104 protein-coding genes, 7 pseudogenes and 1 riboswitch (2 of these 112 only partly in view) are annotated in these 110,187 nt (G+C 74.0%); of the genes and pseudogenes, 60 read left to right on the top strand and 51 right to left on the bottom strand.

From position 1 onward, the window contains the following. The 4 genes and pseudogenes from ACOBQU_RS33660 to ACOBQU_RS33645 all read left to right on the top strand — a co-directional run. Window positions 1–11: pseudogene (locus tag ACOBQU_RS33660) on the top strand (Gfo/Idh/MocA family protein); it begins 933 nt to the left of the window's first position. Between the two features lie 452 nt (window positions 12–463). Further along, window positions 464–1,285, top strand: coding sequence for a helix-turn-helix domain-containing protein (locus ACOBQU_RS33655; RefSeq protein WP_423632453.1), 822 nt, complete (start codon window positions 464–466; stop codon window positions 1,283–1,285). A gap of 209 nt (window positions 1,286–1,494) precedes the next feature. Then, window positions 1,495–2,535 carry a PhlD gene (locus ACOBQU_RS33650; protein ID WP_423632451.1) on the top strand — a complete coding sequence of 347 codons (1,041 nt, stop codon included), beginning with the start codon at window positions 1,495–1,497 and terminating at the stop codon, window positions 2,533–2,535. 154 nt (window positions 2,536–2,689) lie between these two features. Then, complete coding sequence (locus tag ACOBQU_RS33645; RefSeq protein ID WP_423632449.1) at window positions 2,690–3,493, top strand: GNAT family N-acetyltransferase; 804 nt, start codon at window positions 2,690–2,692, stop codon at window positions 3,491–3,493. A 58-nt stretch (window positions 3,494–3,551) separates the two neighbouring features. Here ACOBQU_RS33645 and ACOBQU_RS33640 read toward each other — a convergent pair whose 3' ends face one another. Then, a complete protein-coding gene (locus tag ACOBQU_RS33640) occupies window positions 3,552–4,682 on the bottom strand; it encodes an isoaspartyl peptidase/L-asparaginase family protein (RefSeq protein ID WP_423632447.1) in 1,131 nt (376 codons plus the stop codon). 142 nt (window positions 4,683–4,824) lie between these two features. After that, window positions 4,825–6,051, bottom strand: a complete 1,227-nt coding sequence (locus tag ACOBQU_RS33635) for an acyl-CoA dehydrogenase family protein (protein WP_423632445.1) — start codon at window positions 6,049–6,051, stop codon at window positions 4,825–4,827. 165 nt (window positions 6,052–6,216) lie between these two features. On the opposite strand from ACOBQU_RS33635, the gene ACOBQU_RS33630 reads away from it, so the two are divergent. After that, a complete protein-coding gene (locus ACOBQU_RS33630; RefSeq protein ID WP_423632443.1) occupies window positions 6,217–6,873 on the top strand; it encodes a TetR family transcriptional regulator in 657 nt (218 codons plus the stop codon). A gap of 95 nt (window positions 6,874–6,968) precedes the next feature. Here the strand turns inward: ACOBQU_RS33630 and def are convergent, their stop codons facing one another. Beyond that, a complete protein-coding gene (gene def, locus ACOBQU_RS33625) occupies window positions 6,969–7,505 on the bottom strand; it encodes a peptide deformylase (protein WP_423632442.1) in 537 nt (178 codons plus the stop codon). A 136-nt stretch (window positions 7,506–7,641) separates the two neighbouring features. Between def and ACOBQU_RS33620 the strand changes: the two genes are divergently transcribed. The 6 genes from ACOBQU_RS33620 (at window position 7,642) to ACOBQU_RS33595 (ending at window position 13,152) form a co-directional block, all read left to right on the top strand. Next, window positions 7,642–8,889 (top strand): MurT ligase domain-containing protein, encoded by a 1,248-nt coding sequence (locus ACOBQU_RS33620; RefSeq protein ID WP_423632440.1) that lies wholly within the window; start codon window positions 7,642–7,644, stop codon window positions 8,887–8,889. Window positions 8,890–8,920: 31 nt separating this feature from the next. Further along, complete coding sequence (locus ACOBQU_RS33615) at window positions 8,921–9,649, top strand: type 1 glutamine amidotransferase (protein ID WP_423632438.1); 729 nt, start codon at window positions 8,921–8,923, stop codon at window positions 9,647–9,649. 178 nt (window positions 9,650–9,827) lie between these two features. After that, window positions 9,828–10,853, top strand: coding sequence for a 6-phosphofructokinase (locus ACOBQU_RS33610; RefSeq protein ID WP_423632436.1), 1,026 nt, complete (start codon window positions 9,828–9,830; stop codon window positions 10,851–10,853). 145 nt (window positions 10,854–10,998) lie between these two features. After that, the gene (locus ACOBQU_RS33605) at window positions 10,999–11,970 is read left to right on the top strand and encodes a cytochrome c oxidase assembly protein (RefSeq protein ID WP_423632434.1); all 972 of its coding nucleotides are present in this window, start codon (window positions 10,999–11,001) and stop codon (window positions 11,968–11,970) included. 98 nt (window positions 11,971–12,068) lie between these two features. Continuing rightward, the gene (locus ACOBQU_RS33600; RefSeq protein WP_423632432.1) at window positions 12,069–12,227 is read left to right on the top strand and encodes a hypothetical protein; all 159 of its coding nucleotides are present in this window, start codon (window positions 12,069–12,071) and stop codon (window positions 12,225–12,227) included. Between the two features lie 187 nt (window positions 12,228–12,414). Beyond that, on the top strand, window positions 12,415–13,152 hold the full coding sequence (locus ACOBQU_RS33595) for a lysophospholipid acyltransferase family protein (protein ID WP_423632430.1): 738 nt from the start codon (window positions 12,415–12,417) through the stop codon (window positions 13,150–13,152). A 109-nt stretch (window positions 13,153–13,261) separates the two neighbouring features. Here the strand turns inward: ACOBQU_RS33595 and ACOBQU_RS33590 are convergent, their stop codons facing one another. Continuing rightward, the gene (locus ACOBQU_RS33590) at window positions 13,262–14,866 is read right to left on the bottom strand and encodes an alpha/beta hydrolase (RefSeq protein ID WP_423632429.1); all 1,605 of its coding nucleotides are present in this window, start codon (window positions 14,864–14,866) and stop codon (window positions 13,262–13,264) included. A 431-nt stretch (window positions 14,867–15,297) separates the two neighbouring features. Beyond that, window positions 15,298–15,927 carry a nuclease-related domain-containing protein gene (locus tag ACOBQU_RS33585; protein WP_423632427.1) on the bottom strand — a complete coding sequence of 210 codons (630 nt, stop codon included), beginning with the start codon at window positions 15,925–15,927 and terminating at the stop codon, window positions 15,298–15,300. Window positions 15,928–16,323: 396 nt separating this feature from the next. On the opposite strand from ACOBQU_RS33585, the gene ACOBQU_RS33580 reads away from it, so the two are divergent. Then, window positions 16,324–16,911 (top strand): hypothetical protein, encoded by a 588-nt coding sequence (locus ACOBQU_RS33580; protein ID WP_423632425.1) that lies wholly within the window; start codon window positions 16,324–16,326, stop codon window positions 16,909–16,911. On the opposite strand, the gene ACOBQU_RS33575 is transcribed toward ACOBQU_RS33580, so the two are convergent. The 7 genes from ACOBQU_RS33575 to ACOBQU_RS33545 all read right to left on the bottom strand — a co-directional run bounded on the left by ACOBQU_RS33575 (window position 16,908) and on the right by ACOBQU_RS33545 (window position 22,228). Beyond that, window positions 16,908–17,690, bottom strand: a complete 783-nt coding sequence (locus ACOBQU_RS33575) for an urease accessory protein UreD (protein WP_423632423.1) — start codon at window positions 17,688–17,690, stop codon at window positions 16,908–16,910. The two genes, ACOBQU_RS33580 and ACOBQU_RS33575, sit on opposite strands and share 4 nt — an antisense overlap. Next, a complete protein-coding gene (gene ureG, locus ACOBQU_RS33570) occupies window positions 17,687–18,385 on the bottom strand; it encodes an urease accessory protein UreG (RefSeq protein ID WP_423632422.1) in 699 nt (232 codons plus the stop codon). The genes ACOBQU_RS33575 and ureG overlap by 4 nt, the downstream gene beginning before the upstream one ends. A gap of 31 nt (window positions 18,386–18,416) precedes the next feature. Next, entirely contained in the window at window positions 18,417–19,091 is a 675-nt protein-coding gene (locus tag ACOBQU_RS33565; RefSeq protein WP_423634891.1) for an urease accessory protein UreF, read from the bottom strand. Window positions 19,092–19,227: 136 nt separating this feature from the next. Then, window positions 19,228–20,949, bottom strand: coding sequence for an urease subunit alpha (locus tag ACOBQU_RS33560; protein ID WP_423632420.1), 1,722 nt, complete (start codon window positions 20,947–20,949; stop codon window positions 19,228–19,230). Beyond that, entirely contained in the window at window positions 20,942–21,253 is a 312-nt protein-coding gene (locus tag ACOBQU_RS33555; RefSeq protein WP_423634889.1) for an urease subunit beta, read from the bottom strand. The genes ACOBQU_RS33560 and ACOBQU_RS33555 overlap by 8 nt, the downstream gene beginning before the upstream one ends. Window positions 21,254–21,308: 55 nt before the next feature. Beyond that, on the bottom strand, window positions 21,309–21,611 hold the full coding sequence (locus ACOBQU_RS33550; protein WP_423632419.1) for an urease subunit gamma: 303 nt from the start codon (window positions 21,609–21,611) through the stop codon (window positions 21,309–21,311). A 329-nt stretch (window positions 21,612–21,940) separates the two neighbouring features. Further along, the gene (locus tag ACOBQU_RS33545; RefSeq protein WP_423632417.1) at window positions 21,941–22,228 is read right to left on the bottom strand and encodes a type II toxin-antitoxin system Phd/YefM family antitoxin; all 288 of its coding nucleotides are present in this window, start codon (window positions 22,226–22,228) and stop codon (window positions 21,941–21,943) included. 99 nt (window positions 22,229–22,327) lie between these two features. On the opposite strand from ACOBQU_RS33545, the gene ACOBQU_RS33540 reads away from it, so the two are divergent. From ACOBQU_RS33540 to ACOBQU_RS33525, 4 genes are all read left to right on the top strand, one after another. Beyond that, window positions 22,328–22,957 (top strand): ATP-dependent Clp protease proteolytic subunit, encoded by a 630-nt coding sequence (locus ACOBQU_RS33540; protein ID WP_423632415.1) that lies wholly within the window; start codon window positions 22,328–22,330, stop codon window positions 22,955–22,957. A 7-nt stretch (window positions 22,958–22,964) separates the two neighbouring features. Then, the gene (locus ACOBQU_RS33535) at window positions 22,965–23,267 is read left to right on the top strand and encodes a hypothetical protein (RefSeq protein ID WP_423632413.1); all 303 of its coding nucleotides are present in this window, start codon (window positions 22,965–22,967) and stop codon (window positions 23,265–23,267) included. Window positions 23,268–23,900: 633 nt separating this feature from the next. After that, window positions 23,901–24,053: riboswitch (cyclic di-AMP (ydaO/yuaA leader) on the top strand. Window positions 24,054–24,056: 3 nt separating this feature from the next. Then, window positions 24,057–24,533, top strand: a complete 477-nt coding sequence (locus ACOBQU_RS33530) for a C40 family peptidase (RefSeq protein ID WP_423632411.1) — start codon at window positions 24,057–24,059, stop codon at window positions 24,531–24,533. Between the two features lie 147 nt (window positions 24,534–24,680). After that, a complete protein-coding gene (locus tag ACOBQU_RS33525) occupies window positions 24,681–25,250 on the top strand; it encodes a DUF6328 family protein (protein WP_423632409.1) in 570 nt (189 codons plus the stop codon). On the opposite strand, the gene ACOBQU_RS33520 is transcribed toward ACOBQU_RS33525, so the two are convergent. Next, on the bottom strand, window positions 25,247–25,678 hold the full coding sequence (locus tag ACOBQU_RS33520; protein ID WP_423632407.1) for an ATP-binding protein: 432 nt from the start codon (window positions 25,676–25,678) through the stop codon (window positions 25,247–25,249). The two genes, ACOBQU_RS33525 and ACOBQU_RS33520, sit on opposite strands and share 4 nt — an antisense overlap. 265 nt (window positions 25,679–25,943) lie before the next feature. Between ACOBQU_RS33520 and ACOBQU_RS33515 the strand changes: the two genes are divergently transcribed. Next, the gene (locus ACOBQU_RS33515; protein WP_423632405.1) at window positions 25,944–26,804 is read left to right on the top strand and encodes a helix-turn-helix domain-containing protein; all 861 of its coding nucleotides are present in this window, start codon (window positions 25,944–25,946) and stop codon (window positions 26,802–26,804) included. Between the two features lie 9 nt (window positions 26,805–26,813). Then, window positions 26,814–27,035 (top strand): DUF397 domain-containing protein, encoded by a 222-nt coding sequence (locus ACOBQU_RS33510; protein ID WP_423632403.1) that lies wholly within the window; start codon window positions 26,814–26,816, stop codon window positions 27,033–27,035. A 52-nt stretch (window positions 27,036–27,087) separates the two neighbouring features. Here the strand turns inward: ACOBQU_RS33510 and ACOBQU_RS33505 are convergent, their stop codons facing one another. After that, on the bottom strand, window positions 27,088–28,230 hold the full coding sequence (locus ACOBQU_RS33505; RefSeq protein WP_423632402.1) for an 8-amino-7-oxononanoate synthase: 1,143 nt from the start codon (window positions 28,228–28,230) through the stop codon (window positions 27,088–27,090). 175 nt (window positions 28,231–28,405) lie between these two features. Here ACOBQU_RS33505 and bioB point away from each other — a divergent pair, with 175 nt between their 5' ends. From bioB to ACOBQU_RS33485, 4 genes are all read left to right on the top strand, one after another. Next, window positions 28,406–29,602 carry a biotin synthase BioB gene (gene bioB / locus ACOBQU_RS33500; protein ID WP_423632400.1) on the top strand — a complete coding sequence of 399 codons (1,197 nt, stop codon included), beginning with the start codon at window positions 28,406–28,408 and terminating at the stop codon, window positions 29,600–29,602. Next, window positions 29,595–30,890, top strand: coding sequence for an adenosylmethionine--8-amino-7-oxononanoate transaminase (locus ACOBQU_RS33495; RefSeq protein ID WP_423632398.1), 1,296 nt, complete (start codon window positions 29,595–29,597; stop codon window positions 30,888–30,890). The genes bioB and ACOBQU_RS33495 overlap by 8 nt, the downstream gene beginning before the upstream one ends. Next, window positions 30,887–31,582, top strand: coding sequence for a dethiobiotin synthase (gene bioD, locus ACOBQU_RS33490; RefSeq protein ID WP_423632396.1), 696 nt, complete (start codon window positions 30,887–30,889; stop codon window positions 31,580–31,582). Before ACOBQU_RS33495 ends, bioD begins: the two co-directional genes overlap by 4 nt. 164 nt (window positions 31,583–31,746) lie before the next feature. Next, entirely contained in the window at window positions 31,747–32,412 is a 666-nt protein-coding gene (locus ACOBQU_RS33485; protein WP_423632394.1) for a class I SAM-dependent methyltransferase, read from the top strand. 11 nt (window positions 32,413–32,423) lie between these two features. On the opposite strand, the gene ACOBQU_RS33480 is transcribed toward ACOBQU_RS33485, so the two are convergent. The 3 genes from ACOBQU_RS33480 to ACOBQU_RS33470 all read right to left on the bottom strand — a co-directional run bounded on the left by ACOBQU_RS33480 (window position 32,424) and on the right by ACOBQU_RS33470 (window position 33,572). Next, window positions 32,424–32,786 carry a VOC family protein gene (locus ACOBQU_RS33480; RefSeq protein WP_423632392.1) on the bottom strand — a complete coding sequence of 121 codons (363 nt, stop codon included), beginning with the start codon at window positions 32,784–32,786 and terminating at the stop codon, window positions 32,424–32,426. Window positions 32,787–32,969: 183 nt separating this feature from the next. Next, window positions 32,970–33,308 (bottom strand): fic family toxin-antitoxin system, toxin component, encoded by a 339-nt coding sequence (locus tag ACOBQU_RS33475; protein ID WP_423634887.1) that lies wholly within the window; start codon window positions 33,306–33,308, stop codon window positions 32,970–32,972. Between the two features lie 36 nt (window positions 33,309–33,344). Continuing rightward, window positions 33,345–33,572 (bottom strand): toxin-antitoxin system HicB family antitoxin, encoded by a 228-nt coding sequence (locus tag ACOBQU_RS33470; RefSeq protein ID WP_423632390.1) that lies wholly within the window; start codon window positions 33,570–33,572, stop codon window positions 33,345–33,347. A gap of 186 nt (window positions 33,573–33,758) precedes the next feature. Here ACOBQU_RS33470 and ACOBQU_RS33465 point away from each other — a divergent pair, with 186 nt between their 5' ends. The 9 genes and pseudogenes from ACOBQU_RS33465 to purB all read left to right on the top strand — a co-directional run bounded on the left by ACOBQU_RS33465 (window position 33,759) and on the right by purB (window position 44,905). Further along, window positions 33,759–34,685: an ATP-binding cassette domain-containing protein gene (locus tag ACOBQU_RS33465; protein WP_423632388.1), complete on the top strand. Its 927-nt coding sequence runs from the start codon at window positions 33,759–33,761 to the stop codon at window positions 34,683–34,685. A gap of 11 nt (window positions 34,686–34,696) precedes the next feature. Beyond that, the gene (locus tag ACOBQU_RS33460) at window positions 34,697–37,270 is read left to right on the top strand and encodes an ABC transporter permease (protein ID WP_423632386.1); all 2,574 of its coding nucleotides are present in this window, start codon (window positions 34,697–34,699) and stop codon (window positions 37,268–37,270) included. A gap of 156 nt (window positions 37,271–37,426) precedes the next feature. Further along, on the top strand, window positions 37,427–38,320 hold the full coding sequence (locus ACOBQU_RS33455; RefSeq protein WP_423632384.1) for a TIGR03621 family F420-dependent LLM class oxidoreductase: 894 nt from the start codon (window positions 37,427–37,429) through the stop codon (window positions 38,318–38,320). Between the two features lie 90 nt (window positions 38,321–38,410). Beyond that, window positions 38,411–38,878: a GNAT family N-acetyltransferase gene (locus ACOBQU_RS33450; protein WP_423632382.1), complete on the top strand. Its 468-nt coding sequence runs from the start codon at window positions 38,411–38,413 to the stop codon at window positions 38,876–38,878. A 151-nt stretch (window positions 38,879–39,029) separates the two neighbouring features. Continuing rightward, complete coding sequence (locus ACOBQU_RS33445; RefSeq protein WP_423632380.1) at window positions 39,030–40,376, top strand: hemolysin family protein; 1,347 nt, start codon at window positions 39,030–39,032, stop codon at window positions 40,374–40,376. Then, the gene (locus tag ACOBQU_RS33440; protein WP_423632379.1) at window positions 40,373–41,386 is read left to right on the top strand and encodes a hemolysin family protein; all 1,014 of its coding nucleotides are present in this window, start codon (window positions 40,373–40,375) and stop codon (window positions 41,384–41,386) included. Before ACOBQU_RS33445 ends, ACOBQU_RS33440 begins: the two co-directional genes overlap by 4 nt. A 259-nt stretch (window positions 41,387–41,645) precedes the next feature. Then, entirely contained in the window at window positions 41,646–42,515 is an 870-nt protein-coding gene (locus tag ACOBQU_RS33435; RefSeq protein ID WP_423632377.1) for an SGNH/GDSL hydrolase family protein, read from the top strand. An 11-nt stretch (window positions 42,516–42,526) separates the two neighbouring features. Then, window positions 42,527–43,090, top strand: a pseudogene (locus ACOBQU_RS33430) (SDR family NAD(P)-dependent oxidoreductase); the annotation flags it as partial. Window positions 43,091–43,462: 372 nt separating this feature from the next. Then, window positions 43,463–44,905, top strand: a complete 1,443-nt coding sequence (purB, locus tag ACOBQU_RS33425; RefSeq protein ID WP_423634885.1) for an adenylosuccinate lyase — start codon at window positions 43,463–43,465, stop codon at window positions 44,903–44,905. 139 nt (window positions 44,906–45,044) lie between these two features. Here purB and lysA read toward each other — a convergent pair whose 3' ends face one another. The 3 genes from lysA to ACOBQU_RS33410 form a co-directional block, all read right to left on the bottom strand. Further along, window positions 45,045–46,460, bottom strand: a complete 1,416-nt coding sequence (gene lysA, locus ACOBQU_RS33420; RefSeq protein ID WP_423632375.1) for a diaminopimelate decarboxylase — start codon at window positions 46,458–46,460, stop codon at window positions 45,045–45,047. Between the two features lie 70 nt (window positions 46,461–46,530). Beyond that, entirely contained in the window at window positions 46,531–46,986 is a 456-nt protein-coding gene (locus tag ACOBQU_RS33415; RefSeq protein WP_423632373.1) for an SAV_915 family protein, read from the bottom strand. A gap of 221 nt (window positions 46,987–47,207) precedes the next feature. Continuing rightward, on the bottom strand, window positions 47,208–47,891 hold the full coding sequence (locus ACOBQU_RS33410; RefSeq protein WP_423632371.1) for a response regulator: 684 nt from the start codon (window positions 47,889–47,891) through the stop codon (window positions 47,208–47,210). Window positions 47,892–48,696: 805 nt separating this feature from the next. Between ACOBQU_RS33410 and ACOBQU_RS33405 the strand changes: the two genes are divergently transcribed. From ACOBQU_RS33405 to ACOBQU_RS33375, 7 genes and pseudogenes are all read left to right on the top strand, one after another. Further along, window positions 48,697–49,506, top strand: a complete 810-nt coding sequence (locus ACOBQU_RS33405) for an SDR family NAD(P)-dependent oxidoreductase (RefSeq protein ID WP_423632369.1) — start codon at window positions 48,697–48,699, stop codon at window positions 49,504–49,506. Between the two features lie 37 nt (window positions 49,507–49,543). Beyond that, window positions 49,544–49,633, top strand: coding sequence for a 50S ribosomal protein bL37 (locus ACOBQU_RS33400; protein WP_423632367.1), 90 nt, complete (start codon window positions 49,544–49,546; stop codon window positions 49,631–49,633). A 176-nt stretch (window positions 49,634–49,809) separates the two neighbouring features. Then, the gene (locus tag ACOBQU_RS33395; protein ID WP_423632365.1) at window positions 49,810–50,610 is read left to right on the top strand and encodes a GNAT family N-acetyltransferase; all 801 of its coding nucleotides are present in this window, start codon (window positions 49,810–49,812) and stop codon (window positions 50,608–50,610) included. 154 nt (window positions 50,611–50,764) lie between these two features. Continuing rightward, window positions 50,765–52,618: a methylmalonyl-CoA mutase small subunit gene (gene mutA, locus ACOBQU_RS33390; RefSeq protein ID WP_423632363.1), complete on the top strand. Its 1,854-nt coding sequence runs from the start codon at window positions 50,765–50,767 to the stop codon at window positions 52,616–52,618. Further along, complete coding sequence (gene scpA, locus ACOBQU_RS33385; protein ID WP_423632361.1) at window positions 52,615–54,816, top strand: methylmalonyl-CoA mutase; 2,202 nt, start codon at window positions 52,615–52,617, stop codon at window positions 54,814–54,816. Before mutA ends, scpA begins: the two co-directional genes overlap by 4 nt. A 12-nt stretch (window positions 54,817–54,828) precedes the next feature. Then, window positions 54,829–55,977 carry a methylmalonyl Co-A mutase-associated GTPase MeaB gene (meaB, locus tag ACOBQU_RS33380; protein ID WP_423632359.1) on the top strand — a complete coding sequence of 383 codons (1,149 nt, stop codon included), beginning with the start codon at window positions 54,829–54,831 and terminating at the stop codon, window positions 55,975–55,977. After that, window positions 55,967–57,030: pseudogene (locus tag ACOBQU_RS33375) on the top strand (enoyl-CoA hydratase/isomerase family protein). Before meaB ends, ACOBQU_RS33375 begins: the two are co-directional and overlap by 11 nt. Before the next feature lie 34 nt (window positions 57,031–57,064). Here ACOBQU_RS33375 and ACOBQU_RS33370 read toward each other — a convergent pair. The 3 genes from ACOBQU_RS33370 to ACOBQU_RS33360 are packed head-to-tail and all read right to left on the bottom strand — an operon-like array spanning window position 57,065 to window position 59,225. Next, window positions 57,065–57,505, bottom strand: a complete 441-nt coding sequence (locus tag ACOBQU_RS33370) for a hypothetical protein (protein ID WP_423632357.1) — start codon at window positions 57,503–57,505, stop codon at window positions 57,065–57,067. 41 nt (window positions 57,506–57,546) lie between these two features. Next, on the bottom strand, window positions 57,547–58,284 hold the full coding sequence (locus tag ACOBQU_RS33365; RefSeq protein WP_423632355.1) for an ABC transporter permease: 738 nt from the start codon (window positions 58,282–58,284) through the stop codon (window positions 57,547–57,549). A gap of 2 nt (window positions 58,285–58,286) precedes the next feature. Beyond that, window positions 58,287–59,225, bottom strand: a complete 939-nt coding sequence (locus ACOBQU_RS33360) for an ABC transporter ATP-binding protein (RefSeq protein WP_423632353.1) — start codon at window positions 59,223–59,225, stop codon at window positions 58,287–58,289. 224 nt (window positions 59,226–59,449) lie between these two features. Here ACOBQU_RS33360 and ACOBQU_RS33355 point away from each other — a divergent pair, with 224 nt between their 5' ends. From ACOBQU_RS33355 to ACOBQU_RS33345, 3 genes are all read left to right on the top strand, one after another. Continuing rightward, entirely contained in the window at window positions 59,450–60,694 is a 1,245-nt protein-coding gene (locus tag ACOBQU_RS33355; protein ID WP_423632351.1) for a sensor histidine kinase, read from the top strand. 34 nt (window positions 60,695–60,728) lie between these two features. Further along, on the top strand, window positions 60,729–61,397 hold the full coding sequence (locus ACOBQU_RS33350) for a response regulator transcription factor (protein ID WP_423632349.1): 669 nt from the start codon (window positions 60,729–60,731) through the stop codon (window positions 61,395–61,397). A gap of 196 nt (window positions 61,398–61,593) precedes the next feature. Next, window positions 61,594–62,751 (top strand): ROK family transcriptional regulator, encoded by a 1,158-nt coding sequence (locus ACOBQU_RS33345; protein WP_423634883.1) that lies wholly within the window; start codon window positions 61,594–61,596, stop codon window positions 62,749–62,751. Window positions 62,752–63,510: 759 nt separating this feature from the next. On the opposite strand, the gene ACOBQU_RS33340 is transcribed toward ACOBQU_RS33345, so the two are convergent. Then, window positions 63,511–64,272 carry a GntR family transcriptional regulator gene (locus tag ACOBQU_RS33340; protein ID WP_423632347.1) on the bottom strand — a complete coding sequence of 254 codons (762 nt, stop codon included), beginning with the start codon at window positions 64,270–64,272 and terminating at the stop codon, window positions 63,511–63,513. A gap of 290 nt (window positions 64,273–64,562) precedes the next feature. After that, a complete protein-coding gene (locus ACOBQU_RS33335; protein WP_423632345.1) occupies window positions 64,563–65,453 on the bottom strand; it encodes an RNA polymerase sigma-70 factor in 891 nt (296 codons plus the stop codon). A 181-nt stretch (window positions 65,454–65,634) separates the two neighbouring features. Between ACOBQU_RS33335 and ACOBQU_RS33330 the strand changes: the two are divergent. Continuing rightward, window positions 65,635–66,473, top strand: a pseudogene (locus ACOBQU_RS33330) (alpha/beta fold hydrolase). Window positions 66,474–66,505: 32 nt separating this feature from the next. Here ACOBQU_RS33330 and ACOBQU_RS33325 read toward each other — a convergent pair. Then, the gene (locus ACOBQU_RS33325; RefSeq protein WP_423632343.1) at window positions 66,506–66,916 is read right to left on the bottom strand and encodes a VOC family protein; all 411 of its coding nucleotides are present in this window, start codon (window positions 66,914–66,916) and stop codon (window positions 66,506–66,508) included. Window positions 66,917–67,387: 471 nt separating this feature from the next. Between ACOBQU_RS33325 and ACOBQU_RS33320 the strand changes: the two genes are divergently transcribed. Then, window positions 67,388–69,010, top strand: a complete 1,623-nt coding sequence (locus ACOBQU_RS33320) for an alkaline phosphatase D family protein (RefSeq protein WP_423632341.1) — start codon at window positions 67,388–67,390, stop codon at window positions 69,008–69,010. A gap of 163 nt (window positions 69,011–69,173) precedes the next feature. Continuing rightward, the gene (locus tag ACOBQU_RS33315; protein ID WP_423632339.1) at window positions 69,174–70,658 is read left to right on the top strand and encodes a GNAT family N-acetyltransferase; all 1,485 of its coding nucleotides are present in this window, start codon (window positions 69,174–69,176) and stop codon (window positions 70,656–70,658) included. Window positions 70,659–70,807: 149 nt separating this feature from the next. Here the strand turns inward: ACOBQU_RS33315 and ACOBQU_RS33310 are convergent, their stop codons facing one another. Further along, window positions 70,808–71,683 (bottom strand): NAD(P)-dependent oxidoreductase, encoded by an 876-nt coding sequence (locus ACOBQU_RS33310; RefSeq protein WP_423632337.1) that lies wholly within the window; start codon window positions 71,681–71,683, stop codon window positions 70,808–70,810. 112 nt (window positions 71,684–71,795) lie between these two features. Next, window positions 71,796–72,380: a TetR/AcrR family transcriptional regulator gene (locus ACOBQU_RS33305; protein WP_423632336.1), complete on the bottom strand. Its 585-nt coding sequence runs from the start codon at window positions 72,378–72,380 to the stop codon at window positions 71,796–71,798. A gap of 156 nt (window positions 72,381–72,536) precedes the next feature. Here ACOBQU_RS33305 and ACOBQU_RS33300 point away from each other — a divergent pair. Then, window positions 72,537–74,248 (top strand): annotated as a pseudogene (locus tag ACOBQU_RS33300) (DUF885 domain-containing protein). A 24-nt stretch (window positions 74,249–74,272) separates the two neighbouring features. Here the strand turns inward: ACOBQU_RS33300 and ACOBQU_RS33295 are convergent. Further along, entirely contained in the window at window positions 74,273–75,118 is an 846-nt protein-coding gene (locus ACOBQU_RS33295; RefSeq protein ID WP_423632334.1) for an SDR family oxidoreductase, read from the bottom strand. A gap of 71 nt (window positions 75,119–75,189) precedes the next feature. Then, window positions 75,190–75,639 carry a rhodanese-like domain-containing protein gene (locus tag ACOBQU_RS33290; protein ID WP_423634881.1) on the bottom strand — a complete coding sequence of 150 codons (450 nt, stop codon included), beginning with the start codon at window positions 75,637–75,639 and terminating at the stop codon, window positions 75,190–75,192. A 292-nt stretch (window positions 75,640–75,931) separates the two neighbouring features. On the opposite strand from ACOBQU_RS33290, the gene ACOBQU_RS33285 reads away from it, so the two are divergent. Then, a complete protein-coding gene (locus ACOBQU_RS33285; RefSeq protein WP_423632332.1) occupies window positions 75,932–76,378 on the top strand; it encodes an Lrp/AsnC family transcriptional regulator in 447 nt (148 codons plus the stop codon). 55 nt (window positions 76,379–76,433) lie between these two features. Here ACOBQU_RS33285 and ACOBQU_RS33280 read toward each other — a convergent pair whose 3' ends face one another. The 3 genes from ACOBQU_RS33280 to ACOBQU_RS33270 form a co-directional block, all read right to left on the bottom strand. After that, a complete protein-coding gene (locus ACOBQU_RS33280) occupies window positions 76,434–79,472 on the bottom strand; it encodes an AAA family ATPase (protein WP_423632330.1) in 3,039 nt (1,012 codons plus the stop codon). Continuing rightward, window positions 79,469–80,653 carry an exonuclease SbcCD subunit D gene (locus tag ACOBQU_RS33275; protein ID WP_423632328.1) on the bottom strand — a complete coding sequence of 395 codons (1,185 nt, stop codon included), beginning with the start codon at window positions 80,651–80,653 and terminating at the stop codon, window positions 79,469–79,471. The genes ACOBQU_RS33280 and ACOBQU_RS33275 overlap by 4 nt, the downstream gene beginning before the upstream one ends. A 114-nt stretch (window positions 80,654–80,767) precedes the next feature. Further along, entirely contained in the window at window positions 80,768–81,394 is a 627-nt protein-coding gene (locus ACOBQU_RS33270) for a YigZ family protein (protein WP_423632326.1), read from the bottom strand. Window positions 81,395–81,500: 106 nt separating this feature from the next. Here ACOBQU_RS33270 and ACOBQU_RS33265 point away from each other — a divergent pair, with 106 nt between their 5' ends. Further along, entirely contained in the window at window positions 81,501–82,181 is a 681-nt protein-coding gene (locus ACOBQU_RS33265) for a 4'-phosphopantetheinyl transferase family protein (protein WP_423632324.1), read from the top strand. A gap of 153 nt (window positions 82,182–82,334) precedes the next feature. Here the strand turns inward: ACOBQU_RS33265 and ACOBQU_RS33260 are convergent, their stop codons facing one another. After that, complete coding sequence (locus ACOBQU_RS33260) at window positions 82,335–83,027, bottom strand: transcriptional regulator (RefSeq protein ID WP_423632322.1); 693 nt, start codon at window positions 83,025–83,027, stop codon at window positions 82,335–82,337. A gap of 115 nt (window positions 83,028–83,142) precedes the next feature. Here ACOBQU_RS33260 and ACOBQU_RS33255 point away from each other — a divergent pair, with 115 nt between their 5' ends. Further along, window positions 83,143–83,598 carry a tellurite resistance TerB family protein gene (locus ACOBQU_RS33255; RefSeq protein ID WP_423632320.1) on the top strand — a complete coding sequence of 152 codons (456 nt, stop codon included), beginning with the start codon at window positions 83,143–83,145 and terminating at the stop codon, window positions 83,596–83,598. Window positions 83,599–83,862: 264 nt separating this feature from the next. On the opposite strand, the pseudogene ACOBQU_RS33250 reads toward ACOBQU_RS33255, so the two are convergent. Both ACOBQU_RS33250 and ACOBQU_RS33245 read right to left on the bottom strand, forming a co-directional pair. After that, window positions 83,863–84,859 (bottom strand): annotated as a pseudogene (locus ACOBQU_RS33250) (M56 family metallopeptidase). Window positions 84,860–84,867: 8 nt separating this feature from the next. Next, window positions 84,868–85,314, bottom strand: a complete 447-nt coding sequence (locus ACOBQU_RS33245) for a BlaI/MecI/CopY family transcriptional regulator (protein WP_423632318.1) — start codon at window positions 85,312–85,314, stop codon at window positions 84,868–84,870. Between the two features lie 238 nt (window positions 85,315–85,552). On the opposite strand from ACOBQU_RS33245, the gene ACOBQU_RS33240 reads away from it, so the two are divergent. Further along, window positions 85,553–86,128 carry a TerD family protein gene (locus tag ACOBQU_RS33240; RefSeq protein WP_423632316.1) on the top strand — a complete coding sequence of 192 codons (576 nt, stop codon included), beginning with the start codon at window positions 85,553–85,555 and terminating at the stop codon, window positions 86,126–86,128. Here ACOBQU_RS33240 and ACOBQU_RS33235 read toward each other — a convergent pair. Further along, window positions 86,118–86,960: a polysaccharide deacetylase family protein gene (locus tag ACOBQU_RS33235; RefSeq protein WP_423632314.1), complete on the bottom strand. Its 843-nt coding sequence runs from the start codon at window positions 86,958–86,960 to the stop codon at window positions 86,118–86,120. The genes ACOBQU_RS33240 and ACOBQU_RS33235 overlap by 11 nt on opposite strands. 119 nt (window positions 86,961–87,079) lie before the next feature. On the opposite strand from ACOBQU_RS33235, the pseudogene ACOBQU_RS33230 reads away from it, so the two are divergent. Then, a pseudogene (locus tag ACOBQU_RS33230) lies at window positions 87,080–87,475 on the top strand (CoA-binding protein); the annotation flags it as partial. 36 nt (window positions 87,476–87,511) lie between these two features. On the opposite strand, the gene ACOBQU_RS33225 reads toward ACOBQU_RS33230, so the two are convergent. From ACOBQU_RS33225 to ACOBQU_RS33210, 4 genes are all read right to left on the bottom strand, one after another. Continuing rightward, a complete protein-coding gene (locus ACOBQU_RS33225) occupies window positions 87,512–88,600 on the bottom strand; it encodes a PucR family transcriptional regulator (protein WP_423632312.1) in 1,089 nt (362 codons plus the stop codon). A 123-nt stretch (window positions 88,601–88,723) separates the two neighbouring features. Next, complete coding sequence (locus tag ACOBQU_RS33220; RefSeq protein WP_423632310.1) at window positions 88,724–89,401, bottom strand: hypothetical protein; 678 nt, start codon at window positions 89,399–89,401, stop codon at window positions 88,724–88,726. 428 nt (window positions 89,402–89,829) lie between these two features. Continuing rightward, the gene (locus tag ACOBQU_RS33215) at window positions 89,830–90,603 is read right to left on the bottom strand and encodes a lysophospholipid acyltransferase family protein (protein WP_423632308.1); all 774 of its coding nucleotides are present in this window, start codon (window positions 90,601–90,603) and stop codon (window positions 89,830–89,832) included. Beyond that, window positions 90,600–91,466 carry a GNAT family N-acyltransferase gene (locus tag ACOBQU_RS33210; RefSeq protein ID WP_423632306.1) on the bottom strand — a complete coding sequence of 289 codons (867 nt, stop codon included), beginning with the start codon at window positions 91,464–91,466 and terminating at the stop codon, window positions 90,600–90,602. Before ACOBQU_RS33210 ends, ACOBQU_RS33215 begins: the two co-directional genes overlap by 4 nt. A 346-nt stretch (window positions 91,467–91,812) precedes the next feature. On the opposite strand from ACOBQU_RS33210, the gene ACOBQU_RS33205 reads away from it, so the two are divergent. Further along, window positions 91,813–93,018 carry a CaiB/BaiF CoA transferase family protein gene (locus ACOBQU_RS33205; RefSeq protein WP_423632304.1) on the top strand — a complete coding sequence of 402 codons (1,206 nt, stop codon included), beginning with the start codon at window positions 91,813–91,815 and terminating at the stop codon, window positions 93,016–93,018. Between the two features lie 21 nt (window positions 93,019–93,039). Here ACOBQU_RS33205 and ACOBQU_RS33200 read toward each other — a convergent pair whose 3' ends face one another. Both ACOBQU_RS33200 and ACOBQU_RS33195 read right to left on the bottom strand, forming a co-directional pair. Then, window positions 93,040–93,597 (bottom strand): YbaK/EbsC family protein, encoded by a 558-nt coding sequence (locus ACOBQU_RS33200; RefSeq protein WP_423632302.1) that lies wholly within the window; start codon window positions 93,595–93,597, stop codon window positions 93,040–93,042. Window positions 93,598–93,616: 19 nt separating this feature from the next. Beyond that, the gene (locus ACOBQU_RS33195) at window positions 93,617–94,201 is read right to left on the bottom strand and encodes a helix-turn-helix domain-containing protein (RefSeq protein WP_423632300.1); all 585 of its coding nucleotides are present in this window, start codon (window positions 94,199–94,201) and stop codon (window positions 93,617–93,619) included. Window positions 94,202–94,313: 112 nt separating this feature from the next. Here ACOBQU_RS33195 and ACOBQU_RS33190 point away from each other — a divergent pair, with 112 nt between their 5' ends. Beyond that, window positions 94,314–95,183, top strand: coding sequence for an EamA family transporter (locus ACOBQU_RS33190; protein WP_423634880.1), 870 nt, complete (start codon window positions 94,314–94,316; stop codon window positions 95,181–95,183). A 120-nt stretch (window positions 95,184–95,303) separates the two neighbouring features. Here ACOBQU_RS33190 and ACOBQU_RS33185 read toward each other — a convergent pair whose 3' ends face one another. Beyond that, window positions 95,304–96,053, bottom strand: coding sequence for an acyltransferase (locus tag ACOBQU_RS33185; protein ID WP_423632299.1), 750 nt, complete (start codon window positions 96,051–96,053; stop codon window positions 95,304–95,306). Window positions 96,054–96,216: 163 nt separating this feature from the next. Between ACOBQU_RS33185 and ACOBQU_RS33180 the strand changes: the two genes are divergently transcribed. After that, entirely contained in the window at window positions 96,217–96,759 is a 543-nt protein-coding gene (locus ACOBQU_RS33180; protein ID WP_423632297.1) for a gamma carbonic anhydrase family protein, read from the top strand. A gap of 3 nt (window positions 96,760–96,762) precedes the next feature. Here ACOBQU_RS33180 and ACOBQU_RS33175 read toward each other — a convergent pair whose 3' ends face one another. Together ACOBQU_RS33175 and ACOBQU_RS33170 are read right to left on the bottom strand one after the other, a co-directional pair. Then, entirely contained in the window at window positions 96,763–97,455 is a 693-nt protein-coding gene (locus ACOBQU_RS33175; RefSeq protein ID WP_423632295.1) for a DedA family protein, read from the bottom strand. A gap of 187 nt (window positions 97,456–97,642) precedes the next feature. Next, window positions 97,643–98,101: a DUF4442 domain-containing protein gene (locus tag ACOBQU_RS33170; RefSeq protein ID WP_423632293.1), complete on the bottom strand. Its 459-nt coding sequence runs from the start codon at window positions 98,099–98,101 to the stop codon at window positions 97,643–97,645. Between the two features lie 293 nt (window positions 98,102–98,394). Here ACOBQU_RS33170 and ACOBQU_RS33165 point away from each other — a divergent pair, with 293 nt between their 5' ends. Together ACOBQU_RS33165 and ACOBQU_RS33160 are read left to right on the top strand one after the other, a co-directional pair. Next, window positions 98,395–99,414: a hypothetical protein gene (locus ACOBQU_RS33165; protein ID WP_423632292.1), complete on the top strand. Its 1,020-nt coding sequence runs from the start codon at window positions 98,395–98,397 to the stop codon at window positions 99,412–99,414. A 164-nt stretch (window positions 99,415–99,578) separates the two neighbouring features. Then, window positions 99,579–100,643 carry a hypothetical protein gene (locus tag ACOBQU_RS33160; RefSeq protein WP_423632290.1) on the top strand — a complete coding sequence of 355 codons (1,065 nt, stop codon included), beginning with the start codon at window positions 99,579–99,581 and terminating at the stop codon, window positions 100,641–100,643. Between the two features lie 23 nt (window positions 100,644–100,666). On the opposite strand, the gene ACOBQU_RS33155 is transcribed toward ACOBQU_RS33160, so the two are convergent. The 3 genes from ACOBQU_RS33155 to ACOBQU_RS33145 all read right to left on the bottom strand — a co-directional run bounded on the left by ACOBQU_RS33155 (window position 100,667) and on the right by ACOBQU_RS33145 (window position 104,004). Beyond that, a complete protein-coding gene (locus tag ACOBQU_RS33155) occupies window positions 100,667–101,518 on the bottom strand; it encodes a spermidine synthase (RefSeq protein ID WP_423634878.1) in 852 nt (283 codons plus the stop codon). A gap of 245 nt (window positions 101,519–101,763) precedes the next feature. Then, window positions 101,764–102,933, bottom strand: a complete 1,170-nt coding sequence (tuf, locus tag ACOBQU_RS33150) for an elongation factor Tu (protein ID WP_423632288.1) — start codon at window positions 102,931–102,933, stop codon at window positions 101,764–101,766. A 366-nt stretch (window positions 102,934–103,299) separates the two neighbouring features. Continuing rightward, window positions 103,300–104,004, bottom strand: coding sequence for a DNA alkylation repair protein (locus tag ACOBQU_RS33145; RefSeq protein ID WP_423632286.1), 705 nt, complete (start codon window positions 104,002–104,004; stop codon window positions 103,300–103,302). A 49-nt stretch (window positions 104,005–104,053) separates the two neighbouring features. Between ACOBQU_RS33145 and ACOBQU_RS33140 the strand changes: the two genes are divergently transcribed. Beyond that, a complete protein-coding gene (locus ACOBQU_RS33140) occupies window positions 104,054–104,758 on the top strand; it encodes a TVP38/TMEM64 family protein (RefSeq protein WP_423632284.1) in 705 nt (234 codons plus the stop codon). A gap of 84 nt (window positions 104,759–104,842) precedes the next feature. Here ACOBQU_RS33140 and ACOBQU_RS33135 read toward each other — a convergent pair whose 3' ends face one another. Next, a complete protein-coding gene (locus ACOBQU_RS33135; RefSeq protein ID WP_423632282.1) occupies window positions 104,843–106,012 on the bottom strand; it encodes a thiolase family protein in 1,170 nt (389 codons plus the stop codon). Between the two features lie 124 nt (window positions 106,013–106,136). Between ACOBQU_RS33135 and ACOBQU_RS33130 the strand changes: the two genes are divergently transcribed. The 4 genes from ACOBQU_RS33130 (at window position 106,137) to ACOBQU_RS33115 (ending at window position 109,849) form a co-directional block, all read left to right on the top strand. Then, the gene (locus tag ACOBQU_RS33130) at window positions 106,137–106,619 is read left to right on the top strand and encodes a winged helix-turn-helix transcriptional regulator (RefSeq protein ID WP_423632280.1); all 483 of its coding nucleotides are present in this window, start codon (window positions 106,137–106,139) and stop codon (window positions 106,617–106,619) included. 213 nt (window positions 106,620–106,832) lie between these two features. Continuing rightward, on the top strand, window positions 106,833–107,705 hold the full coding sequence (locus ACOBQU_RS33125) for an undecaprenyl-diphosphate phosphatase (RefSeq protein ID WP_423632278.1): 873 nt from the start codon (window positions 106,833–106,835) through the stop codon (window positions 107,703–107,705). Window positions 107,706–107,927: 222 nt separating this feature from the next. Beyond that, window positions 107,928–108,098: a hypothetical protein gene (locus tag ACOBQU_RS33120; RefSeq protein WP_423632276.1), complete on the top strand. Its 171-nt coding sequence runs from the start codon at window positions 107,928–107,930 to the stop codon at window positions 108,096–108,098. Beyond that, a complete protein-coding gene (locus ACOBQU_RS33115) occupies window positions 108,095–109,849 on the top strand; it encodes a reprolysin-like metallopeptidase (protein ID WP_423632274.1) in 1,755 nt (584 codons plus the stop codon). The genes ACOBQU_RS33120 and ACOBQU_RS33115 overlap by 4 nt, the downstream gene beginning before the upstream one ends. A 17-nt stretch (window positions 109,850–109,866) precedes the next feature. On the opposite strand, the gene ACOBQU_RS33110 is transcribed toward ACOBQU_RS33115, so the two are convergent. Continuing rightward, window positions 109,867–110,187: the 3' portion of a cupin domain-containing protein gene (locus ACOBQU_RS33110; protein WP_423632272.1), read on the bottom strand. Its footprint extends 249 nt past the window's final position; the window shows 321 of its 570 coding nt (coding positions 250–570); the start codon falls outside the window, past its right edge; its stop codon occupies window positions 109,867–109,869.

Below are 110,187 nucleotides of genomic sequence, written 5' to 3'. Positions count from 1 at the left end.
GGGCCTCTTGAGCGCCTACCGGCCACAGCGACCGCCCGGAACAACACGGGCGGCCGGTACCGTGGCCGCTACGTAATGGCGAGTGACGGCACCGGCCGCAGCCAGTGAACCCAGGAACCGAACCGGGCAGTAACAGCCACGCAGGTACACACTGCTCAGTTTCCGACCACACAGATCGGAATACGAACAACCGGTCCCACGCACTCCCCGACTACGACCCCGTAGGCCTAGGGGGTATCCCGTGACGAGGAATTTCAGCCATTCTCCGGCTCCTCGGACAAGATGCCCCTGAGTTGTGCCCACGAGCCCACCGACGATCAAACCCGCAGGTCGGTGGCCTCGCGTACTCCATGATGCCGCACCGACTGATCGTTTTCTTCAGGCAATGTTTATGCCCAAAGAAGATGCGAATATTTAGACTGCTGACGCTCAACTCGGCGTGTACGAAGAGGGATTACCCACCATGAACAAGACGGCGCTGCGCGCTCTGCTCCGCGAACGACGCGCCCTCATCGCCCCCGAATCGCACGGGTTCGTCCGGTCGACGGGGCAGGGCAGACGCGCCCCGGGCCTGTCCCAGCACCAGGTGGACCAGCTCCTCCATCGCACCCTCGGCACGTACCACCGCCTCGAGTCCGGCAACTACCCGAACCCCCCGACCTCCCTCCTGCGCGACGTGGCCCGCCTGTTCGGCCTCAACGAGCAGGAGTGGGTCTCCCTGTGCCGCTACGCCCTGCTCCAGGATCCGCCCGGACCGCTGCACCTGTCGTCCGGCAAGGAGGTCCCCGGGGTGTGGCAGGAGGCCGTCGACGGCGTCCGGCACATGGCGTACGTCACCGACGCGTCCTGGGACGTGCTCGCGTACAACGAGGCCTTCACGCGGATGTTCCCGGACGGCCAGGTGCCGTCGAACGTGATGCGGTGGATGGTCCTCGACCCGGTCGGCCGCGAGCACCTCCTGGACTGGCACACCTCCTGGGCGCCGATGGTGCTCCCCCAGCTCCGCGGCGCCCTCGCCTCCCGGCCCGAGGACGAGACCCTGCGCCAGATCGAGAAGGAGGTCCTCGCCGACCCCGAGACCGCCCCGCTCTACGGCGCGGGCCGCCCCTACCCCCACCCCGACGGCGACGAGCGCCCGCTCATGCACGCGGAGAAGGGCCCCGGCTGGGTCACGATGTGCGCGGCCCAGCCCCTGACGGCCCCCGGGGCGCGCCTGATGCTGCTCGTCTTCCACGAGGGCACGCAGCGCTCGCACCCACGGGCGCCCATGCTCCGCTCCTCCTGAGGGCCCGCCTCCTTCCGGCGGCCCTCCCCCGGCCCGTCCGCCCGCGTCCCCGCCGTGCCCCCGCGCGGCGGGGACGCGGGCGTTCGCCCTGCTCACACGGCGGCGGGGACGGCGGGGGCGGGAGCGCCACGACAGGACGCATGTTCGATGTGGTGCAGTACGTTGACTCCACATCCCCACATCCGACTGCGCCCGTGGGAGCCGTTTCCATGCCAGCACATGTGCTCAGACCGCTGACCGTCGTGGGCGACCACAAGGTCACGACAGCGGAGATAGCCGAAGACATCCGCGCCCACCATCCCGACCACCCCCGGCTGCGCGCGTTCCTGCGCGTCGTGGGCAACTGCGGCGTCCAGACCCGCTACTTCACCCGGCCCCTCGGCGCGCCCACCGTCTCCGGCGGCGCGGGCATCGAGGACCGCACCCGCGTGGTGTTCGCCGACGTCCTCGCCATGGCCGAGCGCGCCGCCGCCGCGGCCCTGGACGCCGCCGGGCTCGACGCCCCGGACATCGACGCCGTCGTGACCACCCACACCACGAGCTGGAGCATCCCGAACCTCGACATCAACCTGATCGAGCGGCTCGGCCTGCGGCCCACGGTGCGGCGGGTGGCCCTGACCACGGTGGCCTGCCCCGGCGGCACCCAGGCGTTGATCCGCGCCGCCGACCTGGTCGCCGCGCGGCCCGGCAGCAAGGTCCTGGTCGTCGCCGGTGAGGCCCTGTCGGGCATCTACCACCACGTGGACACCAGCATCGAGTCGATGATCTACAAGGCGCTGTTCGGCGACGCGGCCGCCGCGACCGTCGTGACCAGCGAACCCCTCGGCCCCGGCCTGGTCATCGAGGACACCTTCGAGTACGTCCTGCCGCACAGCATCGAGCGCCAGGCGGGCATGATCGACACCGACGGCATCCACTTCGTGTCCACGAAGAAAGCGCTGTCTGCCGCGGCGGACGTGCTGCCGCAGCTCACGGACTGGGTCGGCGACGACCGCCCCGAGTTCGCCGTCATCCACCCCGGAAGCCCCCGCATCATCGCGGACACCGCGGCGGCCCTCGGCCTCGGTGACCACGACGCGCGGCACTCCACGCAGACCCTCGCGCACGAGGGCAACATCGGCGGCGTGAGCATCCTGCGGGTCCTGGAGCGCACCCACGGCGACCCGCCCGCGGACGGCGCCCGCGGCTACACGGTCGCGTTCGGCCCCGGCTTCGCCACCGCGGCCCTGCGCTGCCGCTGGCACGCCTGAGCGCCCCGGCGGGCTCCCGGCGACCGGAAGCCCGCCGCGCCGACCCCCGCCCGCTCCCTCGGCGGGGGCCGCGCCGCCCCTGACACGGGCCGCGCCACCTGGCGCCCCCGGAAATCCGATTGCCCCACCCCGTCCGCCCTGCTGAAGTGACCGCATGGATCAAGCAGCGGTACTCACGGCTTATGACCGGCAGATACGTCAGAGTTCGGATCCGGGCGGCCCGGGGGCCCGCATCGAGCGGGTGGACGGGGTCGTGCGCCGCGTCGGCGCGAACGACGACGACTGGAACGGCGTGCTCTGGTCGGACCTCGACGCGACCACGGCCGACGCGGCCATCGCCGCGCAGGTGGCGTACTTCGCCGCCCTGGGCCGGGAGTTCGAGTGGAAGGCGTACTCCCACGACCTGCCGCACGACCTGCCCGAGCGGCTGCGCGCCGCCGGGCTCGTGCCCGACTCCGACGAGGCCATGATGGTCGCCGACGTCGCCGACCTGCCCCAGGCCCCCGAGCCGCCCGAGGGCGTCCGGCTCGTCCCCGTGACGGACGAGGAGGGCGTACGGCTCATGACAGCGGTACACGAGGCGGCCTTCGGCACGGACGGCACCGCCCTCGGCCGCCAGGTGCTGCGCCTGGTGACCGAGGCGCCGGACACGGTGGCGGCGGTGGTCGCCATGGCGGGCGACGAGCCGGTCAGCTCGGCGCGCCTTGAGCTGCTGCCGGGCACGGAGTTCGCGGGCCTGTGGGGCGGCGGCACGGTGGAGCACTGGCGGGGCCGGGGCATCTACCGCTCGCTGATCGCCTACCGCGCGCGGATCGCCGCGGAGCGCGGGGTGCGCTACCTCCAGGTCGACGCCTCCGACCAGAGCCGCCCCATCCTCGCGCGCCTCGGCTTCACCCAGCTGAGTACGACGACGCCGTACACGTTCCGCCCGGACGGCCGGAGCGGCGCGGGAGCCTGACCGCCGCGTCGGCACAGTCCGTACCGCCGACGCGGCGGGAAGGGGTCGACGGGGGCGGCTAGCTGTTCGGCGGGGTCTCGTCCGGGAAGATCTTCGTGACGACCTGGCCGCCCTTCGTCAGATAGCCGTGCAGCATCCCGGGGCTGCTGTGCGGGGCGTCGAAGTCGCCGTTCGGGGCGAGCGCGATCACTCCCCCGTCGCCGCCGAGCGCCGGAAGCCGCTTGACGACCACCTCGTACGCGGCCTTCGCCACGTCGGCGCCCTTGAACTCCACCAGGTTGGAGATCGTCGAGGTGGCCGCGCCCCGGATGAACACCTCGCCGGTGCCGGTGGCGCTCGCGGCGACCGTGCCGTTCTTGGCGTACGTGCCCGAGCCGATGAGGGGCGAGTCCCCGACCCGGCCGGGCAGCTTGTTGGTCATGCCGCCGGTCGAGGTGGCCGCCGCGAGGTCGCGCCGCCGGTCCACGGCGACGGCGCCGACGGTGCCCTTGGACTGCGCGTCGGCGAGGGCGGCCGAGGACCGCGCGGCCTTCTTGTCGCCCTTCTCGGCGGCCTTGGCGGCCATCAGGGCGTCCCAGCGGGCCTGGGTCCAGTAGTAGTCCTGTGTGACGGTCTTCAGGCCCTGCCGGGCGCCGAAGTCGTCGGCGCCCTCGCCCGCGAGCAGCACGTGCTGGGACTTGTCCATGACGGCGCGGGCGCCCGCGATGGGGTTGCGCAGGCTCTTCACGCCCGCCACCGCGCCCGCCTTGAGGTCCGAGCCGCGCATGATCGACGCGTCCAGCTCATGGCCCGCGTCGGCGGTGAACACGGCGCCCTTGCCCGCGTTGAACAGCGGGTCGTCCTCCAGTTCCACGACGGCCGCCTGCACGGCGTCCAGGCTGGATCCGCCCTTGTCGAGGACCTTCTGCCCGGCCCGCAGGGCGCGGGTGAGCCCGTCCCGGTAGGCCTTCTCGCGCTCCGGGCTCGTCTTGTCCCGGTCGAGCGCGGTCCCGGCGCCGCCGTGCACGGCCAGCACCACGTCGTGCGCGTCGGGCTTCGCCTTGCCCGCGGCGCGGGCGTCCCGCGCCGCGGGGGCGGTCCGGTCGTCGGGGCTCCGATCGCCTCCCTGCGGGACGGCGAGCGCGGTGGCGGTGACCGCGGCGGCGGTGGCGAGGGCGGAGAGCAGCCAGGTCATGGGTCGGACGCGCATGGGCACTCCTCGGCAGGACGGCGACGCGCCCACCGTAAGGGCATGCACATGACGTCAACCAGGGGGCGTTCCGGGCACGTCGCCCCCTGGCCCCTCACGCGTATCAGCGCACCGGCGGGAAGGGGACCCGCGGCGGACCGCGTCAGCGGATCGGCATCCCCGACAGGGTGCGCGCGATCACCAGGCGCTGGATCTCGCTCGTGCCCTCGAAGATCGTGTAGATCGCGGCGTCCCGGTGCATGCGCTCCACCGGGTACTCGCGCGTGTAGCCGTTGCCGCCGAGGATCTGGATGGCCTGGGCGGTGACCTTCTTGGCGGTCTCGCTCGCGAACAGCTTGGACATCGAGCCCTCGGCGTTCTCGAACTTCTTGCCCGTGACCGCCATCCAGGAGGCCCGCCACACCAGCAGGCGCGCCGCGTCGATCTGCGTGCGCATGTCGGCGAGCTGGAAGGCCACGCCCTGGTTGTCGATGATGGGGCGGCCGAACTGCTCGCGCGTCCTGGCGTACTCCAGGGCCTCCTCGTACGCGGCGCGGGCCGTGCCCACCGCCATCGCGCCGACCGCCGGGCGGGACGCCTCGAAGGTGGCCATGGCGGCGTTCTTCACCCGCTCGCCGCCGCTCTTCGCCCGCTCCCGGGCGCGGGCCAGGCGCTCGTCCAGCTTCTCCTTGCCGCCGAGCAGGCAGGAGCCGGGGACGCGCACGTCCTCCAGGACGACCTCGGCGGTGTGCGAGGCGCGGATGCCGTGCTTCTTGAACTTCTGGCCCTGGGACAGGCCGGGGGTGTTCGGCGGCACGATGAAGGAGGCGTGGCCCTTGGAGCCCAGCTCGGGGTCGACGACCGCGACGACGACGTGGACGTTCGCGATGCCGCCGTTGGTCGCCCAGGTCTTGGTGCCGTTGAGGACCCACTCGTCCTTGGCCTCGTCGTAGACCGCGCGGGTGCGCATGGAGGCGACGTCGGAGCCCGCGTCCGGCTCGGAGGAGCAGAAGGCGGCGACCTTCACGTCGTCCGCGTCGCCGTACATCTGCGGGATCCAGGTGCCGATCTGTTCGTCGGTGCCGTTGGCGAGGACGCCGACGGCGGCGAGGCCGGTGCCGACGATGGACAGGGCTATCCCCGCGTCCCCCCAGAACAGCTCCTCCATGGCCATGGGGATGCCGAGGCCCGTGGGGTCGAAGTACTGCTGGGCGTAGAAGTCCAGGGAGTAGATGCCGACCTTGGCGGCCTCCTGGATGACCGGCCAGGGCGTCTCCTCGCGCTCGTCCCACTCGGCGGCCGCGGGCCGGATCACGTCGGCGGCGAACCCGTGGAGCCAGTCCCTGACCTCCTTCTGCTCGTCGTTCAGCTCCATGGTGAACTCGGCCATGACCCCTCCAGGACTGCGGAACCCTGCTACGTTACTACCGGTAACTGGAGTCTGTTACCGGCCGGTAGGCCATGTCAACTCCCGGCAGCCCGTTCGATGGGCGCCCCGGCGCGAGTGTTACGTTGCGCGTGCGCAGGCCATCGCACGGGCGGAGAGAACACCACAATGGAGACCACGCAGCGGACCGACAAGGAACGGTCCGCCGAGCAACGACGGCGCGAACTCCTTGAGGCGGCCGACCGGGTCGTGCTCCGCGACGGACCCGGCGCCTCGATGAACGCCATCGCCGCGGAGGCGGGCATCACCAAGCCGATCCTGTACCGGCACTTCGGCGACAAGGGCGGCCTGTACGCGGCCCTCGCCAAGCGGCACACGGACGCGCTGCTCGCCTCGCTGCGAGCCGCCCTGGACGCGCCCGCCGAGCGCAGGGAGCGCGTGGAGGCGACCCTCGACACCTACCTGGCGGCCATCGAGGCCCGGCCGCAGGTCTACCGCTTCCTGATGCACCCGGCGGAGGCGGGCTCCGCCGCGGACCCCGGCGGCGACGGCCGCTTCGAGGTGGGTCTGCACTCCGCTCCGCTGCTGCGGCGGATGGGCGAGGAGCTGGCGGAGGTCATCGAGGAGCGGGTCGACCTCGGCCCGCAGAGCGCCGAGCTGGCCCGCGTCTGGGGCCACGGCATCGTCGGCATGATGCACGCGGCGGGCGACTGGTGGCTCGGCGAACGCCCCTGCTCCCGCGCCCAGTTGGTACGCAGCCTCGCCGACCTCCTGTGGGGCCGCCTGGCCGCGGCGGGCAACAGGGTGGGCGGCCCCGGCTTCTAGCTCTCAGCCCGTCCGGCGTTTGAGGACGAGGCGCGAAGCGCCAACAGAGCGGGGAAAGGGGCGCAGCCCCATCCGACCCCCTTCGGGACCGTCCGTCAGGACCACCGCGCTCGCGCCACTTGCCGCAGGACGCGGCGGCGGCGCCACCCGGTGACGTGGTCGGTGTACACCCCGCCGTCGAGGTGGTCGCTCTCGTGCTGGAGGCAGCGCGCGAAGTACCCGGTGCCGTGCACCCGCACCGGGTCGCCCTTCACCGTGACGCCCTCGACGACCGCGTGGTCGTACCGCGGCGTCGCCGCCTCAAGGCCCGGCAGGGACAGACACCCCTCGGGCCCGCGCACGGTCACGCCGTCGAGGTCGACCACCCGCGGGTTCACCACGTGCCCCAGGTGCCGCACGTCCTCGTCGTCCGGGCAGTCGTACACGAACACCCTCAGGCCCACGCCGATCTGGTTCGCGGCCAGGCCCCAGCCCTGCGCCGCGTACATCGTGGCGAACATGTCCTCCACGAGCCGCCCCAGGTCCAGCCCGAAGTCCGTCACCTCCGCGCACGGCGCGTGCAGCACCGGAGCGCCGAGCAGGGTCAGGGGTCGTACGCGCCCTGAGGCGCCCGGGATCGAGCCGTGTCGCATGTCGGCAAGAGTACGGTCCTCGCAGTGGGGACGGTCCGGATGGTGGTGCGATTCGGGCTTGTCAGTCGATCTCGATAGGCTGGCCCGACACGATGCCGGGCAGGCGCGGCGCCGTACGCAAGGAGGACCCAGAACGATGGCAGGACACCCTGGCAGCTCAGAGTCGCTGTCGGCGCGGGCCAAGCTGGCCGTGACGGCGGGCAAGGCGGCCGCGGCGGTGTCGCGCGTGGCCGGCCGCGGCAGCGGTTCGGTGATCGGCGGCAAGGTCGCGCTCAGACTCGACCCGGAGCTCCTCGGCCGACTGGCGACCCACCTGGACGTGGTCCTCGTCTCGGCCACCAACGGCAAGACCACCACCACGCGCCTGATCGCCGAGGCGCTGCGCGCCAGCGGCCCGGTCGTGTCCAACGCCCTCGGGGCGAACATGCCCGCGGGCATCACCTCCGCCCTCGCGGGCGGCTCGGACGCCAAGTTCGGCGTGATCGAGGTCGACGAGAAGTACCTGGCGGGCGTCGCCCGTGACGTCGACCCCAAGGCCATCGCGCTGCTCAACCTGTCGCGCGACCAGCTCGACCGCGCCGCCGAGACCCGCATGCTCGCCGAGAAGTGGCGCGAGGGCCTCGCGGGCAGCAAGGCCGTCATCATCGCCAACGCCGACGACCCGCTGGTGGTCTGGGCGGCCTCCTCCTCGCCGAACGTGGTGTGGGTGGCCGCGGGCCAGGCCTGGAAGGACGACGCCTGGTCGTGCCCGGCCTGCGGCGGCGTCATGCAGCGCCCCGGCGACGACTGGTACTGCGGCGAGTGCGGCTTCCGCCGCCCCACGCCCAGCTGGGCCCTGTCCGGCGACCACGTCCTGGACCCGCACGGCTCGGCCTGGCCCATCCACCTCCAGCTCCCCGGCCGGGCGAACAAGGCCAACGCCACCTCGTCGGCCGCCGTCGCCGCCGTCTTCGGCGTGCCCCCGCAGGTCGCCCTGGAGCGGATGTACCAGGTGCAGGCCGTCGCGGGCCGCTACGACGTGGTCCAGTTCCAGGGCCGTGACCTGCGCCTGCTGCTCGCCAAGAACCCGGCGGGCTGGCTCGAAACGTTTTCGCTCATCGACGGCCCCCCGGCCCCGGTGATCCTCTCGGTGAACGCCCGCGGCGCGGACGGCACCGACACCTCCTGGCTCTGGGACGTCGACTACACCCGGCTCGCCGGTCACCCGATCTTCGTGCTCGGCGACCGCAAGCTGGACCTCGCGGTGCGCCTGGAGGTCGCGGGCCTGGACTTCCGCGTCTGCGAGACGCTGGACGAGGCCGTGCAGCTGGCCCCGCCCGGCCGCATCGAGACCATCGCGAACTACACCGCCTTCCAGGACCTGCGCCGCCGCGTGGGCAACTGACCGCGCCGAACGCCACTGAGGACGAATGAGCATGAGCGACAACAGCCTGCGGCTGGTCTGGGTCTACCCCGACCTGCTGTCCACCTACGGCGACCAGGGCAACGCCCTCGTCGTGGAGCGCCGCGCCCGCCAGCGCGGCCTCCAGGTCGAGCGCTATGACGTGCGCAGCGACCAGCCGGTGCCCACCTCCGGAGACATCTACCTGATCGGCGGCGGCGAGGACCGGCCGCAGCGGCTCGCCGCCGAGCGGCTGCGCCGCGACGGCGGCCTCCAGCGGGCCGTCGGCAACGGCGCGATCGTCTTCTCGGTCTGCGCCGGGTACCAGATCCTGGGCAACGAGTTCATCAACGACCTCGGCCAGCGCGAGCCCGGCCTCGGCCTGCTCGACGTGGTCTCGGTGCGCGGCGAGGGCGAGCGCTGCGTCGGCGACGTCCTCGCGGACATCGACCCGCGGCTCGGCCTGCCCGAGCTGACCGGCTTCGAGAACCACCAGGGCGTCACGCACGTCGGCCCGAACGCCCGCCCCTTCGCCCGCGTCCGCCTGGGCAAGGGCAACGGCACGGGCGACGGCACCGAAGGCGCCTACAACGGCACGGTCTTCGGCACGTACATGCACGGCCCGGTCCTCGCCCGCAACCCGCTCATCGCGGACCTGCTGCTGAAGCTGGCCCTCGACGTGAACGCGCTGCCGCCGACCGACGACCGGTGGTACGACGCGCTGCGCGCGGAGCGGATCGCCGCCGCCCAGCAACCCGCCTAGCGGTTCATCGCGCCGCGCGCTCGTCCTCAAGCGCCGGACAGGCTTGATGTGCCTGTCCGGCGTTCGTCTGTCCAGTGGGTGGGCGGTGCCTGCGAGGGCCCCTGGCGCGCCGGTAGGGTGGCCGGGATCCAGCCGGACGACGGGGTCCGGGACCGCCCGACTGCAAAGGTTTCCCACCATGCGCCTTGGCGTCCTGACCTCCGGCGGCGACTGCCCCGGGCTCAACGCCGTCATCCGCTCCGTCGTCCACCGCGCCGTCGTCGACCACGGCGACGAGGTCATCGGCTTCCACGACGGCTGGAAGGGCCTCCTCGCATGCGACTACCGCAAGCTCGACCTGGACGCGGTCGGCGGCATCCTCGCGCGCGGCGGCACCATCCTCGGCTCGTCCCGTGTGCAGCCCGCGCACCTGCGTGACGGCGTCGAGCGCGCCCGGGGCCACGTCGCCGACCTGGGCCTCGACGCGGTCATCCCCATCGGCGGCGAGGGCACGCTGAAGGCGGCCCGGCTGCTGTCCGACGCGGGCCTGCCGATCGTCGGCGTACCGAAGACCATCGACAACGACATCGCCGCCACGGACGTCACGTTCGGCTTCGACACCGCCGTGGGAGTCGCCACCGAGGCCCTCGACCGGCTGAAGACCACCGCCGAGTCGCATCAGCGGGTCCTGATCGTCGAGGTCATGGGGCGGCACACGGGCTGGATCGCGCTGCACTCCGGCATGGCCGCGGGCGCCCACGCCATCGTCGTGCCCGAGCGGCCCTTCGACATCGAGGAGCTGGCCCGCAGGGTCGGCGAGCGGTTCGCGGCAGGCAAGAAGTTCGCCATCGTCGTCGCGGCGGAGGGCGCCAAGCCGCGCCCCGGCACCATGGACTTCGACGAGGGCGGCAGGGACGTCTACGGCCACGAGCGGTTCGCGGGCATCGCCCGGCAGCTCTCCCTCGAACTGGAGCAGCGCCTCGGCAAGGAGGCCCGGCCGGTGATCCTCGGCCACGTCCAGCGCGGCGGCACCCCCACGGCGTACGACCGCGTGCTCGCCACCCGCTTCGGCTGGCACGCCGTGGAGGCGGTGCACCGCGGTGAGTTCGGCAAGCTGACGGCGCTGCGCGGCACGGACATCGCGATGGTGCCGCTCGCCGAGGCCGTGGAGACCCTGAAGACGGTGCCCGTGGAGCGGTACGAGGAAGCGGAGTGCGTGCTGTAGCCGCGCCCGCGCGGTCCTGAATCCCGCCCCCGGTCGCGAGCGCGGCCGGGGGCGGTTCTACTCTGGTGCGGACACACCGCGCACAAACTGTACGAATCAGTACCGCGCACCCTCGGCACGACCAGCGGGAATCAGGAGCCAGCGGATGGATCACGGCGGGCACGGCATGCACGGCATGGACCATGGGATGAACATGGATCTGCCGCCGTTCACGCTGGCACGTGGGCTTGAGCTGTCCGTCGAGCCCTTCTTCCTCGTCAGCTGCCTGGTGGCGCTCGGCCTGTACGGCTGGGGCGTGGCGCGGCTCGTGCGGCGCGGCGACGCCTGGCCGGTCGGCCGGACGGTGGCGTTCGTCGTGGGCGTGCTCACGATCCTGTTGGTGATGTGCACCAAGCTGAACGACTACGGCATGGTCCTGTTCAGCGTGCACATGGTGCAGCACATGATCATCAGCATGCTGTCGCCGATCCTGCTGCTGCTCGGCGCGCCGATCACGCTGGCGCTGCGGGCGCTGCCGGTCGCGGGCCGGGGCCGCAAGGGCCCGCGCGAGCTGCTGCTCGCGCTGCTGCACAGCCGGTACGTGCGGATCATCACGCACCCGGCGTTCACGATCCCGATGTTCATCGCGAGCCTGTACGCGCTGTACTTCACGCCGCTCTTCGACACCCTCATGGGCTCCAAGGCCGGGCACATCGGCATGATGGTGCACTTCCTCGCCGTCGGCCTGGTGTTCTTCTGGCCGATCATGGGCGTCGACCCGGGCCCGCACCGCCCCGGGCACCTGATGCGGATGCTGGAGCTGTTCGCGGGCATGCCGTTCCACGCGTTCTTCGGCATCGCGCTGATGATGGCGTCCGAGCCCATGATCGACACATACGCGAACCCGCCCGCCTCGCTGGGCGTCGAGGCCCTCGCCGACCAGCAGGCGGCCGGAGGCATCGCCTGGGCGTTCAGCGAGATCCCCTCGGTGCTCGTCCTGATCGCCCTGCTCTTCCAGTGGTACCGCTCCGACCAGCGCGAAGGCCGCCGCAAGGACCGCGCCGCCGCCCGCGACGGGGACAAGGAGCTGGAGGAGTACAACGCCTATCTGGCCTCACTGGCCGCGCGCGGGCGCTAGCGGCGGGGGCCGCTCCCGGGTGAGGATGGCTCCGAGGCCACGGTCTCGGCGCTCCGGAATCCGGACGCCCGGACCGTCTGTCGTGAGGAGGCAGGGCGATGCCGGGTGCGACGAAGACGATGGGCGCGTTCACCATCGGAGGTCTGGTCATGGTGACCGCCTACACGGTGGCGCTCGGCAGCAACGGCTGGCTGTGGTTCGGCTGGGTGGTGCTGGGACTGATCACGGTGGCGATGCTGTTCTCGCGTACGACGTGAGGGCGGGCGTACGACGTGAGGGCGGGCGTACGGCGTACCCCGCGCGGGTGAGCGCGGCGGTGCGGTGACCGACAGCGGTCCGTGACGAGATTGGTCACCGACAGTGACCGCCGGAACAGGCTCTCGCCCCGGGGCCGCCGGTTGGCTACTGTGCGTCGGCACCAGACCCGGGGAAGGCGGCGCCCGCATGTTCTACCTGCTCCTGAAGTATGTGCTCCTCGGTCCCCTGCTCAGGCTGATCTTCCGGCCCAGGATCGAGGGCCTGGAGCACATCCCGGAGTCCGGCGCGGCGATCGTCGCCGGGAACCACCTGTCGTTCGCCGACCACTTCCTGATGCCCGCCATCATCAAGCGGCGCATCACGTTCCTGGCGAAGGCCGAGTACTTCACGGGCCCCGGCGTGAAGGGGCGGCTGACGGCGGCGTTCTTCCGCAGCGCCGGGCAGATCCCGGTGGACCGCTCCGGCAAGGAGGCCGGGCAGGCCGCGATCCGCGAGGGCCTCGGCGTGCTGCGCAGGGGCGAGCTGCTCGGCATCTACCCCGAGGGCACCCGCTCGCACGACGGGCGGCTCTACAAGGGCAAGGTCGGCGTCGCCGCGATGGCGCTCAAGGCACAGGTCCCGGTCGTGCCGTGCGCGATGATCGGCACGTTCGAGGCGCAGCCGCCGGGACAGGTCCTGCCGCGCTTCAAACGGGTGACGATCCGCTTCGGCGAGCCCCTGGACTTCGCGCGCTACGCCGGGATGGACGGCGAGAAGGCGGTGCTCCGCGCGGTGACGGACGAGATCATGTACGCGATCCTCGGCCTGTCGGGCCAGGAGTACGTGGACAAGTACGCGGCCGTGGTGAAGGCGGAGCAGGAGGCCGAGCGCACGGGCGGGCGGTCGTCAGGGGACCGCAGGTTCCCGAGGATGCCGCTGAGCTGAGGCCGCCGTACGCCTCGTACGGTGTGAACGGCCGACCGGGAGACCGCCGGGCCGACGTGGCCGACGATCTCCCGGTGTGTGCGGCTGTGTGGCTGCCGCCAGGGCCTGGTTACGGCTTCGGCGTGGCGTGCGGGGCGCAGGTCACGTCGCGGCTGTCGAGCTTGCCGGTGAGCAGGTAGTTGTCGACGCGCTCGTTGAGGCAGGGGTTCACCAGGTTGGTGATGCCGTGCGAACCGGCGTCCTTCTCGGTGATCAGGCGGGAGCCCTTGAGCCGCTTGTGCAGCTCGACGGCGCCCTCGTACGGGGTGGCCGCGTCACGCGTGGCCTGGGCTATCAGCACGGGCGGCAGGCCCTTGCCGGTCTTGACCTCGGTGGGCTGGTGCTGCTTGCTGGGCCAGGTGGCGCAGGGCAGGTTCATCCAGGCGTTGGACCAGGTCATGAACGGGTGGTCCTTGTGCAGCCGGGTGTTGTCGCGGTCCCACTTCTTCCAGCTGGTGGGCCACTTGGCGTCGGCGCACTCGACGGCGGTGTAGACGGCGTTGCCGTTCTCGGAGGACTTGTTGCCCGCGATGTCCGACAGGTCGGGGCTCGCGGCGTCGATGAGCGGCTTGCGGTCACCGGCGACGAACTTGCTCCAGTTCGTGGCGATGCTGACCCAGGTGGAGTCGTAGTACGGCGCGTTCTGGAAGTACGCGATCAGCTCGGCGGGGCCGACGACGCCGTTGAGCGGCGCCCGCTTGGCCTCGGCGCGCAGCTTGAGCCACTGCGCGTGCACCTTCTCCTGGGTGTCGCCGAGGTGGAAGGTCGCGTCGTGCTTGGCGACCCAGGTCATCCAGTCCTTGAGGCGACCCTCGAAGGCGACGTCCTGGTCGAGGTTGGCCTGGTACCAGATCTTCTCCCGCGACGGGTTCACGACGGAGTCGAAGACCATGCGGCGCACGTGCGAGGGGAAGAGCGTGGCGTACACGGCGCCCAGGTACGTCCCGTACGAGACGCCCAGGTAGTTGAGCTTCTTCTCGCCGAGCGCGGCACGGATGACGTCGAGGTCACGGGCGGTGTTCCGCGTCGTCATGTGCGGCAGCATCCAGCCGCTGCGCTCCTTGCAGCCCTGCGCGTACTCGGCGGCGAGCTTGCGCTGGGCGCGCTTGTCGGCCTCGGAGTCGGGCACCGGGTCCAGCTTGGGCGCCTTGACGAACTCCTGCGGGTCGACGCAGGAGATGGGCGTGGAGTGACCCACGCCGCGCGGGTCGAAGCCGACGAAGTCGTACGCCTTGGCGGTCTTCTCCCACAGCGGGCTCTTGTTCACCACGCGCAGCGGGAAGCGCATGCCGGAGCCGCCGGGGCCGCCGGGGTTGTACACCAGGGCGCCCTGGCGCTCCTTCTTGGTGCCGGTGCTGGCGACGCGGTCGACGGCGAGCTTGATCTGCTTGCCGTACGGCTTGGCGTAGTCGAGCGGCACGGTGACCCAGCCGCACTGGACCTTCGCGAGGCCCCAGTCCGCGGGACACTCCTTCCAGTCGATCCCCTTCTTGGCGGCCCGCGCCGCGGCGATGGCGGCCCCGCGGGCCTCCTTGTCCTTGGCGTAGGCGCCGTGCGCCTCCCCCTGCCCCTGCGCGCTCGCGGTGGGCGCGACCAGCGCCCCGGCGACCAGCGTCGCCGCCACGAGGGATCCCGCGGAGCCGAACGTCACCATCCGTCTGGTCCGCCTGGTCATCGCAGTACGTCTCAAGTGGAGCCTCCCGCACATCGATTCGGTCAATCGCTAGGTACGGGGATACTTCCGTCTGGGGGGTGGCGGGCGACAGATGTGGTGGAGGTTCTTTACCAATCCGATAAACGGAGCGGGCTGTACCGGTGAACGGCCAGGGCTGGTCAGGGGCCCTGTCTCTGGGCAGGGCCAGGCCCGTGACATAAGGTGCGTGTCCGTCTGAGTGACTACGACTCGGGCGCTGGCCCGAAGTCGATGCCCCTTGCACGTGCGCCAACCCGCGTCGCCGGCCGGGTCCGCTGACGGTAGACGGCCTCCGTAGGCCGCGGCTCGGCCGGGTGCCTACGCGCGCCGACCCCCTGCACGTGGCCCACCGGAACTCGCGCCGCACGCCCGCAGCCTTCCACCGCGGGACGGACCACCGCAGTTCGGGCACGTCATGCCGTCAGCCAGACGCTCCTGTGCCGCGCCACGGCATAGAGGGTGTCCACCTGCTCAGGGCTCAGCACTCCGGAGAGCGGGCCGAGCGCGGACACCTCCCGGTCGCGGTACACGTGTACGGCGAGCTGAGTCGGGGCCTTGTCGAGGCGCGTCACGCCGACGAACACGAGTACGGGTTCCACGCGCACGGGAAAGTCGACATAGCGTTCCAGGACTGACTGAACCCTGTGTGCCTCCGCCTTGCTCTTGCGGCCGTAGGGACGGGGTTTTCCGTGATTGATCCGCGCCATCTCGTCACCGACCCAGACCGCCTTGCCCAGGTGACGCTTCGTGTTGATGCAGAAGACCCCGCCGGGGCCGATCAGGAGGTGATCGACGTCCACCTTCCGGGGCAGCTCTATGGAGTGCAGGACGCGCCACCCACGCCGTGAGAGCCTCTGCAACTCGGCACCGACCCGGACCTCACCGGCCAGTCCCTTGCGGTAGGAGTCCCCTTCAGACGGCCGTCGCAACAGCCAGTCCACGGCTCGCTCAAGGATGGTCGGCCCCTCCGCGTCAAGCTTCTCGCGCAATGACGCGCCAGGGCGATTCAGCGCGAGGTCATGGGACGGCGTCAGCGGTGGCACCTTCGGTACCGGGGGAATCTCCCTCCCTCGGGAAGGGGGCGGGGAAGACGCGGCGCCCTCGGGCTCGGCACCGCGGGCGAGGTGGGCGCGTAACAGCCGAAGTGCCTCATGCCGATGGGGCTCTTGAAGGATCGAGACCCTACCCGTACGACGGTCGGCCCACGCGACAGTCGTTCCGTCCGGCAGGTTCACATACAGCCGATCATGCCCGTACCGCCTCCACGTGACGACCTTCAACTCGCCCATGTTCGCCCCCTGTTGAGACTCCATTCTTCGGAGCCATGCCAACAGCAGGTCGGCTCCCTCACAAGGAGGCCGACCGGTCACAGCGAAGTACGACGCCGGGCCGTGCCGGGGGAGCCTCCGCCGGTTGGCGTCCTGGTCGACAATTCAGGGGTGGACGTTCCCGAACTGCTGGAAAGGGCCTCGCTTCTGGTTCCCGAGGCGGTCGCCGACGCGGGCGATGTCACGGTGAGCGACGTCTGGGAGTACCTGGTCCAGGACGAGTGGGAGGTCGCCCTCAGCCTGTTGGAAGAGCTGAGCGGGGTCCAGGCGTTGCCACCGGCGCTCTGGGAGGCCCTCGCCGACGCCGCCGAGGAGCTGCGGCTCGGGCGGAGCGCGGCCTGGTGCCGCTGGCGGTGGTGCGAGGCGCGCAGCGGTGTGATCCGCGCGGACCTCGCTCTCCGCCCGGCCGCCGAGGCCCGCCGGAAGACGCCCGTTCCCGGCGCCGGTGTGCTGCGGCCCCTGTGGGACATCGGAGCCCGGTCACCCAGCGGCGGTCCCGCGGTCGGCGTCGCCGCGCTCTGGGTGGAGAACCTGCCCTCCCTGGCGCCCGGCGGCCGGGCCGCGGTGCGTCTGCTGCCTCTCACGCCCGCGCACTGGCGGCACGTCACGGTCGGCCAGCGGATCGCCCTGCACGAGGACAGGACCGTGGCAGGGACCACCACGGTGCTTGAGGTTCGCCCTCCGGTGGTGCCGGGTTAGCGGGCCAGGCGGGCCAGGGCCTCGTCCAGGGTGCGGCGGAGGTGGTGGGCGTGGGGGGACACGGCTGTGATGAGGGCCGCGGGGCCGCCGGGGAGGGGGGTGAGGGACGCGTGGGGGCCCAGGGGGGCTGGTGGGGGCGGGTGGGTGGTGAAGGCGGGGGTGATGACGAGGAGTTGGCCCACTGCCCGGTGGTCGGAGAGGACCGCTGGGCCGTTCCAGCCTTCGGGGGCGCCGGGGCCGCAGTGGAGTTCCTGGTCGAGGAGCAGGCGGCCCGCGTGGCGTACGGTCAGGCGGGTGGTGAGGCGGCCCGGTTCCTCCGCCGTCCGGCCCAGGACCTGCTCCTCGCGCAGGACGAGCCGCCCGCCCCGCGCGACGTCCACCCGCGTCGTCACCCGCAGGTCACTCCCCCGCACCGAGATCAGCTGCTCCGGCAGCCACCGCAGCTCCGCGTCGGCGGCGACGGACAGCCGTACGTCGTAGCGCGCCTCGGACACGCCGTCCTGGCCGGGCAGCGCCATCGTCGCCGCCGCCGAGCCGACCCGCAGCCGCGCCCCCTCCTCGACCGCCGCGTCCACCGTCAGGTGGTCGCCCCCCAGCGGGCCGCTCATCGCCCCGACCAGCGTCACGTGCGCCGCGGGCCCCGTCGCGCGGGTGCGGCGCAGCGCCAGCGGGCCCTCCCCGTCGAGTACGGGCAGGGCCGTGCCGCCGCGGCCGTCGCGGCGGGCCACCACGCGGGCCGTGGCGCGGACGCCCGCCGAGCCCAGGGCCTGGGCCGTCACGCCGCCGGGGCGGCCCAGGCCGCGTACCGCGCCCGGACCCAGTCGGCGACCTCCGCGACGTGCGCCTCGGACCGCAACGACTGGAAGACCACCGGGAGTCGCGCGCGCTGCGCCTTGGCGTCCGCGGCCATGCGGGCCAGGTCGGAGCCCACGTACGGCGCCAGGTCCGTCTTGTTCACGACCAGCAGGTCGGCCGTCGTCACGCCGGGGCCGCCCTTGCGGGGGATGTCGTCGCCGCCCGCCACGTCGATCACGAAGATCTGGGCGTCCACCAGGCCGCGCGAGAACGTGGCCGTGAGGTTGTCGCCGCCGGACTCGACCAGGATCAGGTCGAGCGGGCCGACGGCGTCCTCCAGGTCCTCCACCGCCTCCAGGTTCGCCGAGATGTCGTCGCGGATCGCGGTGTGCGGGCAGGCCCCCGTCTCCACGGCGGTGATCCGCTCCGGGGGCAGGACCGCCTCCTTCAGCAGGAACTCCGCGTCCTCGCGGGTGTAGATGTCGTTGGTGACGACGGCGAGGGAGAGTTCGTCGCGCAGGGCGTGGCAGAGGGCGGCGACCGTGGCCGTCTTGCCGGAGCCCACCGGTCCGCCCAGGCCGATCCTCAGGGCCCGGCGGGTGCCGTCGGGGCGGTGGGCGTCCGCGCTGACCGCGGTGGCGTGGGAGTGGGGGTGGGAGTCGGGGTGGTCCAGGTGCATGGTGTGCTCTCCTTCGTTTGCTGCCGCCGGTTCACGACGCGAACAGGCGGACCGGCCAGGCCGCGTGGGATTCGGCGCTGATCTCCAGGAGCGGGGCCGACGCCGCGGGGAGGGCGTCCGTGCCCTCGTCGGGCACGCGCGCCGCCGCGAGGGCCGCCGCCGCGGACACCCGGTCCACGGCGGCCGCGAGCCGCGCGAGGACCGCCGTGGCCGCGAAGGGGTCGAGGCTCAGCAGGCGCACCACGGCGGTCGCGGGTCCGCTGACGCTCTCGTAGGCGGCGCAGTACGCCGCGTCCGTGCCGTCCAGGCCCGCCGCTCGCGCGGTGAGGCCGAGGACGACCGGCTGGTGGGCGCCCTTGGGGAACGCGCGGGCCAGGTCGTCGAGTTCGGGTGACGGCCAGGCCGCGCGCGCCGCCCGCAGCATCTGGCGCCCCAGCTTGCGCGCGGCCGTGCGCAGCGCGAGGGACGGGGTGCGGGCGTCGGCGGCCTCGTCGAGCGCCACGGGGTCGGCGCCGAGCGCGGCCGCCGCGGCGAGGGCCGCCGCCACCAGGCCGGTGGTGTGCAGCCGCCCCCGGCAGAAGTCCTCCAGGCTCGCGGCGTCGGTGATCCGCCCGGCCTTGACCGCCGCCTCGGCGCCCCCGGAGTGCGCGTGGCCCCCGGCGGGGAAGCGGCCGTCGGCCAGGACGAGCAGCGCGGCGCGCGTCATGCCGTACCGCCCGCGCCGGGTGCGTGAGGTGCCATGCCGTACGGAGCCGCCACCGGTCGCCGCTTCGGCCCGCATGGCACTCGTATCACGTGGCGGCGCATCAGAGGCTGCAGAGGAATCAGGAACATCAGAAGTATCAGAAGAGGAAGTACCGCTGCGCCAGCGGGAGTTCGGCCGCGGGGGCGGGCTCCACCAGTTCGCCGTCGATCGTCACGGCGAAGCTGTCGGGGGCGACCTCCACGCGCGGGAGGGCGTCGTTCTCGCGCATGTCGGCCTTGGTGCGGCCGCGGGTGGAGCGGATGGCCACGAAGGGGCGGTCGAGGGCGAGGCGTTCCGGCAGGTCGTCGTCGAGGGCGGACTGGGTGACGAAGGCGAGGGAGTTGCGCGCGGGCGCCTTGCCGTGGGCGCCGAACATGCGGCGCGGCAGCACCGGCTGCGGGGTGGGGATGGAGGCGTTGGCGTCGCCCATCTGCGCGTACGCGATCTGCCCGCCCTTCAGCACCAGCAGCGGCTTGACGCCGAAGAACGCCGGGTCCCACAGGACGAGGTCGGCGAGTTTGCCGCTCTCCACCGAGCCGACCTCGTGCTCGATGCCCTGGGCGATGGCCGCGTTGATCGTGTACTTGGCGACGTAGCGGCGGGCGCGGTGGTTGTCGGCGCGGGTGTCGCCGGGCAGGGCGCCGCGGCGGCGCTTCATGACGTGGGCCGTCTGCCAGGTGCGCAGGACGACCTCGCCGACCCGGCCCATCGCCTGGGAGTCGGAGGACATGATGGAGATCGCGCCGAGGTCGTGGAGGACGTCCTCGGCGGCGATCGTCGACGGGCGGATGCGGGACTCGGCGAAGGCGAGGTCCTCCGGCACGGCCGGGTTGAGGTGGTGACAGACCATCAGCATGTCGAGGTGCTCCTCGACGGTGTTGACGGTGTGCGGCCGCGTCGGGTTGGTGGAGCTGGGGAGCATGTTCGGCAGCGAGACCGCGGTGATCATGTCGGGGGCGTGGCCGCCGCCCGCGCCCTCGACGTGGAAGGCGTGCAGCGTACGGCCCGCGACGGCCGCGAAGGTGGCGTCGACGAAGCCCGCCTCGTTCAGCGTGTCGGTGTGGACGGCCAGTTGGGCGCCGGTCTGCTCGCAGACGGTGAGGCAGGCGTCGATGACGGCGGGGGTCGCGCCCCAGTCCTCGTGGATCTTGAAGCTGGCGGCTCCGGCGCGCAGTTGGGCGTGCAGCGAGGCGGCGTTCGTGGTGTTGCCCTTGCCGAGGAAGCCGACGTTGACGGGGCTGTCCTCCATCGCGGCGAACATCCGCGCCAGGTGCCAGGCGCCGGGGGTGATCGTCGTCGCCTTGCTGCCTTCGGCGGGGCCGGTGCCGCCGCCGAAGAGGGTGGTGATCCCGGAGGCCAGGGCCTCGTCGACGATGGTCGGCGAGATGAAGTGGATGTGCGTGTCGATGCCGCCCGCGGTGAGGATCCTGCCGTTGCCCGCGATGACCTCGGTCTCGGGCCCGATGACCAGCTCGGGGTGGACCCCGTCCATGGTGTCCGGGTTGCCCGCCTTGCCGATGCCGGTGACGCGGCCGTCGCGGATGCCGACGTCGGCCTTGACGACGCCCCAGTGGTCGATGATCACGGCGCCGGTGATGACGGTGTCGGGCGCGCCCTCGGCGCGGGTCGCGCGGGACTGGCCCATCGACTCGCGGATGACCTTGCCGCCGCCGAAGACCGCCTCGTCGCCGGAGCGTCCGGGGCCGCCGGAGCGGTCCTCCTCGATCTCGACGAGCAGGTCGGTGTCGGCGAGGCGGATCCGGTCGCCGGTGGTCGGTCCGAACAGGTCGGCGTAGGCGGCGCGGGACAGCTCAGGCATCGAGGGGGCCTCCGGTCTCGCCGCGCAGGCCGGGTACGACGCGGGCGCCCGCGAGCGGGACCAGCTCCACGTCCACGGGGATGCCGGGCTCGAAGCGGACGGCGGTGCCCGCGGCGACGTTGAGCCGCTTGCCGCGGGCGGCGGCGCGGTCGAAGTCGAGGCCCGGGTTGGCCTCGGCGAAGTGGTAGTGGGAGCCGACCTGGACGGGCCGGTCGGCGGCGTTCAGGACGGTGAGGCGGGTGGTCTCGCGGCCCTCGTTGAAGGGGACGGGGTCCTCGGCGAAGAGGACCTCCCCGGGGACCACGCCCTGGTGGGGGCCGCTTTCGGGGTGCATATGGCTCATCTGGCGCGAACTCCTGTCACACGATCGGGTCGTGGACGGTGACGAGCTTGGTGCCGTCCGGGAAGGTGGCCTCGACCTGCACGTCGTGGATCATCTCGGCGATGCCGTCCATGACGTCGTCGCGCGTGAGCACCCGGCGGCCCGACGACATGAGGTCGGCGACGCTGCGGCCGTCCCGGGCGCCTTCGAGGACATGCGCGGTGATCAGGGCGACCGCCTCGGGGTGATTGAGCCTCAGGCCGCGAGCCCTGCGCTTCTCGGCCACGTCGGCGGCCACATGGATGAGCAGCCTCTCCTGTTCGTGCGGGGTCAGTTGCACGTCCCACCTCACCGTCCTCGCACCGGACCGCGCGGGGTCCGGCTGCCGCGGCCACCGCGACGATTTAGATGTAGCGCGCAGCGAAGTACGCGCCCCTGCGCACCTTAGTCACGAAAATCCCCAGGTGGCGTGGCAGGGCAGGCTAGTTGGACGGAGTTTCAGCGAGGTTAACCAGCCTTTGACCCGACGATGACCATCAGCGGGGACGCGCCATACCCGGCGCGCGACCCGCGGCGCGCGCTCCCCTCGCGCTCGGGCCCGCAGCGCACGATTACCTCGACCCGGACCCGCGGCGCACGCTCCCCCATCCCCGGGCCCGCGGCGCGCGGCTAGCGCACCTCCGGCCCGCGGTGCTCCGCGGCGATGCCGAAGCGCTGCCGCTCGCCCCCGGCCGGGGCCGCGCCGCCGATCGAGGAGACGGAGCTGATCACCGGCGGCTGCGCGGCCTCCTGCTCGTCCCGGAGCTCTTCGAGGCGCCGCAGGTCGGCGGCGGACACCAGGGCCACGAGCGGCTTGCCGTGGCGCGTGACGACCACGCGCTCGTCGCCGTAGACAACGCGGTTGATCAGGTCGGCCAGCTCTGCGCGGGCTTGCGTCACCGGAATCTCGTAGGCCATGCCCCCATCATAACGTGACGTACGTCCTGTACATTTTTTACAGAAGGCCGCTCCGCCCGTCCGGAGCGGCGGTTTCCGTGTTCCCTCTGGAGGCATGCCATGTGGCGACCGTCCGCCCGCTCCGTCCTGCCGGAGTTCACCGAGCGCACCAGCTCCGGGGTGCGCACGTTGGATCCGTACTCGAAGCTCCTGGAGGAGCGGATCGTCTTCCTCGGCGCACCGGTGGACGACGTCTCGGCGAACGACGTGATGGCGCAGGTGCTGCACCTCGAATACGCCGCGCCGGACCGGGACATCTCTCTGTACGTCAATTCGCCGGGCGGCTCGTTCAGCGCGACGACGGCGATCTACGACACGCTGCGCTACACGTCCTGCGAGGTGGAGACCGTCTGCCTGGGCCAGGCCGCGGCCGCCGCCGCGGTGCTGCTCGCCGCGGGCACGCCGGGGAAGCGGTCCATCCTGCCGGGCGCCCGGGTGGTCCTCGGGCAGCCGGAGCTGCCCGAGCCGGTGCGGGGGCAGCCGACCGACCTGGAGATCCAGGCCGCCGAGCTGCGGCGGACCCGCGCCCTCCTGGAGGAGATGCTGGTCCGCCACACGGGGCGCAGCCCGGAGCAGGTCGCGGAGGACATCGAGCGCGACACCGTGCTCGACGCGGCGGCAGCGGTGGAGTACGGCCTGGTGGACCGGATCATTCCGAGCCGCAAGGGCACGCGCCCGGACGGAAGGTGAGGCTCCGGTGCTGCCGCCCGAACTGCCGCCGCTGCCCGCGCTCACCCGCGCCGAGGGCGAGCTGATCGACGCCTATCTGTCGGTGGTGGACCTCGTCGGCCGGATCAACCCGGCCCGCGCCGACACCACGTACGGCGGGCTGCGAGCCGCGCAGGCCCTGGTCAGCGGGGCCACACGGCTGCGGGACGCGCTGGCGCTCATGCACCAGCGGGGCGAGAGCGAGGTGCACGCCGAGACGCTGGCGCGGGCCCTGCGCGTCCTCGACGGGGAACGCCGCGCCAAGCGCGTGACGGTGCCACCGGGCCAGTGAATCGGAACCCCACCGACCCGTGACGCTTCCGCGCCCCCCTCGTTAACCCCGCAAGCCCCTCCGCCAGCGCCACGCACCGCACCGCGGGCCCCGCCCCCGGCACCGGACGGACCGGGGATCCGGCCCGCCCGGCGTCGGCGGACGGGCGCGCGGCGTGCCAAACCCGACGCCACCGGGACCCCGCTCCGCGCCGCCCGGAGAGGTGCGCCGGTACCACCGCTCCCTGTGAAGCGCGCCACGGCCGGGGCGCGCCCGCGCCGTCCGCCCGTTGCCGGTCCGGGCGGACGCGGCCCCGCGTCGGGTTACAGCCGGGAACCGACTACACGCAATCCCCTGTCCTGTGTAGTCGAGGGTCGGCAAACAGCACCTCAATAGATGGCCAACTCCCTTACGCGACAGCCGGAATCGGGCCTTCCGTCGCTGATCGGGCAATCACCAGCGAGTGTGACCTGAGACGCATTCGGCCTCTGTCCACCTGAACGGGTCAGTCGTGAGTAGCCTCACATACCGCCGATTCGGCTCGGCTTTTCGGCCTCTCTCGGGTGAAGATCCCTTCCGACGACAAGCCCCCGCCACAGGCGGCGGGGCGGTCCGGGCGGACGCCGAGTCCTGCCGCCGTCCGGATGCCCGGTCGACATCTGTGCACCGGCAGGAGTGGAGGACCCAGCACGGCGGGCCGCCCGGACAACCCGGACGGTCCTTGGGGTGAAGTCGCATGCGCGGCCGGGCATCTTCGCCTGCCCGAACCCGACAGGTCATCCTTCACAGGCGGCTGACGAAGGGTTGCGCATGACTGCGCTCAATCGTGTTCCGTCGCTGCTGACGAGGGCCGGTACGGCCTCGGCTCTGACGCTCGCCGCCGTCGGCGGCACCATCGTCGCCCCCGGGCTCACGTCGAGCGCGGAGGCGGCCACCTCGCACGGGACGAAGGCGCTGAAGGTCGCGGCGTCCAAGAAGGGATCGCCCTACCGCTACGGCGCCGTCGGGCCGAACCGGTTCGACTGCTCGGGACTGACTCTCTACTCGTACAAGCGCGTGGGCAAGAAGCTCCCGCGCACCGCCGCCCAGCAGTACAACAAGACCCGCCATGTGTCCGCCGCCAACCGCACCCACGGCGACCTGGTGTTCTTCCACTCCGGCCGGAACGTCTACCACGTGGGCATATACGCGGGTAAGGGCAGGATCTGGCACGCCCCGAAGACCGGCACCGTGGTGCGGCTCGAGAAGATCTGGACGAAGAACGTCTGGTACGGCAGGGTCCGCTGACCCCGAAGCACGACAGGGCCGACCGGCCCTGAGGGCGGGCGCCCCACCGCGCGGCGGTGGCGGCCCGCCCGGCTCCGGCCCCGGCGGCAACGCGCCGGGGCCCGGCCTGGGGGGCGTGGAGCCGCCCCGCACGGATACTCGTGGACCATGGCCGACCACGATCCCCCGCACTCAGCCCAGGACACCCCCGGCTCCCCGGCGCACAGCCGCGACCAGGCGCGCAGCGGCGACGAGACGCGGAGCCACGACCCCGCGCGGAGCCGCAACGAGACCCCGCTGGAGCGCGCCGACCGCAACTTCTCCGAGCTGCTCCAGGAGCTGAGGGTCACCCAGACCGGCGTACAGATCCTGTTCGCCTTCCTGCTCACGCTCGCCTTCTCGCCGCGGTTCCCCTCGCTCGACAGCGTGCAACGCGCCACGTACATCACCACCCTGCTGCTCGCGGTGGTCTCCGCCGCGCTGTTCACGGCGCCCGCCGCGCTGCACCGCGGGCTCTTCGGGCGCGGCGCGAAGCCGCTCATCGTGCGGGTGTCGTCACGGCTCGCCGCGGTCGGCCTCGGCGTCCTGACGCTCGCGCTCTCCGGGTCGGTGCTGCTCGTCGTCGACGTCGCGTCGAACCGCACGGGCGGTGTGTGCGCGGGCGCGGCCACGCTGCTGGTGTGCGCCGTGCTGTGGGGCGCGCTGCCCCGGGTCCTGGACCGCGACCGAACGAGCTAGCCCTGGACCGGGACCGACCACGGCAAGGTGATCCACACCGTCTTGCCGCCCTCCGGCGTGGGACAGACCGTGAGCCTGCCGCCGCACTCGGCGGTGAGCCAGCGGATGATGACCATCCCCCGGCCGTTGTCCTGCTGGACGGCGGCGGGCAGGCGCTTGGGGAAGCGCGGATGGCTGTCCGTGACGCCGATGCGCAGCCGCTCGTCCCGTTCGAGCCGGAGGTCGACCGTGAACGTGGGCGACAGGCCGAGCGTGTGCTGCACGGCGTTGGTGGCGAGCTCGGAGACGATGAGCCGTACGGTGTCGGCCACGTCCGCGCCTGCGGGCAGGCCCCACTCGGCGAGGACCTCTCCCACGTAGCTACGGGCGGCGGAGACCGAGACCGGATCACTCGGCAGGGTGACTGATGCTTCCTGGTGGTCTGCCATGGCGGTGCCGTCCCTTTCCCGCCGGGACCGGACTCCGACTCGCGGCGGAGGAAACGCGGAAGAACCCTGAGGGCGGTCCCGGAGCTGGTGCTTTGCGCCAGAGTGCCACTCCGAAGGCGGTCACGTGCGGCGATCCACCGAGATGTGCATATATCTGTCGCTCGAAGCGGTGAACTCTGCGACGGCAGACCGTATTTGGGCGCCAGACTGGCGGTTCCCCCACCGTTCCCCACGGTTGGCGCGAAACGTCCGGAAGGAGTCGGACATGCAGTACGGCCCCGCGGTGCGCCGCCGCAAACTCGGCGCGGAATTGCGGGCGCTGCGCACCGGGGCCGGGCTCACCAGTGGCGCCGCGGCCTCACTCGTCGGCTGGCACCAGTCCAAGGTCAGCCGGATCGAGACGGGCCGCAGCGGAGTCAAGGCCGCGGACGTGCGGTTGCTGCTCGAAGCGTACGAGGTGCGCGATCCGCACCTGCGCGAGCTGCTCGTCGCGCTCGCGGGCGGGGACGACGAGGACGGGCGGCACCACTGGTGGCACGCCTACCGGGGCCTGCTGCCGCCCGCGTACCGGGACTTCATCAGCCTGGAGTCGCAGGCCTGCCGGGTGCGTTCGCTGGAGAACGCCGTGGTCCCCGGCCTGCTCCAGACCCCCGAGTACGCCCGCGCGGTGACACGTGCCGCGCTCGGCGGGCTGCCCGACGACCAGGTGGAGGCGCTGGTCCAGGTACGGCTCGCGCGCCAGGACGTGCTGCGCGGCGAACCGCCGCTGGAACTGGGCGTGATCCTCGACGAGGCGGTGCTGCGGCGGCCGGTGGGCGGCCCCGAGGTGCTCGCGGGACAGCTCCGGCGGTTGCTGGAGGCGGCGGAGCTGCCGCACGTCCGGCTCCAAGTGCTGCCGTTCGCGGCCGGTGAGCACATCGGCGTCAGCGGCCCGTTCGTAATTCTCTCCTTTCCGAACATTTCTGATCTGGATGTGGTCGTTCTCGACCATTTGACGAGTAGCCTCTACCTCGAACGGAAAGAAGACCTCAGGGCGTACACCAACGCCTTCAACTCTCTCCAGGGACAGGCGCTTTCCGTTCAGGATTCAATGGACTTCATCGCCGGATTAGGTCACGGCGCGTAAGGAGGCACTATGACTGCACTGCCTCGGTACGTTCCCTCCAGCATGTCTCTCAGGGACGCGCGGTGGCGGCGCAGCAGCCGCAGCACAGGAATGAACAACTGCGTGGAGACGGCCCCGCTCGGCACCGGCCCCTTCGCGGGCCTGCTCGCCGTGCGCGACTCGAAGGACACGGCGGGCCCGGCCGTGCTCTTCTCCCCCGCGTCCTGGAAGGGCTTCGTCGACGCCCTGTGACGAGGCCCTGAGCGGTGCGCCGAACCCCTGACCCCGGTCCGGACGCCCCGCCTCAGGCGTCAGGAGCGGTGCGGCTGATCACACGTACGGCCTCGGCGAGCTGCGCCTCGCCCAGGTCGGCGCGGGCGGTCAGCCGCAACCGCGAGACCCCGTCGGGAACCGACGGCGGACGGAAGCACCCCACCGCGAGACCCGCCTCCCGGCAGTCGGCCGCCCACCGCACCGCCGCGTCCGGCGACGGGGCACGCACCGAGACGACGGCGGCGTCGGGGCGCACCGCCGACAGCCCCTCCCCCACGAGCAGCCCGTGCAGCCGCGCGGCCGCCGCCCGCGCGCGCCGGGCGCGCTCCGGCTCGCGGCGCAGCAGGCGCAGTGCCGCGAGCGCCGCCCCGGCCGCGGCGGGCGCGAGGCCGGTGTCGAAGATGAACGTCCGGGCCGTGTTGACCAGGTGGTCGATGACCCGGGCCGGGCCGAGGACGGCGCCGCCCTGGCTGCCGAGGGACTTCGACAGGGTGACGGTGACGACGGTGTCGGGGGCGCCCGCGAGGCCCGCCGCGTGCGGGGCGCCGCGCCCGCCGTCGCCGAGCACCCCGAGGCCGTGCGCGTCGTCCACGAGCAGGCCCGCGCCGAACTCCCGGCAGGCGGCGGCGAGTGCGGCGAGCGGCGCGGCGTCGCCGTCCACCGAGAACACCGAGTCCGTGACCGCGATCGCGGGCCCGTCGTGGCCGCCGAGCGCCTTGCGCACGGCGTCGGGGTCCGCATGCGCGGCGACCTGCGTCGTGCCGCGCGCCAGGCGGCAGCCGTCGATCAGCGAGGCGTGGTTGCCCGCGTCCGACACGATCAGGGAGCCGTGCGGGGCGAGGGCGGTGACGGCCGCGAGGTTCGCCGCGTACCCGGAGGACAGCACGAGGGCCGCCTCGGCGCCGCAGAAGTCGGCCAGCTCGCGCTCCAGTTCCGCGTGCAGTTCGGTGGTGCCGGTCACCAGGCGGGAGCCGGTCGCCCCGCCGCCCCAGCGGCGGGCGGCGGCGGCCGCGCCCTCGGTCACCTCGGGGTGGCGGGCGAGGCCCAGGTAGTCGTTGCCCGCGAGGTCGAGCAGGGCGGTTTCGGCCGGGCGCGGGCGCAGGGTCCGTACCAGGCCCGCCCGCTCGCGCGCCCGGGCCCGCTCGTCGATCCAGTCGAACGGCGCGCTCGCCATGGGCCCTCCAGGTCGTCGTCCGGACGGGTCGTCCGGGTACGGCGTTTGTAGACAGTGCACAGACCCTAGCCGTCGCGCCACTGGGTCATGGTGTGGCGATACCCACACCTCTCCTGGCTTCTGTTGTGGGGTTTCTCCATGGTCAGAAGGACGGGCGTACGCGAGGATCGGCGCCATGGATCTGCTCAACACGCTGGTGGACAAGGGGCTTCGGCGCGAGCCGCCGACCCGTGACGAGGCGCTGGCCGTGCTCGCGACCTCCGACGACGACCTGCTCGACGTGGTGGCGGCGGCCGGAAAGGTGCGGCGCCACTGGTTCGGTCGGCGGGTGAAGCTCAACTACCTGGTCAACCTGAAGTCCGGGCTGTGCCCCGAGGACTGCTCGTACTGCTCGCAGCGGCTCGGCGCCGACACCGGCATCCTGAAGTACACCTGGCTGAAGCCCGACGAGGCGTCCAAGGCCGCGGCGGCCGGGCTCGCGGGCGGCGCCAAGCGGGTCTGCCTGGTGGCGAGCGGGCGCGGCCCGACGGACCGGGACGTCGACCGGGTCTCCGAGACCATCAAGACGATCAAGGAGCAGAACGAGGGCGTCGAGGTGTGCGCCTGCCTCGGCCTGCTCTCCGACGGGCAGGCGGAGCGGCTGCGCGGCGCGGGCGCGGACGCCTACAACCACAACCTCAACACCTCCGAGGCGACGTACGGCGCCATCACCAGGACCCACACCTACGCCGACCGGGTCGACACCGTGCGCAAGGCGCACGCCGCCGGTCTGTCCGCCTGCTCGGGCCTGATCGCGGGCATGGGCGAGACGGACGCGGACCTGGTCGACGTGGTGTTCGCGCTGCGGGAGCTGGACGCGGACTCCGTGCCGGTGAACTTCCTCATCCCCTTCGAGGGCACCCCGCTGGCCAAGGAGTGGCATCTGACGCCGCAGCGCTGCCTGCGGATCCTCGCCATGGTCCGGTTCGTCTGCCCGGACATCGAGGTGCGCATCGCGGGCGGCCGCGAGCTGCATCTGCGCACGCTCCAGCCGCTGGCCCTGCACCTCGCCAACTCGATCTTCCTCGGCGACTACCTCACCAGCGAGGGCCAGGCGGGCAAGGCGGACCTGGAGATGATCGCGGACGCCGGTTTCGAGGTGGAGACCGCGGACCAGGTGACGCTGCCGGAGCACCGGCGCGGCGGCGGCTGCGGTTCCGTGTGCGGCTCGGAAGGCGGCGCGGAGCAGGGCGCGGAGGGCGCGGAGGGCTCGGAGGGCGGCGCCGAGAAGGCCGCCGAGCCGCCCGCGCGCACGGAGCCGTCCGAGGCGCGGACGGACCTGGTGGCGCTGCGCCGCCGGGGCGCGGGAACGGACCTGGCGCCCAATGCCTGACGTCAAGGAGATCCTCGCCCTGGACCGGGCGCACGTCTGGCACCCCTACGGCCCCATGCCCGGACGGCAGGAGCCGCTGGTCGTGGAGTCGGCGAGCGGGGTGCGGCTGCGCGTGGCGGGCGTCGGCGAGCTGGTCGACGGCATGTCGTCGTGGTGGTCGGCGATCCACGGCTACAACCACCCGGTCCTCAACGCCGCGGCGCGCGACCAGCTGGACCGCATGAGCCACGTGATGTTCGGCGGTCTCACGCACGAGCCCGCCGTGCGCCTGGCGAAGCGGCTCGTCGACCTGACGCCCGAGGGCCTGGAGCACGTCTTCCTCGCCGACTCCGGCTCGGTGTCGGTCGAGGTCGCCCTCAAGATGTGCCTCCAGTACTGGCGCTCCCTCGGCCGCCCCGAGAAGCGGCGGATGCTGACCTGGCGCGGCGGCTACCACGGGGACACCTGGCAGCCGATGGCGGTGTGCGACCCGCAGGGCGGCATGCACTCCCTGTGGCAGGGCGTGCTGCCCCAGCAGGTCTTCGCCGACCTGCCGCCCGCGGGCTTCGACGCGTACGACGCCGCGTACGCGGAGCATCTGCACGACATGATCGGCAGGCACGCGCACGAACTCGCGGGCGTCATCGTGGAGCCGGTGGTGCAGGGCGCGGGCGGCATGCGCGTGCACTCGCCGCGCTATCTGCGGGCGCTGCGCGAGGCGTGCGACGCGCACGACGTTCTGCTGGTGTTCGACGAGATCGCGACGGGCTTCGGCCGTACGGGCGCGCTGTTCGCCGCGGACCACGCGGGTGTGACGCCCGATGTGATGTGCCTCGGCAAGTCCCTGACCGGCGGCTATCTGACGATGGCGGCCACGCTGTGCACCCCGCGGGTCGCCGACGGCATCGCGCGCGGCGAGGTGCCGGTGCTCGCGCACGGCCCCACGTTCATGGGCAACCCCCTGGCCGCGGCCGTGGCGGGCGCCTCCATCGACCTGCTGCTCGGCCAGGACTGGCAGACCGAGGTCAAGCGGATCGGGACGGGCCTCACCGCCGCGCTCGCCCCGGCCGCGGAGCTGCCGTACGTCCGTGACGTACGGGTCCTGGGGGCGCTCGGCGTCGTGCAGCTCGACCACCAGGTCGACATGGCGGCGGCGACGGCGGCCGCGGTGCGGGCGGGCGTGTGGCTGCGCCCGTTCCGCGACCTCATCTACACGATGCCGCCCTACGTCACCGGGGACGAGGACGTCGCCGCCATCGGGCGCGCGGTGTGCGCGGCGGCGCGGGCCAGCGGGGAGGCGCGGGCATGAGCGTGCTTGTGGTGTCCGGCACGGGCACGGAGATCGGCAAGACGGTGACGACGGCGGCCGTCGCGGCGGTGGCGCTCGCCGCCGGGCGCAGCGTGGCCGTCCTGAAGCCCGCGCAGACCGGGGTCGCTCCCGGGGAGCCGGGGGACGTCGACGAGGTGGTGCGGCTCGCGGGCGACCGGGTGACCGCGGTCGAGCTGGCCCGCTACCCCGAGCCGCTGGCGCCCTCCACGGCCGCCCGGCGGGCCGGGCTGCCCGCCGTCTCGCCCGCCGAGGTCGCCGAGACGGCCCAGAAGCTGGCCGCCTCGCACGACCTGGTCCTGGTGGAGGGCGCCGGGGGGCTCCTCGTCCGCTTCGACGAGGCCGGGTCGACGCTCGCGGACGCGGCGCGGCTCCTTGAGGCGCCGGTGCTGGTCGTGGCCGCGGCCGGGCTGGGGACGCTCAACGCCACCGCGTTGACGGGTGAGGCACTGCGGGCGCGGGGCCTTCGGCAGCTCGGGGTGGTGATCGGGCGGTGGCCCGCGGTGCCGGATCTGGCGTCGCGGTGCAATGCCCTGGAGTTCGCGGAGGTGGCGGGGGCGCCGTTGCTGGGCGCGGTGCCCGACGGGGCGGGCGTTCTGGGCGGGGGCGAGTTCCGGGCTCGGGCCGGGGGCTGGCTCGGGGTGGAGCTCGGGGGGACGTGGGTTCTCCCCTGACCCGCCCCTTCCCGAAACCAGGGGGCTCGGCCCCCTGGCACCCCGGTTCATCGCCGCTGCGCGGCTCGCCCTCAATCGCCGGACGGGCTCGGTGGGCCGATTGCGGGGGCTCTCGGGAGGGGAAGAATGAGCCACCGCCAACCCTCCGTAGGAGGTGCCGTGTCATGCCTACCGCCAAGCCGTCGGGGCGAGCCGCCGTGCACCACCCCGTCTTCGCCCGCGCGTACGCCCGCTTCAGCGTGGGCGCGGAACCCCGGATCGGCCCCTTCCGCAGGCAGCTGCTGCGCGGCGTGAGCGGCAGGGTGATCGAGGTCGGCGCGGGGAACGGGCTCAACTTCGCGCACTATCCGAGCGCCGTGGCCGAGGTGGTGGCGATCGAACCGGAGCGCGTGCTGCGCCAGCTGGCCGTGTCGGCCGCGCTGCGCTCCGACGTGCCGGTCGACGTGGTGCCGGGCGCCGCGGAGGCGTTGCCGGTGAAGAGCGAGGCCTTCGACGTGGCGGTGGTCTCGCTCGTGCTGTGCAGCGTACGGGACGTGCCGAGGGCGCTCGCGGAGCTGCGGCGCGTGCTGCGGCCGGGCGGCGAGCTGCGGTTCTTCGAGCACGGCCGGGCGCCGGGGCCCGCGATGACGACGGCGCAGCGGGCCCTGGACCGCACGGTGTGGCCGCTGCTGTTCGGCAACTGCCACGTCGCCCGGGACACCGTGGGCGCGCTGCGCGCCGCCGGGTTCACGCTGGGCCCGTACCGCCGGGTCCTCGTCCCCGAGAAGGGCCCGCGGCTGCCGACGTCGTACTGCGTGCTCGGGACGGCGTGGCGCCCCGCCGAGGACTGAGCCCCTGGACGTCAGAGGGCCTGCACCAGGTTGACCGCGTTGCCGTCCGGGTCCTCGACGTGGGCGACCCGCTCGCCCCAGGGCATGTCGTTGGCGGGGCCGCGCACATGCCCGCCCAGGTCCCGTACGCGCTGGAGCAGGCTGTCCACGTCGTCGACCCGGAAGCTGAGCAGCGAGCGCTGGGGCGCGTCCAGGGGTGCCTTCTCGTCGGCGACGAGGCCCAGCTCCGAGTCGTTGACGCGCAGGCCGACGAAGAACACCGGGCCCTCCTCGGGGACGCGGGCGATCTGCTCGGCGCCGAACATCTGGGCGTAGAAGGCCTGGAGCCGGATCACGTCCGGGGTGATGAGCATGGGCTGGATGGTGGCGGACATCGGGTGCCTCCCGGCGGTCGTGGTCAGTCGTGGGTCAGGTGGGGCCAGGCGTGGCGGCTTCCCCGCTCCCCTGGCTTTCCTGGCTTTGCTGGTGGTGACCGGTGCCGGGTCCGGAACTCATCGCCGGACTCTCATCTTCCGCCAGATTCCGCTGACCTTCGCCGCGGGGTCAGCCGACCGGCCTCAGCGGCTCCACTGGCGCAGTTCCCGCGCTATCTCCCGTACGGTCGCCCCGTCCTCCTTCACCAGGCGGGCGAGGTCTCGGACCTGCTCGGGCGAGGTGACGACCTTCACGCCGCTGGCCACCAGATAGGCGTACGCGACGGACACGGCGAACAGCGCGTTCGAGCGCTCCAGGGCGGGCAGGTGCAGCAGGGTCTGGAGCAGGGCGGCGGCGCGGTCGTGCGGGCCCTCGTACACGGGGACGTCGAAGATCTCCGCCTGGTGCCGGGCGACGGCGGCGACCAGCGCGCCCCAGTCGGTGACGGACGGGTCTCCCGGCGTCCTGCGCTCGGCGATCATCAGGAGCCAGGCGAGGTCGATGCGCAGGTTCAACGGTCAGCGACGACCTTCGCGGCCCGCGCCGAACTCCTCGGCGAAGACGGACTCGTACTGGGTCATGAAGTCGGCGGCGGCCTCCACGAACGTCTGGCCCGGCTCGCCGACGTCCTGCTTGACCAGTTCCTCGATGTACCGGTTCACACTGATGCCGCGGGCCAGGGCGCGCTCCCGGGCGGCTCGGGCGGTGTGCTCGTCCACCCGGACGTTCAGCTGCGTCTTCGCCATGCCCTCAAGCTAGCGCCGCCGCGCTAGCGGTCACAAGGGGCCGGACCGTGGTGGGTGCACGCGTCCCCGGCCCCGCCGCGCGCGGGGTACCAGGCGCCCCGGGGCACCCCCTAGGCTCTCAACTCAGCGGTGCGCCACGACCGTTGTGCCCACGCGCGCAGCACGGCCACGACCCGGGAGGCGGCCTTGTCGACACCTGTCCCGACGCCGAGCGCGGAGTTCGCCGAGCCCGCCGGAACCGCCGCCCGCGCCCGCGGCCTGACCAAGGCCTACGGCTCGGGCGAGACCTCCGTGATCGCCCTCGACTCCGTCGACGTGGACATCGCGCGGCAGCGGTTCACGGCCGTGATGGGGCCCTCCGGCTCGGGCAAGTCCACCCTGATGCACACGCTCGCCGGGCTCGACACCGTCTCGGCAGGTCAGGTGTGGCTCGGCGACACCGAGATCACCGGCCTGAAGGACCGGGAGCTGACGCGGCTGCGACGGGACCGGGTGGGCTTCGTGTTCCAGTCGTTCAACCTGATCCCGACGCTCACCGCGCGTGAGAACATCACGCTGCCCATGGACATCGCGGGCAAGGGGCCCGACCCCGAGTGGCTGGACCACGTCATCGACGCGCTCGGCCTGCGCGACCGGCTGCGCCACCGGCCCGCGCAGCTGTCCGGCGGACAGCAGCAGCGGGTGGCCTGCGCGCGGGCGCTCGCCTCGCGCCCCGAGCTGATCTTCGCCGACGAGCCGACCGGCAACCTCGACTCGCGCGCGGGGCTCGAAGTCCTCGGGTTCCTGCGCGAGGCTGTGGACGCGCTCGGCCAGACGGTGGTGATGGTGACGCACGACCCGGGCGCGGCCGCCCACGCCGACCTGGTGCTCTTCCTCGCGGACGGGCGGATCGTGGACGAGATGGCGCGGCCGACGGCGGAGTCGGTCCTGGAGCGGCTGAAGCGGTTCGACGTGCTGCCCGGGGTGCCCCAGGACGGCGCCGGACCACCGCATGCCGGGTCACCCCACGCCGGACCTCCCCAGGCCGGACCGCCCAAGGACACCGGGCCCGGCCCCGGCGAGAGCCCCGGCTCCGGCGAGGGCTCCCCCGGCCCCGCCCTCCACCAGGACTGAGGGCGGCCGCCGTGTTCAAGGCCACGCTCCGCAGCTTCCTCGCGCACAAGGGCAGGCTGGCCCTGTCCGCGCTCGCCGTGATCCTGTCGGTGGCGTTCGTGGCGGGCAGCCTGATCTTCTCCGACACCGTCAACCGCACCTTCGACCGGCTGTTCGCCTCCACGGCCGCCGACGTCGTCGTGGCGCCGAAGGACGACGGCCTCGACGACGACCAGTCGCTGCCGTCCGGGCGCACCCCGACGCTCCCGGCCGACCTCGCGCGGCGCGTCGAGGCGGTCGACGGCGTCGCCGCCGCGCACGTCGACGCGTCCGTGGAGAACGTGACGGTCGTCGACCGCGACAACGACGCGGTGGGCCCGACGAGCGGCGCTCCCACGGTCGCCGCCAACTGGTACCGCACCGACCGCAGCCCGGTGGAGCTGACCGAGGGGCGGCAGCCGCGCGGCCCGGGCGAGGCGATGCTCGACGCGGACACCGCCGACCGGAAGGGCGTGGAGATCGGCGACCCGCTCACGGTCATCGCCGCGCCCGGCTCGTTCAAGGTGCGGGTCGTCGGGATCGTCACGTTCACCACCACCAACCCCGGCGCCGCGCTCGTCTTCCTGGACACCCCGACCGCCCAGGCCGGGCTGCTCGGCGACCGGGACGCGGCGACGGGCATCTCCCTGGACGCGGCGCCCGGCGTGAGCGACGCCGAGCTGAAGCGGCGCGTCGCCGCCGAGCTGGGCACGGCGTACGACCTGAAGACCGCCGACGAGCAGGCCGAGTCCGCCGCCGACGAGCTGGGCGGGTTCCTCGACGTCATCAAGTACGTGATGCTCGGCTTCGCCGGGGTCGCCGTGCTCGTCGGCGTCTTCCTGATCGTCAACACCTTCTCCATGCTCATCGCGCAGCGCACCCGCGAACTGGGCCTGCTGCGCGCGCTCGGCGCCGACCGCAGGCAGGTGCGCCGCTCGGTGCTGATCGAGGCGGTCCTCCTCGGCCTGGTCGGCTCCACCCTGGGCCTGGCCACGGGGATCGGGCTCGCGGCCGGGCTCATCGAGCTGATGGGCCTGCTCGGCATGAACCTGAAGTCCACCGAGATGGTGCTGGGCTGGCCGACTCCGGTGGCCAGTTACGTCGTCGGGGTCGGCGTCACGTTCGTCGCGGCGTACCTCCCGGCGCGCCGGGCCGCCCAGGTCTCGCCGATGGCGGCGCTCGCGGACGCCGAAGTGGCCGGTGTGGGGCGGCCGTTGCGGGCCCGCGCGGCCGTGGGCGCCGTGGTCGCGGGGGCCGGTGCCGCGGCCCTGGTGGCCTGCGCGTCCGCGTCCAGCACCCAGGCGGCGGCCTCGGCGCTCGGGCTCGGCGTGGTGCTCACGCTGATCGCCACGGTGGTCGCGGGCCCGCTCCTGGTGCGCCCGGTCATCCGGGTCCTCGGCGGTGCCTTCCCGGCCGTCTTCGGCTCCGTGGGCCGTATGAGCCAGCGCAACGCGCTGCGCAACCCGCGCCGCACGGGGGCCACGGCGGCCGCCCTGATGGTGGGGCTGGCCCTGGTGGGCGGCCTGTCGGTGGCGAGCGCGTCCATGACCGAGTCGTTCGACGAGCAGATCGACCGGACGCTCGGCGCCGACTTCGTCGTGGCGAGCAACAGCTTCCAGGCGTTCCCCGGCGAGGTGTACGAGAAGGTGCGGGCCACCGACGGCGTCGGGGTCGTGGTGCGCCAGCGCTCCACCCGGCTCTCGGTGCGCCTGCCCGACGGCGAACGGGACGCGGCGACCGCGCTCGGCTACGAGCGGCGCCTCGACGACGTCGTCAACACCACGTACGCCCAGGGCGGTTCGGCGCGCGCGCTGGCTCCGGGGAACCTCGCGATGGACGAGGAGTACGCCAAGGAGCACGGCGTGCGCGTCGGTTCGGTGCTGCCCGTGCGGTTCCCGCGCGGGCGGACGGCACAGCTGACGGTCACCGCGCTCACCGACCAGGAGGGCGCGACGGGGCCCGGCCTCGAGGGCGGCCTGTTCATGGGCCTGGGCACGCTGGAGAAGTACGCGCCCGGCGGCCAGGACTCCGCCGTGTACGTCAACGCGGCCCCGGGCACGGGCGCGGACGCCCTGCGGGACCGCCTGGAGCGGGCCCTCGATCCGTATCCGCAGGTCCAGGTGAACGACAAGGCCGGGTACAAGAAGCTGATCCGCGAGCAGATCGCCGTCCTGCTCTACCTGGTGTACGCGCTGCTCGGCCTCGCGATCGTCATCGCGGTGCTCGGCGTGGTCAACACCCTCGCCCTGTCGGTCGTGGAGCGCACCCGGGAGGTCGGACTGCTGCGCGCCATCGGGCTCGCGCGGCGGCAGCTGCGGCGGATGATCCGGCTTGAGTCGGTGGTGATCGCGGTGTTCGGCGCGGTGCTGGGGCTCGCGCTCGGCCTGGTGTGGGGCGTGTCGATGCAGCAGGTCCTCCAGTTGCAGGGCCTGACGGCGTTCGCGGTGCCCTGGTCGACGGTCGTGACGGTGGTGGTCGGCTCGGTGGTGGTGGGGATCGTGGCGGCGCTGCTGCCCGCGCTGCGGGCGTCGCGCATGAACGTCCTGGAGGCCATCGCCCACGAGTGAGCGCCGGGACCCGGCGGATCTCCCGCTGGCCCGGGCGCTCCGGCGGGTGAGGGACTCGGGCGCGAAGACCCCGTCCGTCCCTTGCACCCCGTCCGCCCCTTGCGGCCTGTCCGTCCCTTGCGCCCTGTCCGCCCCTTGCGCCCCTTAGGAGAGTCCATGCCCGCGCGTCCCTTCCGCTTCGGTGTCACCCTGCTCACTCCCGCGCCGCGCGCCGAGTGGCGTGAGAAGTGCCGCAGGGCGGAGGGGCTCGGCTACGACGCGGTCCTCGTCGCGGACCACCTGGGCATGCCCGCGCCGTTCCCCTCGGTCGTGGCCGCCGCCGAGGCGACCGAGCGGGTGCGGGTCGGCACGTTCGTCCTCAACGCGGGCTTCCACACCCCCGCGCTGCTCGCCCGCGAGGCTGCGACCGCGGACCTGCTCACGGACGGCCGCCTCGAACTCGGCCTCGGCACCGGCTACGTCAGGGCGGAGCACGAGGCGGCGGGCCTGGCGTTCGGCTCGGCCCCGGAGCGCGTGGACCACCTGCGGCGCACGGTCGAGGAGCTGGACCGGCTCCTCGCCGACGAGGAGTTCCAGCCGCGGCCGGTGCAGCGCCCGCGCCCGCCGGTGCTGATCGGCGGCAACGGCGACCGGACGCTGAAGCTGATCGCCGAGCACGCGGACATCGCCGCGTTCACCGGGATCCGGCCGCTGCCGGGGCACGGAGGCGGCAAGGCGCTCCCGCTGAGCGCCGCCGAGCTGGACGGGCGGGTCGCCGCCTACCACCGGTTCGCCGCCACTCGCGCCGCGCCCGCCGAGCTGAACCTGGTGGTCCAGCTGGTCGAGGTGACCGACGACCGGCGGGCGGCCGCCCGGAGGGTCGCCGACTCCCGGCCTCACCTGACCGCCGAGGCCGTGCTGGACCTGCCGACCATGTTCATCGGCACCGTCCGGCAGATCGCGGACCAGGTGCGCGCCCAGCGCGAGCGGTACGGCTTCTCGTACGTCTCCGTCCTGGAGCCGTACCTGGAGGCGTTCGGGCCCGTGGTCGAGGAGCTGCGCGGCGCGTGACGGCGGCGCCCCGGACCGCCGCCGTCCGGCTGATGGAATTGCCGGGCGGCGCCGGGGGCGCGCGTGGTGGGATGCGGTCATGGACGATCTGTGCGTACGGCCGCGACGGCCGACGACCTGGACGGAGTGCTCGCCTTCTGGAAGCGGGCCGCGGAGGGCACCAGCATCAGCGACGACCGGTCGGGGGTGGCCGGGCTCGTGGCCCGCGACCCCGAGGCGCTGCTGCTCGCGGAGCGCGGCGGAGAGCTGGTCGGCACGCTGATCGCCGGGTTCGACGGCTGGCGGGCCTCGCTGTACCGGCTCGCCGTGGACCCCGGCGCGCGGCGCACGGGGGTCGCCATGGCGCTGCTGCGGGTGGCCGAGGAGCGCTTCGTGGCGCTCGGCGCCCGGCGGGCCGACGCCATGGTCCTGGTGCGCAACGAGATCGCGCAGCACGCGTGGGCAGCCGCCGGGTACGGGCCCGAGGAGCACTGGCGGCGCTGGGTTAAGCCGCTCGGCGCCCAGGGAACCCGCTCACCGCGCGGCACCGAGCACCCCCCAGCCCATAACAGTGAGTGACGCTCCGCGCAGCGCTTTGCCGACCCTTTAACATGGGGGACTCCTGTAACCCGACGGAAAGGTGTGAGCGTCCGCCCATGGGCGAGCCTCCTAGTACCCCACATCGCGCATTCACCACGCCCCTGGCCGATCATGGGACGGAGGTGACCCGATGACCGAAGTGCTCCTGCTCCTGGTGGCGGTGCTGCTCTCGCTCGCGTGCGGCGTGTTCGTCGCGGCGGAGTTCTCGCTCACGACCGTCGAGCGCAGCGACCTCGAACGCGCGGTGGAGCGCGGCGAGCGCGGCGCCGCCAGCGCCCTGAAGGCGGTCAAGAACCTCACGTTCCAGCTGTCCGGCGCGCAGCTCGGCATCACCGTGACCGGCCTGGTCGTCGGCATGCTCGCCAAGCCCGCCATCGGCGACCTGATCGAGGGCCCGCTCACCTCCGTCGGCGTTCCCGCGTCGGCGGCCTCCAGCGTCGCGCTCATGCTCGGTACGGCCCTGTCGACCGTCTTCCTGATGGTCGTCGGCGAGCTGGTGCCGAAGAACTGGGCGATCTCCTCGCCGCTGCCCATAGCCAAGCGCGTGGCGACCCCGCAGCGGATCTTCAGCGCCGCCTTCCGGCCCTTCATCACCCATCTGAACAACACCGCGAACCGCGCGGTGCGCCGCATGGGCATGGAGCCCGCCGAGGAGCTGGCGTCCGCGCGCGGGCCCAAGGAGCTGGCGGCCCTTGCCCGGCACTCGGCGAAGGAGGGCGCCTTGGAGGCGGAGACCGCCGAGCGGTTCATGCGCACCCTGAACCTGGCCGACCTCACCGCCGAGAACGTGATGACGCCCCGCGTCCAGGTCCTTGCCCTGGAGGCGCAGGCCACCTGCGCGGACGTCGCCAACGCCACCCGGGCGAGCGGCCTGTCCCGCTTCCCCGTCTACCGCGGCAGCCTGGACACGGTCGTCGGCGTCGTCCACATCAAGGACGTCCTCACCGTGCCCGCCGAGCGCCGCGCCCTCGTCCCGGTCAGCGAGTTGATGCGCGAGCCGCTGCTCGTACCGGAGTCGCTGACCGTGGACCGCCTCCTGGACCGGCTCTCCGGCAAGCGCACCATGGCCGTCGTCATCGACGAGTACGGCGGAACGGCGGGCGTCGCCACCCTGGAGGACATCGTCGAGGAGGTCGTCGGCGAGGTCCACGACGAGCACGACCCGCACGAGACGCCCGACCTGGCCGCCGCCGGAACCGACGACGAGGGCCGCGCCCTTTACTCGGCGGACGGCGCGGCCCGCACCGACGAGCTGGCCCGTGTGGGCCTCAGGGTCCCGGACGGCCCGTACGAGACGCTCGCGGGCCTGGTCGCCACCGAGCTGGGCCGCATCCCCTCCGTCGGGGACCGCGTCGAGGTCTCCGGCTGGCGCCTGGACGTGGTGGACGCCACCGGCCGCCGTGCCGCCCGCGTGCTGCTGCACGCCCCGGCCACCAGCGGCGACGAGGACGACGAGCCGGAGGACGAGACCCGATGACCGCCATCCAGTTGCTGATCGGCCTGGCGACGCTCGTCGTCAACGCCTTCTTCGTGGGCGCCGAGTTCGCCCTGATCTCGGTGCGCCGCAGCCAGATCGAGCCGTACGCCGACGACGGCGACCGGCGCGCCAAGAGCGTCCTGTGGGGCCTGCGGCACGTGTCCGTGCTGATGGCGGCGGCGCAGCTCGGCATCACGCTGTGCACCCTGGTGCTCGGCGTCGTCGCCGAACCCGCGATCGCGCACCTGCTGGAGCCGCTGTTCGACGCGGTGGGCGTGCCGCACGGTCTGGTCCACCCCATCTCGTTCGTGATCGCGCTCGCCGTGGCCACGTATCTGCACATGCTGCTCGGCGAGATGATCCCGAAGAACGTGGCGCTCGCGGAGCCGGTGCGCAGCGCGCTGCTGCTCGGGCCGCCCCTGGTGGCGCTGGCGCGCGCCATGCGCCCGCTGGTCTTCACGATCAACGCGTTCGCCAACGCGATCCTGAAGCTGCTGCGGGTCGAGACCAAGGACGAGGTCGCGGCGACGTTCTCGGACGCCGAGCTGGCGCGCCTGGTACAGGACTCCAGCGACGCGGGCCTGATCGACGACCGCGCGCAGGAGCGCCTGCACGACGCCCTGGAGCTGGGCCGCCGCCCGGTGCGGGACGTGGTGCTGCCCCTGGAGCGGGTGGTGTACGCGCGGGTGGGCGTCACCCCCGAGCAGTTGGAGCGGCTCTCGGCCGAGACCGGGTTCTCCCGCTTTCCCGTCGTCGACGAGGGGCGGCGCATCGTGGGCTATCTGCATGTGAAGGACGCGCTCGAAGTGACGCCCCGGAACCTGCCGTTCCGGGTGTCGGACATGCGGTCCATCGCGCGGGTGCGCGAGACGACGCCGCTCGACGGCGTCCTCACGGCCATGCGGGGCAGCCGCACGCACGTGGCCGCGGTGCTCGGCGCGGACGGCCGCCTGGCCGGAATGGTCACCATGGAGGACGTCCTGCGGGAGCTGTTCGGCCAGCCCGCCTGAGCCGCCCCCGCGGATACGCCTGGAAGGTGCGCTTCCGGGGCCGACCTGAGCGGCGTACGGCTGGCTGTGCGCCGATGACCTCGACTGGGCCTTCGGCGACGGTCCGGAGTTGCGGGGCGGTGGGCAGGATCTGCTGCTGGTCGCCTTCGGGCGGCCGGTGTCCGTGGATCGGCTGCGGGGCGCGGCGCGCGACCGCTTCGCCGTGGGCTGAGCCCGGGACCGGGCCGGGCGGGGGTGCCGGGATACGATCGGTGGCGCCATGGAGATCATCGACCCCGCCCCGCAGCTCGACGCGCCCCACCACGCCAGCCTCGTCGCGATCGGTGACTCCTTCACGGAGGGGATGTCCGATCTGCTGCCCGACGGTGGTTACCGGGGCTGGGCGGATGTGCTCGCCGAGCGGCTCGCGGGGCGTACGCCCGGGTTCCGGTACGCCAACCTCGCGGTGCGCGGCAAGCTCATCGGGCAGATCGTCGAGGAGCAGGTCGCCCCGGCGGCGGCGCTCGGCGCCGATGTGATCACGCTGGTGGGCGGGCTCAACGACACACTGCGCCCCAAGTGCGACATGGGCCGGGTGCGGGGCCTGCTGGAGCAGGCCGTGGAGACGCTCGCGCCCGCCTGCAAGCAGCTGGTCCTGATGCGCAGCCCCGGCCGCGAGGGCCCGGTCCTCGAGCGGTTCCGGCCGCGCATGGAGGAGCTGTTCCAGCACGTCGAGGACCTGGCGGCGCGGCACGGAGCCGCCGTCGTGGACCTGTACGGGGCCAGGGCCCTCGGTGACCAGCGGCTGTGGGACGTGGACCGGCTGCACCTGACGGCGGAGGGCCACCGCAGGGTCGCCGAGGCGGTCTGGCAGACGCTGGGGTACGGGGCCGAGGACGACTGGCGGGCCGTGCTGCCCGCCGCCGTGCCGCCGCCGTGGCTGGCGCGGCGGGTCGCGGACGCCCGGTTCGCGCGGCGGCACCTGGCGCCGTGGATCGGCCGCCGCCTGACGGGCCGCTCCTCCGGTGACGGCCGCACCGGCGCGCACGTGGACCCGGTGACGGGCCGCGCGTTCTGGGTCACCCCGGCCGACGCGACGGCGCCCGGGCCGGTCCAGGGCTGGCGCCGCGTGGAGCCCGACGCGGTCTGACGGCCACCGGAATGTCCCCGGGGGCGCGGGAGTTGACCCGAGCGGACGTTGATCAGCTCGCCCCGAGGACAGCAAGGACAGCCATGAGCACCACGACCCCACGCCGCCTTCAGGACCGCACCGTCGTCGTCATCGGCGGCGGCTCCGGCATCGGCCTCCGCGTCGCCCACCAGGCCGTCGAGGCCGGGGCCCGGGTGGTCCTCGGCGGCAGGTCCGCCGACCGCCTGGCCGCCGCCGCGGAGTCCCTCGGGGACGCGGCGGCGTGGCGCACGGTGGACGTCACCGACCGCGCGTCGCTCGCCGCGTTCTTCGAGCCCCTGGAGCGCGTCGACCACCTGCTGACCACGGCGGGCGACTACCAGGTGGGCCCCATGCTGGAGCTGAGCGACGAGGCCGCCGAGAGCCCCTTCGTGTCCAAGTTCTGGGGGCAGTACCACGCGGTGCGGCTCGCGGCGCCGAAGCTCGCGGCGGACGGGTCGGTGGTGCTCATGTCCGGCGCGGCGGGGGCCCGGCCGCCGGGGCCCGCGCCCGCCTACGCGGCGTGCAACGCCGCCCTCGAAGGGCTCGGCCGGGGGCTCGCCGTGGAGCTGGCCCCCGTCCGGGTCAACGTCGTCTCCCCGGGACCGTCGACGGCAACCTGTGGCAGGGGCGGCCCGCCGAGGCACGGGAGCAGGCCTTCGCCCAGTACCGCCGGGACACACTGCTGCACCGCCTGGCCGACGAGGACGAGATCGCCGACGCGGTCCTGTACCTCTTCGGCAACGGCTACACCACGGGCTCCACGCTCTACCCGGACGGCGGCTACACGCTGCGCTAGCCCTCTCGCGCCGCGCGCTCGTCCTCGGGCGCCGGACGGGCGCGGGTGTGCCAGCCCGCGCCCCCTCGTAGCTTCGTACGAACCACACCGCGGCTCTGGCCTGCGCAAACCGCCAGTAGAATGGCGCACCGTGACTGCTGCTCCCGCAAAGCCCCGTATTCCGAACGTCCTCGCCGGGCGTTACGCCTCCGCCGAGCTCGCCACCCTCTGGTCCCCCGAGGAGAAGGTGAGGCTGGAGCGCCGCCTCTGGCTCGCCGTGCTGCGCGCGCAGAAGGACCTCGGCATCGAGGTCCCGGACGCGGCGATCGCCGACTACGAGCGCGTGCTCGACCAGGTCGACCTGGCCTCCATCGCCGAGCGCGAGAAGGTCACGCGCCACGACGTGAAGGCCCGCATCGAGGAGTTCAACGCGCTCGCCGGGCACGAGCACGTGCACAAGGGCATGACGTCCCGCGACCTCACCGAGAACGTGGAGCAGCTCCAGATCCGGCTCTCCCTGGAGCTGGTGCGCGACCGCACGGTGGCGGTGCTCGCCCGCCTCGGCCGCCTCTCCGGCGAGTACGCGGAGCTGGTGATGGCGGGCCGCTCGCACAACGTCGCCGCGCAGGCCACGACCCTCGGCAAGCGCTTCGCGACCGCCGCCGACGAGCTGCTGGTGGCCTACCACCGCCTTGAGGACCTGCTCGGCCGCTACCCGCTGCGCGGCATCAAGGGCCCCGTCGGCACCGCCCAGGACATGCTGGACCTGCTCGGCGGCGACGCGGCCAAGCTCGCGGACCTGGAGCGCCGCATCGCCACGCACCTGGGCTTCGACCGGGCGTTCACCTCCGTCGGCCAGGTCTACCCGCGCTCCCTTGACTACGAGGTCGTCACGGCGCTCGTGCAGCTGACCGCCGCGCCCTCGTCGCTCGCGAAGACGATCCGCCTGATGGCCGGGCACGAGCTGGTCACCGAGGGCTTCAAGCCCGGCCAGGTCGGCTCCTCCGCGATGCCGCACAAGATGAACACCCGCTCCTGCGAGCGCGTCAACGGCCTCACGGTCATCCTGCGCGGCTACGCCTCGATGACGGGCGAGCTGGCGGGCGACCAGTGGAACGAGGGCGACGTGTCCTGCTCCGTGGTGCGCCGGGTGGCCCTGCCGGACGCGTTCTTCGCGCTGGACGGCCTGCTGGAGACCTTCCTCACCGTGCTCGACGAGTTCGGCGCCTTCCCCGCCGTCGTCGCGCGCGAACTGGACCGCTACCTTCCGTTCCTCGCCACCACCAAGGTGCTGATGGCGTCGGTGCGGGCGGGCGTGGGCCGCGAGGAGGCCCACGAGGCGATCAAGGAGAACGCGGTCGCCGCGGCCCTCGCCATGCGCGAGCAGGGCGCCGAGCGCAACGAACTCCTCGACAAGCTGGCCGCGGACTCCCGCATTCCGCTGGACCGCGCCCAGCTGGACGAGCTGATGGCCGACAAGCTGTCGTTCACCGGCGCCGCCAGCGACCAGGTCGCGGCGGTCGTGGCCCGGATCGAGGCGCTGCTCAAGGAGCACCCCGAGGCCGCCGCCTACGCGCCGGGCGCGATCCTCTGACCGCGCGTTGGGGCGCCGCCGCACCGGCGGCGCCCCGACGGCATACGGACTACGGCTCCGCGCCGCACGGCTCCACGCCGCACAGCCGCGCGCCACGCAGCCGCGCGCCGTACTGTCCTACGCCGTACGGCACCACGTCCTACAGCCCCACGTCCCGGCTGCGGATGTCCTCCAGGGACTCGCGGCGCACCAGCAGCCGCGCGTGGCCGTTCGCGACGGCGACGACGGGCGGGCGCCCGACGAGGTTGTAGCCGGAGGCCATCGACAGGTGGTAGGCGCCCGCGACCGGCACGGCGAGCAGGTCCCCCGGCCGGGTGTCGCCGGGCAGCTCGACGTCGCTGGCGAGCACGTCGCCCGCCTCGCAGTGCCGCCCGACGACCGTGACGGGCGCGGGCGCCGCGGTGGACGCGCGGCCCACCAGGCGCGGCAGGTAGCGCACCCCGTACAGCGCGGGGCGCGGGTTGTCGCTCATGCCGCCGTCGACGGCCACGAAGGTGCGCTCGCCGGTGCGCTTGACCGACAGGACCCGGTACAGGGCGACGCCCGCGGGCCCCGCGATCGCCCGCCCCGGCTCGACGAGCAGGCGGGGCACGGGGAGCCCGGCGGCGGCGCAGCTCCCGGCCAGCTCGGCGCGCACCTTGCGGGCGAGCGCGGTGATGTCGAGGGCGTCCTCGCCGGGGCGGTAGGCGATGCCGTGGCCGCCGCCGAGGTCCAGCTCGGGCAGCGTGACGCCGTGGTGGTCCTTGATCCGCGCCATCAGGCCGACCAGGCGGCGCACCGCGCACAGGTACGGCTTCTCCGAGGTGATCTGCGAGCCCAGGTGGCAGTGCAGGCCGACGAGTTCGAGGCCCGGCTGGTCGAGGATGCGGGCTATGGCGTGCTGCGCCGAGCCGTCGGTGAGGGACAGGCCGAACTTCTGGTCGTCGGTGCCCGTACGGACCTTGCTGTGGCCGCCCGCGGCGATGCCCGGCACCACCCGCACCAGCACCTTCTGGCGGCTGCCCGGCGGCACGGCGGCGGCGAGCCTGGCGATCTCCGAGGCGCTGTCGATGACGATCCGGCCGACGCCCAGGCGCAGCGCGGAGCGCAGGTCCTGCGGGCTCTTGGCGTTGCCGTGCAGCACGATGTGCTCGGCGGGGAAGCCGGTGGTGACGGCCAGTTCGAGCTCACCGGCGGAGCACACGTCGAGGCCGAGGCCCTCGTCCGCCACCCAGTGCGCCATCGCGCGGCACAGGAACGCCTTGGCCGCGTACAGCACCTCGGCCTCGGGGAAGGCGTGCCGGTAGGTGCGGCAGCGGTCGCGCACGTCGGCCTCGTCCAGGAGGTAGGCCGGGGTGCCGAACCGGTCGGCGATCTCGGTGAGCGGCACGCCGCCCACGGACAGGTCGCCGTGCGGGAGCCGCGCCGTGGTGTGCGGCCAGACGGCCAGGTCGCCCTGGGGCGGCGTGGGGCCTGTGGGGCGGCCGGTAGGGCCAGCAGGGCCTATGGGGCCTATGGGGCCTGTGGATGCCGGGGCGGTGGGTGCTCCGGGCGCGGGGATGTCCGCGAGGGTCATGGCCGACTTCTCTTTCCGCTTCGTCTTCACGTCCGTCCTCGTTCGCGTCCTCGTTCGCTTCGCCGCGGCCTCAGCCGATCCAGGCGGTGAGCGCGCCGACCACCGCGGCGGCCCCGGTCACCCGGAGCGCGCCCGCGGCGTGGGGGTCCCACTCGCGCCAGCGGAAGCCGCCCCGGGCGGGCGCGGCGGGCACCGGCGCGGCAGGCACCCGCGCGGCGGGCACCGGTGCGGCGGCGGGTGCCTCGGGGGCGAGCCGGGGGTCGACGGTGAGGCGGGCGACGCCCAGGGGTTCGGTGAGGGCGCGCAGGGCCGGTTCGGAGAGCCGGATCCAGGGCTGTCCGGCGCCGAGCGCGGCGTCCAGGCGCTGGCGCGAGGTGAAGGCGACGGCGGTGCGGCCGCCGACGGGCGTGCGGAACAGGCGGGCGACGCAGCCCGCGGGTCCCGGCCGGACGGGGACGAACAGCGGTCCGGCCGGGCCGCGTTCGGCGGGCTCGGGGTCTTCGCCGTACACCAGGTGCTGGGTCATGGGAGTTCCTCCTTGAGGTGCCTGGTGGTCAGGCCCTCGTCGGTGGGGCGGTCGCCGTGCGCCGCGGAGCGGGCGCCGGGCACACAGTGACGGTATGCCCGGCACCCGGTGTCAACCGACCCGCCATGACGGGCCGTTGACGGCGACGCGGCGCACGCTGACACTCCGCTGACGCGGGGCGCCGCCCGGCGCTCGCTCCGTGGCGCGCCGCTCCCCCGGGTTCACTCCTCGAAGCGGTAGCCCATGCCCGGCGCCGTGATCAGATGGCGCGGGTGGGCGGGGTCCGCCTCCAGCTTGCGGCGCAGCTGGGCCATGTAGACGCGCAGGTAGTTGGTGCGCGTGCTGTGCGAAGGGCCCCAGACCTCGCCGAGCAGCTGCTGCTGGCTGACCAGGCGGCCCCGGTGGCGGACGAGCACTTCGAGCAGGTGCCACTCGGTCGGTGTGAGGCGCACGGCGCGCCCGCCCCGTAAGGCCTTCTTGGCGAGCAGGTCGAGCGTGAAGCCCTCGGCCTCGACGACCGCGGAGGCCGCGCCGCGGTCCACGGGGGCCGCGCGGCGGGCGGCGGCGCGCAGCCGGGCGAGGAGCTCGTCCATGCTGAACGGCTTGGTGATGTAGTCGTCGGCGCCCGCGTCGAGCGCCGCGACCTTCTCGTCGGAGGTCTGACGGGCGGACACGACGAGGATGGGCGCCCGGCTGAAGCCGCGCAGCCACCGGATCACGTCGATGCCGTCCATGTCGGGCAGCCCGAGATCAAGGAGGACGACGTCCGGTGGACGCGCCGTCGCGAGGCGCTGGGCCGCGCCCCCGTCGACGGCGGCGTCCACGTCGTACTTGCGTGCCTTGAGGTTGATCTCCAGGGCCCGTACGAGCTGTGGGTCGTCCTCGACCACCAGCACCCGGGTCATCGGTGTGCCGCCTCCTGAGCAGTGCGGGCGGGCCGGGCCGACGAAGGTGCGGAACAGGCCCGCGGTGAGTTGCGGTCCCGTGAAGCAAAGCGCCCACCAGCGCGTTCACCGCCGCTCTTGACGCCACTTATACGGAACGTTCGAACGCGTTGACGTCTCTCTTACGTTCCCGGTCGGGGGTGGCCGCGGCGGGCTCGCGGACATGCGGAACGTCCCGGACCGCGGCCCCCCTCGTGGCCGTGGTCCGGGACGTCCGGACGGACGGAGCCGTACGTCCGTTCCCCCGTGGTGATCAGTCTTGGGTCGATTCCGATCACTTCCGGTCGCGTTGACGTCCCCTGTACGCCGATCCGGGCCTTGTTGACGGAGGTTTGACGCGGGGTCGGCGGACGGCGTCAGGGGGCCGTTCCTTCCGCCCGTCCTTCCGCCCGGGTGCCGTCAGGGCCCCGTCAAGGACCGCTCGGGTCCCTTGAGGCCCTGCTCACCGGCCTGTTGGATGGGGGCCATGAACAGCCGCACGCGCCATGACGACCGGCCGCCTCATACGGCGGTGCCGGTCGTGCGCCCTGTTCGCCTGACGGTGCGCTGACGCCGCACCGCACCCTGCCCGGCCGCGCCCGGCGCTCCTGACGAGCGCGCGGCCTCCGCGCGTCGCGCGCCACCCTTCGTACCCCTTCGCGAACTCTCATGAACCTTCGCGAACTTTCATAGCGCACATCACCCTTCATCTCGCAACCTTTCATCCCGCATGCCCGAGCCCTCGCCGAGGGCCGCCCCGGCATGCCTCACCCCAGGAACGACACCCATGTCCTCTGCCTCCCTGTCCGGGCGCACCGCCCTGGTGACCGGCGCCACCTCCGGAATCGGCTACGAGACCGCCCGGCAGCTCGCCGAGCGCGGCGCCACGGTCCTCGTGCACGGCCGCACCGCCGACGAGGCCGGGGCCGCCGTCGACCGACTGGTCGCCACGGTCGGCACCGACGCCTCCCTGCTGCGCGCGTGCGCCGCCGACTTCACCCGCCTGGAGGAGGTGGAGCGGCTCGCCCGGCGCGTCGTCGCCGAACACCCGCACTTGGACGTCCTGGTCAACAACGCGGGCATCGCGGCCCCCGAGCGGCACACCGTCACCGCCGACGGCAACGAGATCGCCTTCCAGGTGAACTTCCTCGCCCACTACCTCCTCACCAGCCTGCTCGAGCCCGCGCTCACCACCGATCCGGGCGGCCGCGTCGTCAACGTGTCGTCGTCGCTGCACCGCACCGCCTCCATCCAGTGGAGCGACCCGAACCGCGCCCGCCGCTACTCGCGCCTCGCCGCCTACGCCCAGTCGCAGCTCGCCCTGACGGTGTTCGCCGCCGACCCGCGCGTCACCGCGGTGTCCGTGCACCCGGGCGTGTGCGACACGGCTCTGCTCTCGCTGTACGCGCACGAGGGCGCGTCGGCCGCCGAGGGCGCGGCGCACGTGGTGCGGCTGTGCGACCCGGCCGTGGAGATCGTCAACGGCGCGTACTACGACCGCTCCGAGCGCGTCGAGCCCGCCGTGGCCGCCACCGAGGACCGCACCGTCAAGCGCCTCAGCAAGCTCGCCGGACTGCTCGTCGGCCACGCCGTTTGAAGCACCCGCACCCCGTCGCCTGAACCCACGAGAGGACGTGTCCGTTCCGATGTCGAAGCGCGCCCGCAAGAAGAAGGCCCGCCGCAAGAAGAAGGCCAACCACGGCAGCAAGGCCGGTCAGGGCTGACGCTCCCCCCCGAGCAGCCGAAGGCCCCCAGCGGTGTGGTTCCCGGTGCCGCGCCCAGCGCCCCGGAGCCACACCGCTGACGGCTCCCCCTCCCCCGCGGCCCCGTCGCCCTGATGTCGCCCCGATGTCGCCCGTGAGGCCCGCCCGCCTCTGGTCTCCCCTTGGAGGACCGTCCCGTGATCCCGCTCACCCCGCGTCAACTGCCCCTCATCAACGACTGGTTCACCACCGGAGCCCCCGGCCCCGGCGCCCTGCCCGAGCACGTCGCGGGCGGCGGCGCCGGGCAGGCCTGGGCCGACCGCCCGCGGGCGCCACGCGCCGTCGCCGTCTCCTGCGCCGGTCAGGTGCTGCTGCGCGGCGCCCCGGGGGCGGTGACGCCCGAGGGCCTCGCGCCGTTCGCCCGCAGCCAGGTGGCGGCCCCGGCCGCCTTCCTGCCGGTGCTCGGCGCCGCGTTCGACCGGATCGTGCCCGTCGAGCGCATGGTGTACGTCCACCGGGAGCCCGTCGCCGGGCCCCGGCCGCCGCGCGGGGTGCGGCTGCGCCGCGTGGGCCCGGACGACGCGGCGGCGCTGGCCGCGCTGTGGCCGGACTGCGGCTGGCTGCTGGCCAGTTGGAGCGGCCCCGCGGGGCTCGCCGCGTCCGGGCGTGCCGTCGCCGCGTTCGACCGCGCGGGCCGGATCGTGTCGGTGGCGTGCGCGTACTTCGCGGGGTCCGCGTACGACGACGTGGCCGTGGCCACCGCGCCCGAGCACCGGCGCAGGGGGCTCGCGCACGCCTGTGTGACGGCGCTGACCGAGGACGTGACGGCGCGCGGCCGCACCGCGAGCTGGTCCTGCGCGCGCGACAACCGCCCGAGCCGCCTCCTCGCCTGGACCACGGGCTTCCGCTTGGAGCGCGAGTACACCCAGTACGTGACGGGCGCACCCGTCCGGCGGCCGTCGCCCGCGCCACGGCCGTACGCGCAGGTGAGGGCCTGAGGCCCAGGGTGTGCGCGGTGTGCGCTCCGCCCGGCACCGGCCATTACCGGCAAGTAATAACCGGCCGCCGCCCCGAGTTCAAGACCGTTTCCGAGAGTGCAAGGTCACAGCCCCGGTCCGGCACGGGGTGGGCGATCGGCCCTAGCATCGAACCATGACGGTCCTGCCTGACGACGGGCTTTCGCTGGCCGCCGAGTTCCCTGATGCGACCCATGAGCAGTGGCAGCGCCTGGTGGAAGGCGTCCTGCGCAAGTCGGGTAAGGATGTATCGGGGGCGGCGGCCGAGGAGGCGCTGTCCACCGCGCTCGAGGACGGGCTCAGCACCCGGCCGCTGTACACCGCCCGTGACGCCGTGCCCGACCCGGGCCTCCCCGGCTTCGCCCCGTACGTGCGCGGCGGCTCCGCCACCGGCGGCGCCGCGACGGGCTGGGACGTGCGCCAGCGGCACGCGATGGCCGACCCCCGGCGCACGAACGAGGCCATCCTCGCCGACCTGGAGAACGGGGTCACCTCCCTGTGGCTCACGCTCGGCCCCGACGCGCTCCCCGTGTCCGGCCTTGAGCAGGCCCTCGACGGCGTGTATCTGGACCTGGCGCCGGTGGCCCTGGACGCGGGTGCCGCGTACGAGGACGCCGCCCGCGCGCTGCTGCGCCTGATCGACGCGGCGGGCGTCGCCAAGGACGCGGCCCGCGGCGGCCTGGGCGCCGACCCCCTGGGCCACGAGGCGCGCACGGGCGCCCAGTTGGCGGCGGACGCGGCCCTCGACCTGGCGGGCACCTGCGCCCGCGAGTACCCGGGCCTGCGCGCCCTGACCGTGGACGCGCTGCCCTATCACGAGGCGGGCGGCTCGGCCGCGCAGGAGCTCGGCGCCTCGCTGGCGACCGGCGTCGCCTATCTGCGGCTGCTCACGGACGCGGGCCTGTCCCTCCAGGCGGCCTGCGCGCAGCTGGAGTTCCGGTACGCGGCGACCGCCGACCAGTTCCTCACCGTCGCCAAGCTCCGCGCGGCCCGGCGCCTGTGGGCGCGGGTCGCGGAGGCGTGCGGCGACGCGAGCGCGGGCGCCCAGCGGCAGCACGCGGTCACGTCGCCGGTGATGATGACCCGCCGCGACCCGTGGGTGAACATGCTGCGGACGACCGTCGCCTGCCTGGGTGCGGGCGTCGGCGGCGCGGACGCGGTCACGGTCCTGCCGTTCGACCACGCCCTCGGCCTGCCGGACGCCTTCGCGCGCCGCATCGCGCGGAACACGTCGACGATCCTCCTTGAGGAGTCGCACCTGGCGCGGGTCATCGACCCGGCGGGCGGCTCCTGGTACGTGGAGCGCCTGACGGCCGAACTGGCCGGGGCCGCCTGGGAGTTCTTCCAGGAGATCGAGCGCGCGGGCGGCCAGGCGGCGGCGCTGCGCTCGGGCCTGCTCGGCGATCGCCTGGCGGCGACCTGGGCGCGGCGCAGCGAGAAGCTCGCCACGCGGCGCGAGCCGATCACCGGCGTCAGCGAGTTCCCGTACCTGGCCGAGAAGCCCGTGGCGCGCGAGGCCGCGCCCGCCGGACCCACGGGCGGCCTGCCGCGCGTGCGCCGCGACGAGGCGTACGAGGCGCTGCGCGCCCGCTCCGACGCCCACCTCGCGGCGACCGGGGCCCGGCCGAGGGTGTTCCTGGCCGCGCTCGGCCCGGCCGCCGCGCACACGGCGCGGGCCGCCTTCGCGGCGAACCTGTTCCAGGCGGGTGGCATCGAGCCCGTGCACGACCCGGTGTCCGTGGACGCCGCGACGGCCGCCGAGGCGTTCCGCGCCAGCGGCGCCACGGTCGCGTGCCTGTGCTCCAGCGACGCGCTGTACGCCGAGGAGGCCGCCGCCGTGGCCGCCGCGCTCAAGGAGGCGGGCGCCGAGCGCGTCTACCTGGCGGGGCGCCCCGGCGAGTACGACGCCGTCGACGCGTACGTCTTCGCGGGCTGCGACGCCGTGGCCGTCCTGTCCTCCACCCTCGACCTCATGGGAGTGGCGCCATGACGATCCCCGACTTCTCCGGCGTCGGCCTGGAGCCGGGCGCAGCCCCGGCGGGCTCCACCGGGCAGTGGCGCGCCGCCGTCGAGGCGGCCACCGGCAAGGACGCCGACGACCTGCTGTGGGAGACCCCCGAGGGCATCGCCGTCAAGCCGCTGTACACGGGCGCGGACCTGGAGGGCCTGGACTTCCTGGGCACCTACCCGGGCATCGCCCCGTACCTGCGCGGCCCGTACCCGACGATGTACGTCAACCAGCCCTGGACGATCCGGCAGTACGCGGGCTTCTCCACCGCCGAGGAGTCCAACGCCTTCTACCGCCGCAACCTGGCGGCGGGCCAGAAGGGCCTGTCCGTCGCCTTCGACCTGCCCACACACCGGGGGTACGACAGCGACCATCCGCGCGTGACCGGGGACGTCGGCATGGCGGGCGTCGCCATCGACTCGATCTACGACATGCGGCAGCTGTTCGACGGCATCCCGCTGGACCGGATGACGGTGTCGATGACGATGAACGGCGCGGTGCTGCCCGTACTCGCGCTGTACATCGTGGCCGCCGAGGAACAGGGCGTGCCGCCCGAGAAGCTGGCCGGGACCATTCAGAACGACATCCTCAAGGAGTTCATGGTCCGCAACACCTACATCTATCCGCCGAAGCCCTCCATGCGGATCATCTCCGACATCTTCGCGTACACCTCGCAGAAGATGCCGCGCTACAACTCCATCTCCATCTCCGGCTACCACATCCAGGAGGCGGGCGCGACGGCCGACCTGGAGCTGGCGTACACGCTCGCGGACGGCGTGGAGTACCTGCGGGCGGGCAAGGGCGCGGGCCTGGACGTGGACGCGTTCGCGCCGCGCCTGTCGTTCTTCTGGGCGATCGGCATGAACTTCTTCATGGAGGTCGCCAAGCTGCGCGCGGCGCGGCTGCTGTGGGCGAAGCTGGTCAAGCAGTTCGACCCCCAGAACCCCAAGTCCCTTTCGCTGCGCACCCATTCGCAGACCTCCGGCTGGTCCCTGACCGCCCAGGACGTGTTCAACAACGTGACGCGCACCTGCGTGGAGGCCATGGCGGCCACGCAGGGCCACACCCAGTCGCTGCACACGAACGCCCTGGACGAGGCGCTCGCCCTGCCCACGGACTTCTCGGCGCGCATCGCCCGCAACACCCAGCTCCTCATCCAGCAGGAGTCCGGCACCTGCCGCGTCATCGACCCGTGGGGCGGCAGCGCCTATGTGGAGAGGCTGACGTACGACCTGGCGCGGCGCGCCTGGCAGCACATCCAGGAGGTCGAGCAGGCGGGCGGCATGGCGCAGGCCATCGACGCGGGCATCCCGAAGCTGCGCGTCGAGGAGGCCGCCGCGCGCACGCAGGCGCGCATCGACTCCGGGCGCCAGCCGGTGATCGGCGTGAACAAGTACCGGGTGGACAGCGACGAGCAGATCGAGGTCCTGAAGGTCGACAACTCCTCGGTGCGCGCCCAGCAGATCGAGAAGCTGCGGCGGCTGCGCGCGGAGCGCGACGACGCGGCCTGCCGCGAGGCCCTGGACAAGCTGACGGCGGCGGCCGAGCGCGGCTCGGGCCCCGGCCTCGAAGGCAACCTGCTGGCGCTCGCCGTGGACGCGGCCCGCGCCAAGGCCACGGTCGGCGAGATCTCCGACGCCCTGGAGAAGGCGTACGGGCGGCACGCGGGCCAGATCCGTACGATCTCCGGTGTGTACCGCACCGAAGCAGGCCAGTCCCCGTCCGTGGAGCGGACCCGCGCCCTGGTGGCGTCCTTCGAGGAGGCCGAGGGGCGCCGTCCGCGCATCCTGGTCGCCAAGATGGGCCAGGACGGGCACGACCGCGGCCAGAAAGTCATCGCCACCGCCTTCGCCGACCTGGGCTTCGACGTCGACGTCGGCCCGCTGTTCCAGACGCCCGCGGAGGTCGCGCGGCAGGCCGTCGAGGCGGACGTGCACATCGTCGGCGTGTCCTCGCTGGCGGCCGGGCACCTGACCCTCGTACCGGCGCTCAGGGAGGAGCTGGCCGCGGAGGGCCGCGACGACATCATGATCGTCGTGGGCGGGGTGATCCCGCCGCAGGACGTGCCGACGCTCCTGGAGATGGGCGCCACCGCCGTGTTCCCGCCGGGCACGGTGATTCCGGACGCGGCGTACGACCTGGTGCGGCGGCTCGGCGGCGACCTCGGCCACGAGCTGTGAGCCGCTGAACCGATGGCACGGAGGATCGATCCCGACACGTATGTGAAGGGTGTGCTCGACGGGAAGCGCGCGCACATCGCGCGCGCCATCACGCTCGTGGAGTCCACCAAGGCGGAACACCGCGCGCTCGCCCAGCAGTTGCTGACCCAGCTGTTGCCGCACTCGGGCCGGGCCCGGCGCATCGGCATCAGCGGGGTGCCGGGCGTCGGCAAGTCGACGTTCATCGACGCGCTCGGCACGATGCTGACCTCGCTCGGCCACCGGGTCGCGGTGCTCGCCGTCGACCCGTCGTCCTCGCGCACGGGCGGCTCCATCCTGGGCGACAAGACCCGCATGGAGCGCCTGTCGGTGGACCCGATGGCGTTCGTGCGGCCCTCGCCCACGGCGGGCACCCTCGGCGGCGTCGCCAAGGCGACGCGCGAGTCCATCGTGGTGATGGAGGCCGCGGGCTACGACGTGGTCCTGGTGGAGACCGTCGGCGTGGGCCAGTCGGAGACGGCCGTGGCGAACATGGTCGACACGTTCCTGCTGCTCACCCTCGCCCGCACCGGCGACCAGCTCCAGGGCATCAAGAAGGGCGTCCTGGAGCTGGCCGACGTGATCGCGGTCAACAAGGCGGACGGCCCGCACGAGCGGGACGCCCGCTCGGCGGCCCGCGAACTGGCGGGCGCGCTGCGCCTGATGAGAGGCAAGGACGCCTTCTGGACGCCGCCGGTGCTCAGTTGCAGCGCCCGCGAGGGCACCGGACTCGACACCCTGTGGGAGCGTCTGGAGCAGCACCGCACGCTGCTCGACTCCACGGGCCGCCTGGCCGAGAAGCGCCGCGACCAGCAGGTCGACTGGACGTGGACCATGGTCCGCGACGAACTCCTGGGGCGACTGCACGCCGACCCCGAGGTGCGGCGGCTGGCGCCGGACCTGGAGCGGCGGGTGCGGGAGGGCACGGTGACGGCGACGACGGCGGCCGAGCGGATCCTGGCGGCGTTCCGCTTCGACGGCGCCGCGACGGCCGGGCCCCCACCAGCGTCCTCCGCGCCCGCGCCTGCTGACACCCCCTTGGACGGCACCGCGACGGACAGCACCGCAACGCACGGCACCGCAGCGGATCGCACGCCGCCGGACGACACCCCACCGAAGGACGGAACCCCCAGTGAGCCCTGACGCCCCTCCGGTCCTGGTCCGCACCGAAGGGCGCGCGGGCCGCATCGTGCTGAACCGGCCCCACGCCCTGAACGCCCTCGACCACCCCATGGTCCGCCTCGTCGACGAGGCGCTGACCGCCTGGGCGCACGACGACGCGGTGGCGGCGGTCGTGGTGACCGGTGCCGGGGAGCGCGGACTGTGCGCGGGCGGCGACATCCGGGCCGTACGCGAGGACATCCTCGCGGGCGGCGGCGCGGCCTCGGCGGCGTTCTGGCACGACGAGTACGTCCTGAACTCCCGGATCGCGCGCTATCCGAAGCCGTACGTCGCCGTCATGGACGGCTATGTCATGGGCGGCGGCGTCGGCGTCTCGGCGCACGGCTCCACCCGGATCGTCACCGAGCGGTCGCGGGTGGCGATGCCGGAGACCATCATCGGCTTCGTGCCGGACGTCGGCGGCGGCTATCTGCTGTCGCGGGCGCCGGGCGAACTCGGTACGCATCTGGCGCTCACGGGCGCCTCCGCGGGGGCCGCGGACGCGCTGCTGTGCGGGCTGGCCGACCACTTCGTGCCGTCGGAGCGCCTTGAGGCGTTCACGGCGGCGCTCGCCGAGCGGGACGTGGCAGAGGTGGTGGCCGAGTTCGCCGAGCCCGCGCCCGCGGGGAACTCGCCGGGCACCGGGCGTGGATCGACGCCTGCTACGCCGCCGGGTCGGTGGAGGAGATCGTCGACCGCCTCCAGTCCTGCGGGGAGCGGGCCGCCAAGGAGGCCGCGGACACGCTGCTGACCCGCTCGCCCACGGCCCTGAAGGTCACCCTCGCCGCGATCCGCCGGACCCGGGAGCTGGGCTCCCTCGACGAGGCGCTGCGCCAGGACTACCGCACCTCGTGCGCCTGCCTGACCTCGCCGGACTTCCCCGAGGGCGTCCGCGCCCAGGTCGTGGACAAGGACCGCGCGCCCCGCTGGTCCCCGGCGCGGCTCGCCGACGTGTCGGACGCGGACGTCGCCCGGTTCTTCGAGCCGTCCCCGTACGGCGACCTGGCGCTTCCGGACGCGCCGGACGGCGCCTGAGGCGCCGGGGCGGGCGGGGCTTCGCGGACACGGCCTAGGGCGGGTCCACCTCCGTCACCACGGCGACGAGCCCCACCCCGCGCCGCTCGCTCCGGCGCGCGACGCCGAGGGCTATCCAGCGCCCGTCGGCCCGCCACAGGTGCACGTCCGGGACGGTCTCGCTGACCGACGCCCAGGGCTCGGGCAGGTCTTCCTCCCCGGCCAGGGCGCGCACCAGGACGCTGGTGAGGGCGAACACCTGCGGCTCGCCCCAGCGGTCGCTCAGCAGCACCGCGAGGGCGTCCCGCTCGGCCTCGTACTGAAGCTCCGCGTCGTCGTGGGCCGCGGGGTCGGCGTCCGCGTCCGGGACGTACGCCCCTAACTCCGCCAGGTGGAAGCCGGGTCCGGCGCTGCCGGTGTCCGATCCGCCGTGCGCCCGGGGGAAGTCCCGGGCGCACAGCAGGTCGATCACGGCGAGGTGGTCTGCGCTGCTCATACGGCCAAGTAAAGCGCCCGCCACTGACAACTGGCGTCCCGTCAGGCGTCCCGGCGGCGCACCGCCCACCATCCCGCGGCGAGCGCGGCCGCCGCCCACGCGGCCGTCACCGCGAGTCCCGCCCAGGGGCCGAGCGTGCCGTCGGGGCTCTCGTGCAGCACCTGCTGGCCCGCCTTGTCGGGCAGGAACTGGGCGGCGCCGCCCGCCACGTCCCCGACGACGAAGGACACGATCAGGACGAACGGGATGAGCACGCTGAGCACGGCGACACCGCTGCGCAGCACCGCGGTCAGGCCCGCCGCGAGCAGCGCCATCAGGGCCAGGTAGACGCCCCCGCCGACGCAGGCGCGCACGGCCCCGGGGTGGCCGAGGCCGATCGCGTACTCCCCCAGGAAGGCCTGGCTCGCGAGGAACGTGCCGAAGCAGGTGAGCAGCCCGACGGCGAGGGCGGCGGCGCCGAGCACCGCGACCTTCGCTCCGTAGAACAGGCCGCGCCTCGGTACGGCCGCCAGGGAGATCCGCAGCGCCCCGTTGACGTACTCGGAGCTGACGGCGGTCGTGCCGAAGGCGATGGCGGCGATCTGGCCGAAGTTGAGGGCGTAGAAGGCGCCGAAGACGGGCTCGGCGTCGGCGTTGTCGGCCTCGGCGCGGCCGACGGTGGCGAACACCAGGACGGTGATGGCGAGGGTCGCGGCGAACACGGCGATCAGCGAACCGAGGCTCCCGCGCAACGACTTGATCTTGATCCACTCGGCGTGGAGCACGGCGCTCGTGGACATGGTCAGGCCTCCTGGGTGTGCGGAAGGGGCTGGGGCGCCGCGGCGAACTCCGCGTCCTCGGCGGTGAGCGCCAGGTAGGCCTGCTCCAGGGAGGCCTCCTCGTCGGCGAGTTCGAGCAGGGGGACACCCTCGCGGGCGGCGAGCGCGCCGATGTCCCCCGCGGTGGTCCCGTCGACCGTCCAGCGGCCGTCGTCGGCGGCGGCCAGCTCGTGGCCCCGGCGGGCGAGGGCGGCCCGCAGGCGGGCCGGGTCGGTGGTGCGCAGGCGGACGCGCGGGGAGCTGTGCGCGGTGATGAAGTCCCGCATCGGAGTGTCCGCGAGGAGCCTGCCGCGGCCGAGGACGACCAGGTGATCGGCGAACGTGGCGGTCTCGTTCATGAGGTGGCTCGACACGAGCACGGTGCGGCCCTCCCGGGCCAGGCCCCGCATCAGCTCGCGGATCCAGATGATGCCCTCGGGGTCGAGGCCGTTGGAGGGCTCGTCCAGGAGCACCACGGCCGGGTCGCCGAGCAGCGCCGCCGCGATGCCGAGGCGCTGCCGCATGCCCAGCGAGAACGTCTTGATCCGCTTGTCCGCGACCGCGGTGAGCCCGGCCTCCTCGAGGACCTCGTCGACGCGGCGCCTCGGGAGCCGGTTGCCGACGGCGAGCGCCAGGAGGTGGTTGCGGGCCGTGCGGGACCCGTGGGCGGCCTGCGCGTCGAGCAGCGCGCCGACCTGGCGCAGCGGTTCGTCGTACGACGCGTAGGGGCGGCCGCCGACGGTGGCGGTGCCGGAGGTGGGCCGGTCGAGGCCGAGCACCAGGCGCATCGTGGTGGACTTCCCCGCGCCGTTGGGCCCGAGGAAGCCGGTGACGCGGCCGGGGCCGACGTGGAACGTCAGGTCGTCGACCGCGCGCCTGGTGCCGTACTCCTTGGTGAGCTGCTGGACGTCGATGCTGGTCATGGGGCAAGCCTCGCGGCACGGGCGGGGGCGGGGCCTCCCCGCCCGTGGAGATCGTCTCCCCCGCACGGGGGAGCCGGGCGGCGCGCGGGGGCTGGCACGATGACGGAATGCCCCTCCCGTTCCGGCCCCTCCCGATCCGGCCCCTCCCGATCCGACCTCTGCCGTTCCGGACCCTCCCGTTCCGGCCCTTCTCGCGCGGCCCGCTGCGCCCGGTCACCCGCGCGGTGACGTACACCCGTTGGCTGCATCTGCTCCTGGGCGGGGCGCCGGGGCTCCTCTGCGCGATGATCGTCGGGGTGAACGGCACGGTCGCCGACTGGGTCGCGGGGTTCTTCGTGCTGCCCGTACCCCTGGTGTTCGCGGTGGGGCTGGTGCCCGCGATGCGGCGGGCGGAGGGGCTGCAGGCGCGGCTCATGCTGTTCCCGGGCGCCCACGCGCGGGGCGTGGCCGAGGGGGCGGACAGTGAGGGCGGCGAGGGTGATGACCTGGGGCACGGCGGTCGGGGCCTCGCGGTGCAGTCCGGTGTCTCCGTAGCACCGTCGGCCTCCTGGAGCGACCGGGTGCGCACCGCGCTGTGGCTGGTGCTGCGCCTGGAGGCGGGCTGCGCCGTGGGGTTCGCGACGACGTGGCTGATCGGCCAGTGCCTGGCGTCGATCGGGGCGGCGGCACAGGTCACTACGGAGGACCCGGCCCTGTACTGGCCCGGTCTCGCCGACGGCCCCTGGTGGACGGACGTCCCGCTGGTCTTCGTACCGCTGGTGCTGCTCCTGGTGGTCGCGGTGGTCGCCGGGCAGTTCACGGCGGCCGCCGCGCGCCGCCTGCTCGGCCCCTCCCCGGCGCAGCGGCTCGCCGCCCTGGAGGAGCGCACCGAGCTGCTGCTTGAGCGCAATCGCATCGCCCGCGAGCTGCACGACTCCATCGGGCACGCGCTGACCGTCGCCGTGGTGCAGGCGGGCGCCGCGCGGGCCGCCGCGGACCGGGAGTTCACCGACCGCGCCCTGGAGGCCATCGAGGAGACCGGCAGGGACGCCCTGGAGGACCTGGAGCGGGTGCTGCGGGTGCTGCGGGAGGGCGGCGGGCCCGCCCGCGCGCGGCCCACCCTGGCCGACGCCAAGCGGCTGCTCGACTCCGCGCGCGCCTCGGGAGCCACCGTCGACGCCGAGGTGACGGGCCCGCTGGACGCCCTGCCGGGGCCGGTGTCCCGGGAGGGCTACCGGATCCTCCAGGAGGCCCTGACGAACGTGCTGCGGCACGCGGGTCCCGTCCCGGTGCGGGTGCGCGTCACGGCGTCCGGCGGCGAACTCACGCTGGACGTGCGCAACGCGCTGCCCGCGCGGGGCGCGGCGACCGGGCGCGGCGGCAGCGGCCTGCGCGGCATCCGGGAGCGGGCCGTGCTGCTCGGCGGGCGCGCCGAGACGGGCCCGCACGACGGCCAGTGGCGGGTGCGGGCCGAACTGCCCCTGCGCTGAACGCGGTCCGGCCGCCGTGACCTAGGCTGGCCGGATGCCCCTGACCGTGCTGCTCGTCGACGACGAGCCCCTCGTCCGCGCCGGTCTGCGCGCCGTCCTGGAGGCACAGCCCGACATCGAGGTCGTCGGCGAGGCGGCCGACGGCGCCGCCGTGATCCCCCTGGTGCGGCGACTGCGGCCCGACGTGGTCGCCATGGACGTCCGCATGCCGCTCCTGGACGGCATCGAGGCGACCCGCGCGGTGCTGCGCACGGTGCCGGAGCCCCCGAAGATCGTCGTGATCACGACGTTCGAGAACGACGAGTACGTGTACGAGGCGCTGCGCGCGGGCGCCGACGGGTTCCTGCTGAAGCGGGCCCGGCCCGCGGAGATCGTGCACGCGGTGCGGCTGGTGGCGGAGGGCGAGTCGCTGCTGTTCCCGGCCGCGGTACGGCGCCTCGCGGGCGCGCACGGCGAGCGGGGCTCCGAGGGCGCGCGGGCGGCGCGGGAGGCGTTCGCGCGGGCCGCGCTGACCGGGCGCGAGGAGGAGGTGCTGCGCCTGATGGCGCGGGGCCTGTCGAACGCGGAGATCGCCGAGCGGCTGGTGGTGGGCACCGAGACGGTGAAGTCGCACGTGAGCGCCGTCCTGGCGAAACTCGGCGCGCGGGACCGCACGCAGGCGGTCATCGCGGCATACGAGTCCGGGTTCGTGGCGCCGGGATGAACGGCGGGGCGCTCGGCGGGACGTGGAGTGGGATGCGCGGCAGGGTGCGGGGTGGGGTGCGCGGCGGGCTGCGAGCTGGGATGCGCGGCGGGCTGCGAGCTGGGGTGCGCGGCGGGCGCGGGCCCCGGCACTCGCACGGGTCGGCGGCTTCCGAGTACGATCCGCCCATCATGCGCATGGGATGGAAGGACGGACGTTGGGGCGGCTGACCGGCGGGGATCCTTCTCTGCTACGGCGGATCAACTCCGCGGTGGTGCTGCACGCGCTGCGCGCCACGGATTTCTCGACGCTCACGGAGGTCACCCGCGCGACGGGCCTGTCGCGCCCCACCGTGGAGGGCGTGGTCGAGGGCCTGATCGACGCGGGGCTCGTCGTGGAGACGGACGCGGACGACGGCACGACGCGACGCCAGGGGCGCCCCGCGCGGAAGTTCCGCTTCCGCGCGGAGGCGGGCCATCTGCTCGGCCTGGAGATCGGGCCGCACCGGGTGGCGGCCGTCCTGTCGGACCTGGACGGCAGGATCCTCGGTACGGCCGCGAAGGACGTCTCGGAGACGGCGTCCGCGGACGAGCGGCTCGACCGGCTGCGGGGCGCGGTGGCGGATCTGCTGCGGCGCGCCGGGGTGGCCCGGGGTTCGCTGCGCGCGGTGGGCGTGGGCAGCCCGGGCATCGTGGAGGCCGACGGCTCGGTGAAGCTGAGCACGGCGCTGCCCGGCTGGACGGGCCTGCCCCTCGGCGAGCGGCTGCGCCGGTCGTTCAAGTGCCCGGTGCTGGTGGAGAACGACGCCAATGTGGCGGCGGTCGCCGAGCACTGGAAGGGCGCGGCCATGGAGTCGGACGACGTCGTCTTCGTACTGGCCGGGCTGAGCCCCGGCGCGGGTTCCCTCATCGGGGGGCGGCTGCACCGGGGGTACGGCGGCGCGGCGGGCGAGATCGGCGCGCTGCACCTGCTGGGCCGGGAGGTCACTCCGGAGACGCTGCTGTCGACGACGGACGAGCCGCTGCACCCGCTCGACGAGCAGGCGGTGGCGGAGGTCTTCGCGCACGCCCGGAGCGGCGACGAGCGGGCCCGGGCGGCCGTGGACCGCTTCATCCGGCGCCTGGTGCACGACGTGGCGGCGCTGGTGCTGGCCCTCGACCCGGAGCTGGTCGTGGTGGGCGGCTGGGCGGCGGGTCTGGACGGTGTCCTGGAGCCGCTGCGCCAGGAGTTGGAGCGGTACTGCCTGCGGCCGCCGCGGGTGACGCTGTCGATGCTGGGCGAGGCGGCGGTCGCGACCGGGGCGTTGCGCCTGGCGCTCGACCATGTGGACGCGGAGCTGTTCGCCGTGGAGGGAACGGTCAGCGCGCGGCGGTAGGGCGCGTGGGGGGTGCCCGGCGGTGCGGGGTGCCCCCTTGCTGCCCTGCCCTCTTGTCGCGCTGCGCGCTCGTCCTCAAACGCCGGACGGGCTTGATCCGCTTCCGCCCGGTCCGCTTCTGCCGTGCTCCAGGCCGCGGCCCCATTCGCGCTGCGCGCTCGCCCTCAAACGCCGGGCAGGCTTGCTCCGCTTCCGTCCGCCTCGAACCACGGGCCCACACCGACAAACGCCGGACCAGCACGACTGTCCAGCGACCGCCTCAGACCGCGAGCCCCACCGCGCCACACGCGCGCCCACCAACACCGCACCGGCACGATCCACTACCGCCCGCCCCAGACCGCAAGCCCCATCGCCCTAGGCGCTCACCCGCAAACGCCGAGCAGGCCGGATCCACCTCCGCCCGCCTCGAACCACGGGCCCACACCGACAAACGCCGGACCAGCACGACTGTCCAGCGACCGCCTCAGACCGCGAGCCGCACCGCGCCACACGCGGGCCCACCAACACCGGACCGGCACAATCCACTACCGCCCGCCCCATCGCCCTAGGCGCTCGCCCGCAAACGCCGAGCAGGCCGGATCCGCCTCCGCCCGCTGTGAACCACCAGTCCGTACACCGTCAAACGCCGGACGAGCGCGACCTGCTACTGCCCCACCAGATCACGAACCCCACGCGCCACACGCCCGCCCACCAGCGCCAGGCAGGTTCGCGCCCGCTCCCTTGCGTCTCAGGGGGCGCTCGGGCTCCGCTCGCCGTCCGTCAGGACGCCTGGCGTTCCGGGCCGTGGTGGATTTCCAGGGCGCCCTCGTCGCCGAAGGTGAGGCGGCAGGTGTCCGCGCGGTAGGTGGACACCGAGAGCGCCGCCGTGCGGCCGTCGGCGAGGAAGCGGGTGGTGACGACGAGGACCGGGGCGCCCGGCAGGCGGTCCAGGGCGCGGGCGTCGTCCGCGCGGGCCGAGCCCAGCTCGACGGAGCGGTCCTGGCCGTCGAGGGCGAGGCGCCCCAGCTCGCGCAGGACGGCACGCGCGCGTGCGGGCCCGGCTGGGGCGTCGATGCCGGTGAGGTCGGGGACCGAGGACGCCGGAACGTACAGCAGCTCGGCGGCGACGGGCTGGCCGTGCGAGACGCGGGTGCGGCGCACCACGTGCACGGCCTCGTCCAGGGCGGTGTCCAGAGCGCGGGCCACGTCGGCGGGCGGGACGGCCAGCTCGCTGTCCGCGGGCTGCCAGGCGTCGCCCTCGGCGCCCGGCCAGGCGCCCTGCGCGGTGCCGACGTCCACGCCCATGCGCGGCGGGGCGACGGTCGTGCCGACGCCGCGGCGGCGCTGGAGGCGCCCTTCCAGTTCGAGCTGCTCCAAGGCCTGGCGGAGCGTCGCGCGGGCGACGCCGAACCGGGCGGCGAGCTCCCGCTCGTTGGGCAGGATCTCGCCCACGGAGAACTCGGAGTCCAGTGCTTCGCTCAGCACCGTCTTGAGGTGCCAGTACTTCGGCTCCGGCACCGATTCCAGCGTCGTGGTCCCCACCCTGTCCTCCGCAATCGCCCGTGCGCAGGCCGCTTTTCAGCGCCTTGTTTATTAAAGGTTCCTGCACTATCTCAGCGACGATAGAGCCGCGCTCACCCTTGGTCAATACCAATCCTGCGACCGTTACAGCGCGCAGTGAAGTGATGCCACAGAGCATTCATGCGGTGTTCGCGCGCGGTCGACACCCCTCGCGCCCGCATGACGCGTTTCGGTGGCCCGCGCGGCCGGGCACACAGCACCAGGCCCCCACCCACAGCGGGGGCGGGGGCCTGGTCACGGGCGTCGCGGCGCTAGTCGGCGAGACTCACGAGCTTGTCCGGATTCCGTACGACGTAGACGCGCTGGATCCGTCCGTCGGCGACGTCGAGCTGGACGACGGAGTCCGGCTTGCCGTCGACGAGGAGCAGCACGGAGGTCGCGCCGTTGACCTCCACGAAGCGTACGTCGTACGTCTCGGCGCCCGGCACGCCCTTCTTCGCCGCGCCCAGGAGGAAGCGGCCCACCTTGTCGGCGCTCTCCAGGACCCGCAGCGGCGCCCTGGCCTTGCCGCCGCTGTCGCCCACGAGCCGGACGTCCGGGGCGAGCAGGGACATCAGGCCCTCCAGGTCGCCGCCCGTCGCGGCGGCGAGGAACCGCTCGGTCAGGTCGCGCCGCTCGACGGGGTCGACCTCGTAGCGCGGCCTGCCCTCGTCGACGTGCTTGCGGGCGCGCCCGGCGAGCTGGCGCACCGCGGCCTCGCTGCGGTCCAGGGTCTGGGCGATCTCGGCGTACGGGAACCCGAAGGCCTCGCGCAGCACGAAGACGGCGCGCTCCAGCGGGGACAGGGACTCCAGGACGACGAGGACGGCGAGGGACACGGAGTCGGCGAGGACGGCCCGCTCTGCGGTGTCGGGGACGGTCGGGCCGAAGTCGGTCACGAAGGGCTCGGGCAGCCAGGGCCCGACGTACGCCTCGCGGCGCGACTGGACGTGGCGGAGCCGGTCGATGGCGAGGCGGGTGGTGACGCGCACCAAGTAGGCGCGGGCGTCGCGCACTTCCTCGCGGTCGGCCGCGGACCAGCGCAGCCACGCGTCCTGGACGACGTCCTCCGCGTCGGCCACGCGGCCGAGCATGCGGTAGGCGACGCCGACCAGGACGGGCCGGTGTTCTTCGAAGACGTCGGTCGCGGTGTCGGTAGCCACGTACCCATCCCAACCCGACGCGTGCCCCCGTGTCCAGCGTCGACGGCCCCGTCGGACCGGGATCACAGCGGCGGCGCCACGCGCCCCGGGGAACCGGCGCCGCCGTCCCTCTTGAACTCGCCCCTACTGAGCGGTAATTGTTGCTGACAAGACGTCTAAGTCAGGGAGTCGGGGAGCGGTCATGGTCGCAGAGGTGGCAGAGGTCTCGTTCAGCGTCGACGCGCCCCGCGGCCCGCGCACGGTGACCGTGGCCTACGAGCGTTCGGGCTCCGGCGCTCCCCTGCTCCTGCTGCACGGCATCGGGCACCACCGCCAGGCGTGGGACCCGGTGGTCGGCATCCTCGCCGCCGAGCGCGAGGTGATCGCCGTGGACCTGCCCGGCTTCGGCGCGTCGCCCGCGCTGCCGGACGGCCTCGCGTACGACCTGCCGACGGTGGTGCCCGTGCTCGGCGCCCTGTGCGCGGCCCTCGGCCTGGAGCGGCCGCACGTGGCGGGCAACTCCCTGGGCGGCCTGCTCGCCCTCGAACTCGGCCGCGAGAAGCTCGTGCGGTCCGTCACGGCCCTGTCCCCCGGGGGTTCTGGAACGAGGCGGAGCGGCGGTACGCGTTCGCCACGCTGCTCGCCATGCGGCAGGGCGCGGTGACGCTGCCGGTGCCGCTGATCGAGCGGCTGGCGCGGACCGCCGCGGGCCGCGCCGCCCTGACGGGCACCATCTACGCCCGCCCGTGGCGCCGTTCGCCGGACGCGGCGGTCGCCGAGACGCTCGCGCTGCGCCACGCGACCGGGTTCCGCGAGACGCTGGCCGCGGGGCGCGACGTGGTCTTCCGCGACGACGTGCCGGGGCTGCCGGTGACCATCGCCTGGGGCACCCGCGACCGGTTGCTGCTGCGCCGCCAGGGCGTCCGGGCGAAGCGGGCCATTCCCGAGGCCCGGCTGCTGCGGCTGCCCGGCTGCGGGCACGTGCCCATGAACGACGACCCGGCGCGGGTGGCGCGGGTCATCCTGGACACGAGCCGCTGACCCCTGGCGGGGCGTCACGGCCAGGGGCGGCGTCAGGAGTTGGACCAGGCGCGCGTGGAGAGCACCAGGCGGTAGCCGTCGGGGTCCGCGACGGTGACGCCCCACTCGTTCCAGTACGGGTTGGGCGACTGGACGCGCTCGCCGCCGTGCGCCTCAAGGCGCCCGACCACGTCGTCGGGTACCTCGCCGTCTACGTAGACGACGAGCAGGTCCTCCTCGGTGGGCCGCGGCTCCACGGGGGCGGCGGCCTCGTGGACGAGTTCCAGGTGCCAGGAGGCGTCCGGCCAGCCCACCATGAGCAGGGCGTGCTCTCCGGGGCCACCGCCCTCGTCCTTGCGGTAGATGACGCTCAGGCCGAGACCGTCGACCCAGAAGCGCTCCGCCGCGGCGAGGTCGCGGGAGGGACGGGCGATGCGGATGTGGCTCTGGCCGTTGAGGGGCACGGGGGTCTCCTTGGGTGTCTGCGCGTACGGGGTGTACGGGGTGTACGGGGTGTCCTACGTAGTGCTGGCGTGCGCCGCCGGGGGTGCGGGCACGCGCTGCCGGGGGCGGGCACGCCTTCCTGCCAGAGGTGCTGGCGCGCGCCTTGACCGTCGGCGGCCGTCGGCGGCCATCTGCGGCCATCGGCGTGCCCTTCCGAAGGCCGACGGCTGTCGGCGCGTCCCGGAAGTCCGGCACCGCCGTGCCGGTGCCGTCACCGTAGACTTCTGTTGATCTTGGTCACATCGGGCGCCGGTCCCCCGCGCGGGGCCGCGCGGCGTACGACCGGGGGACTAGGCCCCGCTGACGGATCGGCACGGTGGTTCCCCTGGGGCCATGGCCAGCTGTTCACTTGGCGTTCGTATGCGAGCCGTGACGCGGAAGTAGACGTTGCCCCGTACACCGAACCACCCGCCATCCCTGGAGGCGCCCCCATGTCCGACCGTCCGTCGAGCCCGTCCCCGGGCCGCCGCAGCGTGCTGCGCGGCTCACTCGCGGTACCCGCCGCCCTCGCCGTGCCCACCGCCCTCGGCGGGGCCCTGGGCGGCGCCGCCCCGGCCTTCGCCCGCTCCGGGCGGCCGAGTGCCCAGTGGGGCGTGCAGGCCGGTGACGTGAGCGCGCACTCGGGCCTGGTGTGGGTGCGCTCCGACCGGCCCGCCCGCATGATCGTCGAGACGTCCGCCACGGAGTCGTTCCGCAACGCCAAGCGCTGGCACGGCCCGCTGCTCGGCCCGCGCACCGACTTCACGGGGACGACCCGGCTGCGCGGCCTGCCCTCCGGAGAGCAGATCCACTACCGCGTGCTGCTCGCCGACCCCGACGACCCGCGGCGCACGGGCAAGCCCGTCACCGGCACGTTCCGCACGGTCTCCCACAGACGCAGGAAGGACGTGCGCTTCCTGTGGTCGGGGGACATCGCGGGCCAGGGCTGGGGCATCAACCCGGAGCTGGGCGGCTGGCGCGTGTACGAGGAGATGCGCCGCCGGAACCCCGACTTCTTCCTGTGCAGCGGCGACAACATCTACGCCGACGCCCCCATCCAGGCGTCCGTGACGCTGCCCGACGGGCGGGTGTGGAAGAACCTCACCACTCCGGAGAAGTCGAAGGTCGCCGAGACGCTCGCCGAGTACCGCGGCAACTTCCGCTACAACCTCCTCGACGAGAACGTCCGCCGCTTCAACGCGCAGGTGCCCTCCATCGTCCAGTGGGACGACCACGAGGTGCGCAACAACTGGTACCCGGGGCAGATCCTCGACGACGCGCGCTACACGGAGAAGGACGTCGACGTGCTCGCCGCCCGCTCGCTGCGGGCGTTCAGCGAGTACTACCCGATCTCCACGCTGTCCGGGCAGCGGCCCGGCGACCGCGACGGCCGGGTGTACCGCGTGCTGCGGCACGGCCCGCTGCTCGACGTCTTCGTGCTCGACATGCGCACGTACCGCAACGCCAACTCGCCGAACCGGCAGCCCGACGACACCGTCGGCATCCTCGGCGCCGAGCAGCTCGCCTGGCTGAAGCGGGAGCTGTCGCGCTCGCGGGCCGTGTGGAAGGTGATCGCGTCCGACCTGCCGCTCGGCCTGGTCGTGGCGGACGGCAGCAAGAACTTCGAGGCCGTCGCGCAGGGCGACCCGGGCGCGCCGCTCGGCCGCGAGCTCCAGATCGCCGAGCTGCTCCGGCACATCAAGCACCGCAGGATCACCGGCACGGTGTGGCTGACGGCCGACGTGCACTACACCTCGGCGCAGCACTACGACCCGTCGCGCGCCGCCTTCAAGGACTTCGCGCCGTTCTGGGAGTTCGTCTCCGGACCGCTCGCGGCGGGCGGTTTCCCGGCCGTGAAACTCGATGGAACCTTCGGTCCGGACCAGACGTTCGTCAAAGCGCCGGACCGGCCCAACACGTCGCCGGCGGAGACACCGCCCTACTACGGAGAGGTGGACATCGACGGCGACAGCGGCGAGATGACGGTGCGGCTGCGGCAGCAGGGCGGAGACGTGCTCTTCACCAAGGTGCTCCAGCCGGGCCGTGTGGGCCAGTCGAGCCGCGCCGGACGCTGATGGCGCGCCCGCCGTACGAACACGGCGGGCGCGCGGGCCGGTCACGGCCGACGGGGGACATCGACGGACATGGACATAGAGAATGAAACCGACAGAACCGCTCTTAACTCATCAGTCACAGGCCGTTCGTGATCACGCAACACCCTTCGGCCACAGTGGCCGCATGAGGGACACACCGAGCGACACACCCGAGGCCGCGCACGGGACGCAGGGACGGCCGGTGCGCCACTGGCGCCGTGCCGCGGTCGATCTGGCCGCCCTGTGCGTGGCCGTGGCCGTCGCGGAGGCCCTGGCGGCCCTGGTGGGTCACGGCCTGTCCAGAGCCGGGGCGCTCGTGGCGGCGGCCGTGGCGCTGCTCGCCACCGCCGCGTTCCACCGGGCGCGGTCCCGCCGCCCCGCGCAGGCGGGGCCGAGCGACGCGCCCCGCGACGCCCAGAAGGCGCGGGGCACCGCCCGGCCGCCCGCGGCCGGAGCGCACGCCGCGCGGGCCGCGCAGGCCCAAGGGGCTCAGGCGCGCACCGCGCGGACCCCCGCGGACGAGTCGGCGCCCGCGGAGGCGACGGCCCTGTGGCGCATGCGGACGACCGTGCGGGACGAGCCCGGCTCGCTCGCCGCCCTGTGCGCGGCGCTCGCGCACCGAAGCGTCGACATCCTCAGCCTCCAGACGCACCCCCTGGGGCAGGGCACGGTCGACGAGTTCCTGCTGCGCGCCCCCGCGGCGCTGCCCGCCGCGGACCTCGCGGACGCGGTGACCCGCGCGGGCGGCACCGACACGTGGATCGAGCGCGCTGACGCCCACGACCTGGTGGACGCGCCCACCCGCGTCCTGAGCCTCGCCACGCGCACGGCCCTGGACGCGGCCGAACTGCCGCTCGCGCTGCGGCAGTTGCTCGGCCGCTGCACGATCCGGTCCCTGCCGTCGGCACCGGCGGGCCAGGGACACCAGGCGGATGAGACGGCGCCCGTGGAGGGCGCCCTGGACGGGACCGTGCTGCGGCTGCGGGCCCCCGAAGGCGGAGTGATCACGGTCGAGCGCCCCCATCTCCCGTTCACGCCCACCGAGTTCGCCCGCGCGCGGGCCCTGGTGGAGCTGGACGCCCGGCTCGGCCCGCGGGTGCCGCGCGGCGCGGACGTCCTGACCCTCACCGAGGGCCCCGCCATCACGGTGAGCCGCGCCGACGCCTCCGACCTCGACGCCGCCAAGGCCATGCACGACCGCTGCTCCAAGCACACCCTGGGGATGCGGTACCACGGCCCGGTGCGGGACGCCGACCGCTACCTCAACCACCTGCTGAGCCCCCGCTTCGGCCGCACCCTCGCCGCGCGGACGGCCTCCGGCCTCATCGTGGGCCTCGGCCACCTGCTCTGGGACGGCGACGAGACGGAGGTCGCACTGCTCGTCGAGGACGACTGGCAGCGCCGCGGCATCGGCGGCGAGCTGCTCGGCCGCCTGGTGGCGATGGCGGCCGAGGCGGGCTGCGCCCATGTGTACGCGGTCACGCAGTCGTCGAACACGGGCATGGTCGCGGCGATGCGCCGCCTCGGCCTGCCCCTCGACTTCCAGGTCGAGGAGGGGACACTGGTCATCACGGCCCGCCTGGACGCGACGCCGGTGAGCCCGTCGCTGCCGTACGACCACCGCGCCTAGGGCGCGGCTGCCACCGGGCACGCTTTCCGCCGGGCGCACAGGACGGACGCCCGCGCCCCCGCTTCGCCGCGGAGGGCGCGGGCGTCCGCCGCGTCCGGGCGCCGCGCCCCCGGCCGTACCGGCTGCGCCTCGGCCCGGGCAGGCGGCGGCTACGCCTTCTTGGCGAGGTACGACGCGGCCATGTCCTGGTCGCCGTGCCCCGCGTCCGCCGCCCGCTGGAACCGTCGCAGCCCCGCCTCCGCGAGGTCGACGGCCACCCCCGCCGCCGCGGCCGCGTCGACGACGAGCCGGGTGTCCTTCACCGCGTTGTCGACGGAGAAGCTGGTCGCGTAGTCACCCGCGAGCATCGCGGCGGCCTTGGCCTGGACGTAGGGGCTGTCCAGCGGGCCGCCCGCGATCGCCTCGACGACGAGCGCCGGGTCGACCCCGAGCCCCTCGGCCAGGGCGAGGCTCTCGGCGGCCCCGTGGTTGAGGGCGAACACGAAGCCGTTCAGGGCGAGTTTGAGGCGGCTCGCGGCACCGGACTCCTCGGCCACCCACAGCGTCCGGCTGCCGATGGCGTCGAACACCGGCTCAACGCGCCCCCGCTGAGCCCGCGGCCCGGCGGCGAGGACGACCAGCCGCCCCAGCTCCGCCGGTTGCTTGGTGCCAAGGACGGGCGCGTCGTACAGGACCAGGCCGTGCCGGTCCGCGAGGTGGGCGAGGTCGTCCGCCGCCGGGACGCCCACGGTGCTCAGCTGCGCCCACACCGCGCCCTCGGCGAGGCCCGGCGCCGCCGCCTCCATCACCTCGGTCACGGCGGGTCCGTCCTTGAGGACGGTGACGATCACGTCGGCGCCCGCGACGGCGTCGGCGGGGGTCTCGGCCACCTCGATGCCGTCGACGGCGGCGAGCGCGTCCGCGGCGGCGCGCGTCCTGTTCCAGACGGTCACCGCGAAGCGGCCCGCGAGATTGCGCGCCACGGGGGCGCCGATGGTGCCGATGCCGAGCACGGCGACCTTCGTCCCGGCCTTGTTCTGTGTCACGTACGACATCCCCTTCTATCTTGACTGATCGTTCCGTTATAAGGGCATGAGGCCAGGCCCCACCCAGCGAGAGCGGCCCGTCGGGTTGACGGAGCGGGGCGGCGGGCGGGGCTCAGTCGAGGAGGGCGAGCGCCTGTTCCGCCGCGTCCCGCACGCGCCGCTCGCCGCCGGAGACCTTGCCGACGACCCGCATCCCCTGGAGCAGCACGAGCAGCATCCGGGCCAGGGCGCGCGGGTCGCGGTCGGCCGCCAGCTCGCCCGCGGAGCGCGCCCGGACGAGCGCGGAGTGCAGCAGCGTCTCGAACCGCTCCCAGTTCCGCTCGACCCTGCGGTCCGCCTCGGCGTCGTGCGGGGCCAGTTCGGCGGCCGTGTTGGTGACGAAGCAGCCGTACGCGCGGCACTCGCCGGACGCGGCCTCGGCGGCGAAGCGGCGCACCACGGCCCGTACGCCCGGCAGCGCGGGCCCCGGCCGGGACAGCTCGTCGAGCAGGCCGCCCGCGCTCGCCTCCGTGTAGCGGTCCAGCGCCTTCAGGTACAGCTCGCGCTTGTTGCCGAACGTGGCGTAGATGCTGGCGCGGCCGATACCCAGGTGCTCGACGAGGTCCGCCATGGACGTCGCCTCGTACCCCCGGCTCCAGAACAGTTCGAGCGCCGACTGGAGCGCGGCGTCGGGATCGAATTCCTTGGTCCTCGCCATGCCGCAGACGCTAGACCCGATTGGAACGATCAGTCAAATAAACCGCTCGCTCCCCCTCGCGCGCCCCGCCAGAACCCCGTTCGCGCCCCGGACCGCGCGCCGACGGGGCGAGATACGGCAGTGACGCGCACCCCTGTCTCGTATCAGGATGTCCGCATGTCAGACACGAAGATCCCCAGCACGGCCGCGGGCACCGGTCCGCTGCCCCGTGAGGTCGCCGACGCCTACGTAGACGACCTCGTCGCCCTCGACCCGGTCACCGGCACCTTCCTCGGTGTCAAGGAGAGCCACGGCAGGCTCCCCGACCTCTCCCCGCGGGCCTCGAAGCCCGCGCGGACCTCCTGCGGGCCACGCTCGCGCGGCTCACCGAGGCCGAGGCCCGGCCGGGCGCCGACGCCGCGATCGAGCGCCGCTGCGCCCGCCTGCTGCGCGAGCGCCTGACGGCGGAGCTGGCGGTGCACGAGTCCGGCGAGGGGCTGCGCGCCGTCGGCAACCTGGGCACGCCCGCGCACGACGTCCGGGAGATCTTCACGGTGACCCCTGCGGACACCGAGGAGGACTGGGCGGTGATCGCCGAGCGCCTGCGCGCGGTGCCCGCCACGTACGAGGGGTACCGCGCGTCGCTCGCCCTCGGCCTGGAGCGGGGCCTGTACGGGCCGCCGCGGCCGACGGCCACGTTCGTCGAGCAGCTCACCCAGTGGGCGGGCCCCGACGGCGGGCCCGGCTGGTTCGAGGAGTTCGCGGCGGACGGCCCCGAGGCGCTGCGGGCCGAGCTGGACGCGGCGGCCCGGTCGGCGACGGAGGCGGTCGCGGCGCTGCGCGACTGGATGCGGGACGTGTACGCGCCCGCCGTCGCCGACGCCCCGGACACCGTGGGCCGCGAGCGCTACGCCCGGCTGTCGCGCTACTTCAACGGCACGGACCTGGACCTGGACGAGGCGTACGCGTACGGCTGGGCCGAGTACCACCGCATCCTCGGCGAGATGCGCGCCGAGGCCGAGAAGATCCTGCCCGGGGCGGCCACGCCGTGGGAGGCGCTGGCGCACCTCGACGAGCACGGCACGCGTGTCGAGGGCGTCGACGAGGTCCGGCAGTGGCTCCAGGACCTGATGGACGAGGCCATCGAGGCGCTCGACGGCACCCACTTCGAACTCGCCGAGCGGGTGCGGAAGGTGGAGTCCCGGATCGCCCCGCCCGGCGGCGCCGCGGCCCCGTACTACACCGGCCCTTCGGAGGATTTCTCGCGCCCCGGCCGGACCTGGCTGCCGACCATGGGCCAGACCAGCTTCCCGGTGTACGACCTGGTGTCCACCTGGTACCACGAGGGCGTGCCGGGGCATCACCTCCAGCTCGCCCAGTGGGCGCACGTCGCGGAGGACCTGTCCCGCTACCAGGCGACCGTGGGCATCGTCAGCGCCAACGCGGAGGGCTGGGCCCTGTACGCGGAGCGCCTGATGGACGAGCTGGGCTTCCTCAAGGACCCGGAGCGGCGGCTCGGCTACCTGGACGCGCAGATGATGCGCGCCCTGCGGGTCATCGTCGACATCGGCATGCACCTGGGCCTGGAGATCCCGGCGGACTCGCCGTTCCACCCGGGTGAGCGCTGGACGCCGGATCTGGCGCAGGAGTTCTACCTGGCGCACTGCAGCCGCCCGAGGGACTTCGTCGTGAGCGAGATGACCCGCTATCTGACGATCCCGGGCCAGGCCATCGGCTACAAGCTCGGCGAGCGGGCCTGGCTGCTGGGCCGGGAGAACGCGCGGCGCCGCCACGGGGACGCCTTCGACGCGAAGGCCTGGCACATGGCCGCCCTCTCGCAGGGCTCGCTCGGGCTCGACGACCTGGTGGACGAGCTGTCGGCGCTGTGAGCCCCCGGAGGGCGGCGCTCGGCGTCAGCGCCGGATGCCGCCCTCCGAGTCGATGACCTGCCCGGTGATCCACGCGGCCTCGTCGGTGGCGAGCCACGCGAGGAGCCGCGCCGGGTCGTCGGGCATGCCCCAGCGTCCGGCGGGGAAGAGGGCGGCGATCTCGTCGTAGGCCTCTCCCGTCAGATAGCCGGTGTCCACGGGGCCGGGGTTGACGGTGTTCACCGTGACGCCGATCTCGGCGAGCGTCGTCGCCAGGGAGCGGGTCACGGAGGCGAGGGCGCCCTTCTGGAGGGCGTACGCCAGCTCCTTGGGCATGCCGCCCTCGTTGTCCTGGCCGGACGTCATCATCAGCACACGGCCGCCCGGGGTGTGCGGCGGCAGCTTGGCGCGCAGGCGGGCGTACGCCTGGACGAGCAGGATCACCGAGCGGGTGTCGGTGGTCCAGTGGGCGTCGAGCATGTCGGCGTCGACCTCGTCGAGGCCGCCGTCGCTGCCGCTGAGCGCGTGGTTGGCGACGAGGATGTCGAGCCGCCCGCCGAGCGCGTCGGCGGCCGTGACGATCAGCTCGGCGGGTGCGGCCGGGTCGGTCAGGTCGGCGGGGCCGTCGAGGACGCGCGCGTCCGGGTCCCCGCACGCCTCGCGTACGGAGTCGGCGACGGCCTGCGGGCTGTCCGCGCCCCAGGGCTGCGCGGCGTCGTGCGGCACGTGGTGGTGCAGATAGACGCTCGCTCCGTACGCGGCGAGGCGGCGGGCCACGGCGTGCCCGATGCCCGCGCGACGGCTGGCGCCGGTCACCAGGGCGGTGCGGCCCCGCAACGGCAGGGGGGCGCGGCGGAGTTGGGCGGGGGTGGGGTGGGGGAGCTGAGGCATGGCCCCCATGATGGGCGGGGGCGGCACACGCCGCACGGCAATTTCGTCCGGGCCGCGTGGTCCCGCCCGCCTCAGCAGCCGCAGTCCTCCGCGCCGACCGGCGCCGTCAGCGGGTCGGCCGCGCGCCGCTCGGCTCCCTGCCACGTCTCGTACGCGAATCCCTCGCGGGCCCAGTACTCGAAGCCGCCGAGCATCTCCTTGACCTGGAAGCCGAGTTGGGCGAGGGCCAGGGCGGCGCGGGTGGCGCCGTTGCAGCCGGGGCCCCAGCAGTAGGTGACCACGGGCACGGCCCTGTCGAGGAGCCGCTCGGCCTGCTCCGGGATGAGGGCGGTGGGCAGGTGCACGGCGCCCGGGACGTGCCCCTGGTCCCACGCCTCGGTGGAGCGGGAGTCGAGAAGGACGAAGCCGGGGTCACCGCCGTCGGCCAGCGCGGCGGCGACGTCCGACACATCGGCGTGGAAGGCGAGGCTGGCGGCGAAGTGGGCGGCGGCCGCGGCGGGGGAGGCCGGGGGCACGCGCAGGACGGGGTTCGGGGCGGCGGCCGCTTCGGAGGATGGGGTGGCCCCCTCGGAGGAAGCGGCGGCCCCTTCGGAGGTGGCGGTGGTGGGTCCGGCAGGGGCGGGAAGGGGCGATCCGGCAGCGGCGGGCGCGGCGGTGGCAGCGGCGGGCGCGGCAGTAGCAGCGGCGGGCGCGGCGGTGGCCGACGTCGTCGTGTTCATGGCCGAAAATCTACGGCCGCCGGTCCCGGCCCTGAAGGGGAGATCAACGGCGGACCTCTTGATCGGCCGGGGATTTCCCTGTTTCCTCTCGGGCATGACCGCTTATTCCACGGACGCCACCGACTGGCGCATCCTCGATGTCCTCCAGCGGCAGGGCCGGGCCAGTTTCGCCGAGCTGGCGCGCGCCGTGTCCATGTCCCCCAGCGCCGTCACCGAGCGGGTGCGCCGCCTGGAGGAGGCGGGAGTGATCCAGGGGTACGCGGCCGTGGTGGACCCGGAGCGGCTGGGCCTGCCCATCCTCGCGTTCGTCCGGCTCCGCTATCCGAACGGCAACTACAAGCCGTTCCACGACCTGGTCGCCGCCACCCCGGAGATCCTTGAGGCGCACCACGTCACGGGCGACGACTGCTTCGTCATCAAGGTCGCCGCGCGCTCGATGCGGCACCTCGAAGAGGTCTCGGGCAAGATCGGCGCGCTGGGGTCCGTGACAACGAGCATCGTGTACTCGTCCCCGCTGCCGCGACGGCCACTGGGGCGGTAGCCGCTCCCCCGGCCGTACCGCGGCGCCCCGGCGGACCGTGGTGTTCCCCCGCGTCTCACCCCCCGCCGCGCTGCCGCACCGTGGAGCCCTCCCGGCCCTTCACCACCTCCACCTGCGCGTGGACCCGGCGGCGCAGGTCGGCGACGTGGCTGACGATGCCCACGCTGCGGTCGCGCTCGCGCAGGGCGTCCAGGACGTCGAGGACGTCGTCCAGGGTCTGGTCGTCGAGCGTGCCGAAGCCCTCGTCGATGAAGAGGGTGTCGAGGCGGACGCCGCCCGCCTCGTCCGTGACGACGTCCGCGAGGCCGAGGGCGAGCGCCAGGGACGCGAAGAACGTCTCGCCCCCGGAGAGCGTCGCCGTGTCGCGCTCGCGGCCCGTCCAGGCGTCCACGACGTGCAGGCCGAGGCCCGAACGGCCGCGGCCGGTGCGGTCGTCGGAGTGCACGAGGGTGTACCGGCCGGACGACATGCGGTGCAGCCGGGCCGTCGCGGCGGCGGCGACCTGTTCGAGCCGGGCGGCGAGCACGTAGGACTCCAGGCGCATCTTTCGGTCGTTGTCGGCCGCCGTGCCCGCGGTGAGCGCGGCGAGGCGGGCCACGCGGTCATGGGCCTCACGCAGCGGCGCGAGCCGCCGGGCTGCGGTCGCGGAGCGGGCGGAGAGCCGGTCCAGGTCGGCGCAGCGCCTGCGGGCGGCGTCCCGCGCGGAGGCGGCGGCGCGGGCCCGCCGCTCGGCGGCGTCGGCGGCGGACGCGGCGGCGGCGAGGTCCGCGGGCGGGCGCCGCGCCGCGGCGGCCGTGTCCGGCTCGGCCAGGAGGGCGCGGACGGCGGCCTCTTCCTGCTGCCAGGCGTCGACGCGGTGCTGGAGCTCGCGGTGGCGGGCGTCGTCGAGGAGGGCGGCGGACGCGGCGGCCGGGGTGTCGAACCCGGCGCGGTAGGCGGCGTCGGCGAGGCGCGCGTCGGCGTCCTTGAGCCGCTGGGCCGTGTCGTCGGCGGTACGCGCCGCGTCGGCGGCCCGGGTGAGCAGCGCGGCCGTGCGCTCCAGCTCGGCGGCGCGCTGGGCGACGCTCGCGGACGTGCCCCTGGCGTCGGCCAGCTCCCGCTCCAGGGTGGCCTGTTCCTGGGCGATGGCGTCGCGCAGCGCGGCGCGGGACTCGACGCGGCGGACGGCCTCCTGCTGCGCGGTGGTCCGCCGCTCGTGCTCGCGCTCGGCCTGGGCGAGCCGCTCGCGGGCGGCGTGCAGTCCCGACGCCCGGTCCCGTGCCTCGGTGTGGGCGCGGCGCAGCTCGGCGACCGCCTCCGCGAGTTCGGCGACCGGGGTGTCGGACGCGGCCGCGGTGGCGGCGGCGAGGGCCGCGCGCACGTCGGCGTACTCCCGCTCGGCGGTGTCGCGGGCCTGTGCGGCCCGCTGGTGGGCGGCGAGGGCGGCCTCTTCGGTGGCGCGGTCGACGTGGCCCGCCGTCTTCCGGGCGGGCGTGGGGTGTTCGGTGGCGCCGCAGACCGCGCAGGGCGCGCCGTCGGTGAGGTTCGCGGCGAGTTCGGCGGCGATGCCCGCGAGGCGCTGCTCCTTGAGGGCGAGCCAGTGCTCGTGCGCGGCGGTGGCGCGCTCGCGGGCGGCGAGCGCCCGGTCCTGGGCCGCGGCGGCCTCTTCGGTGAGCCGGTCGCGCTGGTGGGCGGCGTCCAACTGCTCCTGGGCGGGGGCGAGCCGACCCGCCAGGTGCTCCGTGCGCGTGGCGGCGTCCTGGGCGGACTCGATGGCCTCGGTCAGGCGCGCGCGGGTGGTGTCCCAGTCGGCGAGCCAGTCGGCGGCCTCCTGGAGGAGGTCGTCGTCGGCGCGCTCCTGGCGGTCCAGGTCGGCGAGCCGGTCCGCGAGGTCCGCGAGGCGCTGCTCGGCGCGGCGCGCCGACGCCAGGCCGCCCAGCTCCTCGCTGGCCCTGCGGGCGGCGCTCGCGAGGCCCGCCGCGCTCTCGTCCGCGTACGCCGCCGCCAGGCGGGCGCGCGCCTCGGACTCGGCGGCCGTGGCCCGGCGGTGCTCCGCCTCGGCGTCGGCGCGCAGCGACAGGGCGGGCGCGACCGTCTCGGCCTTGCGGGCCCGCTCCATGCGGGCCACGAGGCTCTGGTGGTCGCCCGCGCGCTCCTCAAGGCGCGCGGCCCGCTCCTGGGCGTCGGCGAACCGCCGCTGGAGCCGGGCCAGTTCGCGTACGGAGTCGAGTTCGGCGGCGGCCGTGGCGCGGGCGGCCTCGGCGTGCGCGAGGGCGCAGTGCGCGATCGTGAACCGCTCGCGGGCGCCCGCGCGGGCCACGGCGGCCCAGGCGAGGACGGCGTCGGCGAGTCCCGGGTCGCCGGGCGCGGCGTCGGGCAGCGGCAGCTCGGCGCCCGCGTCCCCGGGGGCGGCGCCCGCGGCCTGCTGCATGCGGTGCGCGTCGGCGAGCAGTGCGGCGTCGCCCTCGCGGACCTCGGCCTCCGCAGCCCGGCGCTGAGCGGCGAGGCGCTGCTCGACGGCCGCGAACCGGCGGGTGTCGAAGAGCCGCCCGAGGAGCTTGCCGCGGGCCTCGGCGTCGGCGCGCAGGAAGCGCGCGAAGTCGCCCTGGGGCAACAGCACGACCTGGCAGAACTGGTCCTTGCTCATGCCGAGGAGCTGGCTGACCTCCTCGCCGATCTCCTGGTGGGAGCGGCTGAGGTCCTTCCACGTCCCGGCGCCGGGTGAGGCCGCTTCGGGGTCGGGGACGAACTCCCTGAGCCAGCTCTGGGCCTTCTCCGTGGTGGTGCCCGTGCCGCGCTTCTTGGGGCGCTCCCAGGGGGGCTGCCGGGTGAGTTCGAGGCGGCGTCCCGCCACGGTCAGTTCGAGCCGGACCTCCGTGCGGACGTCCGGGCGGGCGTGGTCGCTGCGCAGGGTCGCGCCCTGGCCGCTGCCCTGGCGGGGGCCCGGCACCGAGCCGTACAGCGCATAGCACACGGCGTCCAGGACGGAGGTCTTGCCCGCTCCGGTGGGGCCGTGCAGCAGGAAGAGCCCGGCGGTGGACAGCTCGTCGAAGTCGATGTCCTCGGTGGCGCCGAACGGGCCGAACGCGGTGATCCGCAGCCGGTGGAGCCTCACGGGGCCACCTCGCGCAGCGCGTCGTCGGCGCGGACGGCGTCGAACGCGGCCCGCAGCACGTCCTGTTCGCGCGCGTCGGGGCCCGCGCCGCGCACATGGGTCACGAAGTCCTCCGCGATCTGCTGGTCGGTGCGTCCGCGCACGCGCCGCGCGTACGACACGTCCGGGTCGCCAGGGGCGCGGGCCGGGTCGAAGACCAGGCTGAGGGTGTGCGGGAACCGCTCGGTGAGGCGGGCCATGGGCTCGTCGGGGCGGACGGGGTCCGTGAGGGTCGCCTCGATCCACGCCTCCTCGTGCCGGGCGAGGGCGGGGTCGGCGAGCAGTTCGGCCAGCTCGCCTCGGATGCGGGCGAGCGGGCGGGGCACGGGGCAGTCGACGCGCTCCGCGGTGACCGGCGCGCGCCCCGTGCCCGCGGCGGCCGCCGGGCCGAGGTCGACGAGCCACATGCTCTTGCGGTGGTCGGCCTCCGAGAACGAGTACGCCAGCGGGGAGCCGCTGTAGCGGACGCGGTCGGTGAGGGTCTGGCTGCCGTGCAGATGGCCGAGCGCCACGTAGTCGACGCCGTCGAAGAGGGCCGCGGGCACGGAGGCGACACCGCCGACGGTGATGTCCCGCTCGCTGTCGCTGACCTGGCCGCCGGTGACGAAGGCGTGGGCGAGGACGACGGACCGGGTGCCTTCGGGGCGGGCGGCGAGGTCGGCGCGGACGCGGTCCATGGCGGCGCCGAGCACCGCCTCGTGCCCGGCGCGGGCCACGCCGAACTCGTCCTTCACCAGGGCCGGTTCGAGATAGGGCAGGCCATAGAACGCCACGTCACCGTGGGCGTCCGCCAGCACCACCGGGTCGGCGCAGCCCGCGGGGTCGGTGCGCAGGTGGATGCCCGCACGGCCGATGAGGCCCGCGCCCACGCCGAGGCGCCGCGCCGAGTCGTGGTTCCCGGAGATCATGACCGTGGGCACGCCGAGGTCGGCGAGCCGGTGCAGCGCGTCGTCGAACAGCTCCACGGCGGCGAGCGGCGGCACCGCGCGGTCGTACACGTCTCCCGACACCACGACGGCGTCCACCCCGCGCTCGCGGACGGTGGCGACGAGATGGCCGATGAACTCGGCCTGCGCGTCGAGCATGCTCACCCGGTGCAGCGCCCGGCCGAGATGCCAGTCGGAAGTGTGCAGCAGCCTCATGATTCCCGAGACTATCGGCCGGGTCTGACATCACGGGCGCGTCCTGGCGTACCGGGCTCCTCCTCTGTGCCGAGTGTGCCGAGCGTCACCCGCGCCTCCTGGGTGGGGCCCCGGCTACCCGTCCCCGTACGCCTCTCCCCCGAGCTGGAACCCGGCGGTCCCGGCCGTGGCGTCCGCGAGCCACGCGCGGAACTGCTCGACGTCCGCGTCCGGCAGGCCGATCTCGATGGTCACCGCGTCCTGGTAGTGCACGTCCCGCACCTCGCGGCCCGCCGCCCGCAGGTCGTTCTGGAGCTTGCCCGCGCGCTGGTGGTCGACGGTGACGGTGGCGAGCCGGAAGCGGCGCCGGGTCCGGGTGCCGAGCGCGTCCAGGGCCTCGCCGACGGCGCCGCCGTACGCCCTGATGAGCCCGCCCGCGCCCAGCTTCACGCCTCCGTAGTAGCGGGTGACGACGGCGACGACGTACCGCATGTCGCGGCGCAGCAGCATCTGGAGCATGGGGACGCCCGCGGTGCCGCCCGGCTCGCCGTCGTCGCTGGCCTTCTGCACGGAGGCGTCGGCGCCGATGACGTACGCGTAGCAGTTGTGCGTGGCCGTCGGGTGCTCCTTGCGGACGCGGGCGACGAAGTCCTGGGCCTCCCGCTCGGTGGCCGCGGGTGCGAGCGCGCACAGGAAGCGCGAGCGGTTGATCTCGGTCTCGTGCACGCCCTCGCGGGCCACGGTGCGGTACTCGTCCTGCATCACGCCAGCCTATGCGGCGCCCCGGGGCGCGGGGACGCCGCGTCCGCGCGAGCGCGCCGCGGAACGGCCCTGACGCGGCCGGGCGGCGCCGGTACAGTGATCCACCGTGACCTCACCTTCCGGCATACTGAGCACGCTTCTGGCCGGGGCCCCGGTCGTCGTCTCCGAGACCCGCGAGGACCCCGCTGACGCGGTCCTGTTCCCCGAAGAAGCCCCCTTCGTAGCGAAAGCCGTGCCCAAGAGGCAGCGGGAGTTCACCACGGTGCGGCACTGCGCCCGCGCCGCGCTCTCCCGCATCGGTGTGCCGCCCGCGCCCATCGTGCGCGGCGACAAGGGCGCCCCGGTCTGGCCGGACGGCGTCGTCGGCAGCATGACGCACTGCACGGGCTACCGCGGCGCGGTCGTGGCCAGGGCCTCCGAAGTGACGTCGCTCGGCGTCGACGCGGAACCGGCGGAGCGGCTCTCCGACCCCGGCGTCCTGGACCTGGTCAGCGACGAGACGGAGCGCGCCCAGCTGGCCGCGCTCGCCGCCGAGGAGCCGTCGGTGCCCTGGGACCGGCTGCTGTTCAGCGCCAAGGAGTCCGTCTACAAGACCTGGTTCCCGCTCGCCCGGCGCTGGCTCGGCTTCGAGGACGCGCACCTCGACATCCGCCGGGACGGCACGTTCACGGCGAAGATCCTGGTGGCGGGCCCGGTGGTGGCGGGCTCCGAGCTGACGAGCCTGTCCGGCACGTGGCTGGTGCGCGACGGGATCGTCGTCACGGCCATCGTCTTCCAGGCCGACTGACCTGCCCTTCCAGCGCCTCTGTCGTGTCTCTCGTCACGGTGGGCCGGTCTCCGGAGTGCCGGGGACCGGCCCACCGTGCTTTCGGCGGCACGCGCTTTCGGCTGCGCGCGCTTTAGGCTGCGCGTGCTTTCGGCACGTGCTTTCGGCTGCGCGTCAGACGCGCGCGGCCAGGCTCGCCCAGAACATCTCCTCGTACTCCTGGAGCAGCTTCCCCTGCCGCAGTGCCGCGCGCGGGGTGACGCGGCCCTGGGCCACGCCTTCGGAGAGGGCGGCGATCGTCGCGCGGTCGAGGTCGGCGGACGGCTCCGCGAAGAGGTCGAAGAACGCGCAGGCCTCGTCCGGGAACCCGTGGTGCTCGCGCAAGCTGCGGGCGAGCAGCGCGCAGTAGCCGCCCCACGCCGCGAAGTTGGCGGTCAGGGCGAGGACCGCGTCGACCGGTTCGGCGTTGAGGGCGAGCCAGGCGACGTACGCGGGATAGGCCTGGCAGCCCGCCATGGGCGTGTACGCCGCCGCCTGCCGCTCGTCGAGGCCGCAGGCCGCGACGAGGGCGCCGAGGTGGCCCTGTGCGAGGTCCTCGCCCTCGGTCAGGGCGTCGAAGAACGCGGCGGTCGCGGGCAGGTCCGCGGCGGCCGAACGGGCCGCCAGGTGCTGGAAGGAGCGGCGGTCGGCCGGGATGACGTGGCGCTGCTCCAGGGCGAGCGCCGCCACCGCGCCGAGGCCCGCGGTGCCCGACACGACGAGCGGCACGAACGGGTTGGCGTCCGGCGCGGGGGCGAGCTGCGCCGTGGCGGTCTCCAGGAGTTCGCGCGCGGTGCCCTGCCGTCGCTCCTGGGGTGTCGGGGTCATCGGATGCGGCCCTTCGGTGCGTGCGGAACCTTTCGGCCCGGATGCTAGTTTCTACATTGCTGTAGAAGTCGGTGGCGACAGGCGCGCCGACCCGAGCTCAACGATGGAGTTTTCCATGGCCCTGTGGGACCGCCTCAAGGAATCGGCGTCGACGATGCAGACGCAGCTCGTGGCGAAGAAGAACGAGCTCACGAGCGGGGCCTTCCGCGACGCCAGCATGGCGATGTGCGCCCTGGTGGCGGCCGCCGACGGCACCGTGGACGCGTCCGAGCGCCAGCGCGTGGCCCAGCTCATCGCCACGAACGAGGTGCTGCAGAACTTCCCCGCCGACGACCTGCGCCGCCGCTTCGACGAGTACGTGGACAAGCTCACCGCGGACTTCGCGTTCGGCAAGGTGAGCGTGTTGCAGGAGGTCGCCAAGGCGAAGAAGAAGCCCGCCGAGGCCCGCGCGGTCGTCCAGATCGGCATCGTCATCGGCGGCGCCGACGGCGACTTCGACAAGGACGAGCAGGCCGTGGTGCGCGAGGCGTGCTTCGCGCTCAACCTGCCGCCGCACGAGTTCGACCTCTGACGGTCGGCCACCGCCGTGACGGCGCCCGGCACTCCAGGAGAACCGCCCCGGGCGCCGTCACTACGGAGTGGCCCTTCGGGAGACCGTCCCTACGGAGTGGCCCTTCCGGAGACCGTCCCTACGGAGTGGCCTCTTCAGAGCACGCTCCCCCGGAAGGCCGCCCCCGCGGAGTGCCCCGGGAGGGACGTCACCCCCGAAAGGAAGCCGTCCCTACGGAGCGCCCCCGCACGAAAGCCGCCCCCCGGAGCGACCGCCCAAGCCCCCTCACAACGCCGTAGCCGCCCGCAGCACCAGGACCATGGAGACCGCCGCGTTCGCCGACGACATCGCGGAGGCGGCCGTGCCGCACGCCGCGCACCACAGGGCGAGGCCCACCGCGGTGAACAGGGACGGCCGGGTGCGCGGGGCCGGAGCCGGGGCCAGCAGTGCGGCCACCCGCCGCGGCACGGGACCCGCCGCGGCGAACCCCGCGAGCCCCCGAGTCCCCGAGCCCCGCGTGAGGCGCCGCGGGCGCCGCCGCCCGCGCGAGCGCCGCCACCCCGATGGCCCGCGCGACCACGCGCCGGTCGCGCACCTCCCGCGCCGCCTCCTCGTCGGCCCACCGCTCGGTGGTGTACGCGGTGGCGGTGCGCAGCGGCACCAGGAACGGGTTGGCGCGGGCCGCGAGTTGGGTGGCCAGCAGGAACCGGTGGTGGCGCGCGGCGAGATGGGCCCGCTCGTGGGCGAACAGGGCCCGCCGCTCGCCGGGCCCCAGCCGGTCGAGGAGCGCCCGCGTGACGACGACCCGCCCGGCCTGGCGCCCCCGCGCCCCGCGGCGCCCGGACCACGTCCGGCGCCCCGGCAGGGCGTACGCGTACGGCACCGCGTCGTCCGCGAGGACCGCCACCGACGTGCCGGGAGCCCCGGCGACCGCGCGCAGCGCCCGGCGGCGCACCGACGCGTGCCGCCACAGGGTGCGGCCCACCGCGGCGCACACCGCCAGCAGCGCCGGGATCGCGGCCTTGCCCGCGACCTCGTCATAGGGCAGCGCGGCGCGCACCTCCGGGTCGGACCAGGCGTCCGGCAGCGGATTGCCCGGCAGTTGGGCGGTGCCGACCACCATCAGCAGGGCCAGGCACAGCGTGCTGCACAGCGCCATCACCACCGCGAGCGCGGTCAGCAGCCGGGTGGCCGTGCGCGGGTGCAGGTGCTGGGCGGCCAGCCGGGCCACCGGCCAGGCGGTCAGCGGCAGCACGAGCGGCAGGAAGACGAAGACCCCCATGAGCGCCGTCAGCCCTCCGCCGCGGCCCCGCCCGCGGCCTCGTCCCCGCCGTCCCCGCCCGCGGCCCCGCCCGCCTCGCCGAGCAGGTCGCGCAGCAGCCGCTCGTCGTCGGCGGACAGGGTCGTGACGAAGCTGGCGAGCACGGCCTCGCGATCGCGCTCGCCGTCGAGCACCTTGCGCATGCGCAGCGCCGCGAGCCCCGCCTCGTCGGCGGCGGAGCGCCACACGAAGGACCGCCCGGCGCGCTCCCTGGTCACCGCGCCCTTGGCGAGCAGCCGCGTGAGGATCGTCATCACGGTGGTGTACGCGAGGCCGCCGCCGACACGTTCCTGCACCCAGGCCGCGCTCACGGGACCGGGCGCGGCCCCCAGGGCCGAGAGCACCTGGGCCTCCAGCTCGCCCTGACCGCGCCTCCGCAGCCGCGGCTCCCGTGGTTCCCGCTCGTCCTGCGCCATGCCGTGTCCTCGCCTCCAGCCGCCGTACGTCGCGCGCGTGGCACGCGTCTCAGCCGTCCGTACGCCGCGTGTGTCCCGGTGCGCCCCACGCCTCGCGTACGCGGCTCAGGGAGCGCCACATCGTAACGGCCGGGCCGCCCCGCCACCCTCCCCAACTTCTACAGTCATGTAGATTCTGAGTTCCGGGCGCCGACCGCGGCCCGGGCCACACGCACGCAGAGGACCACTGGAGGACACCGTGGGAGTTTCCCTGGCCAAGGGCGGCAACGTCTCGCTGAGCAAGGAGGCCCCGGGCCTGACCGCCGTACTCATCGGCCTGGGCTGGGACGTACGCACCACCACCGGCACCGACTACGACCTCGACGCCTCCGCCCTGCTCTGCGACGACACCGGCAAGGTCGCATCCGACCAGCACTTCGTCTTCTACAACAACCTCACCAGCCCCGACGGCTCCGTCGAACACACCGGAGACAACCTCACCGGCGAAGGCGAAGGCGACGACGAGGCCATCAAGGTCAACCTCGCCACCGTCCCCGCCACCATCACCACAATCGTCTTCCCCGTCTCCATCCACGACGCCGAAACCCGCGGCCAGTCCTTCGGCCAGGTCCGCAACGCGTTCATCCGCGTCGTCAACCAGGCCGACAACCAGGAAATCGCCCGCTACGACCTCTCCGAAGACGCCTCCACCGAAACCGCCATGGTCTTCGGCGAGCTCTACCGCCACGGCACCGAATGGAAGTTCCGCGCCGTCGGCCAGGGCTACGCCAGCGGCCTGCGCGGCATCGCATCCGACTACGGCGTCAACGTCTGACACCCTCGGCCCCCGGCACGGCCTCACTCGGCGGGGCCGGGGGCTCAAGGAGGTCGCGGAGGTCGATGACGCGGTAGCCGCGAGCGGCGATCGCGTCGAGGACGCGGGGCAGCGCCTGGGCGTCGAGCACCTCGGTGCGGCCTTCGGAGGCGCCCACGTGCATCTGCAGGACCGCCCCGGGGCGCAGCGCGTCCAGCGCCCTGCGGACGGCGCGGTCCACGGTCATGCCGCCCTCGGTGCCCTTCCAGCCGTTGGTGTCGGTGGTGAACTCGATGTCGGCGAAGCCCAGGCGGTTGACCTCCCTGATGTGGGCGAGGCTGGTCTCGCCGTAAGGGAAGCGGAAGAACGGCGTCAGCGCGCGGCCCGCCCCGGCCGCGCGCAGGGCGCGGTCCGCCGCCCGGACCTCCTGGCGCCGCCCGGCCGGGGTCAGGTCCCTGAAGTAGGGGTGGCTGTAGGAGTGGTTGCCGAGGCCGTGCCCGGCGGCCGCGATGCGCCGCACGGCCCCGGGGTGGCGGTCGGCGAAGTCGCCGGTCAGGAAGAACGTGGCGGGCGTGTCGCAGCGGCCGAGTTCGCCGAGGACGGCGTCCAGGCCCGCTTCGTTCCAGGCCGCGTTGAACGTCACCGCGACCACCCGCTCGCGCGTGCGGATCACCCGGTTCTCCGAGCCGAACAGCGCCCGCAGGCCTGTGGCGTGCGGGCGCTGTGCCGTGCCCGGCGGGACGGCCGCGGGCGCGGGCGCGACCCCCGACAGGGCGAGCGACAGCCCGGCAGCCGCCCCCAGCAGCGGGCGGACGGCGAGATGGCGGACGGTGGCGAGGAGGCGTGTTCCCATGCCCTCGCGATCGGTCGGCCGCCGCCCGCCCTTGAGCCGCGCCACGCGCGGGAATCGCCGACCCGCGTCCACTGTTGTCCGGGACGGCAGCTCACGCCCACATTCCAAGGAGGCCGCTCGTGTACGGCGACTCAGCAACGGTCCGCAGGATCCTCACCGAACTCGGCGACACCTGGGCGGTCGTGGGCCTGTCGTCGAACCGGCAGCGGGCGGCGTACGGTGTCGCGGAGGTCCTCCAGCGCTTCGGCAAGCGCGTCGTGCCCGTGCACCCGAAGGCGGAGACCGTCCACGGGGAGCAGGGATATCCCTCCCTGGACGCGATCCCCTTCGAGGTCGACGTCGTCGACGTCTTCGTGAACAGCGACCTCGCCGGGGCCGTCGCCGACGAGGCCGCGGCCATCGGCGCCAAGGCGGTCTGGTTCCAGCTCGGCGTCATCGACGAGGCGGCCTACGACCGCACCCGTGCCGCCGGGCTCGACATGGTCATGGACCGCTGCCCGGCGATCGAGATCCCCGGCTCGGCGCCGCCTAGCCAGGGCCCGGCGCCCGGCTCAGAAGGGCCGCTCGGGCCAGTCCAGGAGCCGCGCGCCGATCACCGCCGTCTGGAGCGTGTAGCGGTGCAGCGGGTCGGCGGGGTCGGTGCCGGTGAGGCGGTGGACGCGCTCCAGGCGGTACGTCAGGGCGCGCACGCTCAGGTTGAGGCGGCGGGCGGCCTGGGCGGCGACGCAGCCCGTGTCGAAGTACACCGCGAGGGTCTCGATGAGGGGCTGGGCGCCGCCCCTGGCCTGGCTCAGCGGGCCGAGCGCGCTCTGCACCAGGTCGGCCATCGCCTGCCGGTCGCGGGTGAGCACCGGGAAGACCAGGAGGTCGGCGGCGCGCAGCACCGGGTCCTCCAGCTCCAGGCGGTCGGCGATGTCCAGCGCGTTCAGCGCTTCCTCGTACGACTGGACGACGCCGCCCGCGCCGGGCTGCGGGCGGCCGATGGCCACGCGGCCGCCGTCGGTGGCGACGTGCGCCTGCTTGGCGAAGTACGCGAGGACGTCGTCCTGGTCGTCGGAGGCCACGCACACCAGGCGGCCGTCCTTGGTGGCGACGAGGATGCTGCGGTCGCCGAAGCGGGCGGCCAGGGCGCGCTCCACCTCGCGCGGGGCCGGGTCGCCGTCCTCGTAGGCGCAGGCGCCCTGCGCGACGGCCACCGCGTGCGTGAAGGACAGGCGCAGGCCGAAGCGCTCCGCGCGCTCGGCGAGCAGCCCCAGGTCGCTGCGGCCGTGCAGCAGGTCGTCGATGAACTCGCGGCGCGCGGCCTCCTCCTGTCGTACGGCCAGGCGCTGGGCCCGCTCGTACCCCTCGGCGAAGGCGTCGACGGCCTGCTCGACGGCGGCGAGCACGGCCTCCACGGAGACGGGCCGGGCGCCGCCGTCCGGGCCGTGCGCGCGGGGCGCCGCCGCGAACGCGCGGGCCCCGGCCAGATGCGCGCCGACCAGGGCACGCAGGCCGTGTCCCGCCTCGGCGGCGCGCTCCCCGAGGGCCCGGCGGGACTCCAGCTCGTCGCGGGTCAGGCTCCGGCCGGTCGCCGAGGCCTCGGCGAGGATGCCGGTGTACCCGTCCAGATAAGCGTCCGGTATGTCCTGCTCCGCCACATGCGCCCCTGACTTCCTGAAGAAACCTTTACGCCTTTCTAGCGCACGAGGTCGCGACGGCTGCCCCGGGGGCCGGTCGGCCAGCGGGGCCAGGAAGGGCGGCGGTCTCATCGGGACACCCGGTCACCCGGTCATCCGGGCGCAGCCGGTCCGCTGCCAGCCGCGCTGGGCCCTGGGCAGCGCGCGGCGCCAGGGCGTGAGCGGCACCGGGGCCGGGCGGGCCCAGTAGAACCCGCCGGTCTCGTCGTACGCGTACAGCACGGCGCTGCTGCCGAGCGTCAGCGACTCGCCCTGCGCGCGCGGGGCGTGTCTGACCTCCACGATCGCCACCGACCCGGCGCTCGTGGCGACCTCCGCGCGGCCGCGCTCCGCGTCCACCGCTCCCGTGCGGACCGTGGCCACCGCGCCGACGAGGCTCCGCGCGAACGCCTCGGCGTCGCCCCGGGAGCGGCGCGCCGCCCACCCCCTGGCGCACGCCCGCGTCGCGCCCCAGGCGGCCAGCGCCGAGGCGAGCAGCAGGCCCAGGTCGACCGCCGCGTGCGCGAGGCCGGTCAGGCCCGCGCGCGCCATCGCCACCGCCCCTGCGACGCTCACCGTCCAGCCGACGGCGACGGCCAGCGAGACCGCGACGGCCACCGGGACTCCCCCGAGCCCCAGGGCGCGCAGGTCGGCGTCCTCGTCGAAGCTGTCCACGCGCGTCAACCCCACCGCGACCAGCGCCCAGAACCCGACGACGACGGTCAGCGCCGAGCTGTACACCACCCCCGGAAACCCCACCGCGGCACGCAGCAACTCCCCCATGTCCCGGCCCCCTCGTTCGGTCGTGCCCGGGTGGCCGGATGTCCCCCGGGTGCCGCACCACGTTTCCGTGATCCGGCACCCGGGTCTCGCCCCCCGTTCCTGCCCTCCCATGGTGACCCAGCGGGCCACGTCGGCGCATTGCCATTTTCCGGCAATCTTTACGCCCCCTTAATGCGCTCTTCCGGCCAGGGGCCTTGGCGTCAAGTCGGCGCGCCGCCACCCCCATCGGCGCTCCGCGCCTCGTCCTCAAACGCCGGACGGGCCAGACCTCGCCTCCTCGCCATCGTCGGCTCTCCGTGATCCGCCCGCCCTCTACAGCCCGTCCGGCGTTTGAGGACGAGGCCGCCAGGCCGATGAACGGGGGTGCCAGGGGGCGGAGCCCCATGGTTTCGGTGAAGGGGCGGGACCGGGGCGCCCCGCGAGGCCCCCTACCCCCGGCACACCACCGCCCAGGCCCCCTCCGCCAGCCCCTTGCGGTCCCCTCCGTACAGCGGTGGATGCGCGGTGACGCGCACGCTGAGCCCCCGCGCCGCCACCACCCTCCGCAGGGCCCCGCCGAACCCCTCGTCCCCCAGGAACGCCGCGGCCGTGCTCACCTCGCCGCCCTGCCGGTACCCCACGGTGACGGGCCGTACGGCCGCTCCCGCGTCGACGGCCGCCTGGAACGCGGCCCTGCGGAACCGTCCGCCGCTGACGGAGCACCAGGTCGTGGCCTGGGGGAAGACGAGGACCGTGCGACCGGCGGCCAGGCTCTTGGCCAGTTCGCCGACCATCAGGGGCAGCGCCCGCCGCCCGCCCTCGCGGTCGATGAACTGCGTGCCCATGCGCCGCGCGAAGGTGCCCACGACCGGCCACCGCGCCACCTCCCGCTTGGCGACGAACGACACGGGTTCCACCGCGAGCAGCGCCACGACGTCCAGCCAGGAGATGTGGTTGGCGACGACGAGGGTCCCCACGTCCGCCCCGGGCACGCTCAGCGGCACCGGCCCCGCCTCCAGGCCGACCCCGAGGGCCCGCAGCACGCGCCGGGCCTGCACGCGGGGCGTGTCGCTGTCGGCGAGCCCTTCCCCTAGGCGGAGGCTGTGGCCGAGCACGCGGGCCAGTCCGGCGTACCGCCGCGCGGCCTCGGCGGGCGACACGCGGTCCGCCGGGGCCACGGCGCACGACCGGGGGCAGCCCGCGTCCACGGCCCAGGGGTTCACGCCCTCCTCCCCGCCGCACCGCCGTCGCGCCCGGCGTCGCCGAGGAAGAACCGGCGGTGCCGGTCGCTGAGCCGCTCGGTGTCGAGGAGGACGAAGAAGTCGGCGGACTCGAACTCCGGGTCGTACGCGGGCGCCCCGCACACCCAGGCCCCCAGGCGCAGATAGCCGCGCAGCAGCGGCGGCAGGTCGGCGTAGCTGGCCCGGCGGTCGGTCGTGGGCTCGCCGGGCATCCAGGGGCGGTGCGGGTGCACGCGCAGGTCGGGCGGCGAGGCGTGCTTGGCGGTGCCGAGCAGCCAGGCGCTCGCGGCGGCCGTACCGCCGTCGTCGAGGGGCACGGAGGCGCAGCCCGCGAGGTAGCGGTGGCCGGAGAGCAGGACGTAGCGGGCGAGCGCGGACCACATCAGGTTGATCACGCTGCCGGAGCGGTGGTCGGGGTGCACGCAGGAGCGCCCGGCCTCGATGGTGGCGGAGCGCAGCGGGCGCAGCGCGCCGAGGTCGAACTCCCCCTCGGAGTAGGAGAGTTCTCCGCGTCCGGGCGGGAGCAGCCGGTAGGTGCCGACGACGTCGCCGCTCGCGGTGTCGGTGACGATCAGATGGTCCGCGAGGGCGTCGAAGGCGTCGACGTCGTGCCCGGGCAGGGGCGTGTCGAGCCGGGCGCCCATCTCCTCGCCGAAGACCCGGTAGCGCAGGCGTTGGGCGGCGCGGATCTGCTCCTCGGTGTCGGCGATGGAGGGGACGTACGCGGGACCAGGAGCAGCACTAGGACCAGCACCAGGACCAGCATCAGCACCAGGACCGGTGCCGGGTGCGGAGACCGGGGCGGGGACGGGCGCGGAGGCGGGCGTGCTTGATGTCGCGGGCATGACAGTGCGTTCTCCGTTCGATGGGGAGGGGCCGATGGAGACGGGTCGGCGGATCCGACCTCGGCGAGTGCGAGGTCACGAGCGGTGCGGCGGAGGCGACGGGAGCGACGGGAGCGACGGGAGCGACGGAGGGGCGGCGGCGGAAGAAGCGGCAGAGGCAGCGAGGCGACGGGACGAGTCGAGCGGGCACCCACTGGCACCGTGCCCCTCCTTGCTGAACTGCGCCCAAACTGCGCACGAGACGTGTGCGGCGGATCGTGCCGACCCGCGTGAGCAACAGGTGAACGGCCCTGGCCTGAAACGCGCCCTGGCCCGTCACCACGGGGCTCCGGATACGGTCGACGCCATGTCGTGTCCACCGCATCCACTGCCGCTGGCCGGTGTCACCGTGGTCAGCCTCGAACAGGCCGTCGCCGCGCCGTTCGCCACCCGCCAGCTCGCCGACCTCGGCGCGCGCGTCATCAAGGTGGAGCGCCCCGGCGGGGGCGACTTCGCGCGCCGCTACGACACCACCGTGCACGGCCAGTCCAGCTATTTCGTCTGGGTGAACCGCTCCAAGGAATCGCTCACCCTGGACGTGAAGTCGGCGGACGGCGGGCGGATCCTGGGGCGCCTGCTCGCCGACGCCGACGTATTCGTCCAGAACCTCGCGCCCGGCGCGGCCGACCGCCTCGGGCTGTCCGCCGCGGAGCTCCAGGCCCGCCACCCCTCGCTGATCACCTGCGCCATCAGCGGCTACGGCACGAGCGGCCCCTGGGCGGACCGCAAGGCGTACGACATGCTCGTGCAGTGCCAGACCGGCCTTGTCTCGCTCACCGGCACCCCCGACGAGGCGGTGCGCGTGGGGATATCCGTGGCCGACATCGCGGCCGGGACGTACGCCTACAGCGGTGTCCTCGCCGCGCTGTACACGCGGGCGACGACGGGCCGGGCGCCCGCGGTGGAGGTGTCGCTGCTCGACGCGCTCGCCGAGTGGATGGGCCAGCCCGCGGCCTACACGCGGTACGGGGGCACGCAGCCGCCGCGAGTCGGGGCGCGCCACGCGACGATCGCGCCGTACGGCGTGTTCACCGCGGCCGACGGCCACCAGGTGCTGCTGTCGGTGCAGAACGAGCCCGAGTGGGCGGCGCTGTGCGAGCGGTTCCTCGGGCGGCCCGAGCTGGTGGCCGACCCGCGCTTCGCGACCGGCTCCGCGCGGGTGGCGCACCGGGAGGAGCTGGACGCGATCGTCGCCGGGCGGTTCGCGGCGCTCGACGGCGCGGCGGCGATCGCGCTGCTCGACGCGGCGGGCATCGCCAACGCGGGCGTGAACTCCGTGGCCGACTTCCTGCGGCACCCGGCGCTCGTCGAGCGCGGGCGCTGGCGCGAGGTGGGCCTGCCGGGCGGCGCGCCCCCGTTCCAGGCGCTGCTGCCGCCCGCCGACCTGTCGGGCGTCGAGCCGCGGATGGACCCGGTGCCGGACGTGGGCGAGCACACCGAGAAGATCCTCGCGGAACTCGGCCACGGGCCCCAGGAGATCGCCGACCTGCGCGCGCGGGGCGTCATCGGCTAGCGCCGCACGCCCCCCTGGCCCCTACTCCGCGCCGAGCCCCTCGACGACCGTCGCGTTCGGCAGCCCCGCGAGCGCCTTGCCCGGCACGATCAGCTTGCCGCGGCGGCTGCCGCTGCCGATCAGGACGTACGGCAGGTCCGCGACGGCGGCGTCGACCAGGACCGGCCAGGTCGGCGGCAGGCCGATGGGCGTGATGCCGCCGTACTCCATGCCGGTCTCGCCGGTCGCGGTCTCCATCGGCGCGAACGACGCCTTGCGGGCGCCGAGTTGGCGGCGGGCGACGCCGTTGACGTCGACCCGGGCCGCGGACAGCACGACGCACGCGGCGAGGCTGGTCGCGCCGCCGCGCTTGCCCGCGACGACCACGCAGTTCGCGGACTGCCGCAGCAGGTCGGGGCCGTAGTGCTCCAGGAACGTGGCCGTGTCGGCCCACTCGGGCTCGGTGTCGACATGGACCAACTGGTCGGCCGGTACGTCCCCGTGCCAGCCGCGTACGGCGTCGGCGACGGGGGCGACGAGCAGGTCGAGGGCTTCGGGTGCGGGGCGGACGACGTCGAAATCACCAAGGGGAGCACGCATGGCCGCACGCTAACAGCCGTCAGTAGGCGCCCGCGTGGGCGGGCGGCACCGAGACCGCCATGGTCATCTCCACCGGCTCCGCGCCCTTGTTGTGGTACCCGTGGGGCACATTGGCCTCGAAGGTGGCGCCCGACCCCGCCGCGACCAGGTGCTCGTCGCCGTCCACGACCAGGGTCAGCTCGCCCGACCTGACGTGCAGCAGTTCCAGGGTGCCCGGCGGGTGCGCGTCGGAGTCGCTGCCCTCGCCCGGCATCAGCGTCCAGGACCACAGCTCGAACGGCCCGCGCGCCTCCGTGCCGACGAGCAGCGTGGTGCTGCTGCCCGCGTCCGTGGACCACATCCGCACCGCCTGCTCGGGCGGTACGAGCCTCACGTGCGGGCCCTGCTCGTAGTCGAGGAGCGTGGTGATGCTGACGCCGAGCGCGTCCGCGAGCTTGACCGTGGTGCCCACGCTGGGGTTCGTGCGGGCCTGCTCGATCTGGATGATCATGCCGCGGCTGACGCCCGCGCGGGCCGCGAGCGCGTCGAGCGTGAAGTTCCGTTCGGTGCGCCAGCGCTTGAGGTTGCGCGCGAGCGACTGGGTCAGCTGGTCGAGGTCCGACACATTCCGTCCAATATTTTGGATGACAGAGTTCACTGCACTGAACTACGGTGTGGTGCGCCCGAAGGCCCCCGAGGTTCACCACACTGTAGTGCGAGGTTTCCCCATGTCCGGTCTGACCGCACTGTTCGCGCTGGCCACCAGCCTGCTCTGGGGCCTGGCCGACTTCGGCGGCGGACTGCTGACCCGGCGCATCCCGGCGCTCACGGTGGTCGTCGCCTCCCAGTGCCTCGCGGTGGCCGTGCTCGGCGCGGTCGTGGTGGTGACCGGCGGGTGGAGCGAGTGGGGGCCGCGGCTGTGGTTCGCGGTCGGCGCGGGACTCGTCGGGCCCGTCGCGATGCTCGCCTTCTACCGGGCCCTGGCGCTCGGCCCGATGGGCGTCGTCTCGCCGCTCGGCTCCCTCGGCGTCGCGGTGCCGGTGGGCGTGGGCTTGCTGTTCTTCGGCGAGCGGCCGGGGTTCGCGCAGCTCGCGGGCATCGTGGTGGCGGTCGTCGGCATCCTGCTCGCGGGCGGTCCCGAGCTGCGGGGCGCGCCCGTGCGGCGGCAGGCCGTGCTGCTCACGCTGGTCGCGGCCGTCGGCTTCGGCGCGGTCATGGCACTGATCGCGGAGGCGTCCACCACCGTCACCGGCCTGTTCCTCGCGCTGTTCGTGCAGCGCGTGACGAACGTGGTCGCGGGCGGCGCCGCGCTGTATGTGTCCGCGCGCCGCGGCACCGCCCCGCTGCCCGAGGGCGGCGGCACGGGCGTGCTCTGGTCCGCCCTGCCCGCGCTCGCCTTCGTGGGCCTGGCCGACGTCGCCGCCAACGGCACGTACGCGATGGCGGCCCGGAGCGGACCGGTGACCGTCGCCGCCGTGCTCGCCTCGCTGTACCCGGTGGTGACCGCGCTCGCCGCGCGCGGCGTCCTCAAGGAGAGGCTGCGGGGCGTGCAGGCCGCTGGCGCGGGGCTCGCGCTGATCGGGACGGTGCTGCTGGCTACGGGTTGAGCTCGGCAGAATGTGCCGCGTCACGCCGTCGTTGGTCCGCGACTGCGTCGTGGCTGGTCGCGCAGTTCCCCGCGCCCCTTGGGGGCGCTGCCCGAACCGCCGTCGACTTCGCCACGCCCGCTAGGCCGTGCCCTCCAGGCCCTCAAGCCCGCCGAGCGCCAGCAGTTGCTCCGGTGTGATCCCCTCCGGTATCGGCACCGGCGTGGGCGTCCGCAGCGGCGGCTGCCAGCCCCGCTCCTCGCACCACGTCCGCACCACGCGCGCGGGCGCACCGGCCACCACCGCGTGGTCCGGCACCTCGCCCCGCACCACCGCGCCCGCCGCGACCACCACGTTGCGGCCGAGCCTGGCGCCCGGCAGGATCACCGCGCCCGTGCCGACCCAGCAGCCGGGCCCGATCTCCACCGGCTCCATGCGCGGCCACTGCTTGCCGATGGGGGTGTGCGGATCGTCGTACGAGTGGTTGGTCGACGTCACGTACACATAGGGGCCGAAGTAGCAGTCGGCGCCGATCGTCACCGAGGTGTCCGCGATGACGTGGCTGCCGCGGCCGAGGACCACGCCGTCGCCGATGCGCAGGATCGGGTCCGGGCCGAGGTCCAGGTCGGGCATCAACCCGGCGGTCAGCGTGACCTGTTCGCCCACGACGCAGTGCGCGCCGAGCCGGATCCAGGGGGCGCCGAAGACCGTGCCCTGCGGGAACGCCAGCTTCGTGCCCTCGCCGATCGCGCCGAACCGCAGCCGCCCGGGGCGCCGGGCGGTGACCGCGCCGGTGCGCTGCACCCAGGCCCAGCCCGCGTGGACGGCGCGCTGCGCCACGCCGCGCCGCCAGGCGGCAAGGGATGAGAACGTGTTCTTGTTCCTGGGCACCCGCTCACGTTACTCAGCCCGGCGCCGACCGGGCACGCCCACCGCCTGTGATCTTCACCCCACGCGCCGGGCGCCGCGGCGGCCGTCCCGTACGGTTCGCACAGTCGCGGCGGACGCGACGACCGGCGCAGGCGCGCGGATCGCGAGGGAAAGGGGAGGCTCCATGGGCCATCAGGCACTCGTCATGGGCATCGGCGGCAAGGACCCGAAGATCGACCCGGAGGCCTTCGTCTCCCCCACGTCCGTGGTGATCGGCGAGGTGACGCTGCACGCGGGCGCGAGCGCCTGGTACGGGGCGGTGCTCCGGGCGGACTGCGGCCCGATCGAGATCGGCGCGGACAGCAACGTCCAGGACAACTGCTCCCTGCACGTCGACGTGGGCTTCCCCCTCACCATCGGCGAGCGGGTGTCGGTGGGCCACAACGCGGTCGTGCACGGCGCCACGATCGAGGACGACTGCCTGATCGGGATGGGGGCCACGGTGCTCAACGGCGCCGTGATCGGCGCCGGTTCGCTGGTCGCGGCGGGGGCGCTGGTGCCCCAGGGCACGCGCGTGCCGCCCGGCTCCCTGGTGGCGGGGGTGCCCGCGAAGGTGCGGCGGCAGCTCACCGAGGAGGAGCGGGCGGGCCTGACGCTCAACGGCACGATGTACGTGGAGCTGGCCCGCGCCCACCGCGCGGAGCACGCGCGGCGGGGCCGGGCCTGAGCCTCAGTCGGCGGCAGGGACGGGCCGCGCGTCGGTCGCCTTCGCGGGGGCCGGGACCGGCGCGCCGCCCGCCTCGCTCGCCGCGTGCTCCTCGGCGGCCTTCGTCGCGCGCCGCTTGACCAGCAGCATCGAGCCGACGCCGATGAGCACGGCGATGCCGAGGCCGACGTAGGAGAAGCGCTTCAGCCAGTCCTCCGCGACCACGCCGATGTAGTAGATGACGGCGGTGGTGCCGCCCGCCCAGACGATGCCGCCGAGGACGTTGGCGACGAAGAACTTCCAGTACGGCATGCGCAGGACGCCCGCCAGGGGGCCCGCGAAGATGCGCAGCAGCGCCACGAAGCGGCCGAAGAAGACCGCCCACATGCCCCACTTCTGGAAGGACCGCTCGGCGCTGCCGACGTTCGCCGCGCTGAAGTGCTTGGGGAACTTCCGCTCCAGCCAGGCGAGCAGCGGGCGGCCGCCCTTGCGCCCGATGGCGTAGCCGATGGAGTCGCCGATCACCGCGCCCGCGGTGGCACAGGCGCCGAGGATCACCGGGTTCACGTCGCCGTGCTGGGACGACAGGAGCGCGGCGGAGACGAGGACGATCTCACCGGGGAGCGGAATGCCCAGTGACTCCAGGCCGATGACGAGTCCGACGAGCGCGTAGACGCTGACGGCTGGGACGTGCTCCAGCCACTCCTGGACGTGCAACCCGGTTCCTTCCGCTGTGCCCTGACCGAATCCGGCGCGCGCTCGTTCGCGTGATCACGCGCGCCGGGGCAGCCTACCGGGCGGCGCGGCGGGCACCGGGACCGCCTCCGGCGCGCGGCACGTCGCCGCGGCCGACGCCGTGCCGTGGTCCACCGGGCGGGCGCTGCCCCAGGGCGTCAGGCAGGCGTCACTTCGCGTCGTTCGGGCGCAGCGTCCACGTCACGGACATCTCGCCGGTGACGGCGCCGTCCTCGCGCGTGATGGCGATGGCGACGGGGAACTCGGGGCGCTCCCCGGCGTCGAGTTCGGCGACCACGTCGGCGGCCGGGCGGCCCAGCGTGGCGGTGGCCTTCACCGGGCCCTTCGCGAGCTTCTTGTACGCGATGTCGGCGCGGACGGCGAGCGGCACGGCCCGCGACAGCTGGTCGCCGAAGGCGGCGAGCACGATGGCGCCGCTCGCGGACTCCCCCAGCGTGAACATGGCACCGGCGTGCGGACCGCCGACGTGGTTGTGGAACTCACCCTGGTCGGGCAGGGCCACCACGGCCCGCTCCGGGGTGGTCTCCAGGAACTGGAGGTTGAGGGTCTTGGCCATCGGCACGGTGGCGGCGAGCATCTCGCCGATCGACATCTGGTCTGCGCTCATGACCAGGATGTTACCCGTGAGTAGCACCCTTGGCCAGAGCCGGGCCCTCGACCGTCGGCCCACCACGGCACCCCGGGGCCCGTACTCCGAGGGGAACTCGGCGCCCGTACAGGCGAGTTGCCGCCGCAACGGCCACCGGGACCCTCACTCCGGCAGCATCGCCCCACGGGCGACGGGCACGACAACACATCCTGGAATTACGCGATTTGCCACCTGAAAGCCCACACCGCGCGGCCGCTTCACGCCCGACACCCCTGCGGACACCCGGACAAGGGACCGTATGGTTGACCGCCATGAGCCCGCAGGACCAGAACCCGTACCAGCAGCCGGGGTACCAGCAGCCCAACCCCTACCAGCAGCCCGGGTACCAGCAGCCGAACCCGTACCAGCAGCCCGGTCCGGGGCCGCAGGGGCAGCCGACTCAGCAGCCGGGCCAGTGGAGCGCCCCGACGACCCCGCTAGGCGCGCCCCAGGCGCCGACCGGACCCGGTGGACCTGGCGGCGGCAACCAGGGGAACAAGGTCCGGATCATCGCCATCGCCGCGGCGGCGGCCGTCGTCGTCGCCGCGGGCGTGACCGGCGCCCTCGTCCTCGGCGACGACGGCAAGGGCGACAAGGACGACAGGGCCTCGGCGTCGAAGGACCCCGCCGAGAAGCCGTCGCCGACCGCCGACGACGGCGACGACAGCGAGCGCGGCACGGGCGGCGACCCCAAGCCCACCATCCCCGGCTGGCAGGTCGTGGTGAACCCCAAGTGGGGCACCGCCTTCGACGTGCCGCCCGACTGGCAGGTCCAGGGGCCGGGCCGGGCGATGACCATGGAGGACCACAAGACCGGCGAGCTGATCACGGCCATGGGGTCCCCGGCGCTCCTGAAGCCGAAGTGGTGCTCGTCCGACGACGACAAGGACGGCCGCTTCGAGGACATCGAGCTGGCCGCGGCGGGCACCAAGGGTGCGCGCGGCGGGCGGAACACCGGTGAAGTCGCGGTGAACACCGTGGGGTGGTGGGTCTACGGCGGCTACACGCAGCCGGACAAGAAGAGCTTCGACTACGACCGCAAGGCCAAGCCGTACACCACGACGTCCGGCATCAAGGGCAGCATCGCCTGGGCCAGCTCCACGAACACCCCGCAGCGCGGCAAGTGCGCCTCCGACGGCAAGGCGATCTCCTTCGGCTTCAAGAACGGGGCGGGGGACTTCGTCTCCTGGAACCTGTACGGGGCCAAGGGCGTCAAGGAGGAGATACCGACCGCGACGATCATGAAGATCCTCAGCACGGTACGCCTGCACGGCGAGCCGACGGAGGGCTGAGCCGCCCGGCTGCCGGGTCCGCGGAGGGCCCACCCGCCCCCTGACCGGACCACGTCAAATCTTCACGAGTTCGTCACCACCAGGTCCGCGCCCTGCCCCGGTGCCCGCCCGTCTCCCGGCCGGGCGTGGCACCCGGGCGCCCGGCCCCTCTATGGTTACTGGCCATGTGGCCAGAACAGCAGCCGCCCGGGGGCGCGCAGAACCCGCAGGACCAGACGCCTAACCCGTACCAGCAGCCGGGGTACCAGCAGCCCAACCCCTACCAGCAGCCCGGGTACCAGCAGCCGAACCCGTACCAGCAGCCCGCGGGGCCGCAGCCGGGCGGCCAGCAGCAGTGGGGCGCGCCGACGGTCCCGCTGGGCGCGCCGCAGCCCGGCGGCCCGGACGCGGGCGGCGGCAACGGCGGCAGCGGCGGCGGCAACAAGACGAAGATCACGGCCATCGTCGCGGCGGGCGCGGTGGTCGTCGCCGCGGGCGTGACCGGCTTCCTGGTCCTCGGCGGCGACGGCGACGACAAGGCCGACAAGGCCGCGCCGAAGCCCAGCAAGTCGGCCACCAAGAAGCCGAGCCCCACGGCGACGGACGACGACAACCCGCGCGGCACGGGCGGCGACCCCAAGCCCACCATCCCCGGCTGGCAGGTCGTGGTGAACCCCAAGTGGGGCACCGCCTTCGACGTGCCGCCGGACTGGAAGGTCCTGTCCCCCACCACGTTCATCGGCTTCGAGGACAACAAGGGCGACGGCACCAAGCCGCTGATCATCATGTCGGCGCCCGCCGTCTTCAAGGAGAAGTGGTGCACGTCCGACGAGGACAAGGACGGGCGCACCAGCGACAAGTCCCTCGCGGTCGTCGGCACCAAGGGCCAGAACGGCGCCAAGGACACCAAGACCGTGTCGCGCAATGACTCGGCCTGGTGGGTCTTCGGCGGCTACACCGGCCAGAAGAAGGCCGACAAGAAGAACATCAAGATCGGCAAGACCGAGTCGTACACCACCGAGGCCGGGGTCAAGGGCAGCGTCACCACCACCTACTCGGTCGGTGACCCCGGGTCCGGCAAGTGCGACTCCAACGGCAAGGCCACCACGTTCGCCTTCAAGAACGGCGCCGGCGACTACGTGGCCTGGACGCTGCACGGCGCCAAGGGCGTGAAGGAGGAGGTCTCCGACGCGCAGGTGAAGAAGATCCTCTCCACCGTGCGGCTGCACGGCGACCCCGAGGAGTCCTGAGGCCCCGCCGCGCCGCCTGCCCGTCAGCCGATGCTGAACGCCCCCGCCGGAGGCTCCGGTGAGCCGACCGCGTCCGCGTCCCGCACCGGTGCCGCGTCGCCGATGAAGCCGTGCAGCGCGGCGCCGTGCACCACCCGCGCGGGGAAGGTGTCGGCGGCGGTGCGGCGGACCAGGTCGCCCAGGGGCAGGGGGGTGTGCGCGGCGAGCAGGATCGCGTTGCCGAAGCGGCGGCCGCGCAGCAGCGCGGGCTCGGCGATCAGCGCAAGCTCGGCGAAGTGCTCGGCGAACGTGGCCAGTTGGCCGCGCAGGAACGTGAAGGGCCGCCCGTCCGCGAGGTTGCCCGCGTAGATCCCGTCGGGCCGCAGCACCCGGTCGACGGTGCGCGCGTACGCCTCCGACGTGAGGTGCGCGGGCACCCGGGAGCCGCCGAAGACATCGCCCACGATCACGTCGGCGCTGTCGTCCGGCGCGGCTTCGAGCCAGGCGCGGGCGTCCGCGCCGTGCACCCGGATCCCGGAGTCCTCGGGCAGCGGAAGCTTCTCGACGACCAGCCGGAGCAGGGCGCGGTCGGCGTCCACGACGTCCTGCCGTGAGCCCGGCCGGGTCGCGGCGACGTAGCGGGGCAGGGTGAGCGCGCCCCCGCCGAGGTGGACGGCGTCGACGGGGCGGCCCGGCTCTGCGAGGGTGTCCAGGACGTGGGCGAGGCGGCGCGCGTACTCGAACTCCAGGTACGTGGGCTCGTCCAGGTCGACGTACGACTGCGGGGAGCCGTCCAGGGTGAGGAGCCAGGCGCGCGGGCGGTCCACGTCGGGCAGCAGCTTGGCGGTGCCGTGGTCGACGACGCGGCTGACGGGCAGCGGCTCGCCCCCGTCCACCTCCTCCGCCTCGCTCCCCTCGTCCGCCGCCTCCACCGCGCTCACCTCGTCTCCCCCGGTCACCTCGTCCCCCTCCTCGTCCAGAGGGTCCCCCACTGTCGTGAGATCGGTGGGGTCGGCGTCGGGTATGGGCGCGGGGTCAGGGGCGTCGGCGGGCTGGTCCACCGGTCCATTGTGCCCGCCCCGCGGCGCGCGGACGCCCCCGCGGAAGCGACTTCCGCGGGGGCGTCGGCGCGCGTGCCCCGTCAGCCGACGGCCGTCACCGTGCCCGCGCCCACCGTGCGCCCGCCCTCGCGGATCGCGAAGCCGAGGCCCGGCTCCAGCGGCACGGCCCGGCCCAGCTCGACGGCCATCGTGACCGTGTCGCCGGGGCGGGCGACGGCCGCCTCGCCGAGGTCGACCGCGCCGACCACGTCCGCGGTGCGGAGGTAGAACTGCGGCCGGTAGCCCGTCGCCACGGGGGTCGCGCGGCCGCCCTCGCGGGCGGACAGGACGTACACCTGGGCGGTGAAGCGGGTGCTCGGGCGGACGCTGCCGGGCGCGGCGACCACGTGCCCGCGGCGGACGGCGTCGCGCGCCACCCCGCGCAGCAGCAGCGCCACGTTGTCGCCCGCCTGCGCGGACTCCATCGGTTTGCCGAACGTCTCCAGGCCGGTGACCACCGTCTCGGAGTCGGCGCCGACCACCTCGACCCGGTCGCCGACGCGGACGGTGCCGCGCTCGACGGCGCCGGTGACGACCGTGCCGCGGCCGGTGATGGTGAGCACGTTCTCCACCGGCAGCAGGAACGGCGCGTCGACATAGCGCTCCGGCATCGGCACGTACGTGTCGACCGCGTCGAGCAGCGCCTCGATCGCCGCCGTCCACCGGGGGTCGCCCTCCAGGGCCCGGAGGCCCGAGACCCGCACCACCGGCACCGTGTCACCCCCGTACCCGTGCGCGGACAGCAGCTCGCGCACCTCCAGCTCGACGAGGTCGGCCAGCTCGGCGTCGGCGGCGTCCGCCTTGTTCAGGGCCACGACGACGTGGTCGACGCCGACCTGCCGGGCGAGCAGCACGTGCTCGGCGGTCTGCGGCATGATCCCGTCGAGCGCGGACACGACGAGGATCGCGCCGTCCAGCTGGGCCGCGCCGGTGACCATGTTCTTCACGTAGTCGGCGTGTCCCGGCATGTCGACGTGGGCGTAGTGCCGGGTGTCGGTCTCGTACTCGACGTGGGCGATGTTGATGGTGATGCCGCGGCGCGCCTCCTCGGGCGCGCGGTCGATGCGGTCGAAGGGCACGAACGCGCCGGTGCCGCGCTCGCTGAGGACCTTGGTGATGGCGGCGGTCAGGGTGGTCTTGCCGTGGTCGACATGGCCCATCGTGCCGATGTTCAGATGCGGTTTGGTGCGGATGTACGCCGTCTTGGACATGCCTGGTTCCCTCTCACGGGGTGCACGGAAGGTGAGGGTCCGCGGCGCGGGACGCGCGCCGTCGGACGGGGACCCCTGGGGCCGGCCGACCCTCCCCCTGCGGGGTCCGCCGGAATGTCCGGAGAGGGTCAGCTTCGGGAGGCGTGGACCACCAGGCCCGGCGGGACGGCGGCAGCCTTCGCGGCGCCCGCGAGCGCGGACGGAGCTGCGAGAACGGCGTGCCGGAACATGCCGACGATCATGGCCGACGCGTGCGCGTCCGTCGAATGATTTTCTGCGACTCACCCGTCACACAGGGCAGTTGCGCCCCGGCGGTCATCGGCCGTCCCACGAGGGCGCCCCATGAGGGCGCCGGTCGCGGGCCGCTCAGGCGCCGATGTTCCTCAGCGCCTCGCGCACCGAGAGCGGCGACAGGGCGTCGCGGTGCCGGTCGACGAAGTCGCATACGGCGTCCGGGGCGGTCTTCGCGTACTCGCGCAGGCACCAGCCGACGGCCTTGCGGACGAAGAAGTCGGGGTGGCCCGCCTGCCGCGCGCAGTAGGCGAAGAGGCGGTCGGCGTCCGTGGCGTCCTTGTGGCGCAGTTGGTGCAGGAGGGCCGTGCGCACCAGCCACCGGTCGTCGTCGGCGCTCCAGGCGTCCGTGTCGGCCCTGAGCTTCGGGTCGGCGGCGACGAGGCCGCCGACGACGTGGGCGGCGAGCGCGTCGACGGTGTCCCACCAGGGCACGGTCGTCACCAGGTGCCGGGCGACGGGCAGGAACCCGGAGGAGCAGCGCCGGATGTGACGGCGCAGATAGTCCACGGCGAAGTACTGGTACTCGCGCTCGGGCAGCCGCCAGCAGCGCAGCGCGACCGCCGCGCAGTCCGCCTCGTCCGGCCGTGGCGTCCCGGCAAGGACGGTCCGGGCCAGCTCCCTGCGCACCGGTGACGTCAGGCCGAGGAAGGGGGCGACGTCCTTCATGTACGCGCGCATGTCCGCCGCGCGGGCCGGATCGGCGGCTTCCGCGTACGTCGTGGTCAGCCGTGTGACGACGGTGTCGGCGAGCGCGCTGCGCGGCACTGTGACGTCCATGAGACGCACCCTACGGCGATCAGACACACAAGTCGGTTAGTCTCCCCGGATGCTCGACACCGCCGCGCCCCGGACGCCGGGCCTCGCCGTGCGCTGCACCAGGGCCCTTCTGTCGCCGTGGTCGCGGCTGTCCCTGCTCGTGCTGCTGCTCGCCGCGGCCGGGACGTGCGTGCTGCTCTTCGAACCGCAGCGGCTGCTCGCCGACGGCTGGCCACCGGAGCTGACCGGCACCGCCGCGGTGTGCGTGTTCGCGCTGGCGTACGGCGTGTGCACGGTGGCGCTTGTGCCGCGACCGCTGCTCAACCTGGCGGCGGGCGCGCTGTTCGGCTCGCAGGCGGGGCTGGCGGCGGCGGTCGCGGGCACGGTCCTCGGGGCCGGGGTCTCCTTCGGGCTCGGCCGGGTGCTGGGGCAGGACGCGCTGCGCCCGCTGCTGCGGGGCCGCTGGCTGAAGGCGGCGGACGGGCAGCTCAGCCGCCACGGCTTCCGCTCGATGCTGGCGGTGCGCCTCTTCCCCGGTGTGCCGTTCGCGGCGGCCAACTACTGCGCGGCGGTGTCCCGCATGGGCCTGCTGCCGTTCCTGCTGGCGACGGCGCTCGGCTCGGTGCCGAACACGGCGGCGTACGTCATCGCGGGGGCCCGCGCCGACACGCCCACCTCCCCCGCGTTCCTGATGGCCATGGGCTTCATCACGGTGACGGGGTTGGCGGGCGCGGCGGTGGCGTGGCGCAAGAGACACCGCTTGGGCGGTCGCTGACCGGACGGGGGTCTCAGCCCGTCCGGCGTTTGAGGACGAGGCGCGCAGCGCCAACAAGGGGGGAAAGGGGCGCAGCCCCATCCGTCACACCCGTTCAAGAATCGTGGCGTTGGCGAGCCCCCCGGCCTCACACATCGTCTGCAAGGCGAACCGCGCCCCTCGTACCCGCATGGCATGCACCAGGGTGGTCATGATCCGCGTCCCGCTCGCGCCGAGCGGGTGCCCCAGCGCGATGGCGCCACCGTGCACATTCAGCTTCCGGGCGTCCGCGCCGGTCTCCCGCAGCCAGCTCACGACCACGCTCGCGAAGGCCTCGTTGACCTCGAACAGGTCGATGTCGTCGAGCGTCAGGGAGGCCCGGCGCAGCACCTTCTCGGTCGCGGGCAGGATGCCGGTGAGCATCAGGAGCGGGTCGGAGCCGGTGACGGCGAAGCTGTGCAGCCGGGCCAGCGGGCGCAGTCCGAGACGGGCGGCGTTCTCACTGGTGGTGATGAGGACGGCGGAGGCGCCGTCGTTGAGGGGGCTGCTGTTGCCCGCGGTGACGGACCAGTCGATCTGCGGGAAGCGCTCGGCGAAGGCCGGGTCCTCGTAGGCGGGCCTGAGGCCCGCGAGGACCTCCGGGGTGGTGGCGGGGCGGACGGACTCGTCGCGGGTGACGCCCTCCAGGGGCGCGACCTCCGCGTCGAAGAGGCCGCTCTCCCAGGCGCGGGCCGCCTTCTGGTGCGAGCCGGTGGCGAAGACGTCCATCTCCTCGCGGCTGATGGACCACTTGGCGGCGATCAGCTCGGCGCTGACGCCCTGCGGCACGAGCCCTTCGGGGTAGCGCTCGGCGACGCCGGGGCCGAAGGGGTCGGCGCCCGCCGGCACGTTGGACCACATCGGCACGCGGCTCATCGACTCCACGCCGCAGGCCACGACCAGGTCGTACGCGCCCGAGAGGACGCCCTGCGCCGCGAAGTGCACGGCCTGCTGCGACGAGCCGCACTGGCGGTCGACGGTGGTCGCGGGCACGGACTCCGGGAAGCCCGCGGAGAGCGCCGCGTACCGCGTGGTGTTCATGGCCTGCTCGGCGACCTGGTCGACGCAGCCGCCGATCACGTCGTCGATCAGGGCGGCGTCGACGCCGGTGCGCTCGACCAGGGCGCGCAGCGTGTGCGCGAGCAGCTCGACCGGGTGGACATGGGCGAGGGAGCCGCCCGGCTTGCCCTTGCCCACCGGGGTCCGTACGGCTTCGACGATGACGGCGTCACGCATGAGGGTGCCTCTCGAACGGGCCGGGCCGCAGCGCCCGGAGCCATGGGTTTGAAAACTGGACGCACTGACTACTTCACAGTAACCAAGTGAGTTTGATTTTCCAACCCACCTTTAGACTGACCCCATGAAAGACCCCCGCCCCTGCGTCATCGCCGACACCCTGGCCGTCGTCGGTGAGAAGTACTCCCTGCTCGTGCTGCGCGAGGTGCTCCTCGGCGCGCGCCGCTTCGACCAGCTGGCCCGCAACACGGGCGCCCCGCGCGACGTCCTGACGGCCCGGCTGCGCCGCCTGGTGGAGGCAGGCATCCTCCAGAAGACCGCCTACAGCGAGCGCCCGAGGCGCTACGAGTACCGGCCGACGCCCGCGGGCCTCGACCTGGAGCCCGTCCTGATGACCCTCAAGGAGTGGGGCGACCGCCATCTGCGCGGCCCGCACGACCGCCCCATGGTCATCGAGCACGCCTGCGGCCACGAGCTGGTCCCGGTGGTCACCTGCTCGGCCTGCGGCGAGGCCGTCCGGCACGAGGACCTGACGGCGCACCCCCAGGTGCCGGGGTGGACGCTCACCGGCCCCGCGGCCGAGGGGGCGCCGACGGGCGGTGCGTGACGGGCCGGGGACGCCCAAGGGAAGGGCCTCCCACGAGCCCGTAACCCAGTGGCGCTACGCTGCCCCCCGGTGAGGCACCGCGATCACCTCTCCCACCCCATCGGACGACCCCGTGCACGCACACCCCGCCTCGCCGCCCTGGTCCCCCTTCCTCGCCTCTGACCGCCACTTCACGGGTCAGCGCACGAACAGTTACTGGACGGCGCAGTTTTCATGTCTTGGCTCGAATCGTTCATCCTCGGACTCGTCCAGGGACTGACCGAGTTCCTCCCGATCTCCTCCAGCGCGCACCTGCGGCTGACCGCGGCGTTCGCGGGCTGGCACGACCCCGGTGCCGCGTTCACCGCCATCACGCAGATCGGCACCGAGACCGCCGTCCTGATCTACTTCCGCAAGGACATCGGCCGGATCATCTCGGCGTGGTGCGGCTCGCTCGTCGGCAAGGTGCCGCGGTCCGACCACGACGCGCAGATGGGCTGGCTGGTCATCGTCGGCTCCATCCCCATCGGCGTGCTCGGCGTGACGCTCAAGGACCAGATCGAGGGGCCGTTCCGCGATCTGCGCCTGATCGCGACGACGCTGATCGTCATGGGCGTCGTCCTCGGCGTCGCCGACCGGCTCGCCGCCCGTGACGAGACCGGCGGCCGCCACCGCGCGATCCGCCGCCGCAAGGACCTCAAGGAACTCGGCGTACGCGACGGCCTCATCTTCGGCGTGTGCCAGGCCATGGCGCTCATCCCCGGCGTGTCCCGCTCCGGCGCCACCATCAGCGGCGGCCTCCTCATGGGCTACACCCGCGAGGCGGCGGCCCGCTACTCGTTCCTGCTCGCCATCCCGGCCGTCCTCGCCTCCGGCGCGTACGAACTCAAGGACGCGGGCGACGGCCATGTGTCCTGGGGGCCGACGATCTTCGCGACGATCATCGCGTTCGTGGTCGGATACGCCGTCATCGCGTGGTTCATGAAGTTCATCACGACCAAGAGCTTCATGCCGTTCGTCTACTACCGGGTCCTGCTCGGCATCGTGCTGTTCGTGCTGGTCGGCGTGGGCGAACTCAGTCCGCACGCGGGTGAGTCCGCCGACTGAGGCGGCCTTCGCCGCCTGCGGCGGCCCGCCCTGGGGGTCTGGGGCGGGCCGCCGCTGGGTCTGAAGCGGGCCACTTCGCGTTGGGCGGCGCGCTCCGGCTGAGGCGGGGTGCACTCGGCTCCCCCACGCCGCCATTCGGCCCCGCTCCCGCCGCGCCCGCCCCCGCTCCGGGTGATCGTGCTCGTGTCCGGCCTGTTCGCCCACGTGCACGAAGGAGCCCGCATGATCCCCGTCAGGTACGCCGCTGTCGGAGCCGTCGCCGCCCTCGCCACGGCGCTGCCCGCTGCCCCGGGGACGGACGCCGCGCGCCCGGCGGCCGCCGCGCCCTCCCCGACCGCCCGGCCCGCACCGACCGCCCCGGCCTGCCCGGGCTGCTGCGCACGGGCGAGGTGACCTGGCCCGAGGGCGCCTTCCGCGCCCTGTGCGAGCGCGGGGCGGTCGCGGCGCCCGACCGGCGCCGCCTGCCGCTGTTCGACGGGCGGACCGTCACCGCCCGGGCCACGAAGGTGTCACGCGACCACGAGGGCACCCTCCTGTGGAGCGGGCGCGTCGGCGGGCGCGCCGACCGGCCGGTCACCCTCGCGGTCGACGGCGCCTGCGCCGGGGGCAGACCCCGGGTCGCCGGGGAGATCAACCGGGGGCGGATGCGCTACGCCCTGGAGGCCGTCCGGCCCGGCACCTCGCGCCTGCGGTCCTTCGACACCCTGCGCCAGACACCGCTCGTCCGGGACGCGCTGCGCCCGGCCGGAACCCCGCGCCCGGCGGCGCCGCCCCGCGGACGCGCCGCCCCCACCGATCCGGTCATCGACGTACTCATCGGCTACACCCCGGAGACCGCCACCGGCACCGAGGGCGGCGCGGCCGCCCTCGCGCTCCAGGCCAAGGCCGCCGTCGAGGGCACCAACCAGGCGTACGCCGACAGCCAGGTCAAGGCCCGCCTCAACCTGCTCGGCACCTTCGAGACGCCGCGCTGGCCCGGTGAGGCCAGCGACATGGCGGGCATGACGAACGCCCTCGCCAACCCGCGGGACGCCCGGTACGGCGGCAACTGGGCCACCAACGTCCGTGCCACCCGGGACGCCAGGGGCGCCGACCTCGTGCACGTCCTGTCCCGGTTCACGCCGCCCGAGGGTGTCTACACGGCCGGAACCGGCATGACCCCGACGCTGCCGCACCTCGTCCCCGGGACCGCCGCCCGCCGCGGCTCGGACGGCACCGGCTTCGGCGCGCAGCAGGCCGACACCTTCGGCACCCACCACCTCGCCCACGAGATCGGCCACAACTTCGGCCTCAACCACGACTACGTGACCGACCCCGTCGACCCGGACGACCCCGCCTACCGGCCCGGCAACCACAACCCGTACTACCCGGACAACCACGGCTTCCTGCCCCGCGACCGCACCTGGGTCGACATCATGGGGTACCCCATGAGCTGCGCCGACGAGGACCGGTGCGAGAGCAAGATGTGGTTCTCCAACCCGCGTCAGACGTACGGCGGGAAGCCGCGCGGGGTGCCGCTCGGCGCGCCGGAGCCCGCCGACGCCACCCGCGTCATGAACCTCACCGGGCCGGTGCTCGCCAATTACCGCACGCCCGCCGACAGCACGGCCCCCCAGCGGTACGCCCTCACCGCCGTGCCCGTGGACGGCACCGGCGGCACCGTCACCGCGCCCGCCACCGGCCTGTTCACCAGCGGCGACCAGGTCACGGTCAGCGCCGTGCCCGACCCCGGCCACAAGATCGACCGGTGGATCGTGGACGGCCGGGTGCAGCCGACCCGCGCGGCGGCCCTGAGCGTCACCATGGACAGCGACCACTTCGTGGCCGTCCGGTTCGTGGAGAGCGACGCCCCGCTCAGCCCGGTCCCGGCCGCGCTGACCGCCGTCTCCCCCGCGTCGGGTTCCGTCCGGGGCGGCTACCCCGTCACCCTCACCGGCGCCGGACTCACCGGCACCACCCAGGTCCTGGCGGGCACCCCCACCGCGGGCGGCTTCCGCGGGGTGGCGGCCACGGACGTGCGCGTCGTGGACGACGGCCGCGTCACGTTCACGGCGCCCGCCTACCCGCGGGCGGGCCCGGTCCGGTTCGCCACCGCCCGCGGCACCGCGCTGACCGCGTCCATCCCGTACACGTACACGGACTAGCGCACCGGACCGGTCCCCTACACGGACCAGCGCACCGGAGCGGTCTCGTTACGCGGACTAGCGCGCCCGCTGGCGGTGTGCGGCGGCCCGTGCCTCGCGCGCGGTGCGCCAGGCCCCGGCGTCGAGGAAGTGCACGTCGTACCGGTCCTGTTCGGGCAGGAGCCGCTCGAAGGGCTCCAGGCCGTGCTGGACGCGGCCGAGCGCCCTGAAGTAGCCGAACCGGTCGACGCCCGGGGCCAGCACCGCGAGGACCTCCGCCCGCTCCCCGCGACCGCCCCGAACGCGTGCGGCGTCCCGGGCGGCACCACGACCAGACCGCCGCGCCCCACGGTGACGAG

Origin of the sequence: Streptomyces sp. G45 (genome assembly GCF_049542095.1) — a bacterium.
Classification (GTDB): domain Bacteria; phylum Actinomycetota; class Actinomycetes; order Streptomycetales; family Streptomycetaceae; genus Streptomyces.
The sequence above is the reverse complement of the archived record's forward strand: the minus strand, read 5'-3'. Positions and strand labels throughout refer to the sequence as shown.

Bases quoted from the DNA above. Each gene is read 5' to 3' on its own strand.
- tuf (WP_423632288.1), bottom strand. From the start codon at position 102,933: ATGTCCAAGACGGCGTACATCCGCACCAAACCGCATCTGAACATCGGC.
- ACOBQU_RS33365 (WP_423632355.1), bottom strand. From the start codon at position 58,284: ATGTCCACGAGCGCCGTGCTCCACGCCGAGTGGATCAAGATCAAGTCG.
- ACOBQU_RS33370 (WP_423632357.1), bottom strand. From the start codon at position 57,505: ATGAGCAGCGCAGACCACCTCGCCGTGATCGACCTGCTGTGCGCCCGG.
- ACOBQU_RS33210 (WP_423632306.1), bottom strand. From the start codon at position 91,466: ATGCCCGCGACATCAAGCACGCCCGCCTCCGCGCCCGTCCCCGCCCCG.
- ACOBQU_RS33165 (WP_423632292.1), top strand. From the start codon at position 98,395: ATGAGCCCGCAGGACCAGAACCCGTACCAGCAGCCGGGGTACCAGCAG.
- ACOBQU_RS33440 (WP_423632379.1), top strand. From the start codon at position 40,373: ATGACCGCCATCCAGTTGCTGATCGGCCTGGCGACGCTCGTCGTCAAC.
- def (WP_423632442.1), bottom strand. From the start codon at position 7,505: ATGCGACACGGCTCGATCCCGGGCGCCTCAGGGCGCGTACGACCCCTG.
- ACOBQU_RS33455 (WP_423632384.1), top strand. From the start codon at position 37,427: ATGCCCGCGCGTCCCTTCCGCTTCGGTGTCACCCTGCTCACTCCCGCG.
- ACOBQU_RS33475 (WP_423634887.1), bottom strand. From the start codon at position 33,308: ATGATCGCCGAGCGCAGGACGCCGGGAGACCCGTCCGTCACCGACTGG.
- ACOBQU_RS33235 (WP_423632314.1), bottom strand. From the start codon at position 86,960: ATGGGAACACGCCTCCTCGCCACCGTCCGCCATCTCGCCGTCCGCCCG.
- ACOBQU_RS33640 (WP_423632447.1), bottom strand. From the start codon at position 4,682: ATGCGCGTCCGACCCATGACCTGGCTGCTCTCCGCCCTCGCCACCGCC.
- bioD (WP_423632396.1), top strand. From the start codon at position 30,887: ATGAGCGTGCTTGTGGTGTCCGGCACGGGCACGGAGATCGGCAAGACG.
- ACOBQU_RS33445 (WP_423632380.1), top strand. From the start codon at position 39,030: ATGACCGAAGTGCTCCTGCTCCTGGTGGCGGTGCTGCTCTCGCTCGCG.
- ACOBQU_RS33320 (WP_423632341.1), top strand. From the start codon at position 67,388: ATGTCCGACCGTCCGTCGAGCCCGTCCCCGGGCCGCCGCAGCGTGCTG.
- ACOBQU_RS33285 (WP_423632332.1), top strand. From the start codon at position 75,932: ATGACCGCTTATTCCACGGACGCCACCGACTGGCGCATCCTCGATGTC.
- ACOBQU_RS33630 (WP_423632443.1), top strand. From the start codon at position 6,217: ATGGAGACCACGCAGCGGACCGACAAGGAACGGTCCGCCGAGCAACGA.
- ACOBQU_RS33480 (WP_423632392.1), bottom strand. From the start codon at position 32,786: ATGTCCGCCACCATCCAGCCCATGCTCATCACCCCGGACGTGATCCGG.
- ACOBQU_RS33305 (WP_423632336.1), bottom strand. From the start codon at position 72,380: ATGGCGAGGACCAAGGAATTCGATCCCGACGCCGCGCTCCAGTCGGCG.
- ACOBQU_RS33510 (WP_423632403.1), top strand. From the start codon at position 26,814: ATGACTGCACTGCCTCGGTACGTTCCCTCCAGCATGTCTCTCAGGGAC.
- lysA (WP_423632375.1), bottom strand. From the start codon at position 46,460: ATGACCCTCGCGGACATCCCCGCGCCCGGAGCACCCACCGCCCCGGCA.
- ACOBQU_RS33255 (WP_423632320.1), top strand. From the start codon at position 83,143: ATGGCCCTGTGGGACCGCCTCAAGGAATCGGCGTCGACGATGCAGACG.
- ACOBQU_RS33605 (WP_423632434.1), top strand. From the start codon at position 10,999: ATGGATCACGGCGGGCACGGCATGCACGGCATGGACCATGGGATGAAC.
- ACOBQU_RS33645 (WP_423632449.1), top strand. From the start codon at position 2,690: ATGGATCAAGCAGCGGTACTCACGGCTTATGACCGGCAGATACGTCAG.
- ACOBQU_RS33540 (WP_423632415.1), top strand. From the start codon at position 22,328: ATGTGGCGACCGTCCGCCCGCTCCGTCCTGCCGGAGTTCACCGAGCGC.
- ACOBQU_RS33415 (WP_423632373.1), bottom strand. From the start codon at position 46,986: ATGACCCAGCACCTGGTGTACGGCGAAGACCCCGAGCCCGCCGAACGC.
- ACOBQU_RS33405 (WP_423632369.1), top strand. From the start codon at position 48,697: ATGTCCTCTGCCTCCCTGTCCGGGCGCACCGCCCTGGTGACCGGCGCC.
- ACOBQU_RS33140 (WP_423632284.1), top strand. From the start codon at position 104,054: ATGCTCGACACCGCCGCGCCCCGGACGCCGGGCCTCGCCGTGCGCTGC.
- ACOBQU_RS33220 (WP_423632310.1), bottom strand. From the start codon at position 89,401: ATGGGGGAGTTGCTGCGTGCCGCGGTGGGGTTTCCGGGGGTGGTGTAC.
- ACOBQU_RS33275 (WP_423632328.1), bottom strand. From the start codon at position 80,653: ATGAGGCTGCTGCACACTTCCGACTGGCATCTCGGCCGGGCGCTGCAC.
- ACOBQU_RS33610 (WP_423632436.1), top strand. From the start codon at position 9,828: ATGCGCCTTGGCGTCCTGACCTCCGGCGGCGACTGCCCCGGGCTCAAC.
- ACOBQU_RS33600 (WP_423632432.1), top strand. From the start codon at position 12,069: ATGCCGGGTGCGACGAAGACGATGGGCGCGTTCACCATCGGAGGTCTG.
- ACOBQU_RS33145 (WP_423632286.1), bottom strand. From the start codon at position 104,004: ATGGACGTCACAGTGCCGCGCAGCGCGCTCGCCGACACCGTCGTCACA.
- ACOBQU_RS33655 (WP_423632453.1), top strand. From the start codon at position 464: ATGAACAAGACGGCGCTGCGCGCTCTGCTCCGCGAACGACGCGCCCTC.
- ACOBQU_RS33520 (WP_423632407.1), bottom strand. From the start codon at position 25,678: ATGGCAGACCACCAGGAAGCATCAGTCACCCTGCCGAGTGATCCGGTC.
- ACOBQU_RS33315 (WP_423632339.1), top strand. From the start codon at position 69,174: ATGAGGGACACACCGAGCGACACACCCGAGGCCGCGCACGGGACGCAG.
- ACOBQU_RS33635 (WP_423632445.1), bottom strand. From the start codon at position 6,051: ATGGCCGAGTTCACCATGGAGCTGAACGACGAGCAGAAGGAGGTCAGG.
- ACOBQU_RS33135 (WP_423632282.1), bottom strand. From the start codon at position 106,012: ATGCGTGACGCCGTCATCGTCGAAGCCGTACGGACCCCGGTGGGCAAG.
- meaB (WP_423632359.1), top strand. From the start codon at position 54,829: ATGGCACGGAGGATCGATCCCGACACGTATGTGAAGGGTGTGCTCGAC.
- ACOBQU_RS33545 (WP_423632417.1), bottom strand. From the start codon at position 22,228: ATGGCCTACGAGATTCCGGTGACGCAAGCCCGCGCAGAGCTGGCCGAC.
- ACOBQU_RS33565 (WP_423634891.1), bottom strand. From the start codon at position 19,091: ATGACGCGCGCCGCGCTGCTCGTCCTGGCCGACGGCCGCTTCCCCGCC.
- ACOBQU_RS33525 (WP_423632409.1), top strand. From the start codon at position 24,681: ATGGCCGACCACGATCCCCCGCACTCAGCCCAGGACACCCCCGGCTCC.
- ACOBQU_RS33435 (WP_423632377.1), top strand. From the start codon at position 41,646: ATGGAGATCATCGACCCCGCCCCGCAGCTCGACGCGCCCCACCACGCC.
- ACOBQU_RS33295 (WP_423632334.1), bottom strand. From the start codon at position 75,118: ATGCCTCAGCTCCCCCACCCCACCCCCGCCCAACTCCGCCGCGCCCCC.
- ACOBQU_RS33245 (WP_423632318.1), bottom strand. From the start codon at position 85,314: ATGGCGCAGGACGAGCGGGAACCACGGGAGCCGCGGCTGCGGAGGCGC.
- ACOBQU_RS33530 (WP_423632411.1), top strand. From the start codon at position 24,057: ATGACTGCGCTCAATCGTGTTCCGTCGCTGCTGACGAGGGCCGGTACG.
- ACOBQU_RS33505 (WP_423632402.1), bottom strand. From the start codon at position 28,230: ATGGCGAGCGCGCCGTTCGACTGGATCGACGAGCGGGCCCGGGCGCGC.
- ACOBQU_RS33410 (WP_423632371.1), bottom strand. From the start codon at position 47,891: ATGACCCGGGTGCTGGTGGTCGAGGACGACCCACAGCTCGTACGGGCC.
- ACOBQU_RS33495 (WP_423632398.1), top strand. From the start codon at position 29,595: ATGCCTGACGTCAAGGAGATCCTCGCCCTGGACCGGGCGCACGTCTGG.
- ACOBQU_RS33485 (WP_423632394.1), top strand. From the start codon at position 31,747: ATGCCTACCGCCAAGCCGTCGGGGCGAGCCGCCGTGCACCACCCCGTC.
- ureG (WP_423632422.1), bottom strand. From the start codon at position 18,385: ATGCACCTGGACCACCCCGACTCCCACCCCCACTCCCACGCCACCGCG.
- ACOBQU_RS33650 (WP_423632451.1), top strand. From the start codon at position 1,495: ATGCCAGCACATGTGCTCAGACCGCTGACCGTCGTGGGCGACCACAAG.
- ACOBQU_RS33130 (WP_423632280.1), top strand. From the start codon at position 106,137: ATGAAAGACCCCCGCCCCTGCGTCATCGCCGACACCCTGGCCGTCGTC.
- ACOBQU_RS33200 (WP_423632302.1), bottom strand. From the start codon at position 93,597: ATGCGTGCTCCCCTTGGTGATTTCGACGTCGTCCGCCCCGCACCCGAA.
- ACOBQU_RS33125 (WP_423632278.1), top strand. From the start codon at position 106,833: ATGTCTTGGCTCGAATCGTTCATCCTCGGACTCGTCCAGGGACTGACC.
- ACOBQU_RS33120 (WP_423632276.1), top strand. From the start codon at position 107,928: ATGATCCCCGTCAGGTACGCCGCTGTCGGAGCCGTCGCCGCCCTCGCC.
- ACOBQU_RS33620 (WP_423632440.1), top strand. From the start codon at position 7,642: ATGGCAGGACACCCTGGCAGCTCAGAGTCGCTGTCGGCGCGGGCCAAG.
- ACOBQU_RS33350 (WP_423632349.1), top strand. From the start codon at position 60,729: ATGCCCCTGACCGTGCTGCTCGTCGACGACGAGCCCCTCGTCCGCGCC.
- ACOBQU_RS33560 (WP_423632420.1), bottom strand. From the start codon at position 20,949: ATGCCTGAGCTGTCCCGCGCCGCCTACGCCGACCTGTTCGGACCGACC.
- mutA (WP_423632363.1), top strand. From the start codon at position 50,765: ATGACGGTCCTGCCTGACGACGGGCTTTCGCTGGCCGCCGAGTTCCCT.
- scpA (WP_423632361.1), top strand. From the start codon at position 52,615: ATGACGATCCCCGACTTCTCCGGCGTCGGCCTGGAGCCGGGCGCAGCC.
- ACOBQU_RS33515 (WP_423632405.1), top strand. From the start codon at position 25,944: ATGCAGTACGGCCCCGCGGTGCGCCGCCGCAAACTCGGCGCGGAATTG.
- ACOBQU_RS33470 (WP_423632390.1), bottom strand. From the start codon at position 33,572: ATGGCGAAGACGCAGCTGAACGTCCGGGTGGACGAGCACACCGCCCGA.
- ACOBQU_RS33180 (WP_423632297.1), top strand. From the start codon at position 96,217: ATGGGCCATCAGGCACTCGTCATGGGCATCGGCGGCAAGGACCCGAAG.
- ACOBQU_RS33205 (WP_423632304.1), top strand. From the start codon at position 91,813: ATGTCGTGTCCACCGCATCCACTGCCGCTGGCCGGTGTCACCGTGGTC.
- ACOBQU_RS33590 (WP_423632429.1), bottom strand. From the start codon at position 14,866: ATGACCAGGCGGACCAGACGGATGGTGACGTTCGGCTCCGCGGGATCC.
- ACOBQU_RS33260 (WP_423632322.1), bottom strand. From the start codon at position 83,027: ATGACCCCGACACCCCAGGAGCGACGGCAGGGCACCGCGCGCGAACTC.
- bioB (WP_423632400.1), top strand. From the start codon at position 28,406: ATGGATCTGCTCAACACGCTGGTGGACAAGGGGCTTCGGCGCGAGCCG.
- ACOBQU_RS33170 (WP_423632293.1), bottom strand. From the start codon at position 98,101: ATGAGCGCAGACCAGATGTCGATCGGCGAGATGCTCGCCGCCACCGTG.
- ACOBQU_RS33595 (WP_423632430.1), top strand. From the start codon at position 12,415: ATGTTCTACCTGCTCCTGAAGTATGTGCTCCTCGGTCCCCTGCTCAGG.
- ACOBQU_RS33615 (WP_423632438.1), top strand. From the start codon at position 8,921: ATGAGCGACAACAGCCTGCGGCTGGTCTGGGTCTACCCCGACCTGCTG.
- ACOBQU_RS33270 (WP_423632326.1), bottom strand. From the start codon at position 81,394: ATGCAGGACGAGTACCGCACCGTGGCCCGCGAGGGCGTGCACGAGACC.
- ACOBQU_RS33360 (WP_423632353.1), bottom strand. From the start codon at position 59,225: ATGACCAGCATCGACGTCCAGCAGCTCACCAAGGAGTACGGCACCAGG.
- ACOBQU_RS33160 (WP_423632290.1), top strand. From the start codon at position 99,579: ATGTGGCCAGAACAGCAGCCGCCCGGGGGCGCGCAGAACCCGCAGGAC.